Source organism: Ectobacillus panaciterrae DSM 19096 (assembly GCF_000430785.1).
GTDB lineage: Bacteria > Bacillota > Bacilli > Bacillales > Bacillaceae_G > Ectobacillus > Ectobacillus panaciterrae.
The window spans coordinates 1-83,613 of record NZ_AUMR01000029.1 but is presented as its reverse complement, the minus strand read 5'-3'; the positions used below and the strand labels follow the sequence as shown (position 1 = coordinate 83,613).

The 83,613-nt window shown below is 38.9% G+C and carries 78 protein-coding genes and 5 pseudogenes; 40 read left to right on the top strand and 43 right to left on the bottom strand.

What is annotated here, in order from left to right:
- The 3 genes and pseudogenes from H540_RS0108530 to H540_RS29260 form a co-directional block, all read right to left on the bottom strand.
- Positions 1 to 188, bottom strand: a pseudogene (locus H540_RS0108530) (IS4 family transposase); the annotation flags it as partial.
- 279 nt (positions 189 to 467) lie between these two features.
- Positions 468 to 911: a GNAT family N-acetyltransferase gene (locus tag H540_RS0108525; RefSeq protein WP_028400274.1), complete on the bottom strand. Its 444-nt coding sequence runs from the start codon at positions 909 to 911 to the stop codon at positions 468 to 470.
- Between the two features lie 42 nt (positions 912 to 953).
- Positions 954 to 1,907 (bottom strand): DMT family transporter, encoded by a 954-nt coding sequence (locus tag H540_RS29260; RefSeq protein WP_051317037.1) that lies wholly within the window; start codon positions 1,905 to 1,907, stop codon positions 954 to 956.
- A gap of 143 nt (positions 1,908 to 2,050) precedes the next feature.
- On the opposite strand from H540_RS29260, the gene pdxR reads away from it, so the two are divergent.
- From pdxR to H540_RS0108455, 13 genes and pseudogenes are all read left to right on the top strand, one after another.
- Positions 2,051 to 3,493, top strand: a complete 1,443-nt coding sequence (gene pdxR / locus H540_RS0108515; protein WP_028400273.1) for a MocR-like pyridoxine biosynthesis transcription factor PdxR — start codon at positions 2,051 to 2,053, stop codon at positions 3,491 to 3,493.
- 677 nt (positions 3,494 to 4,170) lie between these two features.
- Positions 4,171 to 4,455, top strand: a pseudogene (locus tag H540_RS29255) (helix-turn-helix domain-containing protein); the annotation flags it as partial.
- Positions 4,446 to 4,994: a methylated-DNA--[protein]-cysteine S-methyltransferase gene (locus tag H540_RS0108505; protein ID WP_028400272.1), complete on the top strand. Its 549-nt coding sequence runs from the start codon at positions 4,446 to 4,448 to the stop codon at positions 4,992 to 4,994. The pseudogene H540_RS29255 and the gene H540_RS0108505, both read left to right, overlap by 10 nt.
- 115 nt (positions 4,995 to 5,109) lie before the next feature.
- On the top strand, positions 5,110 to 5,841 hold the full coding sequence (locus H540_RS0108500; RefSeq protein ID WP_028400271.1) for an ABC transporter ATP-binding protein: 732 nt from the start codon (positions 5,110 to 5,112) through the stop codon (positions 5,839 to 5,841).
- Positions 5,838 to 6,851, top strand: a complete 1,014-nt coding sequence (locus H540_RS0108495; protein ID WP_028400270.1) for an ABC transporter permease — start codon at positions 5,838 to 5,840, stop codon at positions 6,849 to 6,851. Before H540_RS0108500 ends, H540_RS0108495 begins: the two co-directional genes overlap by 4 nt.
- A 23-nt stretch (positions 6,852 to 6,874) precedes the next feature.
- Positions 6,875 to 7,534 carry a TetR/AcrR family transcriptional regulator gene (locus H540_RS0108490; protein WP_028400269.1) on the top strand — a complete coding sequence of 220 codons (660 nt, stop codon included), beginning with the start codon at positions 6,875 to 6,877 and terminating at the stop codon, positions 7,532 to 7,534.
- Positions 7,531 to 8,496 carry a YbgA family protein gene (locus H540_RS0108485; RefSeq protein ID WP_028400268.1) on the top strand — a complete coding sequence of 322 codons (966 nt, stop codon included), beginning with the start codon at positions 7,531 to 7,533 and terminating at the stop codon, positions 8,494 to 8,496. Before H540_RS0108490 ends, H540_RS0108485 begins: the two co-directional genes overlap by 4 nt.
- Positions 8,497 to 8,704: 208 nt before the next feature.
- Entirely contained in the window at positions 8,705 to 9,850 is a 1,146-nt protein-coding gene (locus H540_RS0108480; RefSeq protein ID WP_028400267.1) for an acyl-CoA dehydrogenase, read from the top strand.
- A 13-nt stretch (positions 9,851 to 9,863) separates the two neighbouring features.
- Positions 9,864 to 11,201 carry an acetyl-CoA carboxylase biotin carboxylase subunit gene (locus tag H540_RS0108475; RefSeq protein ID WP_028400266.1) on the top strand — a complete coding sequence of 446 codons (1,338 nt, stop codon included), beginning with the start codon at positions 9,864 to 9,866 and terminating at the stop codon, positions 11,199 to 11,201.
- Positions 11,202 to 11,251: 50 nt separating this feature from the next.
- Positions 11,252 to 11,464, top strand: a complete 213-nt coding sequence (locus H540_RS0108470; RefSeq protein ID WP_028400265.1) for an acetyl-CoA carboxylase biotin carboxyl carrier protein subunit — start codon at positions 11,252 to 11,254, stop codon at positions 11,462 to 11,464.
- An 11-nt stretch (positions 11,465 to 11,475) separates the two neighbouring features.
- Positions 11,476 to 12,387, top strand: coding sequence for a hydroxymethylglutaryl-CoA lyase (locus H540_RS0108465; protein ID WP_028400264.1), 912 nt, complete (start codon positions 11,476 to 11,478; stop codon positions 12,385 to 12,387).
- A 4-nt stretch (positions 12,388 to 12,391) separates the two neighbouring features.
- Entirely contained in the window at positions 12,392 to 13,180 is a 789-nt protein-coding gene (locus H540_RS0108460) for an enoyl-CoA hydratase (protein WP_028400263.1), read from the top strand.
- A 2-nt stretch (positions 13,181 to 13,182) separates the two neighbouring features.
- Entirely contained in the window at positions 13,183 to 14,724 is a 1,542-nt protein-coding gene (locus H540_RS0108455) for an acyl-CoA carboxylase subunit beta (RefSeq protein ID WP_028400262.1), read from the top strand.
- Between the two features lie 57 nt (positions 14,725 to 14,781).
- On the opposite strand, the gene H540_RS0108450 is transcribed toward H540_RS0108455, so the two are convergent.
- Positions 14,782 to 15,129, bottom strand: coding sequence for a hypothetical protein (locus tag H540_RS0108450; protein ID WP_028400261.1), 348 nt, complete (start codon positions 15,127 to 15,129; stop codon positions 14,782 to 14,784).
- A 319-nt stretch (positions 15,130 to 15,448) separates the two neighbouring features.
- On the opposite strand from H540_RS0108450, the gene H540_RS0108445 reads away from it, so the two are divergent.
- Entirely contained in the window at positions 15,449 to 16,228 is a 780-nt protein-coding gene (locus H540_RS0108445; protein ID WP_028400260.1) for an undecaprenyl-diphosphate phosphatase, read from the top strand.
- 148 nt (positions 16,229 to 16,376) lie between these two features.
- Positions 16,377 to 16,940: a signal peptidase I gene (lepB, locus tag H540_RS0108440; protein ID WP_034670593.1), complete on the top strand. Its 564-nt coding sequence runs from the start codon at positions 16,377 to 16,379 to the stop codon at positions 16,938 to 16,940.
- Between the two features lie 246 nt (positions 16,941 to 17,186).
- On the opposite strand, the gene H540_RS31955 is transcribed toward lepB, so the two are convergent.
- The gene (locus H540_RS31955) at positions 17,187 to 17,477 is read right to left on the bottom strand and encodes a hypothetical protein (protein ID WP_081415069.1); all 291 of its coding nucleotides are present in this window, start codon (positions 17,475 to 17,477) and stop codon (positions 17,187 to 17,189) included.
- 611 nt (positions 17,478 to 18,088) lie between these two features.
- Here H540_RS31955 and H540_RS0108430 point away from each other — a divergent pair.
- The gene (locus tag H540_RS0108430) at positions 18,089 to 22,294 is read left to right on the top strand and encodes a tetratricopeptide repeat protein (protein ID WP_028400257.1); all 4,206 of its coding nucleotides are present in this window, start codon (positions 18,089 to 18,091) and stop codon (positions 22,292 to 22,294) included.
- A 43-nt stretch (positions 22,295 to 22,337) separates the two neighbouring features.
- Here the strand turns inward: H540_RS0108430 and H540_RS33075 are convergent, their stop codons facing one another.
- Together H540_RS33075 and yyaC are read right to left on the bottom strand one after the other, a co-directional pair.
- Entirely contained in the window at positions 22,338 to 22,511 is a 174-nt protein-coding gene (locus tag H540_RS33075) for a hypothetical protein (protein WP_155890985.1), read from the bottom strand.
- A 532-nt stretch (positions 22,512 to 23,043) separates the two neighbouring features.
- Entirely contained in the window at positions 23,044 to 23,607 is a 564-nt protein-coding gene (gene yyaC, locus H540_RS0108420) for a spore protease YyaC (protein ID WP_028400256.1), read from the bottom strand.
- A gap of 341 nt (positions 23,608 to 23,948) precedes the next feature.
- Between yyaC and H540_RS0108415 the strand changes: the two genes are divergently transcribed.
- Positions 23,949 to 24,551, top strand: a complete 603-nt coding sequence (locus H540_RS0108415) for a hypothetical protein (RefSeq protein WP_028400255.1) — start codon at positions 23,949 to 23,951, stop codon at positions 24,549 to 24,551.
- Positions 24,552 to 24,686: 135 nt separating this feature from the next.
- On the opposite strand, the gene H540_RS0108410 is transcribed toward H540_RS0108415, so the two are convergent.
- A complete protein-coding gene (locus H540_RS0108410) occupies positions 24,687 to 25,094 on the bottom strand; it encodes an SET domain-containing protein (RefSeq protein ID WP_034670592.1) in 408 nt (135 codons plus the stop codon).
- 195 nt (positions 25,095 to 25,289) lie between these two features.
- Entirely contained in the window at positions 25,290 to 25,544 is a 255-nt protein-coding gene (locus H540_RS29250) for a ParB N-terminal domain-containing protein (protein ID WP_051317035.1), read from the bottom strand.
- Between the two features lie 244 nt (positions 25,545 to 25,788).
- Between H540_RS29250 and H540_RS0108400 the strand changes: the two genes are divergently transcribed.
- The 7 genes from H540_RS0108400 to H540_RS0108370 all read left to right on the top strand — a co-directional run bounded on the left by H540_RS0108400 (position 25,789) and on the right by H540_RS0108370 (position 30,501).
- Positions 25,789 to 26,058 (top strand): stage V sporulation protein S, encoded by a 270-nt coding sequence (locus tag H540_RS0108400; protein ID WP_028400253.1) that lies wholly within the window; start codon positions 25,789 to 25,791, stop codon positions 26,056 to 26,058.
- A 116-nt stretch (positions 26,059 to 26,174) separates the two neighbouring features.
- On the top strand, positions 26,175 to 26,387 hold the full coding sequence (locus tag H540_RS0108395; RefSeq protein ID WP_028400252.1) for a hypothetical protein: 213 nt from the start codon (positions 26,175 to 26,177) through the stop codon (positions 26,385 to 26,387).
- Between the two features lie 427 nt (positions 26,388 to 26,814).
- The gene (locus tag H540_RS0108390) at positions 26,815 to 27,765 is read left to right on the top strand and encodes a nucleoside hydrolase (RefSeq protein ID WP_028400251.1); all 951 of its coding nucleotides are present in this window, start codon (positions 26,815 to 26,817) and stop codon (positions 27,763 to 27,765) included.
- Positions 27,766 to 28,126: 361 nt separating this feature from the next.
- Positions 28,127 to 28,330, top strand: a complete 204-nt coding sequence (locus H540_RS0108385) for a hypothetical protein (protein ID WP_028400250.1) — start codon at positions 28,127 to 28,129, stop codon at positions 28,328 to 28,330.
- Positions 28,331 to 28,790: 460 nt separating this feature from the next.
- A complete protein-coding gene (locus H540_RS0108380) occupies positions 28,791 to 28,994 on the top strand; it encodes a cold-shock protein (RefSeq protein WP_028400249.1) in 204 nt (67 codons plus the stop codon).
- A gap of 94 nt (positions 28,995 to 29,088) precedes the next feature.
- Positions 29,089 to 29,283, top strand: a complete 195-nt coding sequence (locus tag H540_RS0108375) for a cold-inducible protein YdjO-related protein (protein ID WP_028400248.1) — start codon at positions 29,089 to 29,091, stop codon at positions 29,281 to 29,283.
- A 309-nt stretch (positions 29,284 to 29,592) separates the two neighbouring features.
- Positions 29,593 to 30,501 carry an acyl-ACP desaturase gene (locus H540_RS0108370; RefSeq protein ID WP_028400247.1) on the top strand — a complete coding sequence of 303 codons (909 nt, stop codon included), beginning with the start codon at positions 29,593 to 29,595 and terminating at the stop codon, positions 30,499 to 30,501.
- Between the two features lie 550 nt (positions 30,502 to 31,051).
- Here the strand turns inward: H540_RS0108370 and H540_RS0108365 are convergent.
- Both H540_RS0108365 and H540_RS0108360 read right to left on the bottom strand, forming a co-directional pair.
- Positions 31,052 to 31,324 carry a hypothetical protein gene (locus H540_RS0108365; protein ID WP_028400246.1) on the bottom strand — a complete coding sequence of 91 codons (273 nt, stop codon included), beginning with the start codon at positions 31,322 to 31,324 and terminating at the stop codon, positions 31,052 to 31,054.
- 423 nt (positions 31,325 to 31,747) lie between these two features.
- Positions 31,748 to 32,659 carry a DNA glycosylase gene (locus tag H540_RS0108360; protein WP_028400245.1) on the bottom strand — a complete coding sequence of 304 codons (912 nt, stop codon included), beginning with the start codon at positions 32,657 to 32,659 and terminating at the stop codon, positions 31,748 to 31,750.
- Positions 32,660 to 32,866: 207 nt separating this feature from the next.
- Between H540_RS0108360 and H540_RS0108355 the strand changes: the two genes are divergently transcribed.
- From H540_RS0108355 to H540_RS0108340, 4 genes are all read left to right on the top strand, one after another.
- Positions 32,867 to 33,580 carry a 2OG-Fe(II) oxygenase gene (locus tag H540_RS0108355; RefSeq protein WP_028400244.1) on the top strand — a complete coding sequence of 238 codons (714 nt, stop codon included), beginning with the start codon at positions 32,867 to 32,869 and terminating at the stop codon, positions 33,578 to 33,580.
- 88 nt (positions 33,581 to 33,668) lie between these two features.
- Positions 33,669 to 34,298 (top strand): bifunctional transcriptional activator/DNA repair enzyme AdaA, encoded by a 630-nt coding sequence (locus tag H540_RS0108350; protein ID WP_028400243.1) that lies wholly within the window; start codon positions 33,669 to 33,671, stop codon positions 34,296 to 34,298.
- Position 34,299: 1 nt separating this feature from the next.
- On the top strand, positions 34,300 to 34,833 hold the full coding sequence (locus H540_RS0108345) for a methylated-DNA--[protein]-cysteine S-methyltransferase (RefSeq protein ID WP_028400242.1): 534 nt from the start codon (positions 34,300 to 34,302) through the stop codon (positions 34,831 to 34,833).
- Between the two features lie 82 nt (positions 34,834 to 34,915).
- Positions 34,916 to 35,338 carry a hypothetical protein gene (locus tag H540_RS0108340; RefSeq protein WP_028400241.1) on the top strand — a complete coding sequence of 141 codons (423 nt, stop codon included), beginning with the start codon at positions 34,916 to 34,918 and terminating at the stop codon, positions 35,336 to 35,338.
- Between the two features lie 275 nt (positions 35,339 to 35,613).
- Here the strand turns inward: H540_RS0108340 and H540_RS31950 are convergent, their stop codons facing one another.
- The 7 genes from H540_RS31950 to H540_RS0108295 form a co-directional block, all read right to left on the bottom strand.
- Positions 35,614 to 35,769, bottom strand: coding sequence for a YjcZ family sporulation protein (locus tag H540_RS31950; protein WP_081415068.1), 156 nt, complete (start codon positions 35,767 to 35,769; stop codon positions 35,614 to 35,616).
- A gap of 2,112 nt (positions 35,770 to 37,881) precedes the next feature.
- Positions 37,882 to 38,178 carry a hypothetical protein gene (locus tag H540_RS0108320; protein WP_028400240.1) on the bottom strand — a complete coding sequence of 99 codons (297 nt, stop codon included), beginning with the start codon at positions 38,176 to 38,178 and terminating at the stop codon, positions 37,882 to 37,884.
- 18 nt (positions 38,179 to 38,196) lie between these two features.
- Positions 38,197 to 39,123: a Tle-like phospholipase domain-containing protein gene (locus tag H540_RS0108315; protein ID WP_028400239.1), complete on the bottom strand. Its 927-nt coding sequence runs from the start codon at positions 39,121 to 39,123 to the stop codon at positions 38,197 to 38,199.
- A 105-nt stretch (positions 39,124 to 39,228) separates the two neighbouring features.
- Positions 39,229 to 40,188 carry an L-histidine N(alpha)-methyltransferase gene (egtD, locus tag H540_RS0108310; protein WP_034670603.1) on the bottom strand — a complete coding sequence of 320 codons (960 nt, stop codon included), beginning with the start codon at positions 40,186 to 40,188 and terminating at the stop codon, positions 39,229 to 39,231.
- Positions 40,189 to 40,192: 4 nt separating this feature from the next.
- Positions 40,193 to 41,419, bottom strand: a complete 1,227-nt coding sequence (gene egtB / locus H540_RS0108305) for an ergothioneine biosynthesis protein EgtB (protein ID WP_245592196.1) — start codon at positions 41,417 to 41,419, stop codon at positions 40,193 to 40,195.
- Positions 41,420 to 41,660: 241 nt separating this feature from the next.
- Positions 41,661 to 42,305 carry a LysE family translocator gene (locus H540_RS0108300; protein ID WP_034670590.1) on the bottom strand — a complete coding sequence of 215 codons (645 nt, stop codon included), beginning with the start codon at positions 42,303 to 42,305 and terminating at the stop codon, positions 41,661 to 41,663.
- Positions 42,306 to 42,868: 563 nt separating this feature from the next.
- Positions 42,869 to 43,147, bottom strand: coding sequence for a hypothetical protein (locus tag H540_RS0108295; protein WP_028400235.1), 279 nt, complete (start codon positions 43,145 to 43,147; stop codon positions 42,869 to 42,871).
- A gap of 234 nt (positions 43,148 to 43,381) precedes the next feature.
- On the opposite strand from H540_RS0108295, the pseudogene H540_RS35510 reads away from it, so the two are divergent.
- A pseudogene (locus H540_RS35510) lies at positions 43,382 to 43,468 on the top strand (YjcZ family sporulation protein); the annotation flags it as partial.
- Here H540_RS35510 and H540_RS35505 read toward each other — a convergent pair.
- The 6 genes from H540_RS35505 to H540_RS0108260 form a co-directional block, all read right to left on the bottom strand.
- Entirely contained in the window at positions 43,448 to 43,498 is a 51-nt protein-coding gene (locus tag H540_RS35505; protein WP_425388092.1) for a Vmc-like lipoprotein signal peptide domain-containing protein, read from the bottom strand. The pseudogene H540_RS35510 and the gene H540_RS35505 overlap by 21 nt on opposite strands.
- 309 nt (positions 43,499 to 43,807) lie before the next feature.
- A complete protein-coding gene (locus tag H540_RS0108285) occupies positions 43,808 to 44,161 on the bottom strand; it encodes a rhodanese-like domain-containing protein (RefSeq protein ID WP_028400234.1) in 354 nt (117 codons plus the stop codon).
- A 276-nt stretch (positions 44,162 to 44,437) separates the two neighbouring features.
- Positions 44,438 to 44,776 (bottom strand): hypothetical protein, encoded by a 339-nt coding sequence (locus H540_RS0108280; protein ID WP_028400233.1) that lies wholly within the window; start codon positions 44,774 to 44,776, stop codon positions 44,438 to 44,440.
- A 368-nt stretch (positions 44,777 to 45,144) separates the two neighbouring features.
- Positions 45,145 to 47,730 (bottom strand): DEAD/DEAH box helicase, encoded by a 2,586-nt coding sequence (locus H540_RS0108275; RefSeq protein WP_028400232.1) that lies wholly within the window; start codon positions 47,728 to 47,730, stop codon positions 45,145 to 45,147.
- Positions 47,731 to 47,874: 144 nt separating this feature from the next.
- Positions 47,875 to 48,144 (bottom strand): DUF1292 domain-containing protein, encoded by a 270-nt coding sequence (locus H540_RS0108270; protein WP_028400231.1) that lies wholly within the window; start codon positions 48,142 to 48,144, stop codon positions 47,875 to 47,877.
- A gap of 187 nt (positions 48,145 to 48,331) precedes the next feature.
- Complete coding sequence (locus tag H540_RS0108260) at positions 48,332 to 49,675, bottom strand: aminotransferase-like domain-containing protein (protein ID WP_028400230.1); 1,344 nt, start codon at positions 49,673 to 49,675, stop codon at positions 48,332 to 48,334.
- A 192-nt stretch (positions 49,676 to 49,867) separates the two neighbouring features.
- On the opposite strand from H540_RS0108260, the gene H540_RS29245 reads away from it, so the two are divergent.
- Positions 49,868 to 50,818, top strand: coding sequence for a DMT family transporter (locus H540_RS29245; protein WP_034670588.1), 951 nt, complete (start codon positions 49,868 to 49,870; stop codon positions 50,816 to 50,818).
- Between the two features lie 202 nt (positions 50,819 to 51,020).
- Positions 51,021 to 51,683 carry a nitroreductase family protein gene (locus tag H540_RS0108250; RefSeq protein ID WP_028400229.1) on the top strand — a complete coding sequence of 221 codons (663 nt, stop codon included), beginning with the start codon at positions 51,021 to 51,023 and terminating at the stop codon, positions 51,681 to 51,683.
- A 160-nt stretch (positions 51,684 to 51,843) separates the two neighbouring features.
- Here the strand turns inward: H540_RS0108250 and H540_RS0108245 are convergent, their stop codons facing one another.
- The 4 genes from H540_RS0108245 to H540_RS33070 form a co-directional block, all read right to left on the bottom strand.
- Positions 51,844 to 52,617 (bottom strand): PD-(D/E)XK nuclease family protein, encoded by a 774-nt coding sequence (locus tag H540_RS0108245; protein WP_028400228.1) that lies wholly within the window; start codon positions 52,615 to 52,617, stop codon positions 51,844 to 51,846.
- Between the two features lie 351 nt (positions 52,618 to 52,968).
- A complete protein-coding gene (locus H540_RS0108240; RefSeq protein ID WP_028400227.1) occupies positions 52,969 to 54,678 on the bottom strand; it encodes an NAD-dependent malic enzyme in 1,710 nt (569 codons plus the stop codon).
- 270 nt (positions 54,679 to 54,948) lie between these two features.
- Positions 54,949 to 56,784 carry an LTA synthase family protein gene (locus H540_RS0108235; RefSeq protein WP_051317034.1) on the bottom strand — a complete coding sequence of 612 codons (1,836 nt, stop codon included), beginning with the start codon at positions 56,782 to 56,784 and terminating at the stop codon, positions 54,949 to 54,951.
- A gap of 534 nt (positions 56,785 to 57,318) precedes the next feature.
- Positions 57,319 to 57,492 carry a hypothetical protein gene (locus H540_RS33070; RefSeq protein ID WP_155890983.1) on the bottom strand — a complete coding sequence of 58 codons (174 nt, stop codon included), beginning with the start codon at positions 57,490 to 57,492 and terminating at the stop codon, positions 57,319 to 57,321.
- A gap of 133 nt (positions 57,493 to 57,625) precedes the next feature.
- On the opposite strand from H540_RS33070, the gene H540_RS0108225 reads away from it, so the two are divergent.
- A complete protein-coding gene (locus H540_RS0108225) occupies positions 57,626 to 57,844 on the top strand; it encodes a DUF4176 domain-containing protein (RefSeq protein WP_028400225.1) in 219 nt (72 codons plus the stop codon).
- Positions 57,845 to 58,225: 381 nt separating this feature from the next.
- Here H540_RS0108225 and H540_RS0108220 read toward each other — a convergent pair whose 3' ends face one another.
- From H540_RS0108220 to H540_RS33065, 3 genes are all read right to left on the bottom strand, one after another.
- Complete coding sequence (locus H540_RS0108220) at positions 58,226 to 59,395, bottom strand: glycosyltransferase family 2 protein (RefSeq protein WP_051317033.1); 1,170 nt, start codon at positions 59,393 to 59,395, stop codon at positions 58,226 to 58,228.
- Between the two features lie 384 nt (positions 59,396 to 59,779).
- Positions 59,780 to 61,246 carry a S8 family serine peptidase gene (locus H540_RS0108210; protein ID WP_028400222.1) on the bottom strand — a complete coding sequence of 489 codons (1,467 nt, stop codon included), beginning with the start codon at positions 61,244 to 61,246 and terminating at the stop codon, positions 59,780 to 59,782.
- A gap of 78 nt (positions 61,247 to 61,324) precedes the next feature.
- Positions 61,325 to 61,492 carry a hypothetical protein gene (locus H540_RS33065; RefSeq protein ID WP_155890982.1) on the bottom strand — a complete coding sequence of 56 codons (168 nt, stop codon included), beginning with the start codon at positions 61,490 to 61,492 and terminating at the stop codon, positions 61,325 to 61,327.
- Between the two features lie 500 nt (positions 61,493 to 61,992).
- Here H540_RS33065 and H540_RS0108195 point away from each other — a divergent pair, with 500 nt between their 5' ends.
- Entirely contained in the window at positions 61,993 to 62,802 is an 810-nt protein-coding gene (locus H540_RS0108195; protein WP_028400220.1) for a 3D domain-containing protein, read from the top strand.
- Positions 62,803 to 63,169: 367 nt separating this feature from the next.
- Positions 63,170 to 64,438, top strand: a complete 1,269-nt coding sequence (gene uraA, locus H540_RS0108190; RefSeq protein ID WP_028400219.1) for a uracil permease — start codon at positions 63,170 to 63,172, stop codon at positions 64,436 to 64,438.
- Positions 64,439 to 64,640: 202 nt separating this feature from the next.
- Here uraA and H540_RS33060 read toward each other — a convergent pair whose 3' ends face one another.
- The 4 genes from H540_RS33060 to H540_RS0108170 all read right to left on the bottom strand — a co-directional run bounded on the left by H540_RS33060 (position 64,641) and on the right by H540_RS0108170 (position 67,664).
- Positions 64,641 to 64,796: a hypothetical protein gene (locus H540_RS33060; protein ID WP_155890981.1), complete on the bottom strand. Its 156-nt coding sequence runs from the start codon at positions 64,794 to 64,796 to the stop codon at positions 64,641 to 64,643.
- Positions 64,797 to 64,899: 103 nt separating this feature from the next.
- Complete coding sequence (locus H540_RS0108180; protein ID WP_028400218.1) at positions 64,900 to 65,235, bottom strand: hypothetical protein; 336 nt, start codon at positions 65,233 to 65,235, stop codon at positions 64,900 to 64,902.
- Positions 65,236 to 65,991: 756 nt separating this feature from the next.
- Positions 65,992 to 66,117, bottom strand: coding sequence for a hypothetical protein (locus H540_RS35135; RefSeq protein ID WP_281172473.1), 126 nt, complete (start codon positions 66,115 to 66,117; stop codon positions 65,992 to 65,994).
- 71 nt (positions 66,118 to 66,188) lie between these two features.
- The gene (locus H540_RS0108170; RefSeq protein ID WP_028400217.1) at positions 66,189 to 67,664 is read right to left on the bottom strand and encodes an aminoacyl-histidine dipeptidase; all 1,476 of its coding nucleotides are present in this window, start codon (positions 67,662 to 67,664) and stop codon (positions 66,189 to 66,191) included.
- A 351-nt stretch (positions 67,665 to 68,015) separates the two neighbouring features.
- Between H540_RS0108170 and H540_RS34025 the strand changes: the two genes are divergently transcribed.
- Together H540_RS34025 and H540_RS29240 are read left to right on the top strand one after the other, a co-directional pair.
- The gene (locus H540_RS34025; RefSeq protein WP_169729573.1) at positions 68,016 to 68,171 is read left to right on the top strand and encodes a hypothetical protein; all 156 of its coding nucleotides are present in this window, start codon (positions 68,016 to 68,018) and stop codon (positions 68,169 to 68,171) included.
- Positions 68,172 to 68,747: 576 nt separating this feature from the next.
- Entirely contained in the window at positions 68,748 to 70,487 is a 1,740-nt protein-coding gene (locus H540_RS29240) for a putative bifunctional diguanylate cyclase/phosphodiesterase (protein ID WP_051317032.1), read from the top strand.
- A 147-nt stretch (positions 70,488 to 70,634) separates the two neighbouring features.
- Here H540_RS29240 and H540_RS0108155 read toward each other — a convergent pair whose 3' ends face one another.
- Both H540_RS0108155 and H540_RS35500 read right to left on the bottom strand, forming a co-directional pair.
- A complete protein-coding gene (locus H540_RS0108155) occupies positions 70,635 to 72,362 on the bottom strand; it encodes a hypothetical protein (protein WP_028400216.1) in 1,728 nt (575 codons plus the stop codon).
- Positions 72,363 to 73,874: 1,512 nt separating this feature from the next.
- A pseudogene (locus H540_RS35500) lies at positions 73,875 to 74,027 on the bottom strand (hypothetical protein); the annotation flags it as partial.
- Positions 74,028 to 74,204: 177 nt separating this feature from the next.
- On the opposite strand from H540_RS35500, the gene purF reads away from it, so the two are divergent.
- Positions 74,205 to 75,584, top strand: a complete 1,380-nt coding sequence (purF, locus tag H540_RS0108145) for an amidophosphoribosyltransferase (protein ID WP_028400214.1) — start codon at positions 74,205 to 74,207, stop codon at positions 75,582 to 75,584.
- A 178-nt stretch (positions 75,585 to 75,762) separates the two neighbouring features.
- Here purF and H540_RS0108140 read toward each other — a convergent pair whose 3' ends face one another.
- Entirely contained in the window at positions 75,763 to 76,413 is a 651-nt protein-coding gene (locus H540_RS0108140; protein ID WP_028400213.1) for a peptidylprolyl isomerase, read from the bottom strand.
- 454 nt (positions 76,414 to 76,867) lie between these two features.
- On the opposite strand from H540_RS0108140, the gene H540_RS0108135 reads away from it, so the two are divergent.
- The 3 genes from H540_RS0108135 (at position 76,868) to H540_RS0108125 (ending at position 79,371) form a co-directional block, all read left to right on the top strand.
- Positions 76,868 to 77,821, top strand: a complete 954-nt coding sequence (locus tag H540_RS0108135; RefSeq protein ID WP_028400212.1) for a metal ABC transporter substrate-binding protein — start codon at positions 76,868 to 76,870, stop codon at positions 77,819 to 77,821.
- A gap of 72 nt (positions 77,822 to 77,893) precedes the next feature.
- Positions 77,894 to 78,601 carry a metal ABC transporter ATP-binding protein gene (locus tag H540_RS0108130; protein ID WP_028400211.1) on the top strand — a complete coding sequence of 236 codons (708 nt, stop codon included), beginning with the start codon at positions 77,894 to 77,896 and terminating at the stop codon, positions 78,599 to 78,601.
- Positions 78,547 to 79,371 carry a metal ABC transporter permease gene (locus H540_RS0108125; protein ID WP_028400210.1) on the top strand — a complete coding sequence of 275 codons (825 nt, stop codon included), beginning with the start codon at positions 78,547 to 78,549 and terminating at the stop codon, positions 79,369 to 79,371. The genes H540_RS0108130 and H540_RS0108125 overlap by 55 nt, the downstream gene beginning before the upstream one ends.
- Before the next feature lie 258 nt (positions 79,372 to 79,629).
- Here H540_RS0108125 and H540_RS0108120 read toward each other — a convergent pair whose 3' ends face one another.
- The 5 genes and pseudogenes from H540_RS0108120 to H540_RS0108105 all read right to left on the bottom strand — a co-directional run.
- Complete coding sequence (locus tag H540_RS0108120; RefSeq protein WP_028400209.1) at positions 79,630 to 80,703, bottom strand: branched-chain amino acid aminotransferase; 1,074 nt, start codon at positions 80,701 to 80,703, stop codon at positions 79,630 to 79,632.
- Between the two features lie 508 nt (positions 80,704 to 81,211).
- Positions 81,212 to 81,826, bottom strand: coding sequence for a class I SAM-dependent methyltransferase (locus tag H540_RS0108115; RefSeq protein WP_051317031.1), 615 nt, complete (start codon positions 81,824 to 81,826; stop codon positions 81,212 to 81,214).
- A gap of 329 nt (positions 81,827 to 82,155) precedes the next feature.
- A complete protein-coding gene (locus tag H540_RS29235; protein WP_034670585.1) occupies positions 82,156 to 83,019 on the bottom strand; it encodes a metallophosphoesterase in 864 nt (287 codons plus the stop codon).
- Between the two features lie 133 nt (positions 83,020 to 83,152).
- Positions 83,153 to 83,269: pseudogene (locus tag H540_RS34455) on the bottom strand (TMEM164 family acyltransferase); the annotation flags it as partial.
- 38 nt (positions 83,270 to 83,307) lie between these two features.
- Positions 83,308 to 83,613: IS3 family transposase (locus tag H540_RS0108105; protein ID WP_028400207.1), on the bottom strand; the 306-nt coding region annotated here is incomplete at its 5' end.

Below are 83,613 nucleotides of genomic sequence, written 5' to 3'. Positions count from 1 at the left end.
AACTGTGTTAAAGATGTACTTGCGACTTTTTGACTCAGCCACACGCAAAGTGCTACCAATTCCTGAGATTGATACTTACTCTTACGTTTTGTAAATCCGGTTTCTCTTGCAAGCTCTTGAAGAGCTTGGGGTGCTAGGTTCCGTTTTAGCTCTTGAGAAAAAAGTTGTAACTCATCTGAAATATCCATCAAAAAACGCCATCCTTTTCTATGATTCTACAGAAAGAATAGCGCATTTTTTTCGTTTTGGGGGGTATTTAATTTCGTTAGGTTGATGGCGATGGGGTACCGCCAGCATTTCGGAAAAAAACCACGCTAAGCAAATTTCGACATAAAAAGCTGAAACTATGACAAAGATGCACCAGCACGTAAGTGCTGATGCATCTTTATCAACAACCTGGGAACTCATTCTTTAAACTAGTAATTCCGCCTACATTTAAAGATATGCACTCCCTTGTTTATTTACATTCACATCAAATTTAAAGAATAATTTAGGAAAGAAGTATCCTTTTGATAGCCATTCTTTTCATACAATTTTTGCGCATTCGTATTATGAGGAGCGGTTTGAAGTTCTAATGATTTGGCATTAGATTGAATAGCATGCAATTTTGCTTTATCTAGAAGGGCTTGAGCTATTCCTTGTTTTCTTGCTTCCTCTTGCACATATAAATCATTTAAAATCCATGTTCTCTTCATAGAAACGGAAGAAAATGAGGGATATAACTGAGTAAAGCCTAGGTATTCTCCTTCATGAACTGCTACAAAAATAACAGATTCTTCATTTTTTAAGCGGTCTGAAATGAAGGATTCGGCATCCTCATAATCAGAAGGTTGTTTATAAAAGATACGATATAAATTAAATAAATGAGAAACACCTTTCAGATCCGTTATTGTTGCTTGGTATATATTCATAATTCCGCCTCCTTAATTTATAACAATACCATTTCTTTACACTTATTCGTAATTACGTTGTTTCCTCATGTTGCTTTCTCTGAAAATCTTTTTTAGTTTAAATGACTGTTTTTTCTCTTTTATCTTAACTGTGTCAGGTTGAATGGTGGTTAACATGACACCCATCAAAATTATAATGCCTCCTATAATCGTCATTAGGGTGGGTGTTTCTCCTAACCATACCCAAGCGATAACGAAAGATAAAAGAGGAGTGAGGTAAAGAGAGCTTGTAGATTCTGAAGCTCCTCTATGTGTGATAAGAAACCCTAATAGTATATAAGGTAAGACTGTAGGGAACATTCCTAAGTATAAAGCACTCCATGTTGCTTCTTGTGGAGCTTTTGTAATAGAATTCCATAATCCAGGGAGGAAAATTAACATTAAGAGGGTACCTCCCCAAGTGGTATAGCAAGCAAGAGGCAGGAAACCATATTTCTTTAGATATGGCTTCTGTAGTACAAAGTACAGACTTTCAGCAATGGAGGCCACCAAGATAAAGAGTGCACTCTTATGAAATGAAAAATCACCTGAATTCCCCAAAGAGAGCAGGGTTACTCCTGAAAATGCGACTATTCCTCCGAACCATCTCCACAAACTTATGTGTTCTCGAAAGATGATCCAAGCTAAGATCGCTGTAAAAATAGGAGTTAACGAAACAAGCAAACTTGCAGTTCCAGCATTTACAAACTTCTCCCCATAGTTTAATGCCATATAGTACGCTGTAAACCCTAGCCCACCAAGTAATATAATAAATGGTGTGTCTTTTACTAGCGGTAGTCTCATACGAGTGGCAATAGCAAAAAGTGCTAACACGAAGGATCCTATTAATAAGCGTAACAAAGAAAGGTCTTCTGGGCTATATCCTTGAAGGGCAATACGAATGCCAGGAAAAGCTGAAGCCCACAGCAATATGATGAATAAGTGAGAAATCAAGATAGCCATATTGGATATTTTCATTACTCTTTCCTCCCTCCTTATAAAAACCCAACCACTTTTATGTTTGCTGTTTACACTTTTCATCATAGTCTTTGCTTGATACAATGTCTTCAACCAGTGACAAGATAAAAACCCAACCACTTTAAAAAGGAGATATATCTGAGATGGACCAATGTAATAAGGATAGAGAGGATAAGACACTCAAATACATACAAATCATGGAATACATAAAATCAAAGATTGCGACAGGTGAGTGGACAATTGGAAGTAAAATCTATAGTCAACGCAAATTGGCTACCATTTTTAAGGTCAACCGCAGTACAGTTGTGACTGCACTTGAGGAACTTCAGGCAGAGGGGCTTATTGAGGGGAAAATGGGCATGGGCAATATTGTGACAAATAACACCTGGTCATTGCTAACAAATGAACCGAAAAATTGGAATGACCAGGTTAATGTTGGAGTTCATAAACCTAGCCGAATAGTTGTGCAACAGATTAATGAGGCTGAGTCTAACTCTAATCTTATACAACTTAGTAAAGGGGAGTTATCACCCGATATGTTTCCTCTGGTTCAGATGAAACAGAGTATAAAGGATTTGGCGAATGAAATAGGAACATTTGGCTATGAAGAACCAAAAGGATTCTTACCTTTACGTCAATCAGTTAGTGAGTACCTAAAATCTCAGGGGATTCAAGTGTCGCCTGATTCTATTCTCATCGTTTCAGGTGCTTTACAAGCTCTACACCTTATTTCTATAGGACTACTAAAGCCGGGATCTACTGTTTTACTTGAAAAGCCATCTTATCTTTACTCTTTACATGTATTTCAATCTGCAGGTATGTCTCTTGCTGGAGTACCTATAGATAATGAAGGTATGCTCACACAATCTATTCCAATTCAAAAGAAAAAGCATCAAAGAAGCATAATATACACTATTCCATCCTTTCATAATCCAACTGGATGTGTTATGTCGGATACTCGACGAAATGAGCTTTTAAGAATTAGTAAAGAAGAACGGATTCCTATCATTGAAGATGATATTTATAGAGAGTTATGGATTGATAAAGAACCTCCTTTAGCTTTAAAAGCAAAAGATTTACACGGTCAAGTTCTTTATCTAGGAAGCCTATCCAAGACGCTTACTCCAGGGTTGCGAATTGGCTGGCTTGTGGGTCCGCAATCTGTTATTAATCACTTGGCCGACATTAAAATGCAATCTGATTACGGATCAAGCTCTTTGTCTCAGCGTATTGCTACTAACTGGCTTAGTAGTGGTTTTTATCAAGAACATGTAATTTCAGTGCGAAAGCAGTTGAAAACTCGCAGGGATGCATTGATAAGATGGCTTGAACAATATTTACAGCATTTAGCTACGTGGGAAGTACCTCAAGGGGGACTCTTTATTTGGATTCGTATAAAAGGAGTAGTGTCTATGCGAACTCTGTACAGCCTTGCTTTAGCAAAAGGAGTCCTTTTAAATCCAGGATCTATCTATGGGCAAGACGAAGGGCAATATATACGTTTATCATATGCTTACGCTTCACTTAACGATTTAGAAAAAGGGGTATATGAACTAAGTAAAATCATTCAATCCCTCATCCAATAGAAATGAGTAAAGCTAACTAAACAGAACAACTAACACCCCTTTGGATATGGTTATCTAAAGGGGTGTTTTTATAGTGAAAAGGAAAAGAACATCTGAATTGAAAGATCGATTAAGGGACTGTTGAGTGACAATAAGTTGTTCCGTTAAAGGGCCAGATTGTGGAGGATCTCTTCTAAAGGAAATTGGATATTAATGTTAAAATAGATGGGGATTGTGAAGGAATGTACTTAAGCTAAAGCGGGCGTTAGTTCAACAAGACATAGTAATTAAGATCTTCAACAATCGGGCGCTTTTGTTTAAGATCAAAGGTAGAAAATGATCAAACTTTTTTATAAAATCGAAACTTAAATATGCTAGAGAAGAAGCCATTTTGATTAATCTTTTTTTCAAAATGGCTTCTTCTTATTTACCATAAAATACAGGTTTGTGAGATGTTTTTGATCAAACTTTATTTCAAAACAACACCGGTTTATCCTTAGCGGGGTAAAGTCCGGATCTTTTTGTCGAATTTGCTTAGCGTGGTTTTTTTCCGAAATGCTGGCGGTACCCCCTGTAGAATTATAGGAAAGGATGGCGTCTTTATTAAAATAAGGTATTAGACTGAACAGGGTGTATAAACGTGCTATTATTTTAACCGAGGGGAAGCTCTTGATGATTCTTTAGCATTAAAATACAAACTAGCTGATTTATTTCACGGAAGCCCTTATCACTTGCAACGGACATTTAAGCGAATTAAAGGAATTACTCCAACTGAATATACACAAGAAATAAGAATTTCGAAAGCGATTGAATACCTGACTACTTCAGATAAAACCGTGATGGAGATTGCCATAGCAGTAGGCATTTCAAATATGCCGTATTTTGTCACCTTATTTAAACAGAAAACAGGACTTACTCCAACAGAGTATCGTCAATTAAATAACAAAAAAAAATCCAATGGAGGGATAGGAACATGGAAATAAAAAATAATCAATCAGTTTATTGGACACGTTTGGTTCACGAAGACTGGAAAATATATGTAGCTGCGACCGAAAAAGGACTTTGTTATGTTAGTTCTCAAAATCAACCATTTGATGAACTAGCCGAGTGGGTTAAAAATCGTCTTCCCAATCATGTGTTGATACAAGACGATGAGAAATTAAAATCTTATGTAATCGAGTTGATAGAGTATCTTCAAGGGAAACGTCAAAGCTTTACAGTACCAGCCGATTTACATGGTACACCATTCCAATTATCTGTTTGGGATGCATTATGTAAAATTCCATATGGCCGAACGTACTCTTATTCAGATATTGCAAATCACATTGAAAAACCGGATGCAGTGCGTGCAGTGGGAACGGCTATTGGTGCCAACCCGGCTTTAATTACTGTTCCTTGTCATCGTGTTATTGGTAAAAATGGTGCGTTAACTGGGTACCGAGGTGGCTTGGAGATGAAAACAAAGTTATTGTCCTTGGAAAAAGAAAGATCGAATACAGAAGGGAGAATTACAAATGCATAATAAGGAAAAGTAACTATTGCGTCGCTCGACAGATGGTAATTTTCGTTGACTTATGCATAGAATATAATACAATAAAAAGTGAGTACTCACTTATTTTATAAAGGGGGGAACCAAAATGGAACGAAATAAACTTGCGGTAACGATCAACCAAGCAGTTAAACGTTTTGGTAAAAAAGAAGTAATTTCCAATATTTCACTTACCGTAATGAAATCAGAAATTTTTGGATTAGTCGGGCCATCAGGGTCGGGGAAAACCACATTCATTAAAATGATCGCCGGCATCACTGAGGCGACTGCGGGAATAATTAATGTACTAGGCACAAACATGCCGAATTTAAACGGCATGAAAAAAATCGGATACATGGCGCAAGCAGATGCTTTATACGGGGAGCTTTCAGCGTATGAAAATATGGATTTCATCGCAGCAATGTACGGATTAAAAGGAGCGCATAAAAAGAAAAGAATACAAGATGTGCTTGCTTTAGTGAATCTGACAGAACATCAAAAGCGTCCTGTGCATGAATTTTCCGGAGGGATGAAAAAAAGACTGTCCCTAGCCATGGCTTTGCTGCATGAACCGGAGCTTCTTATATTGGATGAACCGACTGTCGGCATCGATCCTGTTCTCAGAAAGTCAATTTGGGAAGAATTTCATAACCTGAGCAAGAACGGAACAACGATTATAGTTACGACGCACATTATGGATGAAGCGGAGTATTGTGAACGTTTAGGCTTATTGCGTGACGGCAAGCTATTGGCAATCGGTACACCGGAGGAACTGAAAGCAAAGACATCCACAGGTAAACTCGAAGATGTTTTCTTAATGGAAGGAGCGGTGCAAGCATGAGAATATACGGACTCGTCGTACGAATTATTCGGCAGTTTTTCCGGGATAAACGGTCTTTGGCTTTAATGTTCGGCGCTCCTGTTTTGGTTTTATGGCTTCTTTCTCTCGTGTTCGCATCCGACGCGTATAAGCCTAAAATTTCATTGGTAAATGTACCAGCACAGTTTATGGACGCGATGAAAAAACAAAATGCGGTCATTACAGAAGACAGCGAAGCGAAGGCAAAGGAAAAAATAAAAAACGGGGATATTGACGGAATCATCCAGGGGAGCAACAACAAAATCGCCGTAACGCTGGAAGGGAGCGATCCGTCCAAAAACAGCGCTGTCTTGAAAGTGCTGCAGCAAAGTACAGAACAGCCTAATCAAGCAAAACCGGATATTTTCTACTATCACGGTTCAAAGGATTTCAGCATGTTCGACAGCTTGGGACCGGTATTGATTGGATTTTTCTCCTTTTTCTTTGTGTTCCTTCTTTCCGGTATCGCGTTCATTCGAGAGCGTTTAAGCGGTACTTTGGAACGGCTGCTGTCCACGCCGATTCGCCGGTGGGAAATTGTTATCGGTTATATTATCGGGTTCGGCATTTTCGCTATTTTACAGTCCGTTTTAATCGTGAGCTTTTCGATTTATGTTTTGAATATGTATATGATAGGATCGATATGGAGCATTTGGCTTACGACATGTGCACTTTCCCTGACTGCGCTTACACTTGGAACGTTTTTGTCGGCTTATGCGAACAATGAATTTCAAATGATTCAGTTTATCCCGTTGATCGTCGTGCCGCAGTTGTTTTTCTCCGGGCTGTTCCCGATAGATTCCATGAGTGAAGCGCTGCAATGGCTTGGAAAGCTACTTCCGCTCACGTACGGTGCAGATGCAATGAGAGAAATTATGATCCGCAATGAAGGGTTCGGTTCTATTGCCGGAGATTTAGGCATTCTTTTTCTATTTTCTCTCGTATTTGCGATAGGGAATGTATTTGCGCTGAAAAAACATCGAAGAATATAATAAAATGAAAAAAGGAGATAGTCATGAAGGAAGATTGGCTGGAAGAACTTATCGCTGCTGCGGATACAGATAAGCGCAATGAAAAGCAGATAAAGATTTTGCAGGCCGCCGTCGATATGTTCTCAGAGAAAGGGTATGCTTCCACATCCACAAATGAGATCGCCAAAAAGGCCGGCGTTGCCGAGGGAACCATTTTCCGGTATTACAAAACGAAGAAAGAACTGCTCATGGCAATCGTTTTACCGGCGCTTACGAAATTCGCTGCGCCCTTCTTCATTCAAAGCTTCGCAAAGCAAGTGTTTGAGGATTCATATGATTCCTATGAGCAATTTTTGCGCACAGTCATCCGAAACAGATTTGAGTTTGCCCGCAAAAACATGCCGATTTTAAAGATTCTCATTCAGGAAGTTCCATTTCATCCGGAGTTGAAGCAAGAAGTGCAAAATGTATTTGAAAAAGAACTGTATTCCCGCTTTGTAGGGATCATTCAGCAATTTCAAAAGCAAGGGGACGTAATTGAAATACCTGCCGCAACCATAATAAGATTATCAGTTTCTTCTCTCGCCGGTTTTTTGCTCACGCGTTTTCTTTTGCTTCCCGAAGCGAGTTGGGACGATGAAGCAGAAATCGAATATACGATACAGTTTATTTTGCACGGTTTAACACCCCGGGGGGACATATGAAAATTTTTGTCAAACCAACAATTGTAGTAAGTAAATGTCTGGAATTCGATGCGTGCCGATATAACGGTGATGTGATTTCAGATCCAATTGTAAAAAGCTTAATGCCGCATGTCCATTTTATTCCTGTATGTCCTGAAGTGGAAATCGGACTTGGCACGCCCCGCGAGACGATTCGTATCGTAGATGACCTGGGAACATTAAAATTAGTTCAGCCTTCGACAGGAGAAGATGTTACAGAAGCGATGGCGATTTTTTCAGAGCAATTCCTTTCTGCATTGCCGGTTGACGGGTTTATTTTGAAAAGCCGCTCACCGAGCTGTGGAACCCGTGACGTGAAAATCTACGCTAGTTCGAATAAGGCGCCGGCTTTAGGAAAAGGGAGCGGATTGTTCGGGAGAGCAGTGATGGAGAAATTCGGACATTTAGCGGTCGAAGAAGAAGGTCGATTGAAAAATTTCACCATTCGCGAGCATTTTTTCACGAAGCTGTTTACAGTTGCAGCCTTCAAGGAACTAAAGAAAGAAGCGAGCATGAAAAAGCTTGTACAGTTTCACGGGGATAACAAATACTTATTTATGGCGTACAATCAGACGAAGCTGAAGGAGATCGGCCGCATTGTAGCCAATCATCAAAAGCTCCCGATTCGTGAGGTATTTGCTGCATACGAACAAGGTTTGTATGAAATACTAAATCGCACTGCGCGTTATACATCTCATATAAATGTATGTCAGCATATATTCGGCTATTTTAAAGATAAGCTGAAGAAGGAAGAAAAAGAGCATTTTCTATCCCTCTTGAACAAATATGTAGAGAAGAAAATTCCGCTAAGCAGTATATTAGCACTGCTTCGTTCTTGGACAATTCGTTTTGAAGAAGAATATTTGCTTCGTCAGACATACTTCGAACCATACCCGGAAGAGCTTATTGAGATAACAGATTCTGGGAAAGGTCGAGATTATTAAACAAAAATCGCTATAATTCGACTTAGAAATTCCTGTGTTGTTGTAGAACAATGTAGGAATTTTTTTTGTGCATGAAAACAGAATATGCTTTACAATGATAATGATGACAGAATTATCTTAATAATCTCAATATAATACATGCCCTAGAAGAAGCAACTGCTGTAACAGGTGCTGACACACTGTCGAAAATCATGAGGAGTGTGACAAGATGGAATTTACTCTTACGCGAGAAAAACAAATGATTAAAGAAATGGTTCGCGATTTTGCAGAAAAAGAAATTGCCCCTAAAGCAGTTTATTACGATCGAACTGGAGAATTTCCGTATGAAACATTTCAAAAAATGGGAGAACTCGGTCTCTTAGGAATTCCGTTCCCAGAAGAATATGGCGGTTCAGGCGGCGATACATTATCATATGCTCTTGCAGTTGAGGAAATCGGACGCGCATGCGGCGGTACTGGTTTAAGCTATGCAGCTACAATTTCGCTTGGTGCATCTCCTATTTATTACTTTGGCACAGAAGAGCAAAAGAAGAAGTATCTTGTTCCAATGGCTTCCGGAAAAACGCTTGGTGCATTCGGTTTAACAGAACCAAATGCTGGATCTGATGCAGGCGGAACGCAAACGAAAGCAATCTTGGACGGCGATGCGTATGTCATCAATGGGGAGAAGTGTTGGATTACCAATGCGGAGTTCGCTAACACCATAATTGTAACCGCTGTCAATGGCACAGACGAGAATGGGAAAAAACGTATCTCTGCTTTCATCGTTCCTACAAGCACAGAAGGATTAAAGATTTCCAGCCCTTACGACAAAATGGGAGTTCGTGCTTCTAATACATGTGAAATTGTTTTAGAAGATGTACGTGTGCCAAAGGAAAACATTCTTGGTGACGTAAGCAAAGGGTTTAAGCAATTTTTATATACATTGGACGGCGGACGCATTTCTATTGCTGCATTGGCAGTCGGAATTGCGCAAGCCTCGTTCGAACGTGCACTTCAATATGCAAAGGAAAGAAAGCAATTCGGCAAAAGCATTTCTTCTTTCCAAGCCATTCAATTCAAGCTGGCCGATATGGCAACTGAAATTGAATTAGCACGCAATATGGTACATAAAGCAGCATGGTTGAAGGACCATAGCAAACCGTTCGGAAAAGAAGCTGCGATGGCAAAATTGTTCGCATCTGAAACAGCAAGCCGCGCAGCAAATCAAGCGGTTCAAATCCATGGCGGATACGGTTATATGAAAGAATATGAGGTAGAACGTTACATTCGTGACGCAAAGCTTCTTGAAATCGGAGAGGGTACTTCTGAAATCCAGCGCCTAGTTATCGCTAGACATTTGGGCTGTCGCTAAAGGAGGAGCATACATGTTTTCTAAAATATTAATTGCAAACCGCGGTGAAATTGCCGTTCGTATTATTAAAACGTGCAAGCGTCTCGGAATCAGCACAGCAGCTGTCTATTCGGAAGCAGATGCTCAGTCACTGCATGTAAAGCTTGCAGATGAAGCGTACCTCGTCGGCGGTCCTCGCGTTCATGAAAGCTATTTAAATCTCGAAAAAATCATGGAAATCGCAAAAGAAACGAAAGCTGATGCCATTCATCCAGGATACGGATTATTATCGGAAAATCCTAGCTTTGCGAAGCGATGTGCAGAAGAAGGCATTGTTTTTATAGGTCCTTCTGCCGATGTTATTTCCAAGATGGGAAGCAAGATTGAATCCCGTAAAACGATGATTGAAGCCGGTGTCCCTGTTGTGCCGGGAATTTCCACATCAATTCCAACTGTTGAAGAAGCAAAAGAAATTGCAAATACAATCGGGTACCCGCTTATGTTAAAGGCTTCTGCCGGCGGCGGCGGAATTGGCATGCAGACCATTGAAACTGAGCAAACGCTCGTTCAGGCATTTGAAAGCAATCAAACACGTGCAAAAAACTTCTTCGGCAACGGGGAAATGTACATGGAAAAGCTCATCACAAATGCCCATCACATTGAAATTCAAGTACTCGCAGATTCCTTCGGCAATACGGTATACGCATGGGAACGAGAATGTTCTATTCAGCGCCGCAACCAAAAAGTCATCGAGGAAGCGCCGTCACCGTTTTTGGATGAAGAAACGAGACATGCGATGGGGCAAGTAGCTGTAAAAGCTGCCAAAGCCCTTGGATACGAAAATGCGGGAACAATCGAGTTTCTTGTAGACGAAAACAAAAATTTCTACTTCCTTGAAATGAATACTCGCCTGCAAGTAGAGCACCCCGTAACAGAAGAAATTACGGGACTTGATCTTGTTGAACAGCAGCTTCGCATTGCGGCAGGAGAGACATTAACTTTTACGCAAGAAGAAATCGCCCGCAATGGCCATGCGATTGAAGCCCGTATTTACGCAGAAGATCCTAAGACTTTCTTCCCATCTCCAGGGAAAATTACCGAACTTCAGCTGCCTAGTGAAGTGCGTATAGACCATTTCTTAGAAGCAGGCGTTACGATTACACCGTTTTACGACCCAATGATAGCCAAAGTAATTGCACACGGTGCTACGCGTGAAGAAGCAATCGGAAATCTTCATGCTGCGCTTGGCGAAATGAAAGTGACGGGCATTAAAACGAATATTCCGATGCTGATGCAAGTGTTAGAGGATGACACATTCAAAAGCGGCGTATATACAACGAGCTTTGTGTCAAATCAACTTGTAAAAAAATAAGAAAATGACCGCCTGAAGCAGGCGGAACCACCAAAAAGGAGACAACGACAATGGCAAAAGTATATGCATCTATGGCAGGAAACGTTTGGAAGATTGTTGTGAACGTAGGGGACACAGTAGAAGAAGGACAGGATGTTGTAATTTTGGAATCTATGAAAATGGAAATTCCGATTTCAGCAGAAGAGTCCGGAACGGTTGCCAAGCTTTTGGTGCAAGAAGGCGATTTCGTAAATGAAGGCGATGTTTTAGCAGAATTGGAATAGGAGGAATCACAATGAAACTTCCTGCTTCTGTTCACATTAAAGAGGTTGGTCCGCGCGACGGTTTGCAGAATGAAACAAGAATTGTGGAAACAGCGGATAAGATACAATGGCTCAATCTATTATCAAGCACAGGACTTTCTTATATTGAAGTTTCTTCTTTTGTTCACCCAAAATGGATTCCCGCACTGGCGGATGCTTCAAACGTTTTTGCCGGAATTGAACGAAAAGAAGGGGTTACATATGCAGCGCTCGTTCCGAACATGAACGGTTTAGAGCGTGCGCTTGCCGTAAATGCAGACGAAATTAACATTTTTCTATCAGCAAGCGAAACGCATAACCAAAAAAATATTAATAAATCTATCTCGCAAGCTCTTGAAGCTGTAAAGGAAGTCACACAGCAAAGTTTGTTTGCCGGCAAAAAGGTACGGGGCTATGTGTCAACTGTGTTTGGCTGCCCTTATGAAGGGAATGTAAAAACCTCTGCTGTAGAACACCTGTGTGAAGAGCTTTTCAGTTACGGCATTTACGAAGTCTCGCTCGGCGATACAATCGGCGTAGCCAATCCGCTGCAAGTAGAACAGGTGCTGGAACGCTTGCTGAAGAAGTTTGACTCCTCTCTTTTTGCCATGCATTTTCATAATACATACGGTATGGCGCTTGCAAACGTGTTGAAATCTTTAGAGGCAGGCATCACGACATTTGACAGCGCTTGCGGCGGCCTGGGGGGCTGTCCGTATGCACCGGGGGCATCGGGAAATGTTGCGACGAATGATTTGGTGCATATGCTGCACCAAATGGGCGTGCAAACGAACACAAACGAAGAAAAACTGATGCAAGCAAGCCGTTTTATCCAAGATAAGCTTGAAATTCAACTGTCGAGCCACGTGTATCGTGCCGAGCAGCATAAAACGATGAGTAGGTGATTCTATGCTTTTACTGCAGCATGTTATTGTTGAAGAAACAACACCGCATATTGTAACAATTACACTCAACCGTCCGCAGCAGGCGAATGCGTTATCTCTTGCCTTATTAGAGGAAATGCAGGAAGCGCTGCTGCAAGTAAAAGAAAATCAAAATATTCGGACAGTCATTATTACTGGCGCAGGTGAAAAAGCATTTTGTGCCGGCGCAGATTTGAAAGAGCGTGCTGGTATGAATGAGGAACAGGTGCGCGAGGCTGTTTCTCTGATTCGTTCTACTATTAATCTTGTAGAAGAACTTCCGCAGCCAGTGATTGCTGCCATTAATGGGGTAGCTTTAGGAGGCGGAACAGAACTGAGTCTTGCCTGCGATATTCGCGTTGCATCCGAAACTGCAACGCTTGGATTAACAGAAACGTCCCTTGCCATCATACCTGGAGCGGGCGGTACACAGCGATTGCCGCGCTTAATTGGGCTTGGCCGTGCGAAGGAGCTTATTTATACGGCTAGACGCATTTCAGCTGCAGAAGCAAAAGAATATGGCTTAGTGGAATATGCCGTGCCTGCGGATAAGCTGATGGGAAAATCTATAGAAATTGCGGAACGGATTGCGGCCAACGGACCAATTGCGGTTCAGCTTGCGAAACAGGCTATCTCGCAAGGCGTACAAACCGACTTGTATTCCGGACTGCGAATAGAGCGTCAAGCGTACGAAGGCGTAATTGGAACGAAGGATCGTCTTGAAGGATTGCAAGCTTTTAAGGAAAAACGAAAGCCGAACTACAAGGGGGAATAAGCATGCTCGATCAACAACAAAAACAGCTCTCATTTGAAGAACGCGTCGAGAAAATCAAACAAGGCGGCGCAGAAAAGTATCACGAGCAAAACAAAGCAAAAGGAAAGTTGTTCGTACGCGACCGCCTTGCCCTTTTATTTGATGATAACGACTTTACTGAAGATGCAATGTTCGCCAACTGTGACAGCGATGATCTTCCGGCTGACGGCGTAGTAACAGCTATCGGCAAAATCAACGGCCGGACAGTATGCGTTATGGCAAACGACTCCACTGTAAAAGCAGGTTCTTGGGGCTCCCGTACAGTAGAAAAGATTTTGCGTATTCAAGAAACAGCTGAAAAGCTTCGCGTTCCGCTTTTATACTTAGTTGATTCCGCGGGAGCTCGTATCACGGATCAAGTCGAAATGTTTCCGGGACGACGCGGCGCCGGCCGTATTTTCTATAACCAGGTGAAGCTTTCCGGCAAGGTGCCGCAAATTTGTTTACTGTTTGGTCCATCTGCAGCAGGCGGAGCTTATATCCCGGCATTTTGCGATATCGTAATGATGGTAGAAGGCAATGCCTCCATGTATCTTGGTTCTCCTCGTATGGCCGAAATGGTGATTGGAGAAAAAGTAACGCTTGAAGAAATGGGCGGAGCACGCATGCATTGTTCCGTTTCTGGATGCGGGGACGTGTTATGTAAAACAGAGGAAGAAGCTTTGGCATTGGCGCGTAAATATGTATCTTACTTCCCGAGCAATTACTTAGAGAAGGCGCCTGTCGCGACTCCTGTTCAGCCGAAGGCGTTCGACAAAACTTTAGAAGAGATTATTCCGCAAAACCAAAATGCGCCTTTTAACATGATGGACTTGATTAACCGCATTATAGATGAGAACTCATTCTTTGAAATTAAGAAGTTGTTCGCACAAGAGCTGATTACTGGATTGGCGCGTATCAATGGGCAGCCAGTCGGAATTATCGCCAATCAGCCTCGTATGAAAGGCGGCGTTTTATTCCACGATTCTGCTGACAAGGCTGCTAAATTTATCAACCTTTGCGACGCATACCATATTCCTCTGTTATTCCTGGCAGATGTACCCGGCTTTATGATCGGGACGAAGGTGGAGAGAGCAGGCATTATCCGTCACGGTGCAAAAATGATTTCCGCCATGAGCGAAGCAACTGTACCGAAAATCTCTATTGTTGTGCGCAAAGCTTACGGTGCTGGTCTATATGCGATGGCAGGTCCTGCATTTGAACCGGATTGCTGCCTTGCACTTCCGACAGCTTCTATTGCTGTAATGGGTCCGGAAGCTGCGGTGAATGCTGTATATGCAAATAAAATTGCTGCCCTTCCTGAAGAAGAGCGTGCAAGCTTTATTGAGCAAAAACGCGAGGAATATAAAAAAGATATCGATATTTACCATCTCGCCTCTGAAATGGTGATTGACGGTATCGTTCACCCGAACAAACTTCGTCAAGAGCTTGTACAGCGATTTGAAGTGTATACAAGCAAATATCAAGTATTCACAGACCGGAAGCACCCTGTATATCCGGTGTGATACATCTTTTCTAGCAGTGAATACAAAAGGCCGTATATGAAATACGGCCTCTTATATTTACTTGTGACGCTCATTAGCTTTATCTTTCAATTGCATCTGCAGCTTTCGAATCCAATATAAAATAATACCCAATATGATTGAGACAATTATTTCAAATTGTTTGCCAGTCAAAAGGGCTTGTCCCTTTTTTAAATAAACGGAAGCTTCATCGGGAAACAGCAGACCATAACTCAGGAACGTTATGAACATGATCATTATAAAATTTGACAGCAAAAAACGCTTCAGTTTTTCTATAAAAAGCGGAAACTGCTTGGGACATACAGTTTGAACAAATCCAAGTAAGCCTGAAAGCACTCCTACTCCTGCAATCACAGATGAAATGAGAGAAAGTATAAGTGACAACATTGCTCCCTCCTTATAAGAAATATAGGCTCTTGCGATTGTCTTGATGTACTAAAGTATATGGAGAGAGAAAAAATAGAAAGCCATTTTTCTTTCTGCAATTTCTTCAGGCTTTTTTAGACAAAAAATAAAGAGGAAAGCGAATTGCCTCCTCATTTTAAGATTATTGTATTTGCGCTATAATGCCGTTATGAACTTTAACATAACCATGCCGCAAAAATTTCTTCTACAGAGTTAAACGATTATACTTTGCCCGCATTGTTTATCATGATATGAGTATAGACGGCATATAATGGTACGAGCTTGCGGGAGGAGGAAAGACATGAGCTGGTTGGAAGCATTCTTGCTTGGCATCATTCAAGGATTGACGGAATTCTTGCCCATAAGCAGCACCGGGCACTTATATTTGGGGCGGCATTTGTTTGGTCTGGACGAAGCCGGCTTATTTTTAGATACAATGCTGCATATCGGGACCTTGCTGGCGGTGTTCGTATACTATAAAAAGGAATTTATGCAGATATTGAAAAATCCTTTTAGCAAGCTGACGTTTTTGCTCATTGTCGGAACAATTCCCGCAGTGGTTGTGGGACTTTTGTTTAAAGATTTTTTTGAGGATATATCTAAAACAGGGGTTACCATCGGCTGGGAGTTTTTGGCAACCGGTTTGTTTTTATACTTGGCAGAGTTAGGGAAAAATGGTTCTAAGAAAATGAATGATATTACATATAAGGATGCACTGTTTATCGGATCGTTTCAGGCGTTTGCCATATTCCCTGCCATTTCCCGTTCTGGCATGACCATTGTGGCAGCCCTTTGGCGAAAGCTGGACCGGGAAACAGCTGCGTATTTTTCCTTTTTGCTTTCTACACCCGCAATAGTAGGGGGAATTGTATTGCAATCAGCAGATTTGTTTCAAGGAAAAGCAGAAGCGATTTCTGGTATGTCATTGCTGGTTGGAACCATTTCTTCAGCCTTTTTTGGCTATATTGCAGTATCTTGGATGATTCAGTACTTGAAGCACCATTCCTTAAAAATATTTGCCTATTATGTGTGGGGCCTCGGCGCTTTAATCCTTGCGCTGCAATTTACAGGTATATTTTAAGGATATGTCTGTTTGGAATAGCAAAAATGCCACCTTACATAAGCGAGTAAGAAAAATAATCTATAAGTGAGATATAAGCGTTGTGATTTAAAAACAAATCATGGTAATCTTATTCTTATAACATTAAAAAAGAAGGGCAGGTATTCCTTTGAGTGGAAAAGCAGCAAAAGAAATTTGGAGTTGGGTTCGCTCCATCATACTGGCATTCATACTTGCCTTCTTGACAAGTATCTTTCTCATACAGCCCTATAAAGTAGAAGGTCATTCTATGGATCCGACACTGCATGATCAAGAGCGTATTATGGTCTCCAAGCTTTCACACACATTTGATTATGAACCGGATTACGGTGATATCGTTATTATTGACAGCCGTGTAGAACGAAAGCGCAGCTTTACAGACGATATCTCCGAAAATGCACTATATCAGCTTGTTTCCCACCAGAAGCAAAACAGCTTTTTATATGTAAAGCGCGTAATTGGCAAGCCAGGCGATGTAATTGAGCTAAAAAATCAAAAGTTATATCGCAACGGAGAGCTTCTGAAGGAAACATATATAAAAGAGCCGATGGTTGTTATGGCAGAAGGAAAATGGACTGTACCAAAAGATCATATTTTCGTAATGGGAGATAACCGAAACAACAGCCGCGACAGCAGGGAAATCGGCTTTGTCCCCATTGACCATGTACTTGGCAAAAAAGTATTGGGATTTTAACAAAAGTCCGGAGACAGGAGTCTCCGGACTTTTGTCATAGATTCTAAATAGAGTCCCGCCAACATTTTAACGAAAATATACGCTAAGCAATTTTCGACATCAGAAAACGTTGATTTTACTACTCTAAGGACAATTACTAATAGGTATTTGAGACTTGGAATTCTAAGTGACAAATAGCTTAAAATCTGTCTTAAAACTCATCTCGAAAACAAATTCTCAATTATAATTGATGCTTTATAATTCAGGTTAAATATTAAATGTACCATGAAAACTTTTAAAATATATCGATGGAAAATGATAATGGTAATGGTATGGATGATACGAAGTTTTAGGAATAGAGGGCATGTATCCAGGGTGCGCACTGTATTGCCAATGTGTGTATGCAGAGGACGGATAATATGACCCAATTTGTTGCCAAGAAGTAAAAGAAGTGGTAAAAGGTTCTAACCCTACCTTAGGAATTGCTGGATGGACAGGTGGAATTACAGGAGTCACCACAGGAGCCGCCACAACTCTCGTAAAAATAGGATTTATCATACAGTCACTCCTAAGAATTATTTATGTAATAGCGCGTATTCGCTTATTTAATGTCTACTAATGTTTATTATGTGAATTTCCAATGTTATCCCCCTATTTCTAAATTATAGGTAAACTGTTTCTTTGTAAAGTATGCAACGTTTTATACAAAGGAAGCTTGTGAACCATACCCAAATAGGTATAGAAAAAGCCCGATTTTACAAAGATGTATAAAACCATGCATAATGTGAAATTCCATATTCTGCAGGTATTGGCTGCCAATCCTAACCAGCCAATTACAATAGGTGCTTTCAAAAAGGAAACTGGAGCTGGCCGCCGTCTTCAATTATTAAGGGTTCCAGTACTATTGGTGCTCCCAGCTCAGGAAGTGTTTATTAATAATTGGAGTTTAATCCTGCAAAACCCAGCAATATCATGAGTATTGCAATTATCGACCTAAACCCCAAAAGCAAGGGCACGATAACGGTAGCGCACAGCGATCCCGAGGCTTATCCGTCAGTTACCTTTATCCACTCGAATACAGCGATAAGGACGATAAAAGCATTGAGTATCATCCTGCCAATTTGTAAAATAAAAGAGATAATGAGTAAAATTTAACAAGAGGTGAATGCATGCGAAGCTTTGCGCAATTAGAAGGTTATTTAAAAATCAAGAGATTTATAGACGGTTTACAAGAGATACACGCTGAGATACATATAATTCGTGATAAAAAATCTGTTTCTTATATAAAACAATGGCTTGCTTCTATTTCATCTGAAGAGGATTTTTACACTCTCATACGTTTAATGGATGAAGGCCTGATGTATCATTACAGTGGCTTTTTAGCGCGATATGCGTATCGCCGTTTCCCGAGCATCCGGACTCTTACTTGGTTTTGTGAAGAACTGATGAATGAGAGAAAACCGCTTGATGCAGAAGAGTTATTAAAAGCTGCTTTACAAACAGCTGAACAAGAACAGGCTGCAAATGAACATTTGGCAAAATTACATTTTACTTTATCACGGTGTTTACTGGAGATGCACCGCTATGAGGAAGCGCTTCTGTATATGAAGAAGTCGGAAGAATACAGTACCGCTCCTATGCTGGATAAATGGGGCTATTTTTATATGTTTAAAGGTGATTGGGAGCTGGCCGAGGAAATGTTTCAGCACGGCATGAAGAATGGAGAACGTGCTGACGTATCAGCATATTTGCTCGCGCAGTTATATGCTGGAAAAGGTGAACATGAGGCTGCTCTGCATATACTTGAGCACGCTATCTTGCAGTACCCGCAAGTTCCTATTCTTTATTTAGAACGAATCAGGAGACTGCGCGATTTAAAGAAACATAGCGAACTACTGCAGGCAATGGATGAGTTAGACAGTATGCTTCCGTTCCATACCTATAAAAAATATTTCGCGCACCTGCGAGCGGAGATTTTTTACAATGCAGGAGATACAGTCTCCTTTACACAGCTGCTGGAGCAGGAATTATGTTTAAATAAGTCCCCTTATCAGCATACACGCCGGCATATAGATGGAAAAAGGGTCATGTTGCCGCTCACTCCTGTTTTACAAAAAGATAATTACTGCGTACCAGCAAGTATGGAAATGATTTTAAAAGGATTCGGACATGCATTGACACAAGATGAAATTAGTGTGCATATTTTCGATAAAAACGGCTCCAGACTCTCTAAAACGATAGCGTATGCTGAGTCATTGGGCTACTCCTGCCGCTATTTCAGAGGAACTATTGAGTCTTATAAAAAGCTCATTGATTCTGGAATTCCCATTTTATTAAGCGTGGATTTTGAACAAGCTGCTCATGTGCAAATCATAATCGGCTATGATGATCGGCTCCAATCTCTTTATATTCAGGATCCAAATTTCTTGGAACCTATGATTATTACATATGAGGACTTTTACAAGCAGCATCTGAACACAAACTATTTGTCTATTGCGGCTGTCCCTTTTAATAGAGTGCATGCTCTTGCAAGCTTATCTTCAGAGGACGACGTATATTTTAGAGACTTGTTTTCCTTGTTAGATCAAACGGAGGATAATCATGCTGATTTACAGCCGCTTACGTTATTTTTGAAGAAAAACATGGAGATTCCTTATACATGGCTACATGTCATCAAATCCTTTGGTCCCGATGGAGAGAAAGAGCTCATATTTGAATGCGCCAAACGTTTATTAGAAGCTTATCCAGAATCAGATTATGTGAAGATGCACGCGGCTCAATGCTTCATTCGGATAGACAAGAGAGAACGTGCCAATGATATGCTGCTTTGTGTCAAAAATAAAATAAACAGTCCGATGTATTACTTTATACAAGGACGTTTAGCGCTGGACGATGAGCGATATGAAGATTCTATCGCGAGTTTTCGCGCATCTCTTCAGCTGGATGCAGATCAGCCGTTTGCATGGAGCTACATGGCTCTAGGATATATGCATAAAGGTCAATCAGAGACAGCGTTGGAAAAATCCTGGATTGCCAGAAAACGTTATGAAAATCGCTTTGTTTTAGTGAATCACGGTCTTATTCTTATGGATTTGAAACGCTGTAAAGAAGCATACGACATATTTGATTCTCTAGTAAGAGAGGATAAATATGATGCATACGTATGGTATGAACGTGCCCGATGTGCGCACAGAATGGGGAAATTGCGCCTTGCTATCCGCGGCTTCAGCATTTCTAAATCTCTGGAAAGTCATATGCCGTATCCTTATTTAAGACTATCTGAAATTTATGAAACGGAGCTCAAAGATGATAAACGAGCAGAACAGATTTTAGCCGAAGGGATACAAAACAGTGAAGGCGAGCCAATTCTATATGGCCGTTTGGGTGATTTTTATACGGAACGCCTACGATATGATCAAGCAGAGCATATGTATAGAAATGCTCTGGGGCAAGACCCCGGCAATGCGTTTGTACATCTTGGACTGATTGAGGTATATATAGGACAAGGAAACTACGAAAAAGGAAAGCAATATGCCCTTCAAATGAAGGCGCAGTTTGCAACAGACAGCTATTTTCTTGTGAATACAGGAAAAATCCTCTGGGATACAGGTATTGAGCAGCATGCAGAAGCTCTTGAACTTGAAACAGCTTTAGCTATGATAGAAGAAGGCATCGGTTATATGTACAAGCACGTGGAAGAAGCTCTTGAGCTGTACGTAAGCCGCATTGAGGATACACCATATCTTACAAGGGGAATTGCGCTGTTAGAGGAATTAACGAATCAGCACCCTGAAAATATTCACTATCGCTGCTATCTAGGCGTTTTATATGAAAATGTGCAGCAGTATGCCAAAGCCATTGACTTATATCATGAGGCACTAGAAATAGAAAAAAACACATTCCCGTACTATCGCTTAGGTGAAACTTATAAAGCAGTTAATCACCTGGAGCAAGCTCGGAAGTTTTATCAGAAATGCCTGGAGCTAGATTCTGATTTTCCGGCGGTGCATTTAAGATTGGCAGAAATCAGCCATGTAGAGAAAGACGTAAAGCAGGAGCAATATCACATGCTGCGAGCAGCGAAGCAAGAACCTCTTACAATCAACATAGAATATTTAGCTTCTTTATCAACTGAGCCTTCGCTTCATCAGGAATTTGTGTCTATGCTGACGGAGATGCGAGGAAGAACACCAGAAAATTGGCGTTTGGACAGTTTAGCGTATGCATACGGCGCTGCAGGGGATGTACAAAAAGAACAGCAGCTCGTAATGGACGCATTGCAAATTGATCCGGAACATCCAGAAGTTTTATATCACTATGCAAATATGCTCTTAAAACAAAGAGACAAACAAGCACTGAAGATTGCAACCGAGCTTTTACAAGAAAATGTTCATAATGAATCTATCTATCCATTGTACATCAATACGTTAAAACAGCAGAAAACCTTACTGTATGTATCTGATTCTCTGCACAAGCTAAAAATAGCGAAAGAAGAAAAAAGCTATGCATTCATGTATGCAGCATCTGCAATGGAATCCTTATTGGCTGAGCAAAATGAACAGGAAAAAGAAACAGGATCTCGTTTAAAGAGGACATTCAAGCGATTGACTGGATTTACAAAGCAGCTGTTTTCCATTGGAACCGTCATCGATTTGTACGAAACGGCTATGAAGCTGGATCCGGAAAACAGTACGGCAGCACAGAGATTCGCTCAGTTTTATGAACATGCAAATCTCATTGATGATGCGATTAAAACGCTTAGAAAATCATTGAACACTGAGTGGAATCACGAAACGGCATACCAATTGGCATCACTTCTTTTAAATCATTCGGACAATCATACACAGTGGCTAAAAGAAGCGCTCGGTCTGTCTGAAAGAGTACTCCAGGAGCAGCCGAACAGCTTGCACATTCAGCATTTACAAGCTTATACACTGGCAGATTTAAATAGGGAAGAAGAGGCTGAAGAACGATTCCTGTATCTTGTTCGGACCGCGCCTTTTATCAGCAAAAATTTCATTGATTTAGCCAGACTCTACAAGAAGCAAGAAAAGTACGAGAAGGCCATCTCTTTACTAGAAGAAGGGAGGCAGCACCACCCGCAGGAAGGACCATTGTATGTTGCATTAGGAATTGCGTATCACATGTCAGGACAAACGGACAAAGCGCTTGAACTGATGGAGCAGGTGTTAACATTCGACGAAGAATACTTGACGGCGCGTTATAACCGCGCATGCTATTTAGCCGTGTTAAATCGAACAGAAGAAGCGGAGCTGGAGCTTGCCAAAGTATTAGAAGAAGATGAAAGCGGATATTTTGTGGAGCTTGCCGAAGATGACCCGGATTTAATGAATATACGAGACTATGCGAAATAATACAGCTTGAGTAGTTGCCCTAAGTAAAACTCCTATGTTGTACTCAGGGCTTACGAATCAATTTCTTTGTTTGAGACCATGCAGCAGAGGACAAAAGTAAACCTACAATTATTCCATATGTTTTGATGCCAGTTAGTGTTATACTAATCGTTGTACAAACGGAAATAAGCATTGCACTTAGCAGAATATCAAGCAATGCTACTTTGAATAGTTTCATGATAACCTCCTACGTTAAATCAAATCCTTTACCTTGTAGTATATAACATTTATGAAGCAACACATAGCTTTTTATATAGCACGTTATTTTAGAGAATTTATTATTTATCCTGTTTTAATACCAAGTGTTTCAACATAAATAACATTATAAGTAGGAACAAGAGAGCAGTTTACAATGTACTGCTCTTTTTTCCATTTGCACATATTTTCGTCAAAGAAGTATCTTTAACTTGCAGTGGGTTGATGTAGATCGAGAGGAAGAAGGAGAACTGGTACATATTTGGTATAGATGGTCGGAACCTAAATGGAAGCCAGATGAACGTCCGAAGAATAAATAGACAATGTTGATAGTATAACAATAAGCGTTCGCATAATAATATTATGTTAACTAAAATAGAGGGAATCTTCATCAATTCCTTTTCTGATGAAGAGGGCAATTCGATCCGTACCTCATTTTTACTCGTGATATCTGTAACTAGTTGGTAACTTGCAAACAGAAACAGCCGTTCAGAAAACAGCCTTAGTCTTTCTGTTTATTTGTATATTTGTATCGGGGAATCCGAAGGGTACTGGAAATGTTGTCTTGCTGTAAGTGCAATTCCCTTTGCGATAGATGACGCCATCGTGTAAATAAGATGTAAGCTCGTATAGGGGAGACCTTGCTTTACATTTGGTCCGTCATTTATGACAATTCCCATAATGCTGCAATCACCCACAGGCGGAAGAACATGACCAACACCTGAACCTGGCACCAACGGTCCTTCCCGAACGACAATCGAATGAACCGTTTCCTCTGTTCCAGAAACACTGTCTACTGCAATGACATAACTATTTCTAGGTAGCAAAAGATTTCGTATTCCTACTTCTAATGTGGTGGCATCTAACGGATGTTGAAGCGTTCCCATTATTGTCAAATGTTGCGAAAATATCCCATGCAACAATGTACCTACAAACGGTCCCACACTGTCCCCGTTAATTCGATTACTGCCAATACACAAAACATAAATATGTCTCGTTTCTTTTGGGATGAGCGGAAGTATATTGTTACGTATCACCAATGGTGCAAGTTTATTTTCATATGAAATAAGATTCCCCATGTTTCCTTCTCCCGTTCCATTTTATCTGTTTGCCTCAAACCTAACCTTCTTGCGGTCTCTTTGTACCACTATTGTATCACAGCGTGTATAAGACAGTGCCGGCTTGCAACGAAAAAAAGTCGATTCCACCTAAAAGTGGGATCGACCTTACAGAAATTCTGTTTTGATACAATAGATGTAATACGTAACAAGATGAACCCTCCTGATACATAAGGGAGGATTATTTTTTTATAAGAACCTTCCCAATACAACATGATATTTATTATGTTGTATTAGAAATGCTTCTTTTTCATACAAATATAATACCAATCAAAACAGTATTTTATTTAGGGGGGAAGTTGATGTTATTAAGTTTAAGTGCATTAATAGTTTTCATTTATACTACCTACTTAATTCTAAAAATTTCCTTCAATGAAGATAAATTAGAAAATATGACAGGCATGATAGCTGCGATGTCATTAGGAATGATTTCTGGTTTAACTATGGGGTTAATCTTAGGGATTGTTTTTAAAAATGATTTAACCACCTCAACGATTCTTGCAATGATTTTAAGTTTGATTGTTGGATATTTTGTAGGCAAACCAATTAGCTTACTTACAATAATTGAGGGAATGGCAGCAGGAGTAATGGGCGGCATGATGGGAGCAATGCTAGGGGAGATGTTGCCTTCAGGGAACTTTAAAATTATGTTAGCATTTATGGACATTCTATATATCATAGTCGTTTCTTTAATCCTTCTTTTAATCAATAAAGAATTAAGTAGACGTAGTCATAAAGTCACTAATTTTATTCACTCGTACTCTTCAATCACTATAATGGTTATTGTAACAATTATTATATGTATTACTGCATTTTACAATGGCAATCCTATTAAAAATCAAATTCATAATAATCATGTTGAAAATCATATGAATATGAATGAACATAATCATCAGAATAAATGAACCATATATATGGTAAAGCCCCCCTTGTTAGGTTAGACAAGGGGGGCTTTTGAAGTACGCTAAGTAAAAAATCAGGCTTTTTTTGTTCATTTGAAAGCTTAACGTATAAAATCCGCGTTTTTTAAGGAGTTATCATCAAGTGTTTCCTTCTTGATCATTATCAGTCTCGCCCTTATTAAACCATAGTAAATCTTTGTTATCGACATCACCATTATAGTTGATTAGTATCTCTTCTCCTGCTTTTATATCTGTGTAAGCATAGAAGTCAAACGTGTGGTTCTTAAAGTTAATATCATAAGTGGCATTAGGACTATATGAATGGTTAAACAGCATACCATAACCTAAAAGGACTGCAGTATGGTTACTACCATACTCAAATACGTAATCAGCAAGCATCGTTTTCTCTATGAAAACATGTTCCTTATTAGGATAAGGAATGACCGGTGCTTCATGTATAAGCTCGCCTTTTGCTATATCACGTGTCGCAAATACCCCTCTATTGAATTCCCCATCGCTGAGTGTAGAAGTCTTTATCTCAATCATGTTAATCACCTATACATTTCTTTCTATGAAGTATCTTATCTTCTTGAGTTTGCCAGTTAATAAGGGAAAAAGCAATTAATTTTATTCATAAATCCAAGAACATGTGTTTATCAAGAGCACCTTTGCAGCTTAGGAAAGATATAAAAGATCATTAGTAAAAGGGATCCTAAGACAAGAGTACTACCTCAAATTCATTTATTTTTCGTACATAACAGGAACGATACCCATTTTTACTTCTTTAGCTACAATGTAACGCCTGTATCCATCTGTCAAAACCTTTGTGTTTCGGTTGATTGTAATTGGCAAGTCTAAATTGCCTGTCCGTTTCACATAGTCTAATACTTGCTTCGTTTTTTCAGGGTTAGGGCGAGAATTTAAAAACGCTTCCGTTACAACAATCTGTTCAATTAAAACAAAATCCTCTGTTTCCACTGGATCTTTCGGTTTCATCTTTGCTTTCACCCCTTCTTTCACTTAATTATATGCTTAATGAGTACGATTAACAAATAGTATATGCTTTTGATGTGAAAAGAGGTAAATAGCCTTTATTTGTAGAAGGTTTAATAAAGGTGGATGAATAATGAGTGACTTATTTTCATTGGGTTATATAGTTTCATTAGTTCCTGCTATCGATTTGGAGGAAGTCATTTCATAAATCAAATAAAGCGACTAAATAACAGGGGGAACAATTTATATGGATAATATATTAAAAGTATCATCAAAATCAAATCCGAATTCAGTTGCAGGTGCAATTGCAGGCGTATTAAGAGAAAGAGGTAATGTAGAAATTCAAGCGATTGGAGCAGGTGCTTTAAATCAAGCGATTAAAGCCGTTGCGATTGCAAGAGGATTCGTAGCTCCTAGCGGTGTTGATTTGGTTTTTGTTCCTGCATTTACAGATATTTTAATCAATAATGAAGAAAGAACAGCAATCAAATTAATTGTAGGTTCTAGAAAAAAATGATAGATTTGCGTTTAGACGATCAATATAAGGATTATTTGAAAAACATGCCCCTATTTTTAATTCGCAGGAAAAAACTTCCTTTTTGTCGGAATGATTAGACAGAAGGAGAGGACTAAATGAATAAAGGTAGTCTATTAAAAGATCTTCGAAACGCCAGTCGAGGTAATCATTTTTCAATCAAGATCGCCCAAGCTACTAAAGAAGATGAAAATAAGATTGAAGAATTAGCTAAAGAGTTAGTAAGAGAAGGAAAAATCAAATTAAAAGAGTTTACACAGCAAGAACACTCAGTTTATTTAAAGGGAATACTTAAGTACGCATCCGAATAATCGGGTGCTTTTTATTAGGGTTTGCTTATACGGTTCCCTTTTTTTCTTTCCTGCATTCTTCTGTTTTCTCTAGAAGAAAAGGTGATTTTTATCTTTTGCGCGTTTGTCCGGGATTGTGTACTCTGAATATGTCAAAACGAAAAAATATTTTACTTAACCTTCCTACATGATCGGGATGGTTCTTTTTTATGCACTCCTGCTTCTGAGTCGCGCAGAACTTTAAGGCTAACTACTTACTACTTCCGATAATGACATGTCTATGGTATTCAAAACAAAAATATTTTTTTAGTGTAGGTACAACATGTAGGATATATGCCATTATTGATAAACAGAACGTATTATTTAGAAATACATAAAATATATTAGTACAAGTCTATTCATTACATACTTAATGGAATTAAGACCTATAGTTTTTGGAGGAATGTATATGCCAAAAAAAGTTCTTCTGTTTACAGATTTGGGAATCGATGATGCGTTCGCTATTCTATACACCTTTTTTCGTAAGGATATTCAACTTGTTGGTATTGTAGCCGATTATGGAAATGTATCAAGAGATAAAGCTATAAGAAATATTAACTATTTAAAGTACATTGCAGGAAGGGAGGAGATACCTGTTTTCCTAGGTGCATCTGTACCTTTAACAGGCATATTGGTTCAGTATTTCCCTCAAGTGCATGGGGAAGCGGGATTAGGACCTATCCTTCCTCCTGAAATCCCTTATCCGATTTACTCCATTAATGACATCTATAAAATTATAGACTCAAATTTAGATGATCTTACAATTATTAATCTAGGAAGGCTTTCTTCTTTGGCAACGGCATTTGTTTTAAACTTAGATACGATGCGGAACGTGAAGGAATACATTTGTATGGGTGGAGCTTTTTTCTATCCTGGAAACGTGACCGCGGTGGCTGAAGCTAACTTTTACGCAGACCCTTATGCAGCAAACTTAATTTTACAACATGCTAAGAATTTAACAATTATTCCGTTAAACGTTACGCAAAGTGCGCTTGTTACACCTGAAATGGTTCAACAAATCGATGCGTTTCATCGTAACACACAGGACCCGGTAGGACTCATTATTAAACCTATGTTGGATTACTATTATAATTTCTATTCTAAGTCTAATCCTGGCATAGGTGGAAGCCCCATGCATGACTTCGTAACAATATGGTATTTATTGAACCCGGATGCGATTACCCTATTGAGAGTACCCATCAAAGTAATTCCAGACCAAGGGGAAGGATTTGGTCAAAGTATTGCAGACTTTCGTTTTGAAACAAATCCAGGTTATAAAACACATAAAGTAGCCTTCCAGTTCGATTATGAAAAGTTTAAAAAAGATATTATGACAACCTTCTTAAAGAAGAGACTATAGCAATTGTTAGATTAATTATCGATAATTTAGGATATGTAAGATAAAAATACCTTGTAAAGCTTATTGATAAATTAAAACTTTCACTTGCAAGACACTTCCGTCATAGACAAGCTATGAAAAAGCAGGGCTTGTTGGGCTATAATCGCATTCGCAAAGACGAGAAAACCAGACGGCTCTCGTCTCTCTGAGCTAATCACTTGTCAGACCGTGGATAGATTGGTTGGCTGGGAGATGCGAGGGAGACTTCGTATTGATTCCCATCTCCTTATGTATACCGCTTACCGGATGTTGAGTGATTTTTATTACAATAAAGGCTATTATCTTCTTTTGTCGAAGTGTAAGTAATGGGAGGAATGACAATATGGCTAGAAGTCTGTATTTAATAGAGTATAACACTGAAACGATAGTCGTAGTTGCAGATAATCCTCAAGAGGCGTTGAATAGTTGGATGACAAAGGTGAAGGAAGAACGTCAAAGAGACTGGAGCAAAGTTAAGTTCCATCCTAAAGATTTTAGGATTAAAGAACTTTGCAGCGAGAATTTAGTGATTAGAGCACCCGAATAACGGGTGCTTTTGATTTCGCAAAGTAATTAGCGTGAGGTGGTAAACGACTATACATAAAAAATCCTAGTTTATTCCAGGATTAAAGGTGTTCCCCTTACAATTCTATACTAACACCGGAGCCAACTTTATTCAGTAATTTGAGGCTTCCGTGCGATCCCATTCCACAATATCTACATGAACGGCCTATTAATTGTAACTGGTTCCCTTATTCATCTCGACTCATTTTACCAGTTGGAGGTACAATTTCATTTTTAATAAATTTATCCTAAGGTTGTTATTTTCTGTGAGAACAGGTACAATATACTTAATAAGTATATTCGTCTTACGAATTCACATATTATCAAGTATCAGATGATATGAAATGCCTATGATACTTGATAATGTGTGAATTTTTTATTTTTTTAACATTTAAAAATAAGAGCTGCATATTATATTTAATCCGTTTAGGAGGAACATGCACATGAAAGCAACTGGTAAAGTAAAATGGTTTAATGGTGAAAAAGGGTTTGGATTCATTGAAGTACCGGGCGGGAAAGATGTATTTGTACACTTCTCTGCTATTCAAGGCGAAGGTTTTAAATCTCTAGAAGAGAATCAAGCTGTAAGTTTTGAGATCGAGCAAGGAAACCGTGGACCTCAAGCTATAAATGTCATAAAGCTATAATGTTACACACGAAGAGGCTGTTAACAATTTGAGTTAGCAGCCTTTTTTGTTTCTTGTGTGACAGTGGAGATTTGCTTGAAAGGAGAGAAATACAATGTATTGGAGAAGCAGAAAAAATGATTTGCAGCAAGAAGCGCCCAAAGCACTAGTGGCAGTATGGGAATGTGAATCGGCGGATTGCTTAGGATGGATGCGCAAAAGCTTTTCATTAAATGAAAAGCCGAAATGTCCATTATGTCAAACGAGTATGAAAAGCGGAGAGCGTATGTTATGCACCATAACAAAATAATTTCTTATTTGTTTGAAGCTAAGTCCTATTCGATAACTTAGCTTTTTCTCACTTTTTTACGATTACACATGATTGCATCCTCGAGGCTCCCGCGTCTTAAAAACCTGTTGTTTCCATCTCACTTCCAAAAAACGTATTAGTCCGGATTTTATATTGTTTGGTTGGCGAGACTCCAATTAGATTTTTTTGAAATACAAAAAGAAGCTGTACTTTTTTAACTTGAAAGATAAAAAAAACTTTATGTATTGTTAATAATAGGAGTTGAAAAGAAATTTTAGCAAATCACAATAAGGGAAAAGAGGAAGATATATGTTAACAAACGATTTAGATTTCCGATTAGAACCACGTTTGAAAGAACTTTATGAACAGCATAAAGAACGAGCAAGGAAAATTGATTGGGGTTATCATGAATTTTTACCGTGGGATAAGGGAATGAGTTTTAAAAGAGTCCCGTGGGATGAGAGTCAAGTTACTCTGCCCTCTGGTGTAGTTACAGCTGTTGAAACAGCTCTATTAACAGAAGTAAATCTACCCTGGTTCACTACTTATTTGTCCGAAACTTTTAAAGGGTCTCTTTCTGTTATTACAGATTTTATTCATACTTGGACTTCAGAAGAAGATCAACATTCTGATTTACTGGAGACATATTTACTACTTACTCGAAATGTGAATCCCAATCGATTACATAGTTTAAGAAAATCAGTCGTTGAGAGTGGGTTTAATCCTGATTTCCATACGCCAATCGAAGCGATGGCTTATACGACTCTACAAGAACTTGCAACAATGGTGTTTTACAATAATGTAGCCAAAGTCGCAAACAAGCATGACCCTGAACTTGCTACGCTATTGCGTCGTCTTGCTAAAGATGAGACACTTCATTATGCGTTTTATCGTGATGTTATCCGGACACACTTAGAATTGGAACCTAATTACTGCTATCACATTGCCAATGTGATCATGAATTTTAAAATGCCGGGTGCTGTCATGCCTGACTTTGAAAATCGAATGGCTGTGATTGCAAAAGAAGCGAATTATGGTCCACTTCAATATTTTGATCAAGTACTTGATGTAGTTGTTGATTATTGGAGATTAAAGGACTTACGACCGATTGCACCTCTAGCTGAAAAAGCAAGGATTAAAATCTTAGAGTATCATGCGAGACTGAAAAAAATACGTGATCGATTTGGTCGTTTTCAAGGCACAACTAACCTACTGTAATTATTCGAAGTTTAAGAAAACACGAGTACAAAGGACGGTAACTTTTGTTCCTTCCAATAAAATCGATTATGTAAACAGCAAATTCGCCCATCTCGGACTGTTTACAAACTAAATAGCTACATTTTATTATCGGTAGTTAGCATTACCCGATAAATTACAAGGGGAAATAAATAAAAAGGCCCCTATTAGGAGCCCTTTTTATTTATTTTTGAACGTTAGAAGCTTGTCTGATTTCCAATGCAATTGTTTGCCTTTTTCTAAAGAGTTGAAGCCATCGCCGTTCCTTTTTTCAGACACTCGTCATCAATTAGTCCAGTATGATTGATTTGATGTAAAAAACAGATGCTAAAAAAGAAGTGGGGAAGTCAGATTGGATTTTCGTTTACAGCCCAAATATAAGTTATTCCTTTTGAGGGAACTAATTATTCTATTGGTGAAGATACAGTTACATTGGCAGTGAATCCTGCTCAGATGATTGTAATCCAAAAGGGGCATAAATATTTTGTATGATAAAATTAAAAGAGAGCCTGACTCTCGGTATTTACACTTTTTACTCTGATTTGCTTTTTTCTTCCCTGTAAGTTTTATTAAAATTTTTTAAATTGTCTATCTCGCCTCTATAATGTAGGAGTAGTTTCTTTAAATCTTTTCTTTGACTAGGAGTTACGGCATCACCATCAAGGCTCTTTCCTGCCTTTAAAGTCTGCTTAACTTCCTCCCTCATAGTAACAAGCTTTAGTCCTGTTTCTTTAGGTGACTTAGTCCCATAGGTTTTCATCATAGTGATTAACTTAGCTCTAGCCTTGCTAGCCTTGTTATTCAACTGCCCACCTCCAATTTTTATAGTTACATTTAGTAACTATCCTATTATCATAACATAAATTGCATAATATTTCAAAAAACGATTAATTAAGAGAGTTTTGAGAAGAGGGGAGTTTGGAGATTGTAAGAGTTAAAAACTATCGTGTAAAGGAACACACTTGTTAGAACAGATGGTGTTTTGTTTGTGTTTCCTTTTATGGGTTCACTTCAAGACGAATCGACAAAAGTGAAGAATTCCACATGAAATTTGAAGTTTTGAGGGGCAGAATTTAAAATTCCATCTATATAATTTGAAAACATGCTAAGAAAAAGGGCAGCACTGTGCAAAATGCTGCCCTTTTTCTATTTGCACAGATTGCAGGCAAGGGGGTGTCCGGTAACCTTATACACTTGAATAAACTCAGTATTATACCTTACATTACTGTTAGTAAATGACACGCCATAAATAAAAGGTAGCATATGATTCCCAGTTCTTCCATGGAATTGATATTTCCAAGATTTCATCTTTCGTAGGCTTTCGGTCCATATTACGTAATATTTTTATCGAATTAATAAGACCCACATCATCGATTGGAAAAGCTGTCGGAAATCGAAGGCAGCGCATTAGAACATAATTGGCTGTCCAAGGACCGATGCCTCGTATTTTAATTAAGTTTTTTTCAACATCTTTAAAGTTCATTTTCATTAGTTGTTCCTTCGATAATTTTCCACTTGCCATTAACCGAGCAATTCCAATTATATATTCACTTTTCTTCACAGTCATTTTAATATCGGCTAAGTCGAGAGGTGTTAATTCTGCAATTCGTTTGTAGGATGGGAAAACCCAATATTTTTTACCGTTCCATTCAAGGGAATCGCCAAATCTTTCTACAAATTGTTTCTTTAATGAGTACGCGAACGCTAAGTTAATTTGTTGCCCTAAAACTCCCCAACATAAAGCTTCAAATAGATCAGGAATTCCAATAACTCGTAATCCAAAGAATTTTTCAACAGGAATTTTAAGTAATGGGTCTGCTTTTGCCAATTCATAAAATGAAGCTAAATCGTTATCAAGATCAAACCATTCACAAATATATTTTACAATCTCTTCCCGTTGCCACTTTTCAGTAGGTCTAGAATCATTTAAGAATTGAACAACCATTTGTTTATTATCAATTACGCTTAACTGTACCAAGGACCGAAATTCTCCAATGGCTATTACTCTTGTGATGATATCGTTCTCGATTGCATACATGCATTCATTTTTTCCCCTTGTTAGATAGCCTAGGTTAGCATTCATGTCAAACTCTTCAGGTAGTGTAATCAAAATAGCATCATTAACTTCATGCCATATCACTTTTCATTCTCCTCTTCTTATTACGATCTCCCATACTTTTTACAATATAGTTAGAAGTAAAACTCATACTGATTGGAGTTTTACTTTATCACATAATAATCATGATTAATTTTGTTATCTTGCTATTACATTCTAAAAGCCTTATTTTTTCTTATTTATGAGGTTATAGTGTTGGTTATCAAGAATGCTAAATAGAAGGAGATAAAAATGACTCAAGATATACAAACACGTGTAAAAAGCCTAAATTGGGAAGCAATTCAAGGAGAATTAGATGAGCAAGGATTTGCAAAACTTCCACCAATTTTAACAAAAGATGAATGCGACTCCTTCATGAAACTTTATAGTGAGGAAGAGTTATACAGAACCACAATCAATATGACGAGATATCGCTTTGGGAATGGGGAGTACAAATATTTTTCCTATCCTTTACCTGAAATCATCCAAAATTTAAGAGAGCCCTTTTATCCAGAGTTGGCCAAAACAGCAAATCGATGGTTGGGTTATTTAAAGAAACCAGAACAGTTTCCAGATAATCTTCAAGATTTTTTGAAAACATGTGAAGAGTATAAACAAACTAGACCTACACTTTTAATTCTAAAATACAAAAAAGGTGGGTTTAACTGCTTGCACCAAGATTTATATGGAGACGTATTTTTTCCGTTTCAAGTAGTCTTTGTATTAAACCAACGGGATAAAGACTATACGGGTGGCGAATCCCTATTAGTGGAACAAATTCCTCGTGCTCAGAGTAGGGGGCATGCGATTACCTTGGAACAAGGTGGTGCACTCATCTTTCCTACTAACCATAGGCCTGCTCTTGGTAAAAAAGGATATTACAAAAATACGGTTCGTCACGGAGTAAGTACGGTTACTTCCGGAGAACGATACGGTCTTGGAATCATTTTTCACGATTCTAAATAAATTTCAAATTTCAATATCTTGCTATTTCATCTCTAAAATCGTACATTTTGAATTTATAAGAGGTATATTGTAAGAAGAGGTGAGAGTAATGCCGGAAAATATCAATAATGGATTTCAAGAGAAGCAGGATCATGGGATTTTGAATGACATGGAATTAATGACAAATGAAAAATGGCAAGCAATTATTGATAATGATGCTTCGTACAATAATCAATTTTTCTATGCTGTAAAGACAACAGGGATCTTCTGTAAACCGTCATGCAAATCTCGCGTTCCGAAAAAAGAAAATGTACGTATTTTTCTAAACGCAGAACAAGCTCTCCGTGCAAATTTTCGACCTTGTAAACGTTGCAAGCCTATTAATGAGAAATTGCCTGATAGTGAGTGGGTTGCTCTTATCACTGAATACATTGATAAAAATTTCACAGAAAAATTAACTCTAGAAACATTAGCAGATATTGCTCACGGGAGTCCCTATCATTTGCATCGAACGTTTAAAAAGATTACAGGCGTCACACCCGTTGAGTATATACAACAGGTTAGATTAAACGCAGCTAAAAAATATTTGCTTCAAACAAATAAAGCGATTGCGGATATCTCCATATGTGTAGGTATGCCTAACACGTCTTATTTTATTACTCTATTTAAAAAGAAAACTGGACATACACCAGCACAATATCGTCAGCTTCATCAAATCAGTAAAATGGAGGAAATGTAAAATGGAATCAAAGAATAAACCAACACTTTATTGGTCTTTGCTAAAGTTTAAGGATTGGAATTTTCATATTGCTTCAACCTCTAAGGGGCTATGCTATGTAGGTTCACAGAACAAACCATTCGAAGAATTGTCCGAATGGGCTAAGAAACGTTTTCCAGGAAGTCCTCTTGTTGAAGATGGTGAAAAGCTTGGACTCTATGCGGTTGAAATCATTGAGTATCTAAAAGGAAAACGAAAAACCTTTACTGTTCCCCTTGATTACAATGGGACAGCATTCCAGCTTGCAGTCTGGAACGCGCTTCGTGAGATTCCATACGGGCAGACGAAGTCCTATTCCGACATTGCAAACTGTATAAATAAACCAGCCGCTGTTCGTGCCGTAGGGGCGGCAATTGGGGCTAATCCTGTTTTAATCAATGTACCGTGTCATCGGGTAGTAGGAAAGGATGGGGCGTTAACCGGCTATCGTGGCGGATTGGATATGAAGACACAGCTTTTGGAACTTGAAAGGCAGGGAGCATTAAGCAGTGAGTGATAATGGCCGTAGAATGAATGGAAGAGAGGTCCGTCATGAAAAGTGAATTGTTCTTCAAAAACCCAAAAACCATTCGTTACTCGTGAATACGGATGGCTTACGTACGGTTCGATCGTTTTTACCGGATGGAAATGAATTAGGTGTACTTGAAGCGACAGGAAAATGGTCTTTACAAAAACATCCTCTTCATATTCGGCGTACGATCAATCATCCCAAACAACGAAAACTATTGTACTTTACACAGTTTGACAATCCGATTGATCACTACAATCGATATCTGGAAGAGAAAGCGAAAGAGGACAAGCGTAGCAGAAATAAAATGGCGCAGCAGCGTCAGCAAATACGAAAGGCAGCAGAATGTGTAAAATTGCAACACGCATCCGAATCTGTAGTTGAATCGAAGTCGGAACTGGATCTGTCAAAAGAAGCGGGTCCGGCTTCTGTCGTACCACTACGCCCAGCTCGAAATACAAAGCAAAGTGATCAAACAAAGATTATTTTTTAAACAGACGCGCTCCAATTTTCTTGATAGGAGTATGATATAAGGTATCCTGCATAATTACCTCCCTTTAAAAACGAAGGGATGATGTTAAATGTATAGCAATATCAATGCACGACTTACGGCAGGTGCGAATATCGCTCCTACACCAAGACTACGATACGTCTCAGCGCCAGTTGCGGGTCGTCGACGATAGTGGACGTGTGAGGCGAGTGGATATCGACGCTATCGTGTACATAACGAAAGGCACCCGATGAGGTGCCCCGTATAGTTTTTCGCTATTAAAAGTGGTGATGACCTGTAATAGAAGCCCCAACAATGATTAATAGAATGAACAATACAACGATTAGAGCAAAACCACCAGCATAGCCACAGCCACCGCCGTACCCGCCTACAAAGCCAGGATAGCCACAGCCTCCATAACCTCCATAAAACATAACTTTACGCCTCCTTTTAAAAGAGGAATCACTATCTGAGAATGTACGGATATTACACAGTTGTTGCGTGGATAATACATAGTATGTCTTTAAGCGTATGCTGAGCTAGTTCAACGCAAAAAGGGCGCCTCTTTCGAGAGCCCCTTCGTTTTATTTACCGAATAATCGCGTGAAGAATCCTTTTTTCTCTTCGCCCGCTTTTGTTTCAGGAATGGAATGAAAAAGATTTCTGGAAGTCTTCCGTGTCGATTAGCCAAATCAAAAAGGTTCAGAAATGGTCGGAGATTGAGGATGTTTAACAAACGGCCGTTATCCGTTCAGCCCAAGCAGTTGAAACGCCAGGGGAACATAGAGGGAAAGAGAAGTGGGGATGATGAGTGAACAAACAGACCTTAATTGACTATAGTATGTTTAGGACAAACTATGGAACACAAGATAAAAGGGGAACCATCCCACGTATATGATTCCCATGCTGCAGGAAGCATGAAGGGGAGAGAATAACGTAATCATCAAGAGTTACAAGAAGATATATTTATAGAACTGAAAGCTATTTATAAATCAATCGCAAGGCATGTAAGGCGCCATGTATTGAAAAAACACAAGGGGATGCATACAAGGCTATGAAACATCCCATGCGTCAGAATGATAAAGTTTGCCTCCAGCATATGCCTACTTATGCTGGAGGCAATGGATGGAAGGGCTATGGAAAATGACAGATGTCGAGCGCAGCGACCGGGGAATTTCCTTTGTATAGCGTTGTGTTTCCGGAAAAATAAACAGAATGCTGTAGAGCTGCGTCTATGGAGAAATAGATTGCAATCAGTCGTGAAGGAGCAATCTAATATATATTGTTGGCGGCATAACCCGAAATAAGGGGAGAATACCGAACTTGGGTAGAGGAAGCGAAGCGAGCGACGATACAAAGGCATTTTCACATCTATAACAAAATTCCATTCGATGTTTATGGAAACTTACCAGCCTATAGTATCGTATTTCCAAAAGATCAAAAGAGCCCGGTTGTATGGCGTATAAAGAATACATTAAGATTACAACCGATCTATATTGTCAGCAGCATGGACCACAGGAAGATGATGAGATTCAACTTACATATACATTCATAATACAATAACGTCCTTATATAATCGTAAGGGCGTTATTGTATTATTGACAAAAAGAAGGAACGGTTCGTATATTTGTGTCCCAGCAGAAAAAGATCCGGGTTTAGCCCGCATGTTTGTGTCGTATAACAGCAGAATCTAAGAAGCGTTCGTATATTTGTGTCGTGAAAAGTGGACAAGTAACAATGAGGAAAAAAAGGAATATTTAATGAATGATAAGAAATATCATTTACTTAGAAGAAGACTGAATTGTAAAAGGAATGATTGAAAATTGGTCCGCATATTTGTGTCGCTAGACAATAAGGCAAGCATAACTAAGAAAAATGGTTCGGAGTTTTCTATCGCTAGACAACAATTTTATAAATTATTTGCTATGCAGTTCATGTGCAATTCTTTTCTGTCTCACTAACTATAGTTTACTTTGTATTTGAGACAGATTTATTGTTTTTTATTCAACTTCCGATAATATATATTATGTAAACTAGATTTTTTTTCAAATACAGCAACCCCTTATCCCCTCTACATGACATAATAATCATTATTGTCATGTTCGCCGCGTTTACTTGACGATAATTTTTGGAACGTCCAAATAACTTTTTGCTGTAATCAGGAGCTTACAAATAACTTTTGGAGGTTTCAAATCATGAAATTAACGCAAGCACGTTTTTCGTATGCTGCAAAAGAAATTACAAAGTCTTCTGCAGTTATATTCTGCATTAGTTAAAAGAATCTTCCCGATATTGATGCGTGTAAATTAAATACTTTCTATAAATACTAATATTTCATAGATTTATGCAGAAATAACCGCTATGCATGGCGGTTATCGCGAGAAAACTGTCAGACGCCCTTTCATCACCAATACGGTTGGTGTAGGGAATTAATAGGCAAATAACCCTGTTCACACAGGGTTATTTTTGCTATTCATGACACAACCTAAAAGACAACTTTCGTATATGAACGAAAAAATCAACTTCTTGCCCCCCCAATATAGGAGTCATTTCATAAACTGCATGGGTCCTTCACGGTCTAACTGTTGCATGGTCATTCGATATTGAACGAGTTGGCGTTTTTCTTGTTCGAATTGCTGGATGTCTTTTCGAAGCATATGCATGAGAGATTCCATCTTTCTTCGCATTTCATCAGCGGATTTCCCCGATTTCCAGCTGTTGAGCTCATGATACCGATTCTGTACATACTGTTCCTGCTCATGCAGGTCTTGGATGAATTGTTCCAATTTCTTCTCCGCCTGCTGCAAGTCTTCGATTCTCAGATCTATGTTCGTTTTATCCATAATCTCCCCCTCCGTGCGTTATCCTTTTCCTTGATCCGCATTTTCAAATGCGATCGCCTTATTCTCTATGTAATGTGCTACTTCTTGGGAAGCATTCGCATACCTTGCATGAAAATTGTCTAAGTGATGTTCAATTTGGTTGACAATGACGTTCAAGCCATGACTGTGAGACGTTTGCACAAGAGACAAAACAGCCCTCTTGGAGGATGCAATGCGTTCTCTTGTTTCCATCGCATTGCTTTGCAGTTGTTTTCCCACACGACGCAAATCTTCGGCGTTGACCTCAATCGTACCCCACCCTTGACGCGGGGAGCCCACCATGACTTCCTTTGTCGCTTGATTGACGATATATGGATTTGCCAAATTTCCGTTTTCGTCAAATGTATATTGATCCAAATCATGAAATTTCACCCCAGCAATAGAGAGGAAAAAACGAGCAACGTTATAGATAAAAAACGGGGCACAGAGCTGCACAGACGTAGGCAATAGATTGTGAATGCCCAATCGAGAAATATAATACGTCGAGCCCACATGTTGGGGGTAAGAACCAAACGCTCCCGCACCGATTGAATCATAAGGATGCACATAACTGGTGATCTGTCCGTTAAATTTGCCCTGCTTGGCTCTTTCCCTCAACTCCTTCGGAAGAAGATGCATCACGTCTGGAGCACTATAGGTAACTGCTTTTAGGTTATATTTCGCAGCCGTGTATTCCGCCATCCCTCCGCCAAGGGAATGTCCTGTGGTAGACACGTCATAACCTTTTGCCTGATACTCCTTGACGACATGCGCCACTAGCCTGTCCGCTTGGGTAAATTGACTTTCTTCTACATGTTGTTGCAACCGTTCTTTGGCATTGTAAAATTGCATCCGTTCCTGGATTCCCAAATTTGGTGGTGGGTCTAATGCAGATAATTTGTTTAGGGTGTCCTCGCTTTTTCTCATCCTGCTGCCCACTACATCAACAGCGTCTGCTTTAAAGTCAGGGACACCCCTTCCGAACGGATCATAGCCTTCTGTGCCGCGGAACGTGACGACAACCTGCTTTGATTACAAGGGTTCAATATACGTTACCGCAAAATAATTCTGTTTATCGGTCCAGACCTTACGTAAGCAAAGTCCTACTTTGACCAGTATTTGTTCGTATTCTTTGAGATCGAACTTATAAGAATTCTCTGTATGAATCGTTTCTCCTGGAAGGAAAGAAAAAGTTTCATTTCCTATTAATACTTCTTGAACAGTATTGCTGATGAGATGCATTTCGATTCGGTTTTTAACATTGTTGAAAAAAGCATGATGTGTGAATTGTTCCACTTGAAAATTGGCATCAAGCTCTAGGTTGATTCGGTGTAACAAGTTTTTGTTAAATGCAGCAGTAATGCCTTGTGAATCGTTATAGGCTGCTTCTAATAAACGGGGTGATTTTTTTAAATCAATGCCAATAAGTAAACCATCATTGGGGTTTAGATTTTTAGCTAACTGGCACAAAAACTTTTCTCTGTCATTTTCATCAAAGTTTCCAATCGTTGAGCCAAGAAATAAAATGACTTTCTTTTCTTCTGAGCCCTGACATAGGAACGATAAGGCTTGTGTATAGTCGGCGCGAATGGCTTTTACATCCAATAAGGGATAGGAATCAAGTAATTTTTCAACGGTGTTGTTTAAAGCTTCTCGCGAAATATCAATGGGGATATAACGATTTCCCCTTTGCAACGATTCTAAAATTAGTTGTATTTTTTCTTCACTGCCGCATCCTAACTCGATTAGTGGTGAATTATGACCAATAAAAGCACAAATGTCAGAGTGAAAGGTTGTCAAGATCTCTTTTTCAGAACGAGTTAAATAATATTCGGGTAATGTGGTAATCTGATTAAAGAGCTTGCTACCTTTTTCATCGTAAAACAACTTCGGATGTAACTGTTTTTGGTTTTGTCTTAATCCCATTAAGACCTCTTCTTTTAACGAGGAGAAAGGAGGATTAAAATCAAGGATCATATGATTGGATTGCATCAAGTTATTGTTCCTCCTTAGCTAAACGTATTCCACTAAACTGCCACCTTTTATCGGGATGGAAGAAGTTGCGGTAGGTTAATCTAACATGATTACGAGGAGTAGCACTCGACCCACCACGCAAAACCATTTGGTTACTCATGAACTTCGCGTTGTATTCTCCTAATGCACCTTCTGGTCTTGCGCTTTGCGGATAACGTGTATAAGGGCTGCATGTCCATTCCCAAACTGTACCGAAGATTGTTTTGTCTGATTCGTAGCTTTCATTAAAAAGAAGGTTTTCTAGAAACTTCCCTTCAACTGGTTCATTTCGAAAAGCATGTTCCCACTCTTGTTCGGTCGGAAGGCGGTAACCAGCCCATCTTGCATAAGCATCGGCTTCATAAAAGCTGATATGTGTTACAGGTTGGTTTTTTTCAACGGGCTTCAATCCAGAGAGTGTAAATTGATACCAAGTTCCGTCGATATATTCCCAATAAAGTGGTGCACTCCACTTTTGTTCTGTAACGGTTGCCCAGCCATCAGAAAGCCAATTAACGGGTGTCTCATAACCGTTGTCTTCGATAAATTCAAGATATTCACCATTTGTTACGGGTCTGTTTGCGATGGCAAAAGGATATAGAAAGTGTTTGTGAGCAGGTTGTTCATTATCGAATGAAAAACCTTGATTATTCGTTCCAATCGTCGTGACTCCTTCTTGGAAATAGTCCCATGTTAGAGGCGGGACAAACGACCATTCAGATGGATTTTCAATGTCTTTTTTATAGGAAGGCTTTAAAGGGTTAATTGAGAAATTATATTTAAGATCAGTAATTAATAGCTCTTGATGTTGCTGTTCATGATGAATGCCTAATAGAATCAAGGAATAAAACTTTTCATCTAGTTCATTACTTTGACTTAAAAGAGCAATGATTTCTTCATCGACTGCACGCCGGTAATTTAGGACTTCTCTTACAGTCGGGCGAGAAATAAGACCCCTTTTTGATCTTGGGAACGGTTTACTCAATGTTTCATAATAGGAATTAAACAACTTCCGTGCATCTTCTAAGTAATAGTGATACCCAGGTTTATAATCCATTAAAATAAAGTCTTCAAAAAACCAGGTTGTATGGGCTAAGTGCCATTTGGGAGGACTTGCATCTACCATCGCCTGCACACCAAAATCCTCGGTTTCTAAGGGTTCAACGATTTGTAGTGTTAAGTTTCTCGTATACTGGTATTTCTCTAACAATAGATCGCTTCTTTTTTTTTGAATATTAATAACGATCCCTCCTCTTATATATTCTATTAACGAATTTCTGCATCTTAAACAATACAATGCTGAATATGTATGTTGATATTAGCAGTATGTAATAGCTAAAAGAATATATGACTTATGCATACATATTATGAACGAATATGTAATCTTACTAAATAATTACGAAGATTGAGTTTATTGCTAGCATTGTTAGATCACATATAATATACATTCATTACATCATATTCTTTATTCTAATAATGGCTTGATAACTTAAATGAAGACCGAATCCTAGTATAATAAGACTTGCAACAAAAGAGATCCATTTAAGAGTGCTTGGGTTAAGTGATTTTTTTCCAAAGTGAACGGTGAGAGCTAAGTTTAAGTTCCACAATCCAATCCCTATAAAAACAGCACTGCTGATAAAGAATGCCTTTATTTTGTTATCGTCGTTAAATGAATCACTTAACACTGATCCATATATACCCAGCCAAAATAGAATATTTAAAGGGTTAAAAGCAGCAATAAACGCTCCAGTTAAAAATGAATCCATCAATCCGGTGTTAATAGGATGGTCCCTATCATTAACCATTACTGATTCTTTCTGATGGATTAAACTTTGTAGACCTGTATGAATCAATACCACCGCACCGAAAATGATTAAAGTAAGTTGAACCCCTTCTAAGGTTAATAGTTGAGAAAGTCCCTGGTACATGAGGAACATTAAGATACAATCAGCAGTCATTCCGCCTGCGCCTACAAGGAGAGATGGCCAGAATCCTTGAGATAATCCTCTTCTAAGAATTTCAATATTAATCGGTCCGATCGGTGCTGCAATCGATAACCCAAGAACAATATGTTTAATTATAAGTAGGGACACCTTTTAACCCTCCTTTACAGCTTGTCTTTATAATACATAGTTATATTAGGGGTTGTGATATTATGCCAAGAACATGGACACTACGAATAGCTGGTTTATTGTCACAAAACATGAGTGAATCGCCTTACGTACCAACTGTTGTTATCAATAGAGTACACCCTTTTAGAATAAAATCTAAAACGTGTATTTTCAACGTTTCTAAATATCCCATTTACATATCCCAAAAAGACAAAGATAAAAACAAAAAGACGACTCCTAAATTTCAGGAATCGCCTAGGTGTAAAGTTCCAAGTTAGATGTTTTTTACAATTTCAATTACTTTAGACGGCTCTAAACGTTTTGTGTAGTCAGAATCGACTTCTGATGGGAGCAAGTAAACTTAGGGTATCAAACCATTCGGATTATCGGGAAAGGAAAAAAAAGAACACCTCCTCCCCCTTCATCCTATGGTAATCCCTCTCTTCTACGAGCATCAGCAGCTGCTTGTATATCAACTGTATCCGGAAGAACCGATTTTTAACAAATATGTGTGGTTTGCGATGAAAGTTATTCTTTCTCACATTCTATTCAACTTCTTCTCGATAAGTAAGTGATTCACTGTATAAGAGTTCCCACTGTTCATATAGGTTTTTAGCTGTCTGAAAGTGAAGGTCGGCGGAGTCCACTTTTAAATCTTCCTGTAATTTTTCTTTTAATTCGCGACATGATTCTTCCCATTCCTCTAAGGATTTTATATCAAAGAGTCTTGAAAACATTGGTCTCATATTTTCCCAATGAGAATAAATGTCGCTACACCATTCTAACAAATATTCATGGTATTGTTTTTGGTCTTCTATTTTCATACATCTCCCTCCCGAAATATTTAAGAGCTATTTTAAACTATTTCAAATTGAGGTTTTGGTGCATGTATGACCTATAAAAAGGGCTTATTGTCATTTTATAAGCCTATTTGTAATACAGACTGGCTCTATAATCATAAAGAAACATACGATACATTATCCGCTGCTTTGCCTGATTGTAGTGATGACCCATTCAGTTTTCCCCTGCATATTTAAAGTCAAAGGAGGTATAAATATATGAGTAGTCTTGGACATGGACATGGTTTTGGTACTAGCTTTGCTTTAGTTGTTGTATTATTTATTTTATTGATTATCGTCGGTGCAGCTTGTTGCTGTGGCGGCTATGGCGGCTATGGTGGCTATGGATACTGCTAAAAACTATAGAAAAGCTTCTGTATAAAAGCAGGAGCTTTTTGTTCATATAACCTAGATTTAATGTTTTTATGTAAAACTTAAATATGTATTTTGGGTAAAACTTCAATAGATACTGTTGTTAATTGAATAAAACCGAAGACGGTTTGTTTCATGTGCAGAAAAAAACACCCCAGAATCCGGAGTGTAATGGAATTGATTATTTCATTTTCTTCTGACAAGCATTCTACTTACAGGCTTGATTGTATGTTAATTTGCTTGATGTCAATCCTGATGATTATTCTGTTCTTTTTATTTTTCTTCTTTTAAATCATTAATATGTTCGCGCCAAGAAGTTACTCCGCCCTCTAATACAGACGTTTGATACCCTTCCGATGATAATTTTTGTGCCACTTTCTTTGCAGAGTTTCCTGTTGAACAAACAACAAGGATTTCAGAATTTACTGGCAAAGATGAAAGCGCGTCAGGTTTTATATGTGCTTCATCGAGAAAAAGTTTCTTTTCCAATGCCATCGTTGTGATATTTGGATGATTGATTTGAAAAGCATTCATTTTCTCCTCCGAACGAACATCCAAGATCAACACGGATTGGCCATTATCTACACGTTCTAAAAGTGTTTCAGGTGAAATATTTTGAATTGACATTATGCTTCTCCTTAACATTTAATACAAAACTATAATAAATATAACATAAATAAAAAAGAAGGTTATGTTTTTTGGATCACGTATTTTAATAATTCGAATTTCCTATGTAATAGGCTCCGTTATCTATCATAGTTGCTTTTTTCAATACGCCCTCTTGCAATCTTATCGTCAGCAGGCAAATGAGTGAATTTTTTCAGTAATTGAAATCAATTTTTCAACTTCTTCAATCTGAATCGTTTGAGGTGTTTACAGCGAATAAAAAGTAATGGTGGTTATTTACCAGCACTCCTCATTACCTTTTGTTTCTTCCAACCAATTTATATAATCTTCAAATATTTCAATAGCATTAGCAATTCCTACATTATCAAAATAACCTTTATCACTCACAGTCTCCTCTATATCTTTTAATAGTGCGTATGCATTTACTGATAATGCTGTAAATGAATCAGAGTATTTTTCTATAAAGTTGTCTACCTCTGCTGTGAAGTTTGCTATTTCTTTTTTCAATGCTTCAATGTGACTTCCATATCCATTTCCTGCTTTCAGTTCATGCACAATTTCTTTAAGCGTCACAATAAGCCCTGATAATTTTGCTTGCACGTAGCCATAAAGCATTTTAATTCCCCTCTCTTAGCGTTATAAATCCACTATATTCTCAATACACAAGGGATTGAACGTAAACAAATCGCAAGTTTCAACGTTTACTGACTTTTATATTAGGGCTACTACACGATGAAATGAGATTATAGGTACTTTTTACTTGCGGTAGATAGGAGTAGATGTCTAGCATCAAATAAAGCGGCTCTTATATTAAAAATAAATAGCATTTATTTTTATAAACAAAATTTGGTAAATGAAATTAACAATGGCGCAGACAGAAAAAGACACTCGAATAATTGAGTGCCCTTTCATAATAATCCCATGTTACCTCTTCCTCATAATGACCATGATGATTCCTCATGGTCACTCTTTTTCAAGAACTTTTAATCACCGTAATCGTAAACACGGTGCCTTCTTGGATAACGTGCGGCATGGCAATCGTCACATATTTGAAACGGAAAGTCTCTTGGAAGGGTTTTCCCGCATTTCCCGCATATTTTCTTGAGGTTTTTGACTCCCTTCTTTAACGTGTCATGGATCTCCTCGCTGATTTCTTCCCGTAGCCGCTCCCAGTAAAGCGCTTCGGTTCGTTGGTCTAAGCGGTATAAAAACAAGAGGTGAAGACCAACTGCTTTATAGGCGAGTTCCAGTTCCTCCAGGCTCTCCCTTTTTATTTGCGGTTCGGGAAATTCCCGTTTATTCACAATTGAAAACATCGTTTCTCGCCATTGTTCCATGAGTCTAGGCTCATTTGTTGAAAATGGCAGGTGCAAAAATCCATAAAGGTTCATAATGGAAAGACGTACTTCTACTTCAGTATCACGAATCATATGATACAGTTCACGTTCTGCTGAAAGTGTTGCCTTTTTTGTTCCTTTTGGGCTTTCAAACTTTTCCCAAAGCTCAAAGAAAGTAACGAGTGTACGGGAGTAATTCTGAAATCGTTCTAATACCGCATTCGTTGGTGCAATCGTGAATGTGGAAATGGATTCATCCTCTTGGTTAAGCAGCCGTGTCATGATGTTTATTTCTTTTGTAAATGCTACTTTCCCAACATTGTAGATGCCTTTTCTACCTGCTCGGCCTGCGATTTGTTTCACTTCTTGTGAAGTTAACCGCCGTCTCCTTGTGCCGTCAAATTTCTCATTTTCTAGAAATACGATACGGCGAATCGGCAAGTTTAATCCCATTCCAATCGCATCGGTTGAGACAATGACGGTTGTTTCCCCTTCGTTGAACCGCTGTATCTGTTTTTTTCTCGTTTCCGGCGGCATACTGCCGTAAATCATGCTGACGGAATGGCCATTGTTTTGTAAGCTGGATGCAACCCCAAGGACACGTTTTCTTGAAAAACAAACAAGAGCATCTCCTTTTTTGGTATCGGTAAGATTGAATACCTCTGATTCCACTTTAAGCGGAATATCACGGTTATACTCGCGAATATCAACATTAGAATTGCCCAACAACTGGAGTATCATGGTTTTCATGTTTCGGCTTCCGATGATGTGAACTTCAGCTGCATTCGCTTTCGTAATTGCTTTATACCATGAAAACCCCCGATCCTTATCAGCAATCATTTGAGCTTCATCAATGACTACTACGTCATAAAAATCTTTTTCGTGAAACATTTCAACGGTACAGGATATATGGTTAGCACCCTTAATCGTCTTTTCCTCTTCCCCGGTTTTTAATGAACAGGGAACGCCTTCTGCATTTAATTTATCGTAAATTTCAAGGGCTAACAGTCGAAGCGGCGCTAGGTACAGACCACTGCTTGCTTCTTTCATTCGCTTTAATGATTGATGCGTTTTTCCGGTATTCGTTTCACCAATATGAAGTACATAATGGATATTTCGTTCTACCGAAGGGATATATTCACGTCCGAATATATCTTCAAGCATTTGTCTTTCTTCTTCTTTTTTACGTTCTATTTCCGCTAACTCTTCCGCTTTTCTCCGTTCTCGTTCAGCAATATCTTTTTCGTAGATTGCTTTATGTCTATTAACATCAAATGGGATATTTGCGAGTTTAAGGAGATCAGAAAGATATTCTTCTTGTATAGCCAAGAAATAATGATTTACGAGTTCGAAAATCGGTTCAACTATAATATCCTTCAGTTTCGATTCAGTTAATCCTTGGCCGTATATTTCTTGAAAATCGTTTAGAATAGCCGGCGATAGTCGTTCTATTAGCCATTTTGGTATAAGCTCACAAAGATAATAAGTAATCAGCCTTTCATATTCGTAATAATAGGTTTCATATTCATAGTGCCTTAATTCCCATTCAAGTGACATTTTATGAATAGCACGGGTCCGTTCATGAAAGAAAGTCGATACTGTCCTATCGTTAGATGAGTCAAAATGATCTTCTCTTACTCGTTTTTCCTCCATCCTAAAAGGATCAATGGCTTGATGTCTTGTGTTTTTCTTAAGATCGCTTGCTAATTGACAAGCAACGTAATGTCTGACATACAGATATAATATGGCATGATCTTGCTTCAGAATGTTTAAAGCAGCATAGACTATTTTCTTCTTTACATTTGTCCTTTTTTCTAACAGCTGTTTCTCTTTTTCCCGTTCAAGAAAATGCGTTCTCGCTTTTTGATATTGTTTTTCCCATTCCTTTTGATCATTCGCAAATGTTTCATCTAACCACCTCATCACATCAAAAGGTTGATAGGTTCTCATTTCGTTTCGAAACAACTGATTAATCAGTTTTCGGTTAACACCTTCTACCTCATATCCCATTTCACTTAGAGAGGCTTTTTTCTCGCTTCTTGACACATCATTTGTGACTTTATTCAACCATACGTTGATCCAAATCTGTTCAATATAGTGTCTTCTATCCATGAGGAATTGTTCGTAGGAGGGCAGCTCTTCTTTATCTTCTAAATAACGGTCAATGTCTTCATAAATTTTCTTTTTTGTGTGTTCCACAGCAAGAGGATAAAGAGCCGTTAATTGATTCATTAAAAGTCTCCTTTGATTCGTTAGTTACTTGTAAAGTGAAGTTTCCTTCCATTGTTGTTCCTAAAAAGACTTACTCATTGGAAATATTTTTTTAATACAAAGAGAAGGGGGATTTTTATCCCCCTCTCTTGTGTCCAACCAATATCAATCTTGCTCGTCCATAATTCCCTCAAACGCAGCAGACACTTTTTCAAACTCCTTGTCACTCTCAATGTATGACAATTCACCATCATGCTCTACTCTTAAAAAGAAAATATCAATGTCTTCATCTGTTTCCTTTTGAATGTCTTCTACAAAGCCGACAGCAACGTATTCTGCTCCTTCGACATTCATCGTTCCCAGCACTTCAACTTCCTGCTCATGATCACTCTCATCACTAAGGGTGAAAATTTCGCCTACTTCAATTTTTTCCATATACTACTCTCCTTTCATACTCTCAAAGATAGAACATTCAAATCGTATATCCACTAACGTATTTTTCCATATAAAGTAAAATTAATGCGCGAAAAACAACAACTTCCTGCTCCTTTAAAGTAAATATCCAACCAAGACGTCAAAAGTTTAATCCGCATCGGATTCGGCAGCGTATCGATTCGCAATACTACAACCTGCTGCACTGCTCCACTTCCTCAACTATCGCCTTGACCCCCTCATCGATTTGCCCTAGCTGCGCCCGGGAAATACTGATCCGCAAAAACTTCTCCCGCTCCAGGTAATCCGACAAATAGAAGCCTTTTCCGGGTACGATGCTGACATTCCTCGCCGCAAGCCGTTTCATTAGACGCTCCATGTTGACCGGTTGCGGCAGCTTAAACTGCATATAGACACCTGATTTGACGTCCGATACCTTAATCACTCCTGCATCGTTGTACCGCTGCACCGCCTCGTTCAGCGCGCGCATTCGCGCCGCGTATTGGCTGTATATTTTGTGCTTGTGCCGCTCGTACATGCCGTTTTTAATGTACACTTCGAGCGCCGCCTGGGACAAAAGCGAGGTGTCGGCGGATCTTTTGAATGTGCGGAACGTCTCCAGCAACCGTTCCGGCAAAACGGCGACTCCCAACCGCAAACCTGGGAAAATGATTTTCGAAAAGCTTTTCAAATAAATGACGTGCGCAGTTCTGTCGTAAGCATGAATCGGGTCGAAACACCGGTCTTCGCCCAAGTCGGCCATGTAATCGTCCTCCAGGATGTACACGTTGTATTTGCTGGCTAAACCGGCGATTGCCTTCCTCTCCTCCGCGCTATACGAGGTGCCCAGCGGATTGTGGTATCTCGACATCGTGTAAAAAAATTTGATTCCGCCGCTTTTGAACTTCTCCTCCAATTCCCGCAAATCAATACCTGCTGCCGTACGAGCGATTCCGCAAACCGGTATGCCCTCCGCCTCAAGAAAGCGCAAATACATATCGTAGCTCGGCTGTTCGACCAAGATGGCCGCATTCCCGTTCGGAAATGGCATTTTCGCCAAAATTTCCAGCGCCTGCTGGACACCCGAAGTGACGACAATCCGCTCCGCTTTTGCAAACACCTGACTGTTGGCCAAATGGGAAACGAGTGTTTGGCGCAGCCTTTCCAGCCCTTGCGAATCACCGTATGTAAACAAGTGGTATTTGTATGTATCGATCGCTTTGTTCAAGCAATGCTGGAAGTCCAAATATGGAAACACGTTCAAATCCGGCGACGCCGAAGCAAAATCGATCATTCCGCTTTCCTTGTTGTCACGCCAATCTCCCGGCTTTCCGACCACATAAAAGCCGCTTTGCGCGATCGAATAAATCGCGTGGCGCTTCTCCAGTTCTGCGTATGCCCGTGTGATCGTGCTGATGCTGCATCCGTACAACTTCGCAGCGCTGCGGACGGAAGGCAGCTTTTGGCCCGGACTGTATTGCCCTTCCATGATTTTTTGTTCCATATCGGAAAGAATAGACAAATATTTTTTCACGCCGCTCTCCCCCCTGTTCGGTTTTCACGAGTCTATCACGTTTCTCTACTCATTATACCTGACCTCGCCAACTGTATCGATACACTTTTGGCAAAAAGGCATTGTTCAGATCAGCATTTTGTCGTACCTTTTTCATGTAAGGGATAAGACGTTCGCGAACATGATCCCGGCTGTTGCAGAGAGGAAGATACAATGACAAACCAAAAAGGACTGAAACTTGCTTATTTGTCTGCCGTGTTGAACGCGGCGATAATCGGATTTTCGTTTTTGTTTACCAAAATGGCGCTCGAACACGCCCCTCCAATCGACACGCTGACGTACCGTTTTGCTGCTTCGTTTGCGGCCATGTCGATTCCGGTTGCGTTCGGCCGGATTAAACTTAAATACCGCGGCAAACCGCTATACAAAGCGTTGCTGCTGGCAACCATGTACCCGCTGGGCTTCTTCACGCTGCAAACGTTTGGGCTGGAGCACGCCACCTCGGCCGAGGGCGGCATTTTGTACGCCTTCACACCGGTCTTGACGATGTTACTGGCCTCCGTATTTTTGAAGGAAGCGACAACCGTCTTGCAGAAGCTGTCGACCTTCCTGTCGGTATTCGGTGTTGTGTTCATCTTTATGATGAAGGGAAGCAGCATCGATTTGTCAAACATGACGGGAATTTTCTTGTTATTCTTGTCGTGCCTGGCCTTTGCCGGATACAGCGTTTTGGCCCGGTCACTTTTGAGGATTTTTAGCCCTATGGAAATCAGTTATTTGATGTTGGGGATCGGATTCGTCGCATTTCTGGTTGTTTCGCTCACCGATCATGTGACCGCTGGGACGCTCGACTACCTGTTCGCACCGCTCGCCAGCGGTACCTTTATCGTGTCGATCCTCTACCTGGGAGTGATGTCCTCACTCGTCACAGCACTGACAGCAAACTACGCCTTGTCAAAAATAGAAGCGTCAAAAATAAGCGTATTCGCCAACCTATCGACCGTCGTCTCTATTGCGGCCGGGGCGATGTTTCTCGGGGAAAAAATTACGGTGTACCATATCATCGGTTCGGTGCTGATTATAACAGGGGTTATGGGAACAAATCGTTTGGGGCGAAAAAAAGCAACGAGGCGAATGAATAATGCCGACCGTGTAGAAGCATGATGAGGCAGACTGAAAACATGCATCATTGCGGCTAATTATTCAACCGCTCATTAATTACGACAAGGATAATTTAAAGATGGCGGGCACCATAATTGTCAGAAGTTAATTTTAAAAACTTAATATGGCAGATCAGCCTCGATAGGTGTAAACCTGCGGGTCCATTGCTGAAAATATAGTAAATAATTAAGGAGTTGATTGTGAAATGTCATCCACTGTACAAACCGACTTTTTCACCGTAGTCCGGGAACGTCATTCCGTCAAACATTATGACGCTGCACACAAACTGAGCGAACAGGAAATCAAGGAGCTTCTGGAGATTGCGAATAGCGCACCGTCGGCCTGGAATCTTCAGCATTGGAAGTTTCTCGCCATCACCGACCAGACGGCCAAAGCTAAGCTGCTGCCTATCGCTTACAGCCAAACGCAAGTCGTCGAGGCCTCTGTCGTCGTCGCCATACTGGGAGACCTTCAGGCCAATCTAAAAGCTGAAGCCGTCTTTGAACCGGACGTGCAAGCCGGGCTGCTGTCCGAGGAAGTCAAGGCGAACTTGGTCGGCCAAATTGAATACACGTATGCCAACGTGCCGACCGCTCCGCGCGATGAAGCGATCCGCAACGCATCGCTGGCCGCGATGCAGCTCATGCTCGCTGCGAAAGCGAAAGGCCTCGATTCGTGCCCGCTGGGCGGATACGACGCCGATAAATTCGTCGAAGCGTTTGGCGTCCCGGCGCGGTATGTCCCGGTCATGCTGGTCGCTATCGGCAAGGCGGCTACACCAGCTCGTCCGTCCGTCCGATTACCGGTCGAGCAGACGATTTTCTGGAATCTGGAACTTTCCAAGAAACTGGCCCAATCCGATTTTTGAAGCTTCCTTCTCAAAAAGATACCCAGCGTTAGTATAGGTATCTTTTTGGGGAGTTTTTCTTGATGAAATCCTCATCCGCTCTGCGATAGGAGAATAAATTAATGAAGAACTATTTTTTTGCGAATCATAAGAACCGCTTTGATTACACCTAATATTCTTCTTAAATATCTCTTTCACACATGCTTCTGAAATTACACATGCTACATTTTTTCGGATGTTCCGACTTTTCAAATAGATTAATTGATACAGGTTTATTTCGTTTTACATCTTCCATATATTGTAGCATCTGAATTATGCTCATTAGCATAATTTCATTCACTTGGTCTAAGTCATTGGTTTGAATACTGTTTTCTCGTTGTTCTCCGCTCGCAAGATATTCATTTCGTACCTTTATTTTATGATGAGGAATGTTATCCTTCTCATGCAAATATAACGAATACAAAGCTAATTGATTTCGGTCTTCCATGCTCTCCCTGCCTGTTTTCCAGTCCACAATGATCCATTTATCTCTTTTTTCATCTTGGTACAACAAGTCCATTACCACATATATCTTAATTTCATTGAATCGGAAGGCATGAAATTGCTCTGATTCATATAAGTTAATATGATTTCCATACATCGCATCCTGGAAGCTTCTGCTTTCGTACAAGTTCCCTAAGCATTGTTGTAAACGATGAATCATATCTTCAATGGTTTCTCTGCCAATCTCTTCCCCATATACCAGTTCCCGCAATAATGGGATCTCTTTGGGTTTTTGATGCCAGAGTTGTTTGTCGCGGGAATACCTATATGATTGATTAAGTCTGTTACGAATGTGCTTTTCGATGGTTTCGATAGGCGGCAGCTCTTTAAAGCGATAATGTGATAGTAATGTATAAATGGATTTATGCAACATGTCACCCAAATACATTGGTAAGTTGCTGAGTTTTTTCAAAAAATAAGCCTCTTGCGAAGACATGGGAGCATCATATAACCATCCGAGACGAGGTTTCCCTCGCCTTTGCTCTGCCTATGCATGAACCTCCGCACGTTGAATGGATTGATATCTTAATATAATTAATTTTAACTTAAATGATAAAAATCACGGGTTTATACTAGTTTTTTATTTTATTCATATAGTTATATTTTATCTGATTTTCATGTGCATGCTCTTTATTTTTTTAACTATCAGACAACCTACAACCATATTATTTAACTGTGAAAATTTAGGAACAGGTAGCATTATATTTCTGCAATTTATGTATGTCTCCGTTTAGCTGCGCAGAGTGCAGACCCTGCCCCACTCTCATGAAAAATGCTGTACTGCCTTTACACGTCCATATTCAGGCTGCCATATCGCTTCGTGTACGGCTTGCTCAATGTCATTGATTTTCGCTTTTGCTACGCCTTCAGAAACGGCAGACTTTACCACTTCAATAGCGACCGCTGCTGAAGTGATCCGCAGATTTTCAATCTTGGGAAGCAGTGGTGCACCTGGCGCGCTGATGTCAACCATCCCCGCCACAGCTTTTGCAGCAGCAACGAGCATGCCGTCGGTTACTCGCTCTGCCCGCGACACAATCGTGCCGAGTCCAATTCCAGGGAATACAAAGGCGTTATTGGCTTGCCCAATGATGTATGTTACCCCTTTGTAATGGACCGGTTCAAACGGACTTCCGGTAGCAACCAAGGCTTTCCCATCTGTCCATTCTATGAGATCGGATGGCTTTGCTTCGGACTTATCCGTGGGATTGGAGAGAGGCAAAATGATGGGGCGATCTGTGTGTGCAGCCATCGCTTTGACAATTTCCTCCGTAAACGCTCCTCCAACCGTCGAAGTCCCGATAAGAATGGTGGGATGTACTCGCTGGACCACCTCTAGAAAGTTAATTTTACCCTTGACATCTTTATTCCAGTCTTCTACTTCCTTTACTGGACGTGCAAAAGGCTTTTGAAAATCACGAAGATCTTCTGTAGTTTGAAGCAACAGCCCCGGTCGATCGATCCCCCAAAACCTACTGTTTGCCTCCTCTTGGGAAATTCCCCCGCGTACCATCTCATTGCGAATTTGTTCCGCAACACCGATACCGGCAGTCCCTGCGCCAAATACAACGATGCGATGTTCCGACAAAGGAATTCCTGAAGCACGCACAGCTGACAAGACAACCGCCAGTGAAACCGCACCAGTTCCCTGGATGTCGTCATTAAATGTACAGATCTCATCCTTATATCTTTCAAGGATTGGTCTGGCATTTGGCTGTGCAAAGTCTTCCCAATGAAGGAGGGCATTCGGAAACATCTTCCGTGTGGTACGGACATACCTATCGATGAACGCATTATACTGTTCACCATGAATCCGTGGATGGCGAATTCCGACGTAAAGCGGATCATTCAGCAATTCTTCTCGATTCGTGCCTACATCTAAAATGACTGGAATCACCCGGCGAGGGTCAACGCCGCCTGCAACCGTATATACAGCGAGCTTACCTAATGCAATGTCAATACCGCCCACACCCCAGTCTCCGATGCCCAAAATACGTTCACCGTCAGTGGCTACGATGAGGTCAATTTCGTCAGCATGAGCACCGAAGTTAGTGAATGCTTCCTCAATGCTGTCTGGATCGTCGATGGATAGATAAACTCCAACAGGACGGCGATAAAGATGGCTGTAGTGCTCAATTGCTTGACCGACTGTTGGGGTATAGATAATGGGCAACATTTCACTTAAATGCTCGGAAACCAGTCGATAGAACAACACTTCGTTCCTGTCGCGAAGAGCCGCTAAGTATACATTTTTTAACACATCCGTGGGCTGATTAGAAAATTGTTGATAGGCTCGTTCAGCTTGCTGTTCAATGGTAAGAACAGTTGGAGGAAGCAACCCTCGGAGACACAGTTCACGCCGCTCCTCAGAAGTAAAAGCCAAACCTTTATTGAGTTGAGGGGTCTTCAATACTTCAGCCCCTCTTGCGCTGGTTTCAATAATTCCCTCTGGTTGTACTTTGAAATTACGCATCAATGTTCCTTACTCCTTTTCGTTAAAGTTGTTTCATCCAGTAATTACATTGTCCCAATAACAATTAAAATACTCCTGTAGACGGTAGTATTGTTCAAAACGCTCCGCTGAAAAATCTCCACGCTTTCCCCTTGCATTCCGCATTTTTGCTGGCTACGTTTACGTCGCCGAACGACCGATATACTAATGAGGAACTGATACGGCTCGTTCGCTGACAGCTAGTATAGCCTGCAAAAGCGTCAATCCTTCCGTTCCTTTAAGTAATTTATATTATTTTTTTGATAGTGGAATTGTTTCAACGTATTTATCTGATAAATCGTACAAGTTAATTACTTTGTCATATTCAGCTTTATACAAACTGTGTTGCACTTTTCTTTTTGTTTTGAGTGAATATGCCGTTCCATCCTCAAATTTTGTACCGGGAATAAACACTACATCATTATTGATAAATGAACCTGTAGGTAAGTAAAAACGAATCCCTACAGTGTTACTCTTTGAATTAACCAAGTCTTGTCCCATGTATGTTTGCCCGTCTGCACTTACACCTAATAAATTTGCCACTGTAGGGAAGATATCGACCTGACTGCCTACTATATCTATAATTTGTCCTTCTTTATTCCACGGGGAAACAATTACTAATGGTACATTGAATTTTTCGTGCGGTAACCGTTCTCTTCCGAACGCTTCCTTCATCAATTTCATATCTATTTCTTTTGTTGATTGAACACCCGAATGATCTCCGTATATGACAAATAATGATGTATCCCATAATCCCTTTTCCTTAAGACCCGATATAAATTGTCCTAATGCAAAATCAGCATAATGAGCTGCTTTTACATAATCACCAAACATTGTTCCATCATACTTTCTACCAATTCGCAACTTCTGTTTTTCAACAGGGATAATAAAAGGACTGTGACTTGACATAGAAATTAATTGAGCATAAAACCTTTTTCCTTCCTTTTGATATTTTGATAATTCTTCCAACGTTTTGGCATATAAAATTTCATCATTTGAACCAAATGCAATAGGATCCTTATCTCCAAAAAACTTTTTGTCGTATGCTTTTTCAAACCCTAATGCCATAGGATACATTTCATCACGATTCCAAAATGTAATATCATTTGTATGAAAAGTTGCGCTCCTGTAACCGAATTTAGAAAGTAACTTTGGTAAACTCGGTATATCCCGGTTGCCAAATGTATCAGCCATAGCGTTTGGTCCAAATGGATAAAGAGAGGTATTTACCGCAAATTCCGCATCCGATGTATTTCCAATACCTACTTGTTGGTAAAAGTTTGGAAAGTATAGATTTTCTTTTGCCAATTTATTTAAGTTAGGCGTTATTTCTATGCCATCAATCTTCAACCCGACAAGTGCATTTTCAAATGATTCAAGTTGGAGGATAATAAGGTTTTTGTTTTTCGCAATCCCCAGCCATTTCTTTGGATATGCTTTGTCTAAGCCTTTAATTCCATTTACTTTTTCATTTGTGAACGAAGATACTTCAACTGTCTCTTTCGTATGAGTTTTTATTGCACTGTATAATTGGTAATTTGATATGCCCATTTTCTCAACTAACACCTTTTCGTTTTTTATATCCTCGCTATGTACAATATAGGTATTTCCAAATATTAATAACAAAGAACACATTAATAGAGTGTATTGATACAATCTTTTCATTTTGAATTTCGGCATAAACAACTCTTTATTCATAACCATCATAATAATGAGTACAAAAATATCCAAAAATAACGTAAAGTATATAGGGTTAAAGAACGCTTTTATAGTTTCAAATATTGCTCCCAATTGTCCAACATGCGCTAATGATTGATACGTTGGAATCGTTCCGTAAAAATCATTGTATATCAATGTAGAAAAAAGGATTAACGAGAACATAAAGTTTGCAGTTAGAACCCCTATTTTCCTCATGATACGAGGTAAACTTTCTATAAGAACTCCTACTATCAAAACAAAACCTATTTCCGCTATAAATGTATGATAAATTTCGACTTTGTGAAATATAACAAAACGAACCAACATGATTTTTAAAATTACAATTGCTAAAAATAGTGTTGTGTAATTTATTCCTGGTCGATTTTCCATAAAACCCCTCCATAACGTCATCTCCCTACAATGCTTGCGTTTTATCACTTGCAACAAGGACTTTATCAGACAAAACACATACACGTGTAATATTTTTCCAATTAAAAGGTCTTTTATTCGCTGGCCCAATACCTTATTTTTTGTTATAGCTAATACTACCAATTCCAAGCACTGTTCAGATTTGGTGTATAAAAAATAAACCTCGCACTAACTACCTTTGTTAAAATCCTCCAAAAATAAAAAGCCCAAAATTGGGCTTCAGTATGTCTACAGCTTTTTATTTTTTGCCTCTAAAACAAACATTAAATTACCGAGAAAAACTGCAAGTCCTGAATTTCGATACCTGCTGTCTTTATATGAAGATGTGTATTACGATTCAAACAACAACCGTCACTTCAGGTTTTATATAATCGAGAAGGGCAAAATTCTTCGGCAAATAAAGAGGATAACGTGGAAAACCTTCTCTTGTAAACCCGAGGCAATGGATATGATATCCTTGAAGCAGCTTTGGAACGTCCAGGTCGCGGTTATGAACTACAGTTCTCGTCCCAAAGTGATAATCGCCTGCGAACTATTGAGCGCGCGCAGCACATATTTCTCGTTTTCCATCCCTACAGCAGTAGCCTTGTCGACACCCAGCAGCCTCTTTCTATCCGTACCGATAACAATATTCTTGGTTAAAGTGGGAAGGCGAGCTGCATATCCCATTACCATATTCCTCTTACAACGTTGTTCTTGGCATCGATTCAGCGTTAGACGGGATAGGCGCCAAAGTGTCCGTAGGGAAAGAGACAGAAATATATGCTGCCGTTACCGGTAAGAATAAAAAGGAGTGAGATAGATGGGACTACTTCCCATCGGTTCCGTTGTCACAATTGGCGAATGGGAACAGCAACTCATGATATATGGCAGAGCACAAAATGAAGTGGCTGCGGGTAAAGTCTGGGACTATGTGGCTTGCCCGTATCCTGTAGGAAACTATTCGAAGGAATCAAACGTATTGTTTAACCACCAGCAGATTGAACCGGTTGCTTTTTATTTTGGCACTACGATGCATTAAAATAAGCTGTATTGCCCATACTATTGGGTTCATATCTTTGTATACCGCTTATTTTCAGGGTAACCTAATAAACATAAGATTGTAATTAAAAATAAGCAGCACATCATAGTTAGTGTGCTGCTACATTAAGATTTCCGCTGATATGATGCGTATTTTTCTGAACAAAATCTTTCCGAACTTGATCACTACAATCTCGTTTCCATCGTGATGATCGAGCACAATGGCGCAGTTGACAAGTTAGTTTTTCAACAATCTGTAAAGATGTATATTCTTGTCATCATGGTTTTTCTAGTTCCTGTATTTCGCATAAGAGATTGACTGAATAGCCTTTGTTCTACTTTCTGACGCTTGGATTCTAATAAAACTTGTATTCCTATTTCTTTATTTAGCGTTCAATTCTTTAAGTTCTTTTAAAGAATAAAATGTGCCACGCCAATTAATCCCGCCTCTTCTTAATGTTAAATAAGCTGAACGGAATAAAGTGTAAATATAGCATGAAACCGTGATAGGAAGTAATAAGAATTCTAAAGTAGAGCCGAAAGAAACCTTTCGTATACAACTTACATAGAGCAAACATAGAAGTGTCAATGATAAGATATGTACAATCAACATCCAATCATTAAATAATAAACCAATGAAAGGATAAATAGCAAATAAACATTGTAAGAACGTAAAGCCAATAACTTTCCAAAATTTATAGTCTAAGGCACCAAAAAAATTTTTTTCAAACCCTTTAATAGCATCTTTTAGACTTGGATACCACTCAACTTCGATAAGCTCTTTACCGATTAAAAAGTGTTGATTGCATTGCATTTCTTTAGCCTTTTTACCAAGTTCAATATCGTCAATTGGATGTAAGGGAAATGTTCTATGAGTACCTAATTGCATATACACATCCCTTTTAATTAGATTGAATGCGCCAACACCAACTCCCTTCCCTTTCTTACCACGAACGTATACTTTCCAAGGCTCAACAAAAATACAGAAATACAATAAAAACAAATGGATAAATGATCTAAGTGCAAAATTATTGCAAATGATATAAGGAATCATTGCCATATGTTCAACATGGTTTGCAACTACATAGTCCATTGTTTTTGAAATCGTTTCTTTTTTAAAAACTATATCAGCGTCTGTAAATACAAGATACTCCCCCTTAGAAACTAAGTAGCCTTGATACAGTGCATGATTTTTACCCAACCAATCCTTTGGTAATTCTTGAATATGGACGGTTTGATAGGAAACATTCCCATCATTAGATATCCTCTCTTTAAATTGTTCTATTATTTTGCCAGTCTCATCATCAGAACGATCATTAACTACGATAATTTCTAAATTTTTATAGTTTTGTTCGTACAAATGAGTAAGTGTTTTCTCAATAGATTCTTCTTCATCTTTGGCAGCAATAATTACCGAAATAAGAGGTCCATGACTTACACCTTTAGCAACCTTAGATAAATAAGGTATTTTTCGAAGCCCCTTAATAGCATTAAACAAATACATCGAAATTAGGATGAGGGAAATGATGGAGATAACTCCAAAAACCTTCATATTTATTCATTCCTTCCTTGTTTGTTATTTCCCCATTATAACTAAATATATGGTGCTTGCATTATTTTTTATATTTCTCTTGTTAATGATAAAGCAAATAAATAAAGATTTTAGGCATAGCCTTTACTCCAAGCTTGTGCATCTCATTGCTAGCGTAATTGAGGACAAGCAGCTCAAATTCTTCCCGCACTGTCCTCGTAGTAGCAGTTTAGACCCAAAGTCTTTTCCCTTCACTGTTATACTCCTTATTACCTATACAAAAGCCAAATTGAAAACAAACAGGGCTTATGTAGTCTACCGTACTACATAAGCCCTTAAAATTTTTGAAGAAGTTGGAACACTTGAGGAGTTTGTCAACAGCTCCCGAATTCCCAGCCTTGTTTGCTATTTTTTAATATTTAATAATGCATTATAAATATTTGCCTCACCAGCTCCAAATAAAGCATCTTGTCCTGGCTTACCATAATCTTTTGCCGTTTGCTTGATCAAGTTTGCTACTTGCGCAGGAGAATATGTTGGGTGAGCTGCTTTAATAACCCCTGCAATTCCTGCTACCTTTGGTGAAGCCATTGATGTTCCGTGAAGTAAAGCATAGCTATGCAGATTGGAAGTGAAATATGGCTCCAAATATGTCGGCCATGTGCTTAATGTGCGATAATGGAAATCACGCTGTGCCAAATTTCTTGTTTTAGCATAAATAGGACCGTTATCACCGCCTGGTGCTGCTACATCAATAAAGTGGTTTCCATAGTTGGAATAGAACGCGATTGCGTCAGTTGACCATTCATTAGAAGAGGATACAGTAACAACACCAGGAATTTGACCAGGTGTTTCAACAGTTGGACCCTTAAAAGTAAGGCCGTTTCCGCCGTATGTCTCATTTAAGTAATTCGTTACCATCTTCTTATCATCCATATTCAATGACTCGTTGCCACCCGCTGCTACGACTGTTACATTTTTTTGTACGGCATACTCAATTGCACGCTTCCAGATAAGAACATCAGCAATATCGCTATATTTTTGGCCATTATAATAGTATTTTAAGCTATCGAATCCACCGATAGACATATTAATAACGTCTACTCTATCATTTGCAGCAGCAACAATGGCATCCACGATCCAAGCTGTTGGTGCACTGCCTGCTTCAGGGAAAACACGATACGAACGAATTTTAAGGTCTGGTCCTACCCCTTTTAATTTACCGTTCGCTGCAATTGAGCCCGCTACGTGAGTTCCATGCCCGCCGCGATCCAATACATCAGCAGGATTACCTGTTTCAGTCTCGTCCACGCCGGGTGGCACGAAGTTGCGGCCGCCGAGATAGTTTGCTTTTAGGTCAGGATGGTTGGCATCAATACCGCTGTCGATTACGCCGACTGTTGCTCCTTTTCCTGTTCCTCCATTAATTCCATAGGATTTACCATCATTCGTCACTTCTTTTATATCCCATTGATAGTCCCAATAGCTATTTATATCTTGCGGCTGCGGGATATCTGTTACCGGCTGTCCGTCAGCTGCTGCTGGACGTATTTCTTCCTTATCTAAAGTATGTACAATCTCTTGGTTCGCAGCTTGGACAGAAGAAACGCCCTTCAGATTGTCCAAAAAGGAAGCGTTGCTTGATTTTACCTCTAAGGCGCCAACGGCAGGGATGGCGCGGAGAACTTGTCCTCCTGCATTCTTAATAATGTCTTGATAATTGCTTGGTAAATCTTTCTTAAAGGCAATCAAATAATTTTTTTCTGTTTGAGCTGTGCTTGTTGTTTTTGCTTGTGCTGACACATTGTTTCCAGCTAGAGCACCGAATACTAAGGCTGTAGCTAGTGACACAGAGGCTAACTTGATATTCATTGCTATCCCCCCTAAAATTGGTAATATATATCTAAGATTCTATTCCACATAAGGAATGATAAAACCTCCAATAACGGACTACCTTACAAATAATTCGTATATCTTTTCGATTCCGTACATAACTATTCCGATTCCTACTGAGCCTATGACAATCCAAGCTATATCCTTCACGTTCTGTTTCGCCTTTGGATGAACAAGCGGTCTTTCGCTAGTCCGTAATTGTCGATATTTTTTCAAGTCATCCATAATCGTCCCTCCGTCAATGTATCGTTTACTTAAACATATTCCGAAGCTATTAAAACGGCGTGGGCGGCATATTAACGAAATCCTCTTTTAAAAATAAAAATTTTCTTATTTTATCGTTTTTTTGGTGAACTGTTTTCTTAGTTTGATGGGCATGGGGTTCCATCCCGACTAGCACTTGGTCTAATATAGACCAAGTGCTTTTCTTTTTTCTGAATACCCTCTGTATATTCTTCCATGTGAGGTTTAGTGAGGTAAGCGAGGGGCAACGATGCCCCTCGCTTACCTCACTAAACAAAAAAAGGAATTTGTTACATACCATTTTTTGGAATATCCTTCTGTCATATGATACGACAAGGGAAATTTACTTTTTTCTATCATTTTCTCTGTTACAAGCCTTTAAAGAAATATTACATTTATATGTTGATTATATGTTTTTCCCAGTTACGTGAAATGAGATTGCTATAATTCAGGTATTACATACAGAAACTGGAGGTAAACGAATGAAGAAAGTACTAGGTATGACAACAGCAGCAATCTTTGGGTTAGGGGTCTTTACAGCTACTGCAGATGCAGCAACAGTTGTAAATACGGATGTATTAAACATTCGACAAGCTCCGAACACTAACTCACACATTCTTGGAAAAGTAAAAAATGGACAAACACTACAAGTAAAAAATGATGCAAATAACTGGCTGGAGATTGAATATAACGGAAAAAAAGCTTATGTAAGCAAACCATATACAAAAGATGACGGTGTATATTATGTAACAGCAGATGTATTAAACGTACGCGATGGTGCCGGCACAAACCATAACGTGATTGGTAAGTTGAAAGATGGACAAAGAGTGCAAGTGGTTGGCGACGGTGGAAACGGCTGGGCAGTTATTGCCTTTAAGGGCGGATCCGCATATGTCAGCAAAGAATTTTTAGGTGCGCAAACAGAACATACACAAACAACACAAACAATACATACACAAACAACACATACACAAACAGCAAAACCACAAGTAAAATCAGCACAAGAAATCCAAGTTGTGGCTACCTCATACACACCTTATGAAGAGGATGGTTATAACGGTATGACCGCAACAGGTATAAACCTGCGCAAAAACCCAAATATGAAGCTGATTGCGGTCGATCCAAAAGTCATTCCGCTTGGTTCAAAAGTATGGGTAGAGGGATATGGTGAAGCAATTGCTGGCGATACAGGCGGTGCCATTAAAGGAAACCGTATTGATGTATTAAAACCGACACAAAATGAAGCGCTACAATGGGGACGCAAAACTGTAACAGTGCGCGTGCTGGATTAATAGCAATCTGTGAGAGCTCTGCCTATTTTGGCAGGGTTCTTTTTCGATTTCAAAAGATACAACATGCTTTTATAGAATATGGGAATGGCTATATCAGATGAACTTCACCTCTTTTCTCAAGAATTGCAATGACATCAATGACATATGTCGCCTAATGTTCTAAAACAACTAGCTAAACAGATAGGATTTCTTCAACGCAAAAGTGAGTATCGAGCACAAGACAATGCAAGGTGTTTCAAGCCGGCAATCAATAGGGAATCAAAACGGTAAAAATGGGACATGGTATAAAAAAGAAACACTGGTAAATTGAATAAGTGAATATTTGATTTCTATAATTACTATGAATGAAATGTGAGGGAATGATAGAATGCAGCGAGTTATTCAAGTAGAGGAACGGCCCTCTATTATAAGAAGTATTCCACTTAGTCTTCAGCATTTGTTTGCGATGTTTGGATCGAACATACTCGTTCCTATTCTTTTTAATATCAACCCGGCTACTATTTTGTTAATGAATGGTGTTGGCACGCTGTTATATTTATTTATTTGCAAATGGAAGATTCCAGCCTATCTGGGATCAAGTTTTGCTTTTATTTCTCCCGTGTTTGTTGTTCTTTCTTCACATAGCTATCAGTATGCTCTTGGCGGTTTTATCATTGTAGGATTTATTTTCTTACTGGTCGGTATGCTCATTCGTTTGGTCGGTACCAAATGGATTGATGTCGTATTCCCTTCCGCCGCTATGGGAGCAATCGTGGCTATCATTGGATTAGAACTCGTTCCAGTTGCAGCGGAAATGGCCGGGATCATCAAACCTTTGAATAATCCCCCTGCTAATTGGACCTATGACTCAAAAGTCATTACCGTATCCTTAGTCACTTTGCTCATTACGATACTTGGCAATGTCATTTTCCGTGGATTTCTTAGTATCATTCCAATCCTTGTTGGCGTGATATCGGGTTATGTACTCGCTTCGATAATGGGAATGGTTGACTGGCATAAGGTTGCGGAAGCAAAATGGTTTGCGCTCCCAAATTTTTACTCCCCTCGTTTTGATTTAGCGAGCATCGCCGTCATCGCTCCTGCGGCTCTCGTAGTAATTGCCGAGCACATTGGCCATTTAATTGTTACGGAAAATATCGTCAATCGTGAACTTTCTAAAGACCCCGGTCTTGGTCGTTCTCTAATTGGTAATGGTGTAGCAACGGTGCTTTCTGGCTGTTTCGGCTCCACGCCGAATACAACTTACGGGGAAAACATCGGGGTGATGGCTATTTCAAAAGTGTATTCAACTTGGGTCATCGGTGGTGCTGCTGTATTCTCCATCATTTTATCTTTTTGCGGGAAACTGGCTGCCATCATATCAACTATTCCTACTCCTGTTATGGGCGGTATATCCTTATTATTGTTTGGTGTTATCTCTTCCTCCGGTATTAGGATTCTTGTAGAGGAAAAAGTTGATTATTCTAAACCAATTAATCTCATTTTGACAACGATTGTGTTGGTCATAGGAATTAGCGGTGCGACTTTTACCTGGGGAGCAACAACGCTAAAAGGAATGGCGCTGGCAACGGTCATCGCTATTCTTCTAAGTCTTTTCTTTAAAGTACTTGAAAAATTTAACCTTTTAAATCAATAACTTTGGATTTCCAATATATATTGGAAACTTAACGTACAAAATCTCAGCAATCAAAAAATTTCATATAGAAGAATTAAGATATCTGCACTGTAAAGACACGACAGAAGCGAAAGTTAAAGGGTTAAAATGAAGATAAATAAAACAAGGCACCTCATCGGGTGCCTTTCACTTCATTTATGGTTATACGCTATGTCGATATGACCTATAGGGCGTTGCTGCCGCGTTGCAGTCCGGCGTTGATCCGTGCTAGGATATCCTCCCCTTGATCATATAACCCCTTCTCGTAGGCATAACCCTCGATTATGCGCAATATTATCTCTTCCGATAAATCGATGCCTAATTCTATTTCTTCGTTCATGATGTCACCTTCCTTTCGTAATTTTACGTAAATAGGATAACCATGATCGAAGGAATTAATCAGCATTTTTGGTTATGGATACAATCGTAAGTGGCAATTTAATCTATTTTGTTTGCAACCTGTATATCTTCGTTATCAATTCATGAATTTTTGCGTCATAATACGCCATTCCATTAAAATCCTCTTCAATCTCTGCTTGTCTAAGTAAGAAATCTAACAGAAATATTCTTTGTGAGAGTGACATAATATCTAATTGTTTTGAAGAATCATTTTCAACAATATTTTTAAAAACAGGAATTAATTGCGGATAAATACTTTCGAAATTAGGGCTGCCTGAACCCCAACATGAAAAGCAAATACCTTCTTGTACATGCTCATATTCTGGTATAAGTTCTTTTCTACCGCACTTTTTACAACCCTTCACAACCGTTTCAATCATACTAACCTCTCCCTAAGTATTTGATGAATACGATTAGTATACTTGAATATCCATAATATTCACATTAATTTTATGTAACAAATACTTCCTTAGGCTAGCCTACTCTTAGTTTGAAAAGAAGAGTAAGTGGATGTAATCCAAGCATGACACCAGCAGAAATGTTGACGCCCCATTATTTCTAAGTTGTTTTCTTTAACAAAATATGGTAAATGAAATTAATAATGACGCAGACTGTTTTACCATGTCAATGCAGCGTACACACTCTTCGCATTTGTTTATTTCTCACCGTACTACATGCCACCTTCACTGTCCACTTATCTGCACAGAAACTTCTCCTACTTGTGTCTATATCTATACATTGTCCGCTCCCGCTCCTGTTTTTTCTATCTCCAGTATATCTGTATTTTAAAATGATATCACCAGGGAAAACCCATACAAAAAGGCGCCACACGTTTTCGCGTAGCGCCCGCAAATATTCTTATCCGATATTACCTTGCAAATGCTGATTCACGAGCATTTCATTAGAAAAAAGATTATGTATGGCGGGGGCTCCCCCTCTAAGTTGACATAGTTAATTAAGTCCGTGCTGGAACAGGCGAAGTTGCAGTGTCTGAATAGCCAGGAGGATGAGAGGCTGTCTCACATGGGTGAAAACCGTCCCATTTGAGACAGTCTCTTTTTGCCATGCTTTAGATTAGTTAAATACTGTGTAAATTCCTGAAATTACTCTCAATTAGGTGTCCCCAACTCAAAACATTATCTATTTAAATCTTTTTTCGTTACTTCACTTCTGATATTTACATCTTTTGAGAATTCAGTATCGTTTTTTAGATTATTCGGATATTTATTTTTGCGTTTTCGATTATCATTCCGATTAGTCATTAATTGCCCTCCTCTTCTTAAGATTCGTACCTATTTTGTACCAAAGGAACTATTTAATACAGATTAAATTGTTATTTTAAGTGGACGCTGATTGTATTCATTTCTTCGAGCACGGCAAGCAAGTATTCCCATGTACGGATTGTGGACGGGATGCTGAGATGCTCATTCGGCGTATGGACATCATACATATCAGGTCCGATGGAAATGGCATCTAGACCCGGCATCTTCTCAGTGAAAATACCGCATTCGATACCGGCATGAATTGCGATGATTTCTGCCTCTTTTCCATACTTATCTTGATATACCTTTTTGCATAGCTCGCGAATTGCTGAATCCGGATTGTATGCCCATTCAGGATAGTCACCCTTCATTTCAACCTTGCCGCCTAAAGTCTTCGCAATGACCTTCACTTGATTCAAGATTTGCTCTTTTAAGCTTCTTACAGAGCTGCGAATTTCATTTTGAAAGCTTACTTCCGAACCAGTTGTCGTGATAACACCTAGATTTGTTGAAGATTCCACTAATCCTTCAATATCCATGCTCATGCTTTGAATGCCGTTTGGCGTTAACATGATTGCTTGTACAATCCATTCTGTCGTTTCTTTTGAAAACACTTTTTCTGCAGGACCTGCTTTTTCAAGCTTTACATATACCCCTCGGTCAGCAGCTCGCAATTCATTTTTCAATACTTGATTCCACTCATCTATTTTCTTCTCTAATTTCTCAGTAGTCTGCAGTTCCACAACCAGAACGGCCTCTGCTTCCCGAGGAATTGCATTTGACTTCAAGCCGCCGTTGATTTCGCTTAATGTATATGTAAACTCATTGGATATGTCGTATAAAATGCGGCCTAGCAATTTATTGGCGTTTCCTCTTTCTTTGTCAATTTCCATGCCGGAGTGTCCCCCCCGCAAACCTCCGATACTGAGACGGTATGTTTCTGCAGTTTCGGGAGCAGCGTTCCAGCTGATTGGAAAGCTTAACTGCCCTTTAATCCCACCGGCACTGCTGACAAGCAGCTTGCCTTCTTCTTCTGTATCAAGATTGATGAAGATTTTGCCTGTGAAGTGACTCGGATCAACAGCAATCGCACCGCCCATCGTCGTCTCTTCTTCTGTTGTAATGACTACTTCAAGAGCAGGATGTGCAATGTTATCAGCATCGAGCAAAGCAAGCGCATAAGCAACCGCAATTCCATTATCTGCTCCTAATGTCGTCTCATTCGCATGCAGCATGTCTTCGTCGATTCTTAACTCAATAGGATCTTTTTCAAAATCATGGACTGTTCCTTTATTCAGCTCGCACACCATATCCATATGCCCTTGCAGAATAACAGCCGGCGCATTCTCATAGCCCTTCGAAGCTGGCTTTTTAATAATTACATTTAATGCCTCGTCCTGTACTATTTCAAGATCCCGCTCTTGTGCAAAACCTGCTAAATAATCGCTGATTTTCTTTTCATTCCCGGATTCTCTCGGAATATTCGAAATCTCCTTAAAAAAGTGAAATACTGGATGCTTTATTAATTCTTCTACAGTTTGAAACATATGTATCACCCCTTCTATGCAGACGCAACACAACCTGCTTTATATACACTTATTATATAGTTTGTAACAGCTTCTGCACAAAAATTACGATAAATGAAATTTAACATATTATGGAAATTCTTCATGTTGTTCTTTATACAAAATAAAACGAATGTTATCTAGTAACACCTGTTTTATTCATTTCTTTTAAAGGATACACAAAGTGTATGTTTTGTTCATCATTTTAACCTCTTTAGTCTAATACACTATGAACTGATGATGTTCACAACTCTTTTTCCACTTTTTTCTAACTTGATTTTCGACAAAATACTTGCTTGTTGGCACATACTACGCTTATTGGAGGTGACGATCATGGGACACAATCAAGACCCGTTCACAACAAAGAAGCGTACTGCCAACGGACAATACGATAAGGAACCGCACAGCATCGACAGCCACGGCAATTTTGTACCTAACACACCAACGAATGACGCTGTTCTTCGTGCTGAAAGACCAAAGAAGAAATGAAACAAGCCCTGGATTCTCTCCTGGGCTTTTTACAGCTATAATAATTTTTATTAATATTGTTCCGCCAGTTTTAAAAGCACTAATTTCACATATATTATCGGTTTTAAATACAATTCTTCCGTGGCTATCCATGATTTTTTACGGGATTTGTTACATTAAGCACCTGTTTAACTACACCTTTTTCTCCTTAGGAATGATATAGTCCTCAAATTTCTGCTCAGTTTGCCCTTCATTTCTATAAATTAAGTTATTTTTTTATTCAAATCACTTGAATATGAAATGACGAATAGTAAAATAAAATTATGTGTTAGTAATAACTAAAAAATGCATTATTAGAAAATTAGAGTTATGCGATAAAGTGTTTATACAACTTGATAGGGATTAGTAGTTATAATAAGCTCATGTGTACCTGCAAAGCCATACGATTTGCTCTTTTTCCTATAATTATGGACGTAAAGACTCCATGTTAAGTAGCATGGATTATAAATTAAGATAATTGCTCTTAATTTTCATTTCCTACATTTTTTAATTGGCAAACACAATGTTGTATCCATATCGTTGAGGGAGTAGAAATACATGAATACAAAGTATATAGAGATTGAATTAGAAAATACATTAAAAAAGTTAAATGACATTGAATTTGCGTTAAATCAATCTTCTATAGTGGCAATCACAGATAGAAGAGGGATCATCAATTTCGTTAACGATATGTTTTGTGAGATTTCTAAATATAGTCGGGAAGAGCTTCTTGGGCAAGATCATAGCATTTTAAATTCAGGATATCATTCAAACACATTTTTCAGGAATATGTGGAAAACAATCGGCAGTGGGAATGTGTGGAAAGGAGAGATTAAAAACAAAGCAAAAGATGGAACATTTTATTGGGTATATACAACCATCGTACCTTTCTTAGACGATCAGGGAAAACCGTATCAATATGTGTCAATCCGATATGATATTACCCATCGTAAAATCATGGAAAAAGAGATTCATCAACTGGCATTTTATGATCCATTAACAAAATTACCAAATCGAACCTCATTAGATAAACATTTAAAATACATACTTTCAAACAAAACTAGTTCAAATCAAATTGCTATTTTATTTTTAGATTTAGATCGATTTAAGTCTATTAATGATACGTTGGGGCACGCAACGGGAGATGCTTTGTTAAAACAGGTTGGGCAAAGATTAAAAGATAGTGTACGTGCAATTGATTTTGTTTCGCGTCAAGGCGGAGACGAATTTATTATTGTGTTAGAAGATATACACGAGCGTCAAGAAATCACTGCGGTTGCTAACAGAATTATTGAAACGCTGTCCTCCCCATTTTATATTCAAGATGAAAAAATTTTCACATCAACAAGCATTGGAATTAGCGAAGTTTCACTTTCTGATATGCAAAAGAACAGTGAAGCAAAACTCGAAACCATTATAGAACAACTGACTAAAGAAGCTGATATTGCCATGTACCATGCAAAAAACATGGGCGGCGGCACATATCAGTTTCACACATCTGCTCTTAATAAAAAAATGACGAGATATTTAAGATTGGAAAATCAACTCAGACAAGCGCTAGAAAATGAAGAATTTTCGGTTGTGTATCAGCCCCTAGTCAATTTGGTTAATCATACTACAGTTGGAGTCGAAGCTCTTTTGCGTTGGAACAATCCCATATTTGGTGAAGTGGCTCCTTCAGAGTTTATTCCTATTTTAGAGGAAACAGGGTTAATTATTCCGATTGGAAAATGGGTATTGCGACAAGCCTGCAAACAAATGAAGCTCTGGAAAGACGATGGAATTCCATTATCGAGGGTTGCAGTAAACCTCTCACCTAGACAATTTTTGAATAGTTATTTGATTAATGATATTACGCAAATTTTACAAGACACTCCGCTCGAACCCAAATGCTTAGAATTAGAAATAACAGAAAGTATGGTACTGGATATTAAAAGGACTACAAGCGTATTAAAGCAATTAAAAGACCTAGGTATCACCATATCAGTTGATGATTTCGGCACAGGATATTCCTCTTTAAGTTACTTAAAGCATTTACCCATTGATAATTTAAAGATAGACAAATCATTTATACAAAGTGTGAACCAAGATGGAGAAATTATGGTTAAGACAATTATAGATATAGGAAAGAATCTAAATTTCAATATAATTGCCGAAGGAATTGAAACGAAAGAACAATTATCAATTCTTAAAACAGGAGGATGTCATATAGGGCAAGGATATCTCTTTAGTCATCCTCTGCCAGCTCACCTCCTCCCATCCTATTTAAATGAGACTCTTTTAAATACTATTGTATGAAACATAAAATGTGCAGAGGGCACAACATAAATGTGATTCTATATATATTGGCGAACAAAGAAAAGAGCAAGCCTTACAAGCTTGCTCTTTTCTTTGTTCCATTATTTATTTACTTTTCTAGAATCATAATTAACATCAGTTTGCGGTTCATTGAATAGCTGTGTTGTCGAAACTTTGGATAGCTACTGTGTCTTCATTTGTTTCATAATACGAAAGTTGTACGGTATCACCTTTTTCCGTGTTAATGATTTCTTTTGATACGGTCGGTGATACAAGAAATGCTTTCGTTTGACCTTGCAATAACACATAGTAAACCGTCCCATCTTTGTCTATATACGGGTTGATACGGAATACCGTTCCTTGTAACGTTACCTTCTTACTATCTTTGGTCGGTGCAATATTTCCTTTGTGAATGCTTGCTAGTTTTCGTTTATAATCGTCAAATGCTTCTTCTTTTGTGTTTCCGAATGCTACCAAGACCTTAGAACTGTCTGCACGAACCACTGCCACGCCCTGATACATATTGTTTCCATCGTAGACAGGTATGACAAAACTTGGAGAGCCATAGATGGTGTAGTATGTAGGATAGGAGCCCTTCCACGTTTTGTTTCGTACAACCATTTCAGACTGATTCACCGCTTTCACTGCTTCGTCTCCTGTTAATACCCCGTTTACTTTCGGATAAATAGTAATTTCTCCCGTTTTGGCATTCATCACACCAAAACGGCTCATGCTTTTTCCACTTCCATTCGGACGAGTGAAATCAACCGTGTAGATGAGTTCTCCCTTTTCATTAAACGTCGTACGAATATCATTTGGCGTATGCATATCTTTTTGTCCAATATGCGTATTCCAAAATCCATGGACATATTCGCCGATGTACGTGAAGTAATCTGCTGCAATGGACTTCGTAAACACAAGATCAACCCACTTCGGTTCCGACCCTTTTGGATATTTCTTCATTTCGCCTGTTTTTGGATCAACTACAATAACACCATCTAAAACAGGTCCACTTCTCCATAATTTGTAATGCCCGTAGGATACGACATAATAGGGATATCCCTTATCATCAGGTTCGAGGTTTGTTTCGAACAACACCAAAGAAGGGTACTCGTTTCGGACATGTCGCATAAGATTTTTGTCGAAATAGGCGGAATCTATGTACACCAGCTTGCTGTTATAAATAATCGCATCTGCATCAGGGTCAGTAACGGATACAGATGCATATCCTGGCGTTTGCTTTGCTTTGAACGCTTTGAACAGAGAGGAAAACTCATAAGGTGCTACGTATTGCAATTGATTCCCGACTTTTTGGATACGGTAATCTCCTTCTTCGAACCATGATGTGTTTGTGAGCCTTCCAGACAGCTTATCAATTTTGTATTGGGCACTGCTTCCATTAATGAGAGGAATGGTCCCGAGGTTGTTGATTTCATCTGGCACTTTATTTTCAACCGTTGTGTGCGTCTGCGCCATATGATAGAAGGTTTCGTATTGAGTGAATCCAACACACCATCCCCCAATGGTGACCAAGAGGAGGACGATAGTTCCCGTAAAAATAACTCTAGAAAATCTGTTCATAAATAAAAATTCTGCGCCTTGAATGATGACGAGCCAGATTCCGAATGTGTCGAAAAACGCAGCTACTGTGTGTTCATTTAAAGCCACGTCCCAAATGAAAAAGGAAATGATACAGCCGAACATCCAACGAGTCGCTTGGACCCAAAGAAATGTTGCCGTTGAGAATGTCTCGTCTTTTTCTCGTAATACAACCTTTTTCCACAAGGATACATTAAAACTTACAAATAAAAGTCCCCAACCTGCATTGCTCAGGATACCAACTAACACAAATTTTAGAAACACTAGTATAGCCATATGGTTTCCCCTTCCCATTTTTCTATTTCTATAGCAATATTAGTATATCGTTTTTTTTTACTTTTGCAATTTTCATTTTCGCTGATGAGGACCTGCCTCACACTTCACAGCAAGTATTCTTAGCAAGTGATGATTCCCAATGGATTACAGGCCAAACAATTCGGATTAATGGCGGATTTACATAATAACAATAAAACCCTTAAGAACTAATTATCTTAAGGGTTTTATTTGATTCACGTTGTAATACCCTACAATGAATATCTCCTCGATCAAACATCACACGACAGTTTGTCCAGAAAATTTAAATTCCCTATGTGCTGCTACAGCTGGCTCTTTTTATATTGCTGTTGCTCCTTATTCTAAGAGGAGTGCCCCCTTTCTACTTTATATAATTCCCCCAATTATTTACTCACTACGTACGCATATTTTTTACAAATAGATAACTTGTCTAATCAAGAGGATATGCTCTCAAATAGAATAATATAGGAACTGCCTCCAAGGATGTAATCTAACACGAAAAAACGGACGGTGCACCTTACTTTTTTCTATTCATTCTTGTCCCTGTAAACACTACTTCATGACTATATCTATATATAAGTGGATTGTAATTTAGACATGTCCATGTGCTAGGTGCAACCAAAAGGGAGTATGGCATGCTTCTTCTCTCTGGTTTACCCTTGCATGAACCAAAGGTTTGGCCGCTTCTGCACGTCGCCGGATGATCTCTCACCACTATCAAAAGACGTTTTTTTTATTCACTTGTATATACATGCAGTAAATTATGTATTTATTATCTCTGGAAAGGGGAGATATACAATAGCTTACTCATTTCAACAATGCCTTTATATATGTTTAAAAATTTCAATTGCCCCTGATACCGACATAGGTCTTTCTATAACTGATTTCGACACATGTTCACCAGGAATTACAATTGATGATGGTGTAATCCTCATCGAGTTACCGTTAGTTGCATGTGTAGAAATTACAATTCATGATGACTTTAGTATTTCGGTTGAACTCATTGACTCATTAGTCTTTCTTTCTTTTCCACCTTCTATCTAACATAGCCAAAAATAAAAAAGTGAAATCCTGAGGTGCAAAGGATTTCACTTTTTCTTGCTGTTTTATAAGGTATACATAGTTTTTACTATGACGTTAATAAGAAATATTATGGCATCAGCCCCGCCTACGCTGAATACCTTGATAGCCACCAGTGCTATCCAACCCATTATTATCATAACAGAAAGCGCTTACAATGTAAATGAGTTTTTATGAATTTTTAGAATTTTCTTGATTTTATGGAGTTTTGCTATAATAAAGGAATCCTGTAATGATCCCCAATGTTTGTGACATACACTCTTTAATCTAAGACACGCATCCTCCTGTAAGGCGTGTCTTATCTTTTTTAAAGCTTACCTGTGGGTGAGTTTTTTTCTTATGTGGTCTGGAAGCTAATTCATTAATCAAAATTCGGCCTTCATAGCGGTCATCACACAAGGCAGATTTAGTGTTGGGTTCACAAAGAATAAATCGGTATCCCATATTCCGCCCGGCTAACACCATCATTCTTCCCAACTGCCCTCCCCCTAAGATACCAATGGTTGAGCCTGGTTTAATTATTTTCACAGGATTTCCCTCTTCAGGACTTTCAAAACATGCAGCGATTTCCGGATTATTGAATGGTTTTAGGTTATCCTACATTTGAATGTTTTATTTTTAAAGGACTGAAAAACTTTTTAGGTATTTGCATCATGAACAAATTCATATACACAACAAGTTTTACAGGATAGAAATGATCCTTCAGCAGAAAATAGTAAAAATGGTGTAATTGGGGGGACAAGGATGGCTTCAGAAATGCAGGAAAAATGTGGGGTATTTGGAATTTTCAATCACCCCAAAGCAGCCGATTTAACGTACTACGGACTTCATGCTCTTCAGCATCGTGGTCAGGAGAGTGCGGGAATCGTGGTTAGCGATGGTAAAACATTTAGACACCACCGCGGAATGGGGTTAGTTACCCAAGTATTTACACGTGACATTCTTGATGGACTAAGCGGAAATATGGCAATTGGCCATGTTCGATATTCAACTTCTGGTGAAAGTTTATTGCAAAACGCACAGCCCCTCGTTTTTAAATATAGTGAGGGAGACTTGGCTGTCGCCCATAACGGCAACCTAGTAAACGCAAGAATAGAACGAGATGTGTTACAACAGCAGGGAAGCATATTCCAAACAACAACCGATACGGAGATCATCGCTCACTTTATCGCCCGTTCCAGGAAAAAACGATTTGAAGAGGCAGCGCCTGATATTCTTACGCGAATCGATGGTTCTTTCGCCTTGCTTATTATGACGGAAAAACAGATGCTGATCGCTCTAGACCGTCATGGTTTGCGCCCCCTCTCGCTGGGAAGAATCGGTGAAGCCGTCGTCGCCGCTTCAGAAACATGTGCTTTGAATGCGGTTGATGCCAAGTTTTGGCGGGATGTGGAACCGGGAGAATGGCTTCTTGTTGACGAAAACGGGATTCAAACAGGACGATTCGCTCCAAAGGAAGAGTTATCCCTTTGTTCTTTTGAATTTGTTTATTTTGCTCGGCCTGATAGTGTCATTCACGGAAGAAGCATCTTATCGATTCGAAAAGAATTAGGTCAAATTCTAGCTAAGGAACATCCGACACAAGCGGATGTGGTGGTCGCCGTTCCCGACTCGAGCATCCCAGCCGCTATTGGCTTTGCCCAACAATCAGGAATTCCTTATGAGATGGGGCTGATTAAAAATCCATATGTGGGCCGCTCATTCATTGAACCTACCCAAGAACTGCGCGAATTGGCCGTTCGCCTCAAGTTGAGCACCGTTCAAGAAATTCTCGAAGGAAAAAGAGTTGTGCTTGTCGATGATTCAATTGTAAGGGGAACAACGAGCAAACGAATTGTCCAATTGATTCGGCAGGCAGGTGCCAAGGAAGTCCATGTTCGCATTAGTTCACCAATGGTTCGAAATCCTTGTTTTTATGGAATTGATATGCCGACAAAAGAAGAGTTGTTTGCCAACAGGCACGAACATGAACGAGCAATGGGACAGGCTATCGGAGCGGATACATTGGCATTTTTAAGCACTGAAGGGCTGTTAGAAGCAGTAGATGTGAATCTTGCAGAAAGCAGCAATCGATGCATAGCCTGTTTCAGTGGGGCTTATCCGACCGAATTGTATTTGAAGTAAGTAGCTACATGACAAAACTCAATAGGTGTCGGCTAGACCCATGAGCATTATTCTAAAAAGGCATGTTCCCATTGCTCGTGCCTTTTTGGACTTTCAGCATAACGTCTGAATCCGCATATAAGATAGGCTTTAATTTCAGCTTTCTTCTGAAAAATCTCAGATACAATCGTTCCATGAATTATTTCATGATTTCGGGTTTATCATACTTTACTCCGAAAGTTTCAACCGTTACTTTTTTCATTTTCTGCTCGTCAAGCGGCTTGTCTTGACTGTCTCGTTTCACATTTACAATTTGATTGACTGTATCCATTCCCTCAACGACTTTACCGAAAGCGGCATATTCACCATCAAGCTGAGGCGCTTTTTTTACCATAATAAAAAATTGCGAGCCAGCAGAGTCCGGATCGTTCGTTCTAGCCATCGAAATAACTCCTGTTTCGTGTTTTAAATTATTTTTAAAGTGATTTGAACTAAATTCTCCCTTGATCGTATAACCGGGACCGCCGGCTCCTGTTCCTTTTGGATCCCCCCCTTGAATCATAAATCCAGGGATTACTCGATGAAATGTTAATCCATCATAAAAACCTTTTTGCACTAAAGAAATGAAATTCAAGACCGTATTTGGAGCAATTTCAGGATATAATTCCAGTTTAATTTGCTGATCGTTCTCCATTACTATAGTAACAATCGGATTTTTCTCTACCTTCATTTTTTTAGTATCTTGCGTTTCCATTCCTTTTTTATCTGCATTTGTACCGCATCCTGCTAAGATAAGCGCAAAGATTAAAAACACTAGGCAAAGCGAATATATTGATTTTTTGTGCTTCATTATTACTGTCTCCTCCGTATGTATGCTTTTATTAATCATTTTTATTATAAATGATAAAATTAGGATTTTACACATGAGATGAAATTTTTGCCATTGAAATAAAAAACTGCCTTCATGATATCTATGAATGTAAAAGCAGAATCATTTGGATATCGAGATTCTTAGTCCTACCCTGACAAATAAACCCGTAAATGCTTGATACATATGGCTCCCCTGTTTCAGCTCTTTTATGTTATTTATTTGCTCTGGCTTTTGGGTTTAAACCTAGTCCTAATAAGAACTCTTTGTGAAGAAACGTGAAAGAATATGTAATATGTCTAAAAATGTTACAATAGTAGCCGATATTTAAGAAAAGCATTGACGGATGAAAGAAAAGGATGGTAGTATTCTCTCTATAAATAAAACCGTAATTATTTCGCTTTAAAGGAAGTAGGTAAAGGAGAGAGTAAAATCCATGAAAAGATGGAAGTACGGGGTATTAGTAGCTTCATTGGCAATTTCTACTGCTATTGTCGGCTGTTCAAAACAAAATATAGCACAGAAAGATAAGAATCAGGACCAGTCACTTAAGGTTGTCACAACATTTTATCCTATGTACGACTTTGCCAAGAATGTAGTTGGGACTAACGGAAAAGTAGATGTATTAATTCCAGCTGGAACAGAACCTCATGATTTTGAACCTTCTCCAAAAGACATCGCTAAAATTGAAGAGGCCGATGTATTTGTTTATAATAGTGATGACATGGAAACATGGGTTCCTAAAGTACTCAAGAGCCTTGACAATAAGAAGATTAAAGTAGTTGACGCTAGCAAGGGGATATCTCGTATAGAGGGCTCTGCTGAAGAAGACAAACAGAAACATTCTGATGAAAGTCCTAAGCATGTCATGGATCCTCACGTGTGGTTAGACCCAGTATTAGCCCAACAAGAAGTAGACAATATCAAAAAGGCTCTAGTAGAAGTAGATAAGGCGCATCAAGAAGCCTATGAGAAGAATGCTAATGAGTTCAACGCTAAATTAAAGGAATTAGATAACCAATTCCGAACAACTCTAGATAAAGCGAAACGAAAGGAATTTGTCACACAACATGCGGCATTCGGATACTTAGCCAAAGAGTATGGTCTCTCTCAGATTGCCATTGCGGGTCTTTCTCCTGACCAAGAGCCAAGTCCGGCCAAATTAGCAGAATTGCAAAAGTACGTAAAGGATAACAACATTAAAATCATTTACTTTGAGGAGATTGCTTCCCCGAAGGTAGCAAAAACTCTTGCTGAGGAAACTGGGGCTAAAACTGTAGTATTAAGCCCTATTGAAGGTATTACAAAAGAGGAACAAGAAAAAGGTGTAGACTATATTGAATCTATGAAGAAAAACTTAGATGCATTAAAACAATCTGTCATGCAATAATACAGATAGTACGTTTTACACCTGTGTAAGGCGTACTTTTTTCTGTACAATTCAAACAGAAAGGAATATGTCATGAAACTTATATCCATGAATCAGGTTCAATTTAAATACGGAAATGAAACCATCTTGGAGGATGTTTCCCTAGATATATACAGCGGTGAGTTTGTTACATTAACAGGTCCTAATGGAGCCGCGAAATCTACTTTGCTAAGAATTATGCTAAAACTATTAAAGCCATGGAAAGGTTCCGTCACAATCAGCAAAAAAAATAAAGAGAATAAGAAATTAATCATTGGTTATGTCCCGCAACAGGTAGCCTCTTTTAATGTAGGATTTCCAAGCACTGTTTTAGAACTTGTACAATCTGGTCGTTTTCCAAATGGAAAATGGTTTCGGTCTCTTACAAAGCAGGATCATGAACATGTCAAACAGGCACTTCTCGGGGTTGATATGTGGAATTTTCGCCATCGCAAAATTGGAGAACTATCTGGAGGACAGAAACAACGCATCTGTATTGCTCGCGTACTAGCCTCCGAACCAGATATCCTTGTGCTGGATGAGCCCACAACGGGAATGGACTTCGAAAGCCGCAATCACTTTTATCAATTAATGCGGCACCATGTAAAAGAGCATGGACGATCCGTCATCATGGTTACACATGATTTAGAGGAAGCGAAACAATATGCAGACCGCAACATCTATTTAGAAAGAAAGGAGAATACACAATGGAGATGCTTCACTTTGGGTTCATGCAACGAGCATTTTGGGCTGGTGGATTAATTGCTCTAATTGCTCCTGTTTTAGGCATGTTTCTCATTTTACGCCGCCAATCTCTAATGGCAGACACCTTATCACATATTTCATTAGCCGGAGTAGCTTTAGGGTTAACACTTCATTCTAATGTGAATATAGTAACCATCATTGTTATTATCATTGGAACTATAGGAATTGAATACATGAGAAATACGTATCGGACATATTCTGAAGTATCTGTAGCTATTCTTATGGCAGCAGGATTATCTCTTGCACTGGTCTTAATGAGTCTAAATCAAGGAGGCATTACAACTAATGTAGAACAATATTTATTTGGATCTATTGTTACGATTAGTCAAGAGCAGCTGCGTTTTTTAATCGTTGTATGTATCCTTGTAGGTGTTTATTATCTAATCTTCCAACGTCCTATGTACGTTTTAACTTTTGATGAAGATACAGCCTTTACAAGCGGACTTCCTACGAAATGGTTGTCATTATCCTTTAGTATATTGACCGGACTGACTATTTCAGTCATGATGCCTATTATTGGAGCACTTCTTGTTTCTGCTTTAATGGTGCTGCCTGCCGCTATCGCAATGCGGATGGTCAAAGGATTTAAGACCGCTATTCTATTCAGCATGGCAATAGGTGTGCTTAGTATGTTTTTAGGACTTACCTCTTCTTATAAATTAGGCACTCCTCCCGGGGCAACTATTACACTCGTACTCGTATTATTTCTCATGTGCGGCTCGGTCCTGAAAACGGTTTGGGAATTCATCCGTTCGAATCGTGTATAGTAAGGATTGCAAGCTTGCATTTAGAAGCAATAAATACAACCTTAAGAATAATTTAATGTAAGAAAATCTTACAAAAATAAAAGGCAGAGAATTTATCATGATAAATTCTCTGCCTTTTATATAATTTCCTAAAAATTTTTAAAACGAACCCTTCAGATATCTGATTAAAACGATCAGAGGGTGTGGCTCTGCATTAGAGTAAATCAGTCTTCATTTTTTATTCAGTACGTAAAGAAGATGCAGCGCCTATTTTTAGATTCATTTCACTTCAACAACCCAACCAAATGGATCCGGCTCGGTTCCATTTTGAATTCCAGTCAATGTGTCATACAACTTTTTAGATAACTGGCCAGTTTGTCCGTTGTTAATCACAAGCTTTTCGTCTCTCCAGAAGAATTCACCGATCGGGGAGATAACCGCTGCTGTTCCTGTTCCAAATGCTTCCTCTAACAAATTATTGGAATAGGCCTGATAAATCTCATCAATCGAAATTTTACGTTCTACAACGGGTATATCCCAGTGTTCCAAAAGCTGAATGATTGAATTTCTTGTTACACCTTCTAAAATACTGCCATTTAAGGCTGGTGTGATGACTTCTCCATTAATTTTAAAGAAGACATTCATGCTTCCTACTTCTTCAATGTATTTCTTTTCTAATCCGTCCAACCATAAAACTTGGGAATAGCCTTTTTCACTAGCTTCTTCCTGTGCTTTTAAGCTTGATGCATAGTTACCAGCTGTTTTCGCTGTACCTGTTCCGCCCAATACAGCACGTACAAATTCACTTTCTACCGCAATTTTAACAGGATGAATACCCTCTTTGTAGTAAGAACCAACTGGCGATAAAATGATCATAAATCGATAACTTTTCGAAGGTGATACACCAAGGTAAGGTTCTGTTGAAATGATAAACGGACGGATATAAAGAGATGTTCCTTCTGCCGTTGGAATCCAGTCCCTATCAATCGTGATTAATTGTTTTAAAGCAGCCAATACTAATTTCTCATCGATTTGTGGGATACATAATCGATCATTCGATAAATTTAATCTTTGCATATTTCTTTCAGGTCTAAATAATAGAATCCGTTCATCTTTTGTTAGATATGATTTTAACCCCTCAAATACGGATTGTCCATAATGAAAGACCATTGCAGCAGGATCTAAAGTGATCGGTTGGTAAGGAACAATTCGAGGATCATGCCACCCTTTTCCTTCCGTATAATCCATCATAAACATATGATCTGTAAAAACCCTTCCAAAACCAAGTTGATCGGATTGAGGTTTTTGTTTTTTTGTTGAGCTTAGGGTGATATCAATAATATAGTCTTTCATGGCTATATCTCCTTGTCTATTTTGTTTTTAAATAAGTAATTATCGATTGCTATATAAATATTAAATCTATTTTACAACCAGATGAAATATTATAACAACAGTTATAGACAAAAAATTTAAAATTTATCTTTGGAAATAATTCATGTTTCACTTATCAGGTTCACTTCATAGCGACCGACTTTAATCAACGCCCTGTGTCTGACTAGTTTTGTCTCATATACAATTCAGTTAAAACCGCTCTTTAGTGAAGAGCATCGAATATGTGGTTGACACGTATATGTACTTCAGTCTAAAGCATACATGCCCTTTCCATCTCCCGTCAAAACAAATTCTTTAATAAATATGCATGTAAAATAAAGTAGCCGTTCCAAATCAGGATGGCTACTTTATTTGGTCTTATTTCATGTTTAAATCCCTTGTTAAGAGAGCTAACGCGGCGCCCTTTTTTTATATAACTTTATGCAATATTCTCTTTACATAATTAAATTATGGGTAATTAGGATTTTTTCTAATAACTTTTTAAGCAGGCTGAGAAAAATAGTTCGTTGTATACGAAACATTTTGTAAAACGCTTTAAAACATCGCATTCATAACCGTTTTTATGAAAAAGATCCATATACGCTTTCTCATCTCTTATAAAGCGTCCTTGATCTAACCAATTCATAAAGAGATTACAAAGAGGTTTATGCTGGTACATGCAAGGCTCAATTGCAATGACCTTCCCATTCGGTTTTAAAACGCGCTTAAATTCTTTCGTATACGTTATGATGTCAGGACAAGAAATGTGATGTAACACGGAAATAATGAGAATATAATCAATACTTTCATTTTCAACAGGCAGAGAGTATTCTTGTAAAACGTGGAATGCATAATTTGGATATAGCTTTTTCGAATACATAACTCTTTTTTGATCAGGGTCTACTCCCATATAACTTTCGGGTGCAAATAAAGTGCAATTTACCCCTGTACCGGAACCAAAATCTAATACAGTTTTATTATTGAATTCAAATCTCTCTTGTAAGTAATGATGTATATACTTCTCCGTGAACCACCTAGGGCGCACTAAGTTATGATATAACTGCGGGAAAAATTCTGTTAAAATATGCCCGTCACCAACTTTCACTCAGATTTCTCAGATAAAATCCCCTTCCTTATTCGGAATCATTAAAAAATTCAAATTTAAACAAGCTCTTGCAGAGCATTTATAATATATAACATTGAAGATATTTCATACTGAAAAAAATTTCCTATGCGCGTAACAATTACTTTAGTTGATCTACATCTACGTGATTTTTACTTATTTCGTTCCAACCGATCTCTCTTTTTAATAGTTAATAATGGTATAAATTCTGTAAAATAACATAATTTTTCTTGAGCAATTAGGGTGAAATATAATTAAACCTTCGCCTCAAAGAGGCGAAGGTGATGTAAAAGAATTATAAATGATTGAACCTAAATAGCTCTATCTAATTGTTCCTCTGTACTAGTTGAACAGTTATGGATCATTAGTTCGTGTATCGTAATTTCCGGCCTGCTTCCTACACGAATATTAAACAATGTTTGTCCAAGTCCTTCATTAATATAGAACACTTTCCCTTGGTAATGAATAAGCCCCTTAATCAAGTTGAGGCGAACAAGTTTCCCGAACTTTCTTAAGTGATACGGTTTCGGCCAATAAATTTGACCGCCGTGAAAATGTCCAGCAAGCAAATAATTAAAGTGGAACTTTTCCATTTGGAGAACAAGGTTGGGATCGTGAGTTAAAACAAGTCGGTAACTATTTTCCGTTACACCATCATAAGCTAAGTTTAAGCTGCTTCTTTTCGTATGATAATCATCAATTCCGATGATATGAACTAAGTTTCCTTCCACAATAATTGTGTCATTCTGATTCTGCATCGTTTTGATACCGTATTGTTCTAACATTTCCTTTAAACGTCTAAAGCTGTCCTCCCGTAAAATATAATCATGATTTCCAAAGACTGCATATATCCCATATTTCGGATTCAGTTTTTGAAACAATTCGAGATAAGGAATTAGTTTTGGAATACTTTTCGGCCGATCTAAATAATCACCAGTTAAAGCAATTAAGTCAAAATTCTCTCGCTTTAATTCATTATATAGTTTTTCTGGAGAAATCGATAAGTTTTCTAAATGCATGTCTGACAATTGAAGAACACGTAGATTAGAACAGTTTGGGGCAGTCACATCTGCTGCAACAGGGGATACGGTATTAACGATTACTTTACGTGTATTTTGATTCGCTCTATATATAAAATAAACAAGAAATATCGAAATAAAGAATAAAAAGATCAAATTATTCCCTCCTCCCTCTAAACAGTATAGGAATTGAGGAAAAGGAAGTAAAATGTAAATGCTGGATATTATGAAATACGGTTCTGGTGTGAAAAATCTATGGGACTTGGACATACTGATACTTCTGCTTATCTTATGAAATTTTCCTTTTTAGCCAAAACGGACTGTACAGAAGGTAAAAGCTCACAATCATCACCAATTCCAGCGAGAGAAGATACCACGGCCATGGTCCGAGATAATCTAAAAGAGAAGTAAAGTGTACCCTTTGTAAAGGACATTAAAAAAAACCTAGGCAGTTTTAAGAAGATGATCTCTATATTGAACAGGGGTCATCTTTTTTAAATTCCACTGGTATCTATAGTGATTGTAATAAATCATATATTGTTTAATTTCTTTTCTTAACTCATCTAGACTTGTACATGCTTTAATAGAGGACTCGTCTTTAAGATGGCCAAAGAATAATTCCTGTGGTGCGTTGTCCCAACAGTTTCCCCGTCTTGACATAGATTGGCGTAACCCTAATTTCTTTACTGCTTTTTGAAAGATAGGACTTGTATAATGAACACCTTGATCTGAGTGAATTAAGGCATCTTT

Bases quoted from the DNA above. Each gene is read 5' to 3' on its own strand.
- H540_RS31955 (WP_081415069.1), bottom strand. From the start codon at position 17,477: ATGATAAATCCTATTTTTACGAGAGTTGTGGCGGCTCCTGTGGTGACT.
- H540_RS0108470 (WP_028400265.1), top strand. From the start codon at position 11,252: ATGGCAAAAGTATATGCATCTATGGCAGGAAACGTTTGGAAGATTGTT.
- H540_RS0108155 (WP_028400216.1), bottom strand. From the start codon at position 72,362: ATGGCTATACTAGTGTTTCTAAAATTTGTGTTAGTTGGTATCCTGAGC.
- H540_RS35135 (WP_281172473.1), bottom strand. From the start codon at position 66,117: ATGACTAATCGGAATGATAATCGAAAACGCAAAAATAAATATCCGAAT.
- H540_RS0108210 (WP_028400222.1), bottom strand. From the start codon at position 61,246: ATGAATATCAAGTTAGCCTCTGTGTCACTAGCTACAGCCTTAGTATTC.
- H540_RS33065 (WP_155890982.1), bottom strand. From the start codon at position 61,492: ATGGATGACTTGAAAAAATATCGACAATTACGGACTAGCGAAAGACCG.
- H540_RS0108270 (WP_028400231.1), bottom strand. From the start codon at position 48,144: ATGGAAAAAATTGAAGTAGGCGAAATTTTCACCCTTAGTGATGAGAGT.
- H540_RS0108315 (WP_028400239.1), bottom strand. From the start codon at position 39,123: ATGAGAAAAAGCGAGGACACCCTAAACAAATTATCTGCATTAGACCCA.
- H540_RS0108490 (WP_028400269.1), top strand. From the start codon at position 6,875: ATGAAGGAAGATTGGCTGGAAGAACTTATCGCTGCTGCGGATACAGAT.
- H540_RS0108400 (WP_028400253.1), top strand. From the start codon at position 25,789: ATGGATAATATATTAAAAGTATCATCAAAATCAAATCCGAATTCAGTT.
- H540_RS0108525 (WP_028400274.1), bottom strand. From the start codon at position 911: ATGAATATATACCAAGCAACAATAACGGATCTGAAAGGTGTTTCTCAT.
- H540_RS0108220 (WP_051317033.1), bottom strand. From the start codon at position 59,395: ATGAAGGTTTTTGGAGTTATCTCCATCATTTCCCTCATCCTAATTTCG.
- H540_RS0108120 (WP_028400209.1), bottom strand. From the start codon at position 80,703: ATGAAAGACTATATTATTGATATCACCCTAAGCTCAACAAAAAAACAA.
- H540_RS34025 (WP_169729573.1), top strand. From the start codon at position 68,016: ATGGGACACAATCAAGACCCGTTCACAACAAAGAAGCGTACTGCCAAC.
- H540_RS0108345 (WP_028400242.1), top strand. From the start codon at position 34,300: ATGGAATCAAAGAATAAACCAACACTTTATTGGTCTTTGCTAAAGTTT.
- yyaC (WP_028400256.1), bottom strand. From the start codon at position 23,607: ATGGGGAATCTTATTTCATATGAAAATAAACTTGCACCATTGGTGATA.
- H540_RS0108195 (WP_028400220.1), top strand. From the start codon at position 61,993: ATGAAGAAAGTACTAGGTATGACAACAGCAGCAATCTTTGGGTTAGGG.
- pdxR (WP_028400273.1), top strand. From the start codon at position 2,051: ATGGACCAATGTAATAAGGATAGAGAGGATAAGACACTCAAATACATA.
- H540_RS0108235 (WP_051317034.1), bottom strand. From the start codon at position 56,784: ATGGAAAATCGACCAGGAATAAATTACACAACACTATTTTTAGCAATT.
- H540_RS0108390 (WP_028400251.1), top strand. From the start codon at position 26,815: ATGCCAAAAAAAGTTCTTCTGTTTACAGATTTGGGAATCGATGATGCG.
- H540_RS0108395 (WP_028400252.1), top strand. From the start codon at position 26,175: ATGAATAAAGGTAGTCTATTAAAAGATCTTCGAAACGCCAGTCGAGGT.
- H540_RS33060 (WP_155890981.1), bottom strand. From the start codon at position 64,796: ATGAACGAAGAAATAGAATTAGGCATCGATTTATCGGAAGAGATAATA.
- H540_RS0108130 (WP_028400211.1), top strand. From the start codon at position 77,894: ATGAAACTTATATCCATGAATCAGGTTCAATTTAAATACGGAAATGAA.
- H540_RS0108480 (WP_028400267.1), top strand. From the start codon at position 8,705: ATGGAATTTACTCTTACGCGAGAAAAACAAATGATTAAAGAAATGGTT.
- H540_RS0108410 (WP_034670592.1), bottom strand. From the start codon at position 25,094: ATGATTGAGATAAAGACTTCTACACTCAGCGATGGGGAATTCAATAGA.
- H540_RS0108140 (WP_028400213.1), bottom strand. From the start codon at position 76,413: ATGAAGCACAAAAAATCAATATATTCGCTTTGCCTAGTGTTTTTAATC.
- H540_RS0108350 (WP_028400243.1), top strand. From the start codon at position 33,669: ATGCCGGAAAATATCAATAATGGATTTCAAGAGAAGCAGGATCATGGG.
- H540_RS0108385 (WP_028400250.1), top strand. From the start codon at position 28,127: ATGGCTAGAAGTCTGTATTTAATAGAGTATAACACTGAAACGATAGTC.
- H540_RS29240 (WP_051317032.1), top strand. From the start codon at position 68,748: ATGAATACAAAGTATATAGAGATTGAATTAGAAAATACATTAAAAAAG.
- H540_RS0108430 (WP_028400257.1), top strand. From the start codon at position 18,089: ATGCGAAGCTTTGCGCAATTAGAAGGTTATTTAAAAATCAAGAGATTT.
- H540_RS31950 (WP_081415068.1), bottom strand. From the start codon at position 35,769: ATGTTTTATGGAGGTTATGGAGGCTGTGGCTATCCTGGCTTTGTAGGC.
- H540_RS0108370 (WP_028400247.1), top strand. From the start codon at position 29,593: ATGTTAACAAACGATTTAGATTTCCGATTAGAACCACGTTTGAAAGAA.
- uraA (WP_028400219.1), top strand. From the start codon at position 63,170: ATGCAGCGAGTTATTCAAGTAGAGGAACGGCCCTCTATTATAAGAAGT.
- H540_RS0108355 (WP_028400244.1), top strand. From the start codon at position 32,867: ATGACTCAAGATATACAAACACGTGTAAAAAGCCTAAATTGGGAAGCA.
- H540_RS0108500 (WP_028400271.1), top strand. From the start codon at position 5,110: ATGGAACGAAATAAACTTGCGGTAACGATCAACCAAGCAGTTAAACGT.
- H540_RS0108295 (WP_028400235.1), bottom strand. From the start codon at position 43,147: ATGAAAATAGAAGACCAAAAACAATACCATGAATATTTGTTAGAATGG.
- H540_RS0108285 (WP_028400234.1), bottom strand. From the start codon at position 44,161: ATGTCAATTCAAAATATTTCACCTGAAACACTTTTAGAACGTGTAGAT.
- H540_RS29260 (WP_051317037.1), bottom strand. From the start codon at position 1,907: ATGAAAATATCCAATATGGCTATCTTGATTTCTCACTTATTCATCATA.
- H540_RS0108125 (WP_028400210.1), top strand. From the start codon at position 78,547: ATGGAGATGCTTCACTTTGGGTTCATGCAACGAGCATTTTGGGCTGGT.
- H540_RS0108375 (WP_028400248.1), top strand. From the start codon at position 29,089: ATGTATTGGAGAAGCAGAAAAAATGATTTGCAGCAAGAAGCGCCCAAA.
- H540_RS0108465 (WP_028400264.1), top strand. From the start codon at position 11,476: ATGAAACTTCCTGCTTCTGTTCACATTAAAGAGGTTGGTCCGCGCGAC.
- H540_RS0108135 (WP_028400212.1), top strand. From the start codon at position 76,868: ATGAAAAGATGGAAGTACGGGGTATTAGTAGCTTCATTGGCAATTTCT.
- H540_RS33070 (WP_155890983.1), bottom strand. From the start codon at position 57,492: ATGGGATATGCAGCTCGCCTTCCCACTTTAACCAAGAATATTGTTATC.
- H540_RS0108250 (WP_028400229.1), top strand. From the start codon at position 51,021: ATGTCATCCACTGTACAAACCGACTTTTTCACCGTAGTCCGGGAACGT.
- H540_RS29245 (WP_034670588.1), top strand. From the start codon at position 49,868: ATGACAAACCAAAAAGGACTGAAACTTGCTTATTTGTCTGCCGTGTTG.
- egtD (WP_034670603.1), bottom strand. From the start codon at position 40,188: ATGCAATCCAATCATATGATCCTTGATTTTAATCCTCCTTTCTCCTCG.
- H540_RS0108485 (WP_028400268.1), top strand. From the start codon at position 7,531: ATGAAAATTTTTGTCAAACCAACAATTGTAGTAAGTAAATGTCTGGAA.
- H540_RS0108415 (WP_028400255.1), top strand. From the start codon at position 23,949: ATGTTATTAAGTTTAAGTGCATTAATAGTTTTCATTTATACTACCTAC.
- H540_RS0108455 (WP_028400262.1), top strand. From the start codon at position 13,183: ATGCTCGATCAACAACAAAAACAGCTCTCATTTGAAGAACGCGTCGAG.
- H540_RS29250 (WP_051317035.1), bottom strand. From the start codon at position 25,544: ATGAAACCGAAAGATCCAGTGGAAACAGAGGATTTTGTTTTAATTGAA.
- H540_RS0108320 (WP_028400240.1), bottom strand. From the start codon at position 38,178: ATGGATAAAACGAACATAGATCTGAGAATCGAAGACTTGCAGCAGGCG.
- purF (WP_028400214.1), top strand. From the start codon at position 74,205: ATGGCTTCAGAAATGCAGGAAAAATGTGGGGTATTTGGAATTTTCAAT.
- H540_RS0108495 (WP_028400270.1), top strand. From the start codon at position 5,838: ATGAGAATATACGGACTCGTCGTACGAATTATTCGGCAGTTTTTCCGG.
- H540_RS0108445 (WP_028400260.1), top strand. From the start codon at position 15,449: ATGAGCTGGTTGGAAGCATTCTTGCTTGGCATCATTCAAGGATTGACG.
- H540_RS0108475 (WP_028400266.1), top strand. From the start codon at position 9,864: ATGTTTTCTAAAATATTAATTGCAAACCGCGGTGAAATTGCCGTTCGT.
- H540_RS0108225 (WP_028400225.1), top strand. From the start codon at position 57,626: ATGGGACTACTTCCCATCGGTTCCGTTGTCACAATTGGCGAATGGGAA.
- H540_RS33075 (WP_155890985.1), bottom strand. From the start codon at position 22,511: ATGAAACTATTCAAAGTAGCATTGCTTGATATTCTGCTAAGTGCAATG.
- H540_RS0108380 (WP_028400249.1), top strand. From the start codon at position 28,791: ATGAAAGCAACTGGTAAAGTAAAATGGTTTAATGGTGAAAAAGGGTTT.
- H540_RS0108450 (WP_028400261.1), bottom strand. From the start codon at position 15,129: ATGTTGTCACTTATACTTTCTCTCATTTCATCTGTGATTGCAGGAGTA.
- H540_RS0108505 (WP_028400272.1), top strand. From the start codon at position 4,446: ATGGAAATAAAAAATAATCAATCAGTTTATTGGACACGTTTGGTTCAC.
- H540_RS0108170 (WP_028400217.1), bottom strand. From the start codon at position 67,664: ATGTTTCAAACTGTAGAAGAATTAATAAAGCATCCAGTATTTCACTTT.
- H540_RS0108460 (WP_028400263.1), top strand. From the start codon at position 12,392: ATGCTTTTACTGCAGCATGTTATTGTTGAAGAAACAACACCGCATATT.
- H540_RS0108275 (WP_028400232.1), bottom strand. From the start codon at position 47,730: ATGAATCAATTAACGGCTCTTTATCCTCTTGCTGTGGAACACACAAAA.
- H540_RS0108180 (WP_028400218.1), bottom strand. From the start codon at position 65,235: ATGATTGAAACGGTTGTGAAGGGTTGTAAAAAGTGCGGTAGAAAAGAA.
- H540_RS0108240 (WP_028400227.1), bottom strand. From the start codon at position 54,678: ATGCGTAATTTCAAAGTACAACCAGAGGGAATTATTGAAACCAGCGCA.
- H540_RS0108280 (WP_028400233.1), bottom strand. From the start codon at position 44,776: ATGCTTTATGGCTACGTGCAAGCAAAATTATCAGGGCTTATTGTGACG.